111 protein-coding genes, 2 tRNA genes and 1 other RNA gene (2 of these 114 only partly in view) are annotated in these 109,344 nt (G+C 67.6%); 42 read left to right on the top strand and 72 right to left on the bottom strand.

Annotated features, from left to right (window positions below; translation table 11 throughout):
- The 6 genes from AC4BAR_RS03575 to AC4BAR_RS03550 all read left to right on the top strand — a co-directional run.
- Positions 1-1,452, top strand: the end of a protein-coding gene (locus AC4BAR_RS03575) for a PAS domain-containing protein (RefSeq protein ID WP_490626432.1). The gene continues 1,944 nt to the left of window position 1, outside the view; 1,452 of the gene's 3,396 nt are visible here — the last part of the coding sequence; its start codon lies off the left edge, out of view; its stop codon occupies positions 1,450-1,452.
- On the top strand, positions 1,445-2,746 hold the full coding sequence (locus AC4BAR_RS03570) for an EAL domain-containing response regulator (protein ID WP_490626431.1): 1,302 nt from the start codon (positions 1,445-1,447) through the stop codon (positions 2,744-2,746). Before AC4BAR_RS03575 ends, AC4BAR_RS03570 begins: the two co-directional genes overlap by 8 nt.
- A 147-nt stretch (positions 2,747-2,893) precedes the next feature.
- Entirely contained in the window at positions 2,894-3,163 is a 270-nt protein-coding gene (locus AC4BAR_RS03565) for a GlsB/YeaQ/YmgE family stress response membrane protein (RefSeq protein ID WP_490626430.1), read from the top strand.
- A 46-nt stretch (positions 3,164-3,209) separates the two neighbouring features.
- On the top strand, positions 3,210-3,689 hold the full coding sequence (locus tag AC4BAR_RS03560) for a hypothetical protein (protein WP_490626429.1): 480 nt from the start codon (positions 3,210-3,212) through the stop codon (positions 3,687-3,689).
- 1 nt (position 3,690) lies between these two features.
- On the top strand, positions 3,691-3,927 hold the full coding sequence (locus AC4BAR_RS03555) for a hypothetical protein (RefSeq protein ID WP_490626428.1): 237 nt from the start codon (positions 3,691-3,693) through the stop codon (positions 3,925-3,927).
- Entirely contained in the window at positions 3,924-4,205 is a 282-nt protein-coding gene (locus AC4BAR_RS03550; RefSeq protein WP_490626427.1) for a hypothetical protein, read from the top strand. The genes AC4BAR_RS03555 and AC4BAR_RS03550 overlap by 4 nt, the downstream gene beginning before the upstream one ends.
- On the opposite strand, the gene AC4BAR_RS03545 is transcribed toward AC4BAR_RS03550, so the two are convergent.
- Together AC4BAR_RS03545 and AC4BAR_RS03540 are read right to left on the bottom strand one after the other, a co-directional pair.
- The gene (locus AC4BAR_RS03545) at positions 4,194-4,964 is read right to left on the bottom strand and encodes an alpha/beta fold hydrolase (RefSeq protein ID WP_490626426.1); all 771 of its coding nucleotides are present in this window, start codon (positions 4,962-4,964) and stop codon (positions 4,194-4,196) included. The genes AC4BAR_RS03550 and AC4BAR_RS03545 overlap by 12 nt on opposite strands.
- Entirely contained in the window at positions 4,961-5,950 is a 990-nt protein-coding gene (locus tag AC4BAR_RS03540) for a M14 family zinc carboxypeptidase (protein ID WP_490626425.1), read from the bottom strand. Before AC4BAR_RS03540 ends, AC4BAR_RS03545 begins: the two co-directional genes overlap by 4 nt.
- A 252-nt stretch (positions 5,951-6,202) precedes the next feature.
- Here AC4BAR_RS03540 and AC4BAR_RS03535 point away from each other — a divergent pair, with 252 nt between their 5' ends.
- A complete protein-coding gene (locus AC4BAR_RS03535) occupies positions 6,203-6,352 on the top strand; it encodes a hypothetical protein (RefSeq protein WP_490626424.1) in 150 nt (49 codons plus the stop codon).
- A gap of 50 nt (positions 6,353-6,402) precedes the next feature.
- On the opposite strand, the gene AC4BAR_RS03530 is transcribed toward AC4BAR_RS03535, so the two are convergent.
- The 8 genes from AC4BAR_RS03530 to xseB form a co-directional block, all read right to left on the bottom strand.
- Positions 6,403-6,687, bottom strand: a complete 285-nt coding sequence (locus AC4BAR_RS03530) for a pentapeptide MXKDX repeat protein (RefSeq protein ID WP_490626423.1) — start codon at positions 6,685-6,687, stop codon at positions 6,403-6,405.
- Between the two features lie 68 nt (positions 6,688-6,755).
- Positions 6,756-7,565, bottom strand: a complete 810-nt coding sequence (locus tag AC4BAR_RS03525) for a molybdopterin-dependent oxidoreductase (RefSeq protein ID WP_490626422.1) — start codon at positions 7,563-7,565, stop codon at positions 6,756-6,758.
- A gap of 16 nt (positions 7,566-7,581) precedes the next feature.
- Complete coding sequence (locus AC4BAR_RS03520) at positions 7,582-8,217, bottom strand: cytochrome b/b6 domain-containing protein (protein ID WP_490626421.1); 636 nt, start codon at positions 8,215-8,217, stop codon at positions 7,582-7,584.
- An 82-nt stretch (positions 8,218-8,299) separates the two neighbouring features.
- Positions 8,300-11,326, bottom strand: coding sequence for a transglycosylase domain-containing protein (locus AC4BAR_RS03515; protein ID WP_490626420.1), 3,027 nt, complete (start codon positions 11,324-11,326; stop codon positions 8,300-8,302).
- 275 nt (positions 11,327-11,601) lie between these two features.
- Complete coding sequence (locus tag AC4BAR_RS03510) at positions 11,602-12,684, bottom strand: TRAP transporter substrate-binding protein (RefSeq protein WP_490626419.1); 1,083 nt, start codon at positions 12,682-12,684, stop codon at positions 11,602-11,604.
- Positions 12,685-12,838: 154 nt separating this feature from the next.
- Positions 12,839-14,749, bottom strand: coding sequence for a 1-deoxy-D-xylulose-5-phosphate synthase (dxs, locus tag AC4BAR_RS03505; protein WP_490626418.1), 1,911 nt, complete (start codon positions 14,747-14,749; stop codon positions 12,839-12,841).
- 49 nt (positions 14,750-14,798) lie between these two features.
- Positions 14,799-15,713, bottom strand: a complete 915-nt coding sequence (locus tag AC4BAR_RS03500; protein WP_490627185.1) for a polyprenyl synthetase family protein — start codon at positions 15,711-15,713, stop codon at positions 14,799-14,801.
- 5 nt (positions 15,714-15,718) lie between these two features.
- The gene (xseB, locus tag AC4BAR_RS03495; protein ID WP_490626417.1) at positions 15,719-15,952 is read right to left on the bottom strand and encodes an exodeoxyribonuclease VII small subunit; all 234 of its coding nucleotides are present in this window, start codon (positions 15,950-15,952) and stop codon (positions 15,719-15,721) included.
- Between the two features lie 163 nt (positions 15,953-16,115).
- Between xseB and AC4BAR_RS03490 the strand changes: the two genes are divergently transcribed.
- The 3 genes from AC4BAR_RS03490 (at position 16,116) to AC4BAR_RS03480 (ending at position 19,160) form a co-directional block, all read left to right on the top strand.
- The gene (locus tag AC4BAR_RS03490; RefSeq protein WP_490626416.1) at positions 16,116-17,294 is read left to right on the top strand and encodes an aromatic ring-hydroxylating oxygenase subunit alpha; all 1,179 of its coding nucleotides are present in this window, start codon (positions 16,116-16,118) and stop codon (positions 17,292-17,294) included.
- Between the two features lie 102 nt (positions 17,295-17,396).
- Entirely contained in the window at positions 17,397-18,254 is an 858-nt protein-coding gene (locus AC4BAR_RS03485) for a DMT family transporter (RefSeq protein ID WP_490627184.1), read from the top strand.
- Between the two features lie 15 nt (positions 18,255-18,269).
- Positions 18,270-19,160 carry a sulfurtransferase gene (locus AC4BAR_RS03480; RefSeq protein WP_490626415.1) on the top strand — a complete coding sequence of 297 codons (891 nt, stop codon included), beginning with the start codon at positions 18,270-18,272 and terminating at the stop codon, positions 19,158-19,160.
- 4 nt (positions 19,161-19,164) lie between these two features.
- On the opposite strand, the gene AC4BAR_RS03475 is transcribed toward AC4BAR_RS03480, so the two are convergent.
- The 4 genes from AC4BAR_RS03475 to AC4BAR_RS03460 all read right to left on the bottom strand — a co-directional run bounded on the left by AC4BAR_RS03475 (position 19,165) and on the right by AC4BAR_RS03460 (position 22,230).
- Positions 19,165-20,013 (bottom strand): alpha/beta hydrolase, encoded by an 849-nt coding sequence (locus AC4BAR_RS03475; RefSeq protein WP_490626414.1) that lies wholly within the window; start codon positions 20,011-20,013, stop codon positions 19,165-19,167.
- Entirely contained in the window at positions 20,010-20,297 is a 288-nt protein-coding gene (locus tag AC4BAR_RS03470) for a hypothetical protein (protein WP_490626413.1), read from the bottom strand. The genes AC4BAR_RS03475 and AC4BAR_RS03470 overlap by 4 nt, the downstream gene beginning before the upstream one ends.
- Positions 20,298-20,437: 140 nt before the next feature.
- The gene (locus tag AC4BAR_RS03465) at positions 20,438-21,235 is read right to left on the bottom strand and encodes a ZIP family metal transporter (RefSeq protein WP_490626412.1); all 798 of its coding nucleotides are present in this window, start codon (positions 21,233-21,235) and stop codon (positions 20,438-20,440) included.
- Between the two features lie 98 nt (positions 21,236-21,333).
- Complete coding sequence (locus AC4BAR_RS03460) at positions 21,334-22,230, bottom strand: dienelactone hydrolase family protein (protein WP_490626411.1); 897 nt, start codon at positions 22,228-22,230, stop codon at positions 21,334-21,336.
- Positions 22,231-22,299: 69 nt separating this feature from the next.
- Here AC4BAR_RS03460 and AC4BAR_RS03455 point away from each other — a divergent pair, with 69 nt between their 5' ends.
- The gene (locus tag AC4BAR_RS03455) at positions 22,300-22,530 is read left to right on the top strand and encodes a 4-oxalocrotonate tautomerase (RefSeq protein WP_490626410.1); all 231 of its coding nucleotides are present in this window, start codon (positions 22,300-22,302) and stop codon (positions 22,528-22,530) included.
- A complete protein-coding gene (locus tag AC4BAR_RS03450) occupies positions 22,527-22,847 on the top strand; it encodes an I78 family peptidase inhibitor (RefSeq protein ID WP_490626409.1) in 321 nt (106 codons plus the stop codon). The genes AC4BAR_RS03455 and AC4BAR_RS03450 overlap by 4 nt, the downstream gene beginning before the upstream one ends.
- 7 nt (positions 22,848-22,854) lie before the next feature.
- On the opposite strand, the gene polA is transcribed toward AC4BAR_RS03450, so the two are convergent.
- Positions 22,855-25,620, bottom strand: a complete 2,766-nt coding sequence (polA, locus tag AC4BAR_RS03445) for a DNA polymerase I (protein ID WP_490626408.1) — start codon at positions 25,618-25,620, stop codon at positions 22,855-22,857.
- A gap of 31 nt (positions 25,621-25,651) precedes the next feature.
- On the opposite strand from polA, the gene AC4BAR_RS03440 reads away from it, so the two are divergent.
- From AC4BAR_RS03440 to AC4BAR_RS03430, 3 genes are read left to right on the top strand one after another with little or no spacing between them, the layout of a single operon-like run.
- A complete protein-coding gene (locus AC4BAR_RS03440) occupies positions 25,652-25,996 on the top strand; it encodes a hypothetical protein (RefSeq protein WP_490626407.1) in 345 nt (114 codons plus the stop codon).
- Between the two features lie 21 nt (positions 25,997-26,017).
- Complete coding sequence (locus tag AC4BAR_RS03435) at positions 26,018-27,028, top strand: homoserine kinase (RefSeq protein WP_490626406.1); 1,011 nt, start codon at positions 26,018-26,020, stop codon at positions 27,026-27,028.
- The gene (locus AC4BAR_RS03430; protein ID WP_490626405.1) at positions 27,025-27,819 is read left to right on the top strand and encodes a BPSS1780 family membrane protein; all 795 of its coding nucleotides are present in this window, start codon (positions 27,025-27,027) and stop codon (positions 27,817-27,819) included. Before AC4BAR_RS03435 ends, AC4BAR_RS03430 begins: the two co-directional genes overlap by 4 nt.
- 25 nt (positions 27,820-27,844) lie before the next feature.
- On the opposite strand, the gene AC4BAR_RS03425 is transcribed toward AC4BAR_RS03430, so the two are convergent.
- Positions 27,845-30,253, bottom strand: coding sequence for a UvrD-helicase domain-containing protein (locus AC4BAR_RS03425; RefSeq protein ID WP_490626404.1), 2,409 nt, complete (start codon positions 30,251-30,253; stop codon positions 27,845-27,847).
- Positions 30,254-30,279: 26 nt separating this feature from the next.
- Between AC4BAR_RS03425 and AC4BAR_RS03420 the strand changes: the two genes are divergently transcribed.
- Positions 30,280-30,978 carry a hypothetical protein gene (locus tag AC4BAR_RS03420; RefSeq protein WP_490626403.1) on the top strand — a complete coding sequence of 233 codons (699 nt, stop codon included), beginning with the start codon at positions 30,280-30,282 and terminating at the stop codon, positions 30,976-30,978.
- 1 nt (position 30,979) lies between these two features.
- On the opposite strand, the gene AC4BAR_RS03415 is transcribed toward AC4BAR_RS03420, so the two are convergent.
- Positions 30,980-31,828 carry an alpha/beta hydrolase gene (locus tag AC4BAR_RS03415; protein ID WP_490626402.1) on the bottom strand — a complete coding sequence of 283 codons (849 nt, stop codon included), beginning with the start codon at positions 31,826-31,828 and terminating at the stop codon, positions 30,980-30,982.
- 102 nt (positions 31,829-31,930) lie between these two features.
- Here AC4BAR_RS03415 and AC4BAR_RS03410 point away from each other — a divergent pair, with 102 nt between their 5' ends.
- On the top strand, positions 31,931-32,815 hold the full coding sequence (locus tag AC4BAR_RS03410) for an NAD(P)-dependent oxidoreductase (RefSeq protein ID WP_490626401.1): 885 nt from the start codon (positions 31,931-31,933) through the stop codon (positions 32,813-32,815).
- A 64-nt stretch (positions 32,816-32,879) separates the two neighbouring features.
- Positions 32,880-32,955, top strand: a tRNA-Ala gene (locus tag AC4BAR_RS03405).
- A gap of 9 nt (positions 32,956-32,964) precedes the next feature.
- On the opposite strand, the gene AC4BAR_RS03400 is transcribed toward AC4BAR_RS03405, so the two are convergent.
- Positions 32,965-34,779: an alpha/beta hydrolase gene (locus tag AC4BAR_RS03400; protein WP_490626400.1), complete on the bottom strand. Its 1,815-nt coding sequence runs from the start codon at positions 34,777-34,779 to the stop codon at positions 32,965-32,967.
- 374 nt (positions 34,780-35,153) lie between these two features.
- On the opposite strand from AC4BAR_RS03400, the gene AC4BAR_RS03395 reads away from it, so the two are divergent.
- The gene (locus tag AC4BAR_RS03395) at positions 35,154-36,824 is read left to right on the top strand and encodes a sensor domain-containing diguanylate cyclase (protein WP_490626399.1); all 1,671 of its coding nucleotides are present in this window, start codon (positions 35,154-35,156) and stop codon (positions 36,822-36,824) included.
- 38 nt (positions 36,825-36,862) lie between these two features.
- Here AC4BAR_RS03395 and AC4BAR_RS03390 read toward each other — a convergent pair whose 3' ends face one another.
- The 13 genes from AC4BAR_RS03390 to AC4BAR_RS03330 all read right to left on the bottom strand — a co-directional run bounded on the left by AC4BAR_RS03390 (position 36,863) and on the right by AC4BAR_RS03330 (position 47,355).
- Positions 36,863-37,288 (bottom strand): DUF6691 family protein, encoded by a 426-nt coding sequence (locus tag AC4BAR_RS03390; RefSeq protein ID WP_490626398.1) that lies wholly within the window; start codon positions 37,286-37,288, stop codon positions 36,863-36,865.
- Positions 37,289-37,299: 11 nt separating this feature from the next.
- Complete coding sequence (locus AC4BAR_RS03385) at positions 37,300-37,737, bottom strand: YeeE/YedE family protein (RefSeq protein ID WP_490626397.1); 438 nt, start codon at positions 37,735-37,737, stop codon at positions 37,300-37,302.
- A gap of 81 nt (positions 37,738-37,818) precedes the next feature.
- Positions 37,819-38,853, bottom strand: a complete 1,035-nt coding sequence (locus AC4BAR_RS03380; RefSeq protein ID WP_490626396.1) for a cytochrome d ubiquinol oxidase subunit II — start codon at positions 38,851-38,853, stop codon at positions 37,819-37,821.
- Complete coding sequence (locus AC4BAR_RS03375) at positions 38,846-40,207, bottom strand: cytochrome ubiquinol oxidase subunit I (RefSeq protein WP_490627183.1); 1,362 nt, start codon at positions 40,205-40,207, stop codon at positions 38,846-38,848. The genes AC4BAR_RS03380 and AC4BAR_RS03375 overlap by 8 nt, the downstream gene beginning before the upstream one ends.
- Positions 40,207-40,830 carry a GbsR/MarR family transcriptional regulator gene (locus tag AC4BAR_RS03370; RefSeq protein WP_490626395.1) on the bottom strand — a complete coding sequence of 208 codons (624 nt, stop codon included), beginning with the start codon at positions 40,828-40,830 and terminating at the stop codon, positions 40,207-40,209. Before AC4BAR_RS03370 ends, AC4BAR_RS03375 begins: the two co-directional genes overlap by 1 nt.
- 130 nt (positions 40,831-40,960) lie before the next feature.
- On the bottom strand, positions 40,961-41,389 hold the full coding sequence (locus AC4BAR_RS03365) for a DsrE family protein (RefSeq protein ID WP_490626394.1): 429 nt from the start codon (positions 41,387-41,389) through the stop codon (positions 40,961-40,963).
- Between the two features lie 40 nt (positions 41,390-41,429).
- Positions 41,430-42,590, bottom strand: coding sequence for an MBL fold metallo-hydrolase (locus AC4BAR_RS03360; protein WP_490626393.1), 1,161 nt, complete (start codon positions 42,588-42,590; stop codon positions 41,430-41,432).
- 22 nt (positions 42,591-42,612) lie between these two features.
- On the bottom strand, positions 42,613-44,346 hold the full coding sequence (soxB, locus tag AC4BAR_RS03355; protein WP_490626392.1) for a thiosulfohydrolase SoxB: 1,734 nt from the start codon (positions 44,344-44,346) through the stop codon (positions 42,613-42,615).
- Positions 44,347-44,388: 42 nt separating this feature from the next.
- A complete protein-coding gene (gene soxX / locus AC4BAR_RS03350) occupies positions 44,389-45,039 on the bottom strand; it encodes a sulfur oxidation c-type cytochrome SoxX (RefSeq protein ID WP_490626391.1) in 651 nt (216 codons plus the stop codon).
- A gap of 9 nt (positions 45,040-45,048) precedes the next feature.
- Positions 45,049-45,852, bottom strand: coding sequence for a sulfur oxidation c-type cytochrome SoxA (soxA, locus tag AC4BAR_RS03345; protein ID WP_490626390.1), 804 nt, complete (start codon positions 45,850-45,852; stop codon positions 45,049-45,051).
- Between the two features lie 58 nt (positions 45,853-45,910).
- Complete coding sequence (gene soxZ / locus AC4BAR_RS03340; protein WP_490626389.1) at positions 45,911-46,222, bottom strand: thiosulfate oxidation carrier complex protein SoxZ; 312 nt, start codon at positions 46,220-46,222, stop codon at positions 45,911-45,913.
- A gap of 41 nt (positions 46,223-46,263) precedes the next feature.
- Complete coding sequence (gene soxY, locus AC4BAR_RS03335) at positions 46,264-46,722, bottom strand: thiosulfate oxidation carrier protein SoxY (protein WP_490626388.1); 459 nt, start codon at positions 46,720-46,722, stop codon at positions 46,264-46,266.
- Positions 46,723-46,782: 60 nt separating this feature from the next.
- Positions 46,783-47,355 (bottom strand): DUF302 domain-containing protein, encoded by a 573-nt coding sequence (locus AC4BAR_RS03330; protein ID WP_490626387.1) that lies wholly within the window; start codon positions 47,353-47,355, stop codon positions 46,783-46,785.
- A gap of 206 nt (positions 47,356-47,561) precedes the next feature.
- Between AC4BAR_RS03330 and AC4BAR_RS03325 the strand changes: the two genes are divergently transcribed.
- Together AC4BAR_RS03325 and AC4BAR_RS03320 are read left to right on the top strand one after the other, a co-directional pair.
- Positions 47,562-47,637: transfer RNA gene (locus AC4BAR_RS03325), tRNA-Lys, on the top strand.
- 279 nt (positions 47,638-47,916) lie between these two features.
- Positions 47,917-48,609 (top strand): hypothetical protein, encoded by a 693-nt coding sequence (locus AC4BAR_RS03320; RefSeq protein ID WP_490626386.1) that lies wholly within the window; start codon positions 47,917-47,919, stop codon positions 48,607-48,609.
- Between the two features lie 192 nt (positions 48,610-48,801).
- Here the strand turns inward: AC4BAR_RS03320 and AC4BAR_RS03315 are convergent, their stop codons facing one another.
- On the bottom strand, positions 48,802-49,131 hold the full coding sequence (locus AC4BAR_RS03315) for a hypothetical protein (protein WP_490626385.1): 330 nt from the start codon (positions 49,129-49,131) through the stop codon (positions 48,802-48,804).
- A 192-nt stretch (positions 49,132-49,323) separates the two neighbouring features.
- Here AC4BAR_RS03315 and bfr point away from each other — a divergent pair, with 192 nt between their 5' ends.
- Positions 49,324-49,800, top strand: coding sequence for a bacterioferritin (bfr, locus tag AC4BAR_RS03310; RefSeq protein ID WP_490626384.1), 477 nt, complete (start codon positions 49,324-49,326; stop codon positions 49,798-49,800).
- Between the two features lie 73 nt (positions 49,801-49,873).
- Here bfr and AC4BAR_RS03305 read toward each other — a convergent pair whose 3' ends face one another.
- Both AC4BAR_RS03305 and orn read right to left on the bottom strand, forming a co-directional pair.
- Positions 49,874-51,646, bottom strand: a complete 1,773-nt coding sequence (locus AC4BAR_RS03305; protein ID WP_490626383.1) for a DEAD/DEAH box helicase — start codon at positions 51,644-51,646, stop codon at positions 49,874-49,876.
- Between the two features lie 190 nt (positions 51,647-51,836).
- Positions 51,837-52,433, bottom strand: coding sequence for an oligoribonuclease (gene orn / locus AC4BAR_RS03300; protein ID WP_490626382.1), 597 nt, complete (start codon positions 52,431-52,433; stop codon positions 51,837-51,839).
- Positions 52,434-52,469: 36 nt separating this feature from the next.
- Here orn and AC4BAR_RS03295 point away from each other — a divergent pair, with 36 nt between their 5' ends.
- Genes AC4BAR_RS03295 through rsgA form a run of 3 tightly spaced genes read left to right on the top strand, consistent with a single transcriptional unit; the run spans position 52,470 to position 55,042 of the window.
- Positions 52,470-53,768, top strand: coding sequence for a M48 family metallopeptidase (locus AC4BAR_RS03295; protein ID WP_490626381.1), 1,299 nt, complete (start codon positions 52,470-52,472; stop codon positions 53,766-53,768).
- Positions 53,765-54,100, top strand: a complete 336-nt coding sequence (locus tag AC4BAR_RS03290; RefSeq protein ID WP_490626380.1) for a 4a-hydroxytetrahydrobiopterin dehydratase — start codon at positions 53,765-53,767, stop codon at positions 54,098-54,100. The genes AC4BAR_RS03295 and AC4BAR_RS03290 overlap by 4 nt, the downstream gene beginning before the upstream one ends.
- Before the next feature lie 9 nt (positions 54,101-54,109).
- Complete coding sequence (gene rsgA / locus AC4BAR_RS03285; RefSeq protein ID WP_490626379.1) at positions 54,110-55,042, top strand: ribosome small subunit-dependent GTPase A; 933 nt, start codon at positions 54,110-54,112, stop codon at positions 55,040-55,042.
- 14 nt (positions 55,043-55,056) lie between these two features.
- Here rsgA and AC4BAR_RS03280 read toward each other — a convergent pair whose 3' ends face one another.
- The 6 genes from AC4BAR_RS03280 to rpsP all read right to left on the bottom strand — a co-directional run bounded on the left by AC4BAR_RS03280 (position 55,057) and on the right by rpsP (position 58,948).
- On the bottom strand, positions 55,057-56,037 hold the full coding sequence (locus AC4BAR_RS03280; protein ID WP_490626378.1) for a CobD/CbiB family protein: 981 nt from the start codon (positions 56,035-56,037) through the stop codon (positions 55,057-55,059).
- 30 nt (positions 56,038-56,067) lie between these two features.
- Positions 56,068-56,760, bottom strand: a complete 693-nt coding sequence (locus AC4BAR_RS03275) for a CoA pyrophosphatase (RefSeq protein WP_490626377.1) — start codon at positions 56,758-56,760, stop codon at positions 56,068-56,070.
- An 80-nt stretch (positions 56,761-56,840) separates the two neighbouring features.
- Positions 56,841-57,218 (bottom strand): 50S ribosomal protein L19, encoded by a 378-nt coding sequence (gene rplS, locus AC4BAR_RS03270; protein WP_490626376.1) that lies wholly within the window; start codon positions 57,216-57,218, stop codon positions 56,841-56,843.
- 92 nt (positions 57,219-57,310) lie between these two features.
- Complete coding sequence (trmD, locus tag AC4BAR_RS03265) at positions 57,311-58,069, bottom strand: tRNA (guanosine(37)-N1)-methyltransferase TrmD (protein ID WP_490626375.1); 759 nt, start codon at positions 58,067-58,069, stop codon at positions 57,311-57,313.
- A 3-nt stretch (positions 58,070-58,072) separates the two neighbouring features.
- Positions 58,073-58,633: a ribosome maturation factor RimM gene (rimM, locus tag AC4BAR_RS03260; protein WP_490626374.1), complete on the bottom strand. Its 561-nt coding sequence runs from the start codon at positions 58,631-58,633 to the stop codon at positions 58,073-58,075.
- A 54-nt stretch (positions 58,634-58,687) separates the two neighbouring features.
- Positions 58,688-58,948 carry a 30S ribosomal protein S16 gene (gene rpsP / locus AC4BAR_RS03255; protein WP_490626373.1) on the bottom strand — a complete coding sequence of 87 codons (261 nt, stop codon included), beginning with the start codon at positions 58,946-58,948 and terminating at the stop codon, positions 58,688-58,690.
- A 131-nt stretch (positions 58,949-59,079) separates the two neighbouring features.
- On the opposite strand from rpsP, the gene AC4BAR_RS03250 reads away from it, so the two are divergent.
- A complete protein-coding gene (locus AC4BAR_RS03250; protein WP_490626372.1) occupies positions 59,080-59,601 on the top strand; it encodes a GNAT family N-acetyltransferase in 522 nt (173 codons plus the stop codon).
- A 44-nt stretch (positions 59,602-59,645) separates the two neighbouring features.
- Positions 59,646-60,089 (top strand): TM2 domain-containing protein, encoded by a 444-nt coding sequence (locus tag AC4BAR_RS03245; RefSeq protein ID WP_490626371.1) that lies wholly within the window; start codon positions 59,646-59,648, stop codon positions 60,087-60,089.
- Positions 60,090-60,107: 18 nt separating this feature from the next.
- On the opposite strand, the gene AC4BAR_RS03240 is transcribed toward AC4BAR_RS03245, so the two are convergent.
- From AC4BAR_RS03240 to dnaX, 4 genes are all read right to left on the bottom strand, one after another.
- Positions 60,108-61,142 (bottom strand): ABC transporter substrate-binding protein, encoded by a 1,035-nt coding sequence (locus AC4BAR_RS03240; RefSeq protein WP_490626370.1) that lies wholly within the window; start codon positions 61,140-61,142, stop codon positions 60,108-60,110.
- A 138-nt stretch (positions 61,143-61,280) separates the two neighbouring features.
- Entirely contained in the window at positions 61,281-61,871 is a 591-nt protein-coding gene (recR, locus tag AC4BAR_RS03235) for a recombination mediator RecR (protein ID WP_490626369.1), read from the bottom strand.
- A 30-nt stretch (positions 61,872-61,901) separates the two neighbouring features.
- Positions 61,902-62,234, bottom strand: coding sequence for a YbaB/EbfC family nucleoid-associated protein (locus tag AC4BAR_RS03230; RefSeq protein ID WP_490626368.1), 333 nt, complete (start codon positions 62,232-62,234; stop codon positions 61,902-61,904).
- Between the two features lie 29 nt (positions 62,235-62,263).
- Complete coding sequence (gene dnaX / locus AC4BAR_RS03225) at positions 62,264-64,087, bottom strand: DNA polymerase III subunit gamma/tau (protein ID WP_490626367.1); 1,824 nt, start codon at positions 64,085-64,087, stop codon at positions 62,264-62,266.
- 74 nt (positions 64,088-64,161) lie between these two features.
- On the opposite strand from dnaX, the gene ffs reads away from it, so the two are divergent.
- Positions 64,162-64,258: signal recognition particle sRNA small type (gene ffs, locus AC4BAR_RS03220), an RNA gene on the top strand.
- A gap of 43 nt (positions 64,259-64,301) precedes the next feature.
- Here the strand turns inward: ffs and AC4BAR_RS03215 are convergent.
- The gene (locus tag AC4BAR_RS03215; RefSeq protein ID WP_490626366.1) at positions 64,302-64,958 is read right to left on the bottom strand and encodes a glutathione S-transferase; all 657 of its coding nucleotides are present in this window, start codon (positions 64,956-64,958) and stop codon (positions 64,302-64,304) included.
- 80 nt (positions 64,959-65,038) lie between these two features.
- Here AC4BAR_RS03215 and AC4BAR_RS03210 point away from each other — a divergent pair, with 80 nt between their 5' ends.
- Genes AC4BAR_RS03210 through AC4BAR_RS03200 form a run of 3 tightly spaced genes read left to right on the top strand, consistent with a single transcriptional unit; the run spans position 65,039 to position 66,065 of the window.
- Entirely contained in the window at positions 65,039-65,254 is a 216-nt protein-coding gene (locus AC4BAR_RS03210) for a heavy-metal-associated domain-containing protein (RefSeq protein WP_490626365.1), read from the top strand.
- A gap of 23 nt (positions 65,255-65,277) precedes the next feature.
- Positions 65,278-65,751: a hypothetical protein gene (locus AC4BAR_RS03205; RefSeq protein ID WP_490626364.1), complete on the top strand. Its 474-nt coding sequence runs from the start codon at positions 65,278-65,280 to the stop codon at positions 65,749-65,751.
- Positions 65,748-66,065 carry a single-stranded DNA-binding protein gene (locus AC4BAR_RS03200; RefSeq protein WP_490626363.1) on the top strand — a complete coding sequence of 106 codons (318 nt, stop codon included), beginning with the start codon at positions 65,748-65,750 and terminating at the stop codon, positions 66,063-66,065. The genes AC4BAR_RS03205 and AC4BAR_RS03200 overlap by 4 nt, the downstream gene beginning before the upstream one ends.
- A gap of 6 nt (positions 66,066-66,071) precedes the next feature.
- Here the strand turns inward: AC4BAR_RS03200 and AC4BAR_RS03195 are convergent, their stop codons facing one another.
- From AC4BAR_RS03195 to AC4BAR_RS03185, 3 genes are all read right to left on the bottom strand, one after another.
- Positions 66,072-67,325: a TIGR03862 family flavoprotein gene (locus tag AC4BAR_RS03195; RefSeq protein WP_490626362.1), complete on the bottom strand. Its 1,254-nt coding sequence runs from the start codon at positions 67,323-67,325 to the stop codon at positions 66,072-66,074.
- On the bottom strand, positions 67,318-70,653 hold the full coding sequence (locus tag AC4BAR_RS03190; protein ID WP_490626361.1) for a UvrD-helicase domain-containing protein: 3,336 nt from the start codon (positions 70,651-70,653) through the stop codon (positions 67,318-67,320). Before AC4BAR_RS03190 ends, AC4BAR_RS03195 begins: the two co-directional genes overlap by 8 nt.
- A gap of 109 nt (positions 70,654-70,762) precedes the next feature.
- Complete coding sequence (locus tag AC4BAR_RS03185; protein ID WP_490626360.1) at positions 70,763-73,369, bottom strand: PD-(D/E)XK nuclease family protein; 2,607 nt, start codon at positions 73,367-73,369, stop codon at positions 70,763-70,765.
- Between the two features lie 84 nt (positions 73,370-73,453).
- On the opposite strand from AC4BAR_RS03185, the gene trxA reads away from it, so the two are divergent.
- The 5 genes from trxA to AC4BAR_RS03160 all read left to right on the top strand — a co-directional run bounded on the left by trxA (position 73,454) and on the right by AC4BAR_RS03160 (position 78,931).
- A complete protein-coding gene (gene trxA, locus AC4BAR_RS03180) occupies positions 73,454-73,786 on the top strand; it encodes a thioredoxin TrxA (RefSeq protein WP_490626359.1) in 333 nt (110 codons plus the stop codon).
- Positions 73,787-73,958: 172 nt separating this feature from the next.
- Positions 73,959-75,221 carry a transcription termination factor Rho gene (gene rho, locus AC4BAR_RS03175; protein ID WP_490626358.1) on the top strand — a complete coding sequence of 421 codons (1,263 nt, stop codon included), beginning with the start codon at positions 73,959-73,961 and terminating at the stop codon, positions 75,219-75,221.
- Positions 75,222-75,504: 283 nt separating this feature from the next.
- Positions 75,505-75,762, top strand: coding sequence for a type B 50S ribosomal protein L31 (locus AC4BAR_RS03170; protein WP_490626357.1), 258 nt, complete (start codon positions 75,505-75,507; stop codon positions 75,760-75,762).
- 143 nt (positions 75,763-75,905) lie between these two features.
- The gene (locus tag AC4BAR_RS03165) at positions 75,906-77,591 is read left to right on the top strand and encodes a hypothetical protein (RefSeq protein WP_490626356.1); all 1,686 of its coding nucleotides are present in this window, start codon (positions 75,906-75,908) and stop codon (positions 77,589-77,591) included.
- Positions 77,591-78,931: an MATE family efflux transporter gene (locus tag AC4BAR_RS03160; RefSeq protein WP_490626355.1), complete on the top strand. Its 1,341-nt coding sequence runs from the start codon at positions 77,591-77,593 to the stop codon at positions 78,929-78,931. The genes AC4BAR_RS03165 and AC4BAR_RS03160 overlap by 1 nt, the downstream gene beginning before the upstream one ends.
- 6 nt (positions 78,932-78,937) lie before the next feature.
- Here AC4BAR_RS03160 and phoR read toward each other — a convergent pair whose 3' ends face one another.
- The 7 genes from phoR to pstS all read right to left on the bottom strand — a co-directional run bounded on the left by phoR (position 78,938) and on the right by pstS (position 85,595).
- Positions 78,938-80,263: a phosphate regulon sensor histidine kinase PhoR gene (phoR, locus tag AC4BAR_RS03155; protein ID WP_490627182.1), complete on the bottom strand. Its 1,326-nt coding sequence runs from the start codon at positions 80,261-80,263 to the stop codon at positions 78,938-78,940.
- Positions 80,260-80,976 carry a phosphate regulon transcriptional regulator PhoB gene (phoB, locus tag AC4BAR_RS03150; protein WP_490626354.1) on the bottom strand — a complete coding sequence of 239 codons (717 nt, stop codon included), beginning with the start codon at positions 80,974-80,976 and terminating at the stop codon, positions 80,260-80,262. The genes phoR and phoB overlap by 4 nt, the downstream gene beginning before the upstream one ends.
- A gap of 106 nt (positions 80,977-81,082) precedes the next feature.
- Positions 81,083-81,784 carry a phosphate signaling complex protein PhoU gene (phoU, locus tag AC4BAR_RS03145; protein WP_490626353.1) on the bottom strand — a complete coding sequence of 234 codons (702 nt, stop codon included), beginning with the start codon at positions 81,782-81,784 and terminating at the stop codon, positions 81,083-81,085.
- Positions 81,785-81,803: 19 nt separating this feature from the next.
- Entirely contained in the window at positions 81,804-82,586 is a 783-nt protein-coding gene (gene pstB / locus AC4BAR_RS03140) for a phosphate ABC transporter ATP-binding protein PstB (protein WP_490626352.1), read from the bottom strand.
- Positions 82,587-82,620: 34 nt separating this feature from the next.
- A complete protein-coding gene (gene pstA / locus AC4BAR_RS03135) occupies positions 82,621-83,484 on the bottom strand; it encodes a phosphate ABC transporter permease PstA (RefSeq protein WP_490626351.1) in 864 nt (287 codons plus the stop codon).
- On the bottom strand, positions 83,481-84,446 hold the full coding sequence (pstC, locus tag AC4BAR_RS03130) for a phosphate ABC transporter permease subunit PstC (RefSeq protein WP_490626350.1): 966 nt from the start codon (positions 84,444-84,446) through the stop codon (positions 83,481-83,483). The genes pstA and pstC overlap by 4 nt, the downstream gene beginning before the upstream one ends.
- Positions 84,447-84,551: 105 nt before the next feature.
- Positions 84,552-85,595 carry a phosphate ABC transporter substrate-binding protein PstS gene (pstS, locus tag AC4BAR_RS03125; protein WP_490626349.1) on the bottom strand — a complete coding sequence of 348 codons (1,044 nt, stop codon included), beginning with the start codon at positions 85,593-85,595 and terminating at the stop codon, positions 84,552-84,554.
- A gap of 180 nt (positions 85,596-85,775) precedes the next feature.
- Between pstS and AC4BAR_RS03120 the strand changes: the two genes are divergently transcribed.
- From AC4BAR_RS03120 to AC4BAR_RS03110, 3 genes are all read left to right on the top strand, one after another.
- Positions 85,776-86,282, top strand: a complete 507-nt coding sequence (locus AC4BAR_RS03120; RefSeq protein ID WP_490626348.1) for a fasciclin domain-containing protein — start codon at positions 85,776-85,778, stop codon at positions 86,280-86,282.
- A gap of 76 nt (positions 86,283-86,358) precedes the next feature.
- On the top strand, positions 86,359-87,876 hold the full coding sequence (gene ppx / locus AC4BAR_RS03115) for an exopolyphosphatase (RefSeq protein ID WP_490626347.1): 1,518 nt from the start codon (positions 86,359-86,361) through the stop codon (positions 87,874-87,876).
- Positions 87,877-87,950: 74 nt separating this feature from the next.
- Positions 87,951-88,382 carry a hypothetical protein gene (locus AC4BAR_RS03110; protein ID WP_490626346.1) on the top strand — a complete coding sequence of 144 codons (432 nt, stop codon included), beginning with the start codon at positions 87,951-87,953 and terminating at the stop codon, positions 88,380-88,382.
- A 23-nt stretch (positions 88,383-88,405) separates the two neighbouring features.
- On the opposite strand, the gene AC4BAR_RS03105 is transcribed toward AC4BAR_RS03110, so the two are convergent.
- The 8 genes from AC4BAR_RS03105 to arsC all read right to left on the bottom strand — a co-directional run bounded on the left by AC4BAR_RS03105 (position 88,406) and on the right by arsC (position 96,527).
- Positions 88,406-88,867: a SixA phosphatase family protein gene (locus AC4BAR_RS03105; protein WP_490626345.1), complete on the bottom strand. Its 462-nt coding sequence runs from the start codon at positions 88,865-88,867 to the stop codon at positions 88,406-88,408.
- A 3-nt stretch (positions 88,868-88,870) separates the two neighbouring features.
- Positions 88,871-91,000, bottom strand: a complete 2,130-nt coding sequence (gene ppk1 / locus AC4BAR_RS03100; protein WP_490626344.1) for a polyphosphate kinase 1 — start codon at positions 90,998-91,000, stop codon at positions 88,871-88,873.
- A 43-nt stretch (positions 91,001-91,043) separates the two neighbouring features.
- Entirely contained in the window at positions 91,044-92,153 is a 1,110-nt protein-coding gene (locus AC4BAR_RS03095) for a glycosyltransferase family 4 protein (RefSeq protein WP_490626343.1), read from the bottom strand.
- Positions 92,150-93,052 carry a UDP-2,3-diacylglucosamine diphosphatase gene (locus tag AC4BAR_RS03090; protein ID WP_490626342.1) on the bottom strand — a complete coding sequence of 301 codons (903 nt, stop codon included), beginning with the start codon at positions 93,050-93,052 and terminating at the stop codon, positions 92,150-92,152. Before AC4BAR_RS03090 ends, AC4BAR_RS03095 begins: the two co-directional genes overlap by 4 nt.
- Entirely contained in the window at positions 93,052-93,903 is an 852-nt protein-coding gene (locus tag AC4BAR_RS03085; RefSeq protein WP_490626341.1) for a GNAT family N-acetyltransferase, read from the bottom strand. The genes AC4BAR_RS03090 and AC4BAR_RS03085 overlap by 1 nt, the downstream gene beginning before the upstream one ends.
- A gap of 296 nt (positions 93,904-94,199) precedes the next feature.
- Positions 94,200-95,354 carry an MFS transporter gene (locus tag AC4BAR_RS03080; protein ID WP_490627181.1) on the bottom strand — a complete coding sequence of 385 codons (1,155 nt, stop codon included), beginning with the start codon at positions 95,352-95,354 and terminating at the stop codon, positions 94,200-94,202.
- Between the two features lie 23 nt (positions 95,355-95,377).
- Complete coding sequence (gene arsH / locus AC4BAR_RS03075) at positions 95,378-96,112, bottom strand: arsenical resistance protein ArsH (protein WP_490626340.1); 735 nt, start codon at positions 96,110-96,112, stop codon at positions 95,378-95,380.
- The gene (gene arsC, locus AC4BAR_RS03070; RefSeq protein WP_490626339.1) at positions 96,096-96,527 is read right to left on the bottom strand and encodes an arsenate reductase (glutaredoxin); all 432 of its coding nucleotides are present in this window, start codon (positions 96,525-96,527) and stop codon (positions 96,096-96,098) included. Before arsC ends, arsH begins: the two co-directional genes overlap by 17 nt.
- Before the next feature lie 86 nt (positions 96,528-96,613).
- On the opposite strand from arsC, the gene AC4BAR_RS03065 reads away from it, so the two are divergent.
- On the top strand, positions 96,614-96,973 hold the full coding sequence (locus AC4BAR_RS03065) for an ArsR/SmtB family transcription factor (protein ID WP_490626338.1): 360 nt from the start codon (positions 96,614-96,616) through the stop codon (positions 96,971-96,973).
- The gene (locus tag AC4BAR_RS03060; protein ID WP_490626337.1) at positions 96,970-97,665 is read left to right on the top strand and encodes an aquaporin; all 696 of its coding nucleotides are present in this window, start codon (positions 96,970-96,972) and stop codon (positions 97,663-97,665) included. Before AC4BAR_RS03065 ends, AC4BAR_RS03060 begins: the two co-directional genes overlap by 4 nt.
- 4 nt (positions 97,666-97,669) lie before the next feature.
- Here the strand turns inward: AC4BAR_RS03060 and AC4BAR_RS03055 are convergent, their stop codons facing one another.
- The 5 genes from AC4BAR_RS03055 to AC4BAR_RS03035 all read right to left on the bottom strand — a co-directional run bounded on the left by AC4BAR_RS03055 (position 97,670) and on the right by AC4BAR_RS03035 (position 103,585).
- On the bottom strand, positions 97,670-98,407 hold the full coding sequence (locus AC4BAR_RS03055) for a hypothetical protein (protein WP_490626336.1): 738 nt from the start codon (positions 98,405-98,407) through the stop codon (positions 97,670-97,672).
- Between the two features lie 120 nt (positions 98,408-98,527).
- A complete protein-coding gene (gene glmM / locus AC4BAR_RS03050) occupies positions 98,528-99,859 on the bottom strand; it encodes a phosphoglucosamine mutase (RefSeq protein WP_490626335.1) in 1,332 nt (443 codons plus the stop codon).
- 56 nt (positions 99,860-99,915) lie between these two features.
- Complete coding sequence (gene folP / locus AC4BAR_RS03045) at positions 99,916-100,779, bottom strand: dihydropteroate synthase (protein WP_490626334.1); 864 nt, start codon at positions 100,777-100,779, stop codon at positions 99,916-99,918.
- Positions 100,780-100,836: 57 nt separating this feature from the next.
- A complete protein-coding gene (gene ftsH / locus AC4BAR_RS03040; protein WP_490626333.1) occupies positions 100,837-102,753 on the bottom strand; it encodes an ATP-dependent zinc metalloprotease FtsH in 1,917 nt (638 codons plus the stop codon).
- Between the two features lie 157 nt (positions 102,754-102,910).
- The gene (locus tag AC4BAR_RS03035; RefSeq protein WP_490626332.1) at positions 102,911-103,585 is read right to left on the bottom strand and encodes an RlmE family RNA methyltransferase; all 675 of its coding nucleotides are present in this window, start codon (positions 103,583-103,585) and stop codon (positions 102,911-102,913) included.
- Positions 103,586-103,616: 31 nt separating this feature from the next.
- Between AC4BAR_RS03035 and AC4BAR_RS03030 the strand changes: the two genes are divergently transcribed.
- Positions 103,617-104,093: a YhbY family RNA-binding protein gene (locus AC4BAR_RS03030; protein WP_490626331.1), complete on the top strand. Its 477-nt coding sequence runs from the start codon at positions 103,617-103,619 to the stop codon at positions 104,091-104,093.
- A 36-nt stretch (positions 104,094-104,129) separates the two neighbouring features.
- On the opposite strand, the gene AC4BAR_RS03025 is transcribed toward AC4BAR_RS03030, so the two are convergent.
- The 4 genes from AC4BAR_RS03025 to carA form a co-directional block, all read right to left on the bottom strand.
- Positions 104,130-104,543, bottom strand: a complete 414-nt coding sequence (locus tag AC4BAR_RS03025) for a DUF4149 domain-containing protein (protein WP_490626330.1) — start codon at positions 104,541-104,543, stop codon at positions 104,130-104,132.
- Between the two features lie 14 nt (positions 104,544-104,557).
- Positions 104,558-105,034 (bottom strand): transcription elongation factor GreA, encoded by a 477-nt coding sequence (greA, locus tag AC4BAR_RS03020; protein WP_490626329.1) that lies wholly within the window; start codon positions 105,032-105,034, stop codon positions 104,558-104,560.
- A gap of 121 nt (positions 105,035-105,155) precedes the next feature.
- Entirely contained in the window at positions 105,156-108,410 is a 3,255-nt protein-coding gene (carB, locus tag AC4BAR_RS03015) for a carbamoyl-phosphate synthase large subunit (protein WP_490626328.1), read from the bottom strand.
- A protein-coding gene (carA, locus tag AC4BAR_RS03010) for a glutamine-hydrolyzing carbamoyl-phosphate synthase small subunit (protein ID WP_490626327.1) crosses the window boundary here: on the bottom strand, positions 108,403-109,344 show its 3' portion. 231 nt of this gene lie beyond the right edge of the window; only the last 942 of its 1,173 coding nucleotides appear in the window; the start codon falls outside the window, past its right edge — the gene reads right to left on this strand; it ends in the stop codon at positions 108,403-108,405. Before carA ends, carB begins: the two co-directional genes overlap by 8 nt.

The following is a 109,344-nucleotide window of genomic DNA, read 5'->3' as shown; positions in this document are numbered from 1 at the left end:
ACCATGGCCCGGCTGTTTTCTCCTTTCACGCAGGCCGACGCCAGCACCACCCGGCGCTTCGGTGGCACCGGGCTGGGGCTCAGCATCTCGCACCGCCTGGTCGAGATGATGAACGGCAGCATCGCGGTGGACAGCCAGCCGGGCCGGGGCGCCAGCTTCACCGTGCGCCTGCCCATGGTCTTGCCGGCGACCGGCGCGCCCGTCCCGCTGCCGGCGGCCGCACGGCCGCTGGCCGGCCTGCCCTGTGTGGTGCTGGGCCAAGCCGGTCAGGCCGCCGACCTGACCGCCTACCTGGCCCATGCCGGCAGTCAGGTGCGGCCGGTGACCCGCCTGGCCGACGCCGTGGCCTGGGTCGGCGCTGTCGGCCCTGGCCGCTGTGTGATGGTGGTGGTGGAAGCGCTGGAAGCGGTCGACGCGGCGCTGGCCGCCTGCCGGTTGGCGGCACAGGCCTGCCGCGACACGCAGCTCGCCTTTGTGGTCATCGAAGCCGGCCGGCGCCACCGGCCACGCTGGAAGTCGCCCGACCAGCTGAGCGTGGACGGCGAGTGCCTGCACCGCGCGGTGTTCCTGCGCTGCGTGGCCCTGGCCGCCAGCCTGGAGACGGCCGACGACGACACCGACGCCGCGGCGGCACCCGACCGCCGCGCAGCGGCGCTTGACGCCGGCCTGCGGCCGGGCAACGACCTGCTGATCCTGGTCGCCGAAGACAACGAGATCAACCAACAGGTGCTGTCCAAGCAGCTCAGCTTGCTGGGTTACCGCGCCGAGATGGCTGGCGACGGCGTGCAAGCCCTGGCCTGCTGGCGGCGCGGTGGCCACGCCTTGCTACTGACCGACCTCCACATGCCCGCGATGGACGGCTACACACTGGCCGCCGCGGTGCGTGCCGAGGAGGCCGCCGGCACCCATTTGCCCATCATCGCCTTGACCGCCAACGCCTTGCGCGACGAGGCCTTGCGGTGCCACCAGGCCGGCATGGACGGGTATTTGACCAAGCCGGTTCGGCTGGCGCAGTTGAAGGCGGCGCTCGACGTCTGGATGCGCCCGGCGCTTACGCTGCCGGGCGAGGCCATGGCCACGCCCACCATGGTCGCCACAGTCGCCCCCCCGCCGGCCGACCTGGAGGTGTTGGCCCAGTTGGTGGGCGACGACCCGCAGGTGATGCAGGAGGTGCTGGCCGCGTTCCGGGCCAACACCGCGCGCTCGGCGGCAGAGTTGGCCCAGACCCAGGCGACCGGTACCGCGCAGGCCGTGGCCGACATCGCCCACAAGCTGAAGTCGGCCGCGCGGGCCATCGGCGCCGCGGCCCTGGGCCAGCTCTGCGCCGAGATCGAACAGTCCGCCACCAGAAGCCTGCACAGCCCGGCCCTGGCCACGCTGTTACCAGCCTTTGACCGCGAGCTGCGCGCCGTCCACCACTTCCTCGATACCCGCCTGGACGGCCATGGCTGAACACAACCCGGACCACTGGCCACTGTTCGTGACCACCCTGCCGCAGCGCCTGGAAGCCGCCGAGGACAGCGCGGACGGCGACGCCGTGCCACGCCGCCAGCCCAGCCTGCTGCTGGTCGACGACGACCCCTTCATGCTGGGTGTGCAGTCGCGCATGCTGCGCAGCATGGGTTACACCTTGATTGCCACCGCCGCCAGTGCCGATGCGGCGCTGCGGATGCTGGCGTCGGGGAGGCTGGCGGTGGACATCGTCATTTGCGACCTCAACATGCCCGATGTCGATGGCCTGGCGTTTCTGCGCCTGCTGGGCGACAGCCACTTCTGTGGCAACGTCATCCTGCTCAGTGGCGAGGACCCGCGCATCATCCACGCGGTGCGCAAGCTGCTGGCCGGCAGTGCCTTGCTGATCCTGGGGGCGCTGGAAAAGCCGGCTTGCCGCGCGGGCTTGCACTTCCTGCTGGACCGCTGGCAACCGCTGGTGCAGGCCCCACCTGCACCCTCCCACCCGCCGTGCACGGTGGCCGACCTGCAGGCCGCGCAGCAGGGCGGCCAATGGGTGCTGCATTACCAGCCCAAGGTCGACCTGCGCAGCGGCGCGCTCATCGGTACCGAGGCCCTGGTGCGCTGGAACCACCCCTGGCATGGCCTGGTCTACCCCGACCACTTCATCGGCCTGGCCGAGGACTGCGGGGCCATCGACGCCTTGACCGACTGGGTGCTGCAAGCCGCACTGACGCAGCTGGCCCGGTGGCACCGGGAGGGCCTGCCCATCCACATGGCCGTCAACCTGTCGATGGAAAACCTGCGTGCCCCCGGTTTCGCGCGCCGGATGGGGGATCTGGTGCGCCGCAACGGGCTGTCGCCGCAGGACCTGGTGCTGGAAGTGACGGAAAGCCGCGTCATGGCGATGTCGCTGGCCCCGTTGGAAAGCCTGGTGCGGCTGCGCATGCAGCGCTTCGGTCTTGCGATCGACGACTTCGGCACCGGCCATTCGTCGCTGGCCCAGCTGCGCGACGTGCCGTTCACCGAGCTGAAAATCGACCGCGGCTTCGTGCATGGCGCGCGGCACAACCAGCTGATCCGACCCATGCTGGACGGCAGCATAGGCATCGCCCAGCGCCTGGGTCTGCAAACCGTGGCCGAAGGCGTGGAGAACGAGGAGGATTGGGCCCTGCTGCGGGAGCTCGGTTGCGACATCGCCCAGGGCTACTTCATCGGTCGGCCCATGCCAGCCCAGGGGCTGCGCACGTGGTGGGCCGATTGGCTGACCAAGCTACCGCGACTGACCGCCTGACCTGACCCGCGGCAGACAGCGCCTGGGCCGGGCCGATCGCGTGGAAGTTCGGTGCCGAACAGACCCAGACCATGGCAACGCAGACCATGGGCATCACGGTTCTGGGTATGTCACCCAGCGCGTTGAAATCACCTCGGAGCGTATTCCATGAACCTCATCATTTGGCTGATCGTCGGCGGCGTCATCGGCTGGCTGGCCAGCATGCTCATGCGCACCAACGGCCAGCAAGGCATGGTGCTGAACATCGTTGTGGGCATTGTCGGCGCGCTGCTGGCGGGCTGGCTGATCTCGCCACTGGTGGGCGTCAGCACCATCAACCAAAACAACTTCAGCCTGCCGGGTCTGCTGGTCTCGTTCGTTGGTGCCGCGCTGCTGCTGGCCATCGTGAACTTGGTCCGGCGCGGCAGCGCGCGCTGACAACGCTTCCGCCCCATTCCGATTCACCCATCCCCAGGAGTTGACCATGAGCCAAGACGATCGCGACCTCGAAACCCACCGCGACCCACTGACCGGCGCACCCGGCAGCCACCCCATGGGCACCGGCATCGGTGCCGCCCTGGGCGGTGCAGCTGCGGCGGGGGCCACCGGCACGGTGGCGGGTCCGGTGGGTACCGTGGTCGGTGCCGTCATCGGGGCGGTCGCCGGCGGGCTGGTTGGCCAAGGCGTTGCAGAGACCATGGACCCCGCCCGCGAGCAGGCTTACTGGCAACACAACTTTGGCGGCCGTGACTACGTCGAAACCGGCGCGAGCTTCGACGATTACGGCCCCGCCTATGTCTTCGGGATGGACGCAAGGGGTCGCTATCCAGGGCGCGATTTCGACGCTGTCGAGTCCGAGATGTCCAGCGACTGGGCGGCCAACCGTGGCGCCTCCCGCCTGGGCTGGGAGCGGGCCAGGCACGCGGCGCGCGACGCCTGGAATCGCATCACCCCGTCGAGCTGACATGCAGCAGCACCGCGCACCCTGGACCCGGCCGTCCACCCCGGTCTGGCTCCAAAGCCCCCCGCCACCGACCAGAGAGCTGCCCGGCGAGTTGGAACCCGGCGCCCTGCCGGTCGAGCCCGACCAGGGCCCGGTTCCCGCCCATCTTCCGGACGACCCCGAGCACGAACGCATCACCGACCCCGGTACCCCGCCACCGCAATGGGTCCAGCCGCAGGGGCTGGCCGGGTGCCAATGAAGCCCGCCCCCCTGCGCCCCGACGCCCCCGCCGTGGCCATACCGCCGCGCGGCGTGAAGGCACCGCGGTCGGCCGCGGGTTTGGCGCTGCCACACGAGACAGACCAATCCACCGCCACCACCGCGCCGGCGCCTGACCCCTTGATGGTGCAGGCCCAACGCGACATCGACGCCGGCCTGGTCGACACCGACATGCGCGCCACCCCCGGCCTGGACGCGCAGCGGCGGGCCCGCCTGGTGCCCGGCCGCGGCGGCAAACCGCCCCCCTCAGGCCACTGAGCCCTGCCCCACGGCCCGGTTGTCGAGCCAGGCCGTCACCTGGGCCACCACCCAGGGCCCGTCATCCAGCGGCAGGTCGTGGCCGGCGCTGGGGTGCAGCCGCAGCGGGCATTGCCAGGCGGCGGCCAAGGCCTCCGAGCACTGGCTGCTGACCAAGCGGTCGCCCCGGCTGGCCAGCAGCAGTAACCCGCAGGGTGCCACCGGCGGCACGCGGTAGCGGGCGGCGGCCACCAGCTGGCGCCAGGCGTTGGCCGTGCTCACCGGCCGCGCCCGACGCACCGCCAGCCAATCAGCCAGCACCGCCGCGTGGCGATGGGGCTGGCTGCTGGTCATTTGCAGCACCCGGCGCTCGACCGCTGCGGGCCGGCTGGGCAGCAGCATGCGCAGCGCGCTGGGGTAGTTGGTCGGGCGCAGGCGCTGGTGCAAGGGGTTCAAGGGCCGGCCGCTGGTATTGACCAGCACCGCCGCGGCCACCTCCTGCGGCGCGGCGCGGGCCCACGCCACTGCCACCATCGCGCCCAGCGACATCGCCAGCAAATGAAACGGCGGCGCCAGGCCCTGGCGGGCCAGCTCGTCGCGGCAGGCCTGGGCCATGGCCTCCACCGACCAGGGGCTGGTTTGCCGGTGGGCCTGGCCGTTGCCCGGCAGGTCCAGCGTGACCACCCTGGCCTGCGGCAGCGCCTGCTGGAATCGGGGCACAAACGCGCCCCAGTGGGCGGCCTCGCGCGTCAGCCCGCGCAGCAACACCCAAGTGCTCATGGCGGGCCCCCGCTGGCCAGTGCGGCGCCCATCCAGCGCTCGTGGCTGCAGGCCGCCCGGCCCAGAAAATCCAGCAGCGACACATGGCGGCGCAGCACCCGCTGCTGGCGGTGGTCGATCAGCGGGTTGAAGATGCCGTGGCGCGAAAACAGCTGGCGCGGGTTTTTCTTGACCCACAGCCAGGAGCCCATTTCCAGCGTCAGCGGCAAAAACGTGCGGTCGGGCGTTTGGCAGGCCAACAGGTAGAGGTGGTCCCAGAGGTCGCCATGGGTCAGGTACTGGGCGCTTTGCGGCTCGATCACGTAGGCGTGGTGGCTGTGGGCCTGGGCAAAGATGGCTTGCAAGGCCTGCATCGCGCCCAGGTGGCGTATGGGCTTGCGGGTGTGGGCAAAAGGAAACCACAGCCGGTCGCTCAGGCCGAAACCCGAATGGCAGTCCAGCGCCAGGCTGAACGGCCGGCTCAGCAGCTCGCTGGTCACCACCTCGCACAGCGCCTGGCTTTCGGCCTCCATGGGCTCGCCCAGTCTGCCCCGGTACCAGGGCAGGCCGGCGCTCAAACGCTGGCCGCCCACCAGGAAAGGCACCGGGTCGCGCGCCTCCACCGGCGCGTTGCGCATCAGGTCCACGCCGCGCGGGTTGGCCCGCGTGCCAGCCCACATGCCGCCCGGGTTGACGATGGGCATGAACACCAAGCGCACATGCTCCAGCTGCCGCTGCAAGGTGCTGTCCCAGCGCAGCCGCATCACCACGTTTTGCAAATAGGCCATCACCACCGAAGCGCCGATGCGCTCCAGACCATGCACCCCCCCGAAGAAGCCCACGGCCGGCGCGTCGGCCTCGGTGCTGCCCAGCGTGATGGCATAGACCGGAAAGCGATGGCCGGCCGGCACCACCACCTCGCGCACCACCCGCACCTGCAAATGGGCTCCGCCTTGCGCCAGGATGCGTTCCAGCGTGACCAGTTCGGGCAGGGCAACACCGGTCATGGGCAAGGCGCGGCGGCAGGGGTGGGCAAGGGCATCTGGCCTGCAGCATAGGCCGCGACCCACCGGCACGCCAGCGTCCCGGCAAAGACCTGTGGCGTGGCTGCAGCGTCGTCAAACCGTCACACAAGGCCGCTACGGTGAAGGGACTGCAACGCACCCAGGAGCGCACCATGCTTTGGAAACTGCTCAGACTGCAACAACTGTTGGACTCGCTGTTTGACGACGGCTGGCGCTTTCTCTGCGTCCCCAACCATGACTGAGATCGGTCGCGGCCTGCGCACCACCGGCGCGGTGCTGCTCAGCCTGGCCTGGGGCCTGAGCGAACTGGTGGCCTTGCAGCGGCTGCGCTGGCAGACCTGGCGCCACCGTCACCCCACGGTGGCCGGACCGCGCTGGCACTGAAATGAAAAAAGGCCCTGCAAGCAGGGCCTTTGCCGGGAGCCGGTGAAGAATCACTTCTTCATTTCGTCCTTCTTCATCGCGTCCTTGGCCATGGCGTCTTTGCCCATGGCGTCCTTCTTCATTTCGTCTTTCTTCATGCCATCTTTGGCCATGGCGTCTTTCTTCATCTCGTCCTTCTTCATGCCGTCCTTGGCCATGGCGTCTTTGCCCATGGCGTCCTTCTTCATTTCGTCTTTCTTCATCGCATCGGGGGCGCCGGCGTGGCCAGCGGCCAGCACCTGGCCACCGGCAATCGACAGGCCCAGGGCCAGCAAAACAGCGGAAATCTTCTTCATGGTTCAAACTCCTGTTGGTGAGGTTTATGTTGGCGCGATGGCCTTTTGTCAGCGGCTGAGCAAAGTCCTCAGCTTCCGCCGAACCAGTTGTACCCCTGGTCTTCCCAATAACCACCGGGGTAAGTGTTGGTGACAAACAAAGCCTGGATGTGCTTGGGGTTCTTGTAGCCCAGCTTGGTGGGCATGCGCAGCTTCATCGGGTAACCGTATTTGGGTGGCAGCGGCTGGCCATCAAAGCTCAGCGCCAGCAGGGTTTGCGGGTGCAGCGCGGTGGCCATGTCGATGCTGGTGTAGTAATCGTCGGCGCACTTGAAGCCGACGTACTTGGCGCTCAGGTCGGCGCCCACGCGGCGCAGAAAATCGCCGAAGGGCACACCGCCCCATTTGCCAATGGCGCTCCAGCCCTCCACACAGATGTGGCGGGTGATTTGGTCGGTGGAGGGCATGGCCTGCAACTCGGCCAGCGACCAGCGCTTGCGGTCGGCCACCATGCCCGTCACCTCCAGCCGGAAGGCATCACCGTCGACCTCACGGACCTCGTCTTCGCCATAGTAGGCATTGAAGGGAAAGGGCCGCATGACGTCGGCGTCGGCATAGGTGGGGGCCAGCCGGTTCGGGTCGAACAGCCAGGCCTGGGCCTGGTCGTTGAACCGGGAAATGCGTTGCAGCGCCGCCTCGACCTGGTCGCCCGAGTCAATGACACAGCCGCTGAGCAGCGACAGGCCGCCCACGGTGAGCCCGCCCTGCACCACCCTGCGGGCGGCCGAGCCGAGGAACCAGCGGCGGCTGGGCGAGGACAGAAAACGCAGCTCGTCGGCCAGGGCCAGCGAGAGATCGGCCGGGGTGCCGGCACGGGCTTTGGGTTTGGACGGGTGCATCACAAGCTCCTGGGTTTCAGCGGCCACGCACCATGGTCAGCAGGGTGCGTGGCACCAGCATCACCATCACCAGGTGGACCGCGATGAACACCACCATGAAGGCCATGGCGGCAAAGTGCACCCAGCGGGCCGCGTCGTAGCCGCCCAGCAGCGTACGCAGCAGCGGGAACTGCACCGACTTCCAGATCACCAGGCCCGACAACACCAGCAGCACCGCGTCCAGCACCACCGCCAGGTAGGCCAGCTTCTGCACCTGGTTGTACTGGGCCGGGTCGGCATGGCTCAAATGGCCCTTCAGCGCCGCCAAGGCATCGGCCACCACGCCCCGTGGGCTGAGGGGCAAGAGCTTGCGTGACCAGCGGCCCGACAGCAGGTTGAGCGCGATGTACAACAAGCCGTTGGCGGCAAACAGCCACATCGCGGCGAAATGCCATTGCAAGGCGCCACCCAGCCAGCCGCCGATGGTCAGCGAGCCGGGAAAGCGGAAATCGAACAGGGGCGAGGCGTTGAAAATCCGCCAGCCGCTGACGATCAGCAGGACCACCGCCACCGCGTTGGCCCAGTGCACGCAGCGGAACCACAGCGGATGGATGACCCGACTGGCCGGCGGCGGCGCGGCGGGGTGGGGAGCGGGCATGGACAAAGAAGTCATGCCGGTGAGTCGGCACGGCCCAGCCCTTCTTACAAGCATCCCCAAAAAATTCAGGGGTACCCCGAAAAACAGGGTGGGCGGCTCAGTTTTTGGCGGCCGGGGCGCTGGCCGCGGCGGCGGCTCGCAGGTCGGGCGCCCACTTCAGCGCCACATCGCCGCCGGCACAGCCCTCGGGCGTGGTGGCGGCCAGTACCGGCTGCAGCAGCGGCACCATGTGCTTGAGGATTTGCACCGGCAAGGCGCTGGTGAAGCGGTAGCCGTCGGCTGCCTCGCCGGGCACATAGGCGGTCAGCGTGCCGAAATGCCGGTCGCCGATGAAAAACACAAAGGTGGCGGTGCGGTTGATGGCCTTGGAGCCGGTGCGTGCCCCGCCGGCGCCATAGGTGTTGAGCCGGTTGTCGCCGGTGCCGGTCTTGCCGCCAATGGCCAGGGCCTGGCCATCGCGCCCCGTGATGGCGCCGCGCAGCCGGCGCGCCGTGCCCTCGTCCACCACCCGGGCCAGGGCTTTCTGGGCGATCGCCGCCACCTCCGCCGGCAGCACCCGCTCCGGCAGGCCGGTGGGCCGGGTCCAGCGCGTCTCGTAGGGGGTGTTCTGGGCAAAGCGCAGGTCTTCCAGGTAGACCGTGGGCTGGCGCACCCCCTGGTTGACCAGGATGCCCATCAGCTCGGCCAGCGCCGCCGGTCGGTCGCCGGAGCTGCCGATGGCGCTGGCATAGGACGGCACCAGGCTGGCAAAGGGGTAGCCCAGCCGCTGCCAGCTGCGGTGGATCTCGACAAAGGCGTCCAGCTCCAGCAGCGACTGGATGCGGATGTCCTGGGCGCTGCGGGCCTTGGTCTTGAACAGCCAGCTGTAGACCGCCAGCCGGTCGGCCGCGCTGGCGGCAATGACTTCGCTGACGCTGGCGGCCGGGTGGGTCCGCAGGTGGGCCGCCACCAGCAGTTCCAGCGGGTGCACATGGGCCAAATAACCCTGGTCATTGAGGCTGTAGCGGCCCGGCGCCTGCTGGGCAAACACCCGGTCGAGCACCGCCCGGGCCGGCACCGGGCCGTCCAGCTGCTCGGCCACAAAGGCGGCAAAGGCGTTGCCATCGGCCTGCGGGTTCAGGGCCCGGAACACCACCGCCAGCCGCAATGGCGTGGGCCGCACGCTGCTCAGCAGGGTCTCGGTGATCTGGGCCGGGGTCTGACCGCGGTACTTGCGGTAGAAGCCACGGATGAACTGCGAGCCCTCACGGTCGGCGAAGCGGTTCAGCATGGCCTCGCGGCCCGGGTGATCGGGGTTGTCCAGCATGCTGGCGGCCGAGGCCGGGTCGCGGTGCATGTGGTGCCACACGATGTCGCGCATCAGCCGGATGAAGACCAGGTTGACCGAGTCGCGCAGGGCCTCGTACAGCGAAGGCGTCTTGCCGTTGTCTTCCGGCTTGAAGTTGGCAAAGCTGTGCACACCGCCACCGGTGAAAAAAGCCTCGGCCGGGCTGGCCGAATAGCGCCTTTGCATGGCCGCCTCCAGCATCGCGGCCAGGCTGCGGTCCTTGGCCTGGGCCAGGTGGTCCACCGCCCAGCGGGTCAGTCGGTCCTTGCGTGACACTGGCAACGCCAGCAGTGCGGCACGGTCCAGCGGGGCCAGCTTGGCGTGCAGCCCGGCGATCAACTCGAGGTAGGTCACCAGCGTGCGCAGCTTGGCGGTGGAGCCCAGCTCCAGCTTGGCACCGCTGTTGATGTCGAAGGGCTGGTCGAGGTTGTCGGTTTGCAGCCGGACCCGGTTGACGCCCTCGCCGCGCTCGTACAGCGTGAAGCTGTACAGCAACTTGGCCGGGTCGCCGCGCTGCAGCAGCTGGGCGTCGAGCAGGCCGGCGGCCTTGGCCTGGGCCGGCTCACGCAGGCGGTTGAGGGTGCGGGTCACCGCCGATTGGGACGGGCCGTCCAGCGTGCTGCGGGCCTGCAGGTCCAGCCGATCCAAGTCGTACAGCGAAGGCACATCCAGCAGCGAGGCCAGTTGCACCCGCAACAGGTTGGCGCCCTTGCGTTCGTCGCTGTCGGAGCTGGCCTCGTCGGGGTCGCGGTAACGGGTGGCCACCACCAGCGTGGCCTGCAGCGCGGCGTCGCGCAAGGCCGGCACCAGCACCCCGGTCTCGCCCAGCAGGCGCAGGTAGCTGTCGATCAGCTGGTTCAGCTGGGGCTGGCCAGCGCCGAAAAACCACGACGGCCGGCGCTGGGCGATCAACAGGCTCAGGGTCTGGCGGTAGGCCAGGCCGCGGGCGGCCAGGCCCTCCGCCTGCGACTGAGGCTGGCGCAGCAACTGGCTGGCCGCGTCGAGCCGGGCGCCATACCAGGCGCCCAGGCCGTCACCGATGCCGTTCACATCGCCGTAGCCGCGCAAGGCCCCCAGCGGCAGGCTGTTGAGGTAGTCGAGCAGGATGCGCTGGCGGGCCGCCACGGTGTTCTCGCCGTCCATGTAGGCACGCACCGAGGCCGACACCATTTGCCGGTACTTGTCCACCGGCCCGGCGGTGCGGCCGTCGGGCGAATGGCGGAATTTCTCGATCTGCGTGGCCAGCGTGCTGCCGCCGGCGGCTGGGTGGTCGCCGCTGGCCAGCACCTTGGCCTGGTCGATCACCGCGCGGCCCAGCCGGCCCCATTCCACCGCTGGGTTGTGGTTGGGCTCGTCGGTGGACAGGATCTCGCGGTTCTCAATGAAGGCCAGGGTCTGCGCCACCAGCGGCGGAATGGCCTCGGCATTGGCATAGACGCGCTGCGGCACCCGGGCCTGGAACAGCGTCTCGCGGCGGCAGTCCTGCAGCTGCAGGCCGGCCTGGGTTTTTTCCTGGAAGGGGGCGAAGAAGCCGCGGTCCAGGTAGCGGGTCAGCGCCTCCGATGGCTGGGCCTGGGCCACCACGCTGTAGCCCGAGGCCTGCAGGCGCTCGGTGAAGGTGGGCAAGCGGGTGTAGCCCAGGCGCTCGTCGAAGGGGCCGTCCACCGGGTAACGGATGGCGGTGTTGGTGCCGGGCTGGACCGCATAGCTCAGCTCGCGCGCCCAGCCGGCAAACCAGCGGGCCTGCAGCCAGGAGGTTTCAACCTCCCACAGCGCCAGGCCGGTCAGCAGGGCCAACAGGCCCAGGGCGGCCGCCAGCCAGCGACCACGGGGGAGGTGCCGGAGCCAGCGGCGAAAACGGGGCGTCGGTGTGTCGGTGTTCGGAATCGGGACCGCCTCAGTGCAAAACAATCAACACAGGCAAATTGAAACACAAGACACGGGCGTGCAGGTGACGCGGTGTGCAAAGCCCGCCACCCTGGTGATTTTTCACACCCGGCTGCGGCTCCAGCGCCACAAGACCATGAAAAAAGCCACCCACAGGTGGCTTTCGGTGTGTGCGCGGGGCGCGCTCAGAGTTTTTGCGCGGCCATGAAGGAGTCGAAGCGGCCTTCGGCAAAGCGGAACCACAGCACCTGGTCGCGCTGGAAGTTGCGGAAGTCGGTGTAAATCTTCTTCCAGTCCTCACTCTTGGCGGCCAGCTCACCATAGACCTCCATCGAGGCCTTGAACGAGGCGTCGAGCACCGCCTGCGGGAAGGGCAACACCTTGGTCTTGGCGGCCACCAGCTGCTTGAGCGCGGTGGGGTTGAGGGCGTCGTACTTGGCCAGCATGTCGCCGTGGGCCTGGGCCGCTGCGGCCTCGATGATGGCCTTGTTCTCGGCCGACAGGCCATCCCAGGCCTTCTGGTTGATGAAGAAGTCGACCTCGGGGCCACCCTCCCACCAGCCGGGGTAGTAGTAGAACGGGGCGACCTTGTTGAAGCCCAGCTTCTGGTCGTCGTAGGGACCGACCCATTCGGCGGCGTCGATGGTGCCCTTTTCCAGCGCCTGGTAGATCTCGCCACCGGGCAGGCTTTGCGGCACGGCGCCGAGCTTGGTCATGACCTCGCCCACCAGACCGCCGCCCAGGCGCATCTTCAGGCCCTTGAAGTCGGCCGGGCTCTTGATTTCCTTGCGGAACCAGCCCCCCATCTGGGTGCCGGTGTTGCCGCCGGCGAAGCTAACCATGTTGTACTTGGCGTACAACTCGTTCATCAGCTTGCGGCCGTTGCCGTGCAGCATCCAGGCGCTCATCTGGCGGGCGTTCATGCCGAAGGGCACGGCCGAGCCGATGGCAAAGGCCGGGTTCTTGCCGTAGAAATAGTAGGGCACGGTGTGGGCCATTTCCACCGTGCCGTTCTGCACGCCGTCGACCACGCCGAACGGCGGCATCAGCTCACCACCGGCATGGACCGAGATCTCGAACTTGCCGCCCGACATGGCCTTGACGGCCTTCGCAAACACCTCGCCGCCGCCGTAGATGGTGTCCAGCGATTTGGGGAAGCTCGAGGCCAGGCGCCAGCGGATGGCGGCCTGGGCGTGCACGGCCGGCGCCATGCCGGCGGCCAGCACACCGGCAATGCCGGCATTTTTGATCAGTGAGCGACGGTCCATGGGGTGATCTCCTGTGGTCTTGTGGGGCCCCGACGCGCTTCTGGCGCGCCCGGTACCGGGTGAATCAAGGCTGCATTGTAAAAACCGGGTTCGCCCCTCTGACGGGGGGTTTTCCCTCGCGAAACCACCACCGGCCGCGGGGTTGCTGTGCGGCTCAGGCCACCACCTTGAGGGCTGGCGGTGGCGCGTCCAGCAGGCTGGCAAATCGGCCGGCGATGGACTGCGCAATGCCGGCGGCGTCCAGCCCCTGCAAGGCCAGCAGTTTGGCCGGGTCGCCATGTTCGGTGAACTCGTCGCGCAGGCCCAGCTGCAGCAACGGCCGCAGCACGCCGGCGGCGCTCAGCGCCTCGCCCACCGCACTGCCGGCGCCGCCCATCACCGCGCCTTCTTCCAGCGTCACCAGGGCCTCGTGTTCGGCGGCCACCTTCAGCAGCAGGTCCACGTCCAGCGGCTTAGCCCAGCGCATGTTGACCACGGTGGCATTGAGCTTCTCGGCTGCTTCCAGCGCGGGGTACAGCAAGGTGCCAAAGGCCAGGATGGCGATCTTCTGGCCCTGGCGGCGCAACTCGCCCTTGCCAAAGGGCAGGCCCACCAGGCTGGGGGTGATGGCGGTGCCGGCCCCGGCGCCGCGCGGGTAGCGCACTGCCACTGGGTGGTTTTGTTCGAAGGCGGTGCTGAGCAGTTGCCGGCACTCGTTCTCGTCGGCCGGGCAGGCCAGGCTGACGTTGGGGATGCAGCGCAGGTAGGGGATGTCGTAGGCCCCGGCGTGGGTGGCGCCGTCGGCACCGACCAGACCGGCGCGGTCGAGCGCAAACACCACCGGCAGGTTTTGCAGCGCCACGTCGTGAATCAGCTGGTCGTAGGCGCGCTGCAAAAAGGTGGAGTAAATCGCCACCACCGGCTTCAGGCCTTCGCAGGCCAGGCCGGCGGCAAAGGTCACCGCGTGCTGCTCGGCAATGCCGACGTCGTGGTAGCGGCCGGGAAAGCGTTTGTGGAACTCCACCATGCCCGAGCCTTCGCGCATGGCCGGCGTGATGCCCACCAGCCGCAGGTCTTTTTCGGCCATGTCACACAGCCACTGGCCAAACACCTGGGTGAAGGTGGTCTTGGGCACGGTGGCCGGCGGGGTCAGGCCCACCGCCGGGTCGAACTTGCCCGGGCCGTGGTAGGCGATGGGGTCGGCCTCGGCCTGTTTGTAGCCCTGGCCCTTTTTGGTCACCACATGCAGAAACTGCGGGCCTTCGCCACCGACCATCAGCTGCTTGATGTTTTCCAGCGTGGGGATCAGCGAGTCGAGGTCGTGGCCGTCGATGGGGCCGATGTAGTTGAAGCCGAATTTCTCGAACAGCGTGGCCGGCACCACCATGCCCTTGGCATGTTCCTCGAAACGCTTGGCCAGTTCGAACAGTGGCGGCAAGGGCTTGAGCACCTGCTTGCCCACATGCTTGGCGGCGGCGTAGAACTGGCCGCTCATCAGCTGGGCCAGGTAGCGGTTGAGCGCGCCCACCGGCGGGCTGATGGACATGTCGTTGTCGTTCAGCACCACCAGCAGCCGGCCGGGCGACACGCCAGCGTTGTTCAGCGCCTCAAAGGCCATGCCGGCGCTCATCGCGCCGTCGCCGATGATGGCCACCGCATGGCGGTCCTCGCCCTTTTGGTGGGCGGCCACGGCCATGCCCAGCGCCGCCGAGATGCTGGTGCTGGAATGGGCCGTGCCAAAGGTGTCGTAGGGGCTTTCGTCGCGGCGCGGGAAACCGCTCAGGCCGCCGAGCTGGCGCAGCGTGGGCATGCGGTCGCGCCGGCCGGTCAGGATCTTGTGCGGGTAGGTCTGGTGGCCCACGTCCCACACCAGGCGGTCTTGGGGGGTGTTGAACACGTAGTGCAGCGCGATGGTCAGCTCCACCGTGCCGAGGTTGGAGCTGAGGTGGCCACCGGTCTTGGACACGCTGTCCAGCAGGTAGGCGCGCAGCTCATGGGCCAGCGTCTGCAGCTGCGGCCGCGACAGGCGCCGCAGGTCTTGCGTGTCATTGACGGTGGCCAGCAAAGGGTAAAGCGAAGTGGACATAAGCTGTTGCTTTATAGCGCAAAGGCCCGGCAAGCGGGGCCCGGCGAACTCAGAAGGAGCGGCTGACCACCGTCTGGGCCAGTCCGCGCAAGGCGTCGGTCTGCGGCAGGCCGGAGGCGTCCAGCGGGGCCAGGGCCTGCTCCAGCAGCGCACGGGCATGGGCCTGGGCGCCGGCCAGGCCCATCAGTGAGACATAGGTGGGTTTGTCGTGGGCGGCGTCCTTGCCGGCGGTTTTGCCCAGCGTGGCCGAGTCGGCGGTCACGTCCAGGATGTCGTCCACCACCTGGAAGGCCAGGCCCACCGCCGCGCCATAGGTGTGGAGGGCCGCCAGCGCCTGCGGGCTGGCCGGGCCACAGGCCGCGCCCATGGCCACACTGCCCTGCAGCAGCGCACCGGTTTTCAGCCGGTGCATGGTGCGCAGCTCGCCTTCGGTCAGCGACAGACCCACGCTGGCCAGGTCGATGGCCTGGCCACCGGCCATGCCGTCGTGGCCGGCACAGCGGGCCAGCAAAGCACACAGGCGGGCCTGGGTGGCCGGCGCCACCGCGCCGTGGTCGGGCGTCAGCAGCTCGAAGGCCAGGGCCTGCAAGGCGTCGCCCGACAACAAGGCCATGGCCTCGCCATAGGCCACATGCACCGTGGGCTTGCCACGGCGCAGCACGTCGTTGTCCATGCAGGGCATGTCGTCATGGACCAGTGAATAGGCATGGATCAGTTCGACGGCGCACGCGGCGCGCAGCGCCGCTTCGTCGGTCTGGGCGCGAAGGGCGGCGGCGTGGCTGTCAGCCCCCACCGCCTCGGCGGCGGCCAGAACCAGCAGTGCACGCAAGCGCTTGCCGCCGTCCAGCACCGCGTAGCGCATGGCCTCACCCAGGCCGGCCGGGGCGCTGGGCGGCACCCAGCGCGCCAGGGCGTCTTCAACGCGGGCCAGCCGCTCACCGCGCCAGGCGGCCAGGTCAAACACCCCGCTCACCCTTCGGTCCAGGGCTTGAGCGCGCCGCCGTCCAGCACCTTGATCTGCGACTCCACCGCCTCCAGCTGGCCACGGCAATAGGTCAGCAGCTCGGCGCCGCGCTGGTAGCCCGACAGCAGCTCGGCCAGCGGCAGCTGGCCGGACTCCAGCCGGGCGATGAGCTGTTCCAGCTCTTCCAGCGCCAGCTCGTAGCTGGCGGGGGGGGATGGCAGGGGGGCGGCCTTGGGCATGGGGGGATGGACCTGAGAAAACCCGATTCTAGAGGCTGGGCACTGGCCGTCCGGGTGCGGGGCCGGTGCCAGACACCCCCCGCCGGCTACAATGCGCCCTCCTCGCCGAAGTCCCGGCACCCACCCCTTTCGCGCTCTGGCGTCTACCCTCCCTGGGGGGAGCATGTCTGATTTGAGTCTTCACCTGCAGCAGGCCACCAGCCAACTGGCCGTGTCCAGCTATTTCGATGACGCGCTGTTCCAGCGCGAACGTGAACTGCTGTTCCAGCGCGGCCCCCGATACCTGGGCCACCGCCTGTCGGTGCCCGAGGTGGGTGATTACCACGCCCTGCCGCAGGAAGGCGAAGGCCGCGCCCTGGTTCACACCCCGGCCGGCATCGAGCTGGTGTCCAACGTCTGCCGGCACCGCCAGGCCATCATGCTCAAGGGCCGCGGCTCGCTCCACACCACCCAGCCCGGCAGCGCCGGCGGCAACATCGTCTGCCCGCTGCACCGCTGGACCTACAGCGGCGGCAACCCCTCGCCGGCCGGCAAGCTGATCGGCGCGCCGCATTTCGAGACCGACCCCTGCCTGAACCTGCACAACTACCCGCTGCAGGAATGGAACGGGCTGCTGTTCGAAGCCGGCCTGGAAGGCCCCTCCGGTAGCCGTCGCAATGTGGCCGCCGACATGGCCGGCCTGGGCCCTCAGGCCGACCTGGATTTTTCCGGCCATGTGCTGGACCGGGTGGTCATGCACGAGTGCGACTACAACTGGAAGACCTTCATCGAGGTCTATCTGGAGGACTACCACGTCGGCCCCTTCCACCCCGGCCTGGGCGGTTTTGTCACCTGCGACGACCTGCGCTGGGAGTTCAAGCCGAACTACTCGGTGCAGACCGTGGGCGTGGCCAACCGCCTGGGCAAGGCCGACGCGTCGGGCGGCTCGCCGGTCTACGAGCGCTGGCAGGCCGCGCTGCTGGCCTACCGCAACAACCAGCCGCCCAAGTACGGCGCGATCTGGCTGACCTACTACCCGCACATCATGGTCGAGTGGTACCCCCATGTGCTGACGGTGTCCACGCTGTTCCCCATGGGCCCGCAGAAAACCATGAACATGGTGGAGTTCTACTACCCCGAGGAAATTGCCGCCTTCGAGCGCGAGTTCGTCGAGGCCCAGCAGGCCGCCTACATGGAAACCTGCGAGGAAGACGACGAAATCGCGCTGCGCATGGACGCCGGCCGCAAAGCGCTGCTGGCCCGGGGCGACAACGAGTTCGGCCCCTACCAGAGCCCGATGGAAGACGGCATGCAGCATTTCCACGAGTGGTACCGGGCCGCCATGGCCCAGCCCACGGCCTGAGGCCGGCTGTCCCCTTGCGGATCCGGACGCCGCATGCCCGGTAGCGCACCCTCCGGCGCCGGGCAGCCCCTCCCTTCACTGCCCTCCCCCCGCCCGCAGGCCTTGCAGGCCCTGTGGATGGTGCTGGCCGCCTTTTTGTTCGCCAGCATGGCGGTCTGCGTCAAGCAGGCCTCCGCGCATTTCAACAGCGCCGAACTGGTGTTCTACCGTGGCCTGGTCAGCATGGTGGTGATGGCCGGCGTGGCGGGCGTCACCCGCGTCAAGCTGACCACCCCGGTGCCCGCCATGCATGTGGCGCGCAACCTGGCCGGCGTGCTGGCGCTGGGCGCCTGGTTCTACGCCATCGGCCGGCTGCCGCTGGCCACCGCGATGACACTGAATTACATGAGCAGCCTGTGGATCGCCGCCTTCCTGGTCGCGGCCAGCCTGTGGCGGCGCCGCGGCCGCCCGGCCGGCAGCCTGGTGAGCACGGTGGCGCTGGGCTTTGTCGGGGTGGTGATGGTGTTGCGCCCCACCTTGGCCCAAGACCAGCTGGCCGCCGGCCTGGTGGGCCTGCTGTCGGGCGTGGCCACCGCGCTGGCTTACCTGCAGGTGGCGGCCCTGGCCCGCGCCGGCGAGCCCGAAACCCGCACCGTGTTTTACTTCGGCGTCGGCTCCACGCTGGGCGGGCTGCTGGCCATCGGCGTCATGGGGTGGTCGCCCTGGGACGGGGGCCAGGCGCTGTGGCTGCTGCCGATTGGCGTGCTGGCCTCGCTGGGCCAGCTGTGCATGACCCGCGCCTACAGCCGCGGCCCCACGCTGCTGGTGGCCAACCTGCAGTACGCTGGCATCGTGTTCGCGTCGTTCTACAGCCTGTGGCTGTTCGGCGACCAGATCCCCGCGCTGGGGTGGGCCGGCATGGCGCTAATCGTTGCCAGCGGCATGGCCGCCACCGTGCTGCGCAGCCGCCAACCGTCTTGAGAGTCCTGGAGTCCATTGATGCACACCACCCTGATCACCGCCGAACAACTCTCCACGCTGCAACTGTGCGGCGCCCCGCTGATGGTGTTCGACTGCAGCTTTGATTTGACCCAGCCCGAGGCCGGCCTGGCGCAGTACCGGCAGGCCCACATCCCGGGCGCGGTTTATGCCCACCTGGACAGCGTGCTGAGCGCCAAACGCGGCGCCGCCGCCCCCGCCAGCGAGGCGCCCTGCTCTGGCGGCCGCCACCCGCTGCCCAGCCGCGAACGCTTCGCCGCCTGGCTGGGCTCGGTGGGCTTTGCCAACGGCATGCAGGCGGTGGTCTACGACCGCCAGGGCGCCAACTTCTGTGGCCGGCTGTGGTGGATGCTGAAATGGGCCGGCCACGACGCCGTGGCGGTGCTGGACGGTGGCCTGCAGGCCTGGCAGGGGCTGGGCGAGCCGGCTGGCGCGGTGGCCACGGGCGACGAGCCGGCACGGCCGCCGTCCACCACCTTCACACTGCAACCGGCGCTGCGCCAGCTGGTGGGCAGCGAGGCCGTGCTGCAGCAGCTGGGCCGCCCCACCCAGACGGTGCTGGACGCCCGCGCCGCGCCGCGTTTTCGTGGCGAGGTGGAGCCGCTGGACCCGGTGGCCGGCCACATTCCCGGCGCGCTGAACCGGCCCTTCAACCAGAACCTGGGAACGGACGGCAAGTTCAAGCCGGCCGAGGTCTTGCGCGCCGAATTCACCGCCCTGCTGGGCCAGCGCGACCCGGCCACGGTGGTGCACCAGTGTGGCAGCGGCGTCAGCGCCGTGCCCAACCTGCTGGCCATGGAACTGGCCGGCCTGGGGCCCACCGCGCTCTACGCCGGCAGCTGGAGCGAGTGGTGCAGCGACGCCGCCCGGCCGGTGGCCAGGGGCTGAGGTCTCACAAGCCGGCGAAGGCCCGCGCCAGCGCCTGCGGATACACCGGGTGCCGGTAGAGGTCGCTGTGGCCGGCGCCAGGAATGCGCAGCAGCTGGGCTTGCGGCACCAGGGCCAGCAAGGCCTCGCTGTGCGACGCGGGCACCACGGCGTCGTCGGTGCCGTGCACCATCAGCAAGGGCAATGTCAGACCGGCCAGCTCCGCGTCGTTGCGCAGCGGGTAGCGCAGCAGGGCCGAGGGCACCCAGGGGTAGCGATCGCGGGCCAGGGCCTCGATGCTGCGGAACGGTGACACCAGCACCAGCAGCGACGGTTGCACCGGGGCATTGCCATTGGGCGAGCGCTCGCGGGCCAGCTCGGCCGCCAGGCCACTGGCCAGCGCCGTGCCCAGCGACTGGCCCAGCAGCACCAGCGGCTGGCCGGCATAGGCTGGGGTGATGTGGTCCCACACCGCGCGCACGTCGGCACGCAGCTGGGCCTCGCTCTCGATGCGGCCGCTGCTTTTGCCGTAGCCGCGGTAGTCCACCATCACCAAATCAAAATTGGCCTCGCGGTAGGTTTTGGCATCGCCAAACCAGCGGGCCAGGTTGCCGGCGTTGCCATGCAGAAACAGCACCACGCCTTTGGGGTGGGGCAGGCGCAGGTGCAGCAGCGACAGCTGGGCGCCGGGCACGGCCAGCAGGGACTCGTGCACGTCAGGCGCCGGCGACAGCGGCGCATCGGCGGCCAGCGGCACCGGGAAGAACAGCAGCTGTTCCTGGCGCGCCCACATCCAGCCCAACGCGGCCAGGTAGGCGGCCAGCGCCAGCAGGCACAGGACCGCCAGCCCGCGGCGCAGGAATCGAGTACTCAACGGGTTTGCGGGTCGAAGGGGTCGGGCATCAGCAGGTCAAACTGCGAGTCGGTCACCGCGGCGGCTGCCGCCTTCTTGCCGCCCCGCTTGGCAGGGCCGCTGCCCGCGCCCTGGGCAGCGTAGTTGATGGCCAGCGCGTGCACCACCGCGGCGGTGATTTCCGGGCTGGTGATGCCGGCCGACGAGACGATGCCGCGGGCGTAAGACAGCTGCTGCTGGGTCAGCACCGCGGCCATCTCCAGCCGCGCTTCGACCTCATCGCTCAGTGCCGACTTGTTGCCCATGGTGCGCTCCGTTGGTGTGGGGTGGCGGGCGATGGCCCGTCGCCCCGTATTTTCAGACAGCGGCGGGGACAGCTTCAAGTGAAACCGCGTTCCCCGTGGCCCTGCCCTGTGGCGGGGATGCCACAGCGCGGCCGTGCCGCTCAGTGGCTGTGGGTGACGGCGCTGACCAGCGTAACCAGGCCCATGCCCACCAGCAGCCAGGCGATTTGCGCCGCCGTGGCTGGCAGGCTCAAACGCTTTTGCAACTGGGGAATCAGGTCGGCCAGCGCCACGTAGATGAAGCTGCTGGCCGCCACCACCAGAAAATAAGGCAGCAGGTCGTGCAGTTGCTCCACCAGCAGGTAGCCCACCACGCCACCCAGCGCGGTGACCGCGCCCGCCAGCGACACCTTGAGCAAAGCCACCCGCGGGTTGGCCGAACTCTGGCGCAGCACCACCAGGTCACCCACGTGGTGGGGCACCTCGTGGGCCATCACCGCCACCGCGGCCAGCACACCCAGCCGCAGGTCGGCCATGAAGGCCGAGGCGATCAGGATGCCGTCGCCAAAGGCATGCACGCTGTCACCGGTGAGCACCGCCCAGCCGCCACTGCGCCGATGGTGGTGGTGATGGTGGTCATGCCCGTGGCCGTGATGGTGGCCATGGGCCTCGCCGCCGTGGCCTTGTTCGTGGGCATGGTGGTAAAGCTCGGCCTTGTCGAGCAGGAAAAAGAACACCAGGCCCAGCAGCAGCGTGACAAACAGGCCACGCACTCCCATGGCCGACTCGAAGGCCTCGGGCAGCAGGTGCAGAAAGGCCGTGCCCAGCAGCGCCCCGGCGGCCAGGCTCAGCATGTGCTGGGTGTAGCGCGACAACACGCCAAAGCCCAGCAACGCGGCCAGCCAGACACTGCCAATGCCGGCCGCCAGCGTCGCGCACAAAATCGAAATCAACAGCATTCCATCCACTTTCAACATGCCGGGCGGTCCCCGGCCTCGCCCCACCCGCCAATGACAAGCCGCCCCGAGGGGCGGCCGGTCAGCGGGCCACGGCCAGCTCAGGCCACGCCGTGGCGCTTGAACCAGTCCAGCGCCTGGGCCCAGCCCTCGCTGGCCGCGTCCTTGCGGTAGCTGGGCCGGTAGTCGGCGTGGAAGGCATGGGGTGCATCAGGGTACACCACAAAACGCGAGGCCTTGGCGGCCGCGCTGCCGCTGGCCAGCTGGTCTTTCATCTGGTTGACGCTGGTCAGCGGAATGCCGGCGTCGGCACCGCCGTACAAACCCAGCACCGGCGCATGCAAGGTGTTGGCCACCATCACCGGTTGGGTGGGCGTGAGGGCGTTGGTGGGGCCCACCAGCCGGCCATACCAGGACACGGCGGCCTTGACCGCCGGGTTGTGGGCGGCGTACAGCCAGGTGATGCGTCCACCCCAGCAAAAGCCGGTGATGGCCAGCTTTTTGCTCCCACCGTGGGCCTGGGCCCAGGCCAGCGTGGCGTCCAGATCGGCCATCACCTGGCCGTCGGGCACCTTGGCCACCACCTCGGCCATCAGCTTGCCCACCTCACCGTATTGGGCCGGGTCACCCTGGCGCGCAAACAGCTCGGGGGCAATCGCCAGGTAGCCGGCGCGGGCCAGGCGGCGACAGGTGTCGGCAATGTACTCGTGCACACCAAACACCTCGTGCACCACCAGCACCACCGGCAGCCGGGTTTTGCCCGCCGGGGCCGCCATGTAGGCCGGCAGCTTGAAGCCACCGGCGTCGATGATGATCTCGCCGGCGGTCAGGCCCTCGGCCGAGGTGTTGATGGCGGTTTGCGCCATCACCGGCCCCACAGCCGCCGCATAGCCCACGCCCAGCGCGGCCTGCAATGCGGTGCGGCGGCTGGGGCCGGCCGCGGTGGAGCGGCCGGGCAGCAAAGCGTCAAATTCGGCCTGAAGGTCGTCACGAAGCATGGGGTCTCCCGGTGTCGGTGGTGGCAAAGCGGGGAAGTTTAGACTTGGGGTTATGTCCTTGCCGTCAGGGTGTTTCTGCCGGCCAGCCTCTCACTGAAGGAGACCTTGTCCATGCCCACCATCCGCGTTGAAATGATCGAAGGCCGCACCCCCGAGCAGAAAAAAGCCCTGGCCCAGGCGCTGACCCAGGCGGTGGTGGACACCCTGGGCAGCAAGCCCGAGGCGGTGGACGTGTTGATGTTCGACGTGCCGCGCGGCGACTGGGCCACCGGTGGCGTCTTGTGGTCGGAAAAGAAATGAACGGCCGACGGACGGCGGCCTGGGCCTGCGCCCTGCTGCTGGGCGGCTGCGTGGTGGTGCCGGTGACGCGGCAGACCGGCCCGGCGCCGGTGACCCGCTACCCCAGCCAGGGCGGTGAATGCCGCATGGCCGGCGGCCAGTTCGCCGTGGGCCAGCTGGCCGATGCCGGGCTGCAGGCCGAGGTGGCCCGCCGCTCGGGTGCGGCCCAGGTGCGGCTGCTGAGGCCCGGCCAGGTGATCACCATGGACTTCAATGCCCAGCGCATCAACCTGGAAGTGGACAACGCCAACCGGGTGCTGGCGGTGCGCTGCGGCTGAGGCTGGCTCAGTGGGCCTGGTCCCAGTTCTTGCCCACGCCCACCTCGGCCAGCAGCGGCACCTGCAGCGCGGCGACACCGGCCATCAGCCGGGGAATTTCCACTTTCAGCCAGTCGACCTCGGCCTCGGGCACCTCGAACACCAGTTCGTCGTGCACCTGCATGATCATCTTGGTGCCGCGCTGCTCGGTGTCCAGCACCTGCTGCACCGCGTTCATGCTGAGCTTGATCAGATCCGCCGCCGTGCCCTGCATGGGGGCGTTGATGGCCGCGCGTTCGGCGCCGGCCCGGCGCGGGCCGTTGGGTGAGTTGATCTCGGGCAAATACAGCCGACGGCCGAACACGGTTTCCACATAGCCCTTGCTCTTGGCACTGAGCTTGGTCTCGTCCATGTAGTTTTTCACGCCGGGGTAGCGCTGGAAATAGCGGTCGATGTAGTTCTTGGCCGCGGAGTTGTCGATGCCCAGATTGCGCGCCAGGCCAAAGGCGCTCATGCCGTAGATCAGGCCGAAGTTGATGACCTTGGCATAGCGGCGCTGCTCGCTGCTGACCTGGTCGGGCGCCACGCCAAACACCTCGGCGGCGGTGGCGCGGTGCACGTCCATGCCGTCACGGAAAGCGCGCAGCAAGGCCTCGTCGCCGCTGATGTGGGCCATGATGCGCAGCTCGATCTGCGAGTAGTCGGCGCTGGCAATCAACGCACCCGGCGGCGCCACAAAGGCCTCGCGCACCCGCCGGCCCTCGGGCGTGCGGATGGGGATGTTCTGCAGGTTGGGGTCGTTGCTGGACAGCCGCCCGGTCACCGCCACCGCCTGCGCGTAATGGGTGTGGACGCGGCCGGTGCGCGGGTGGGCCAGCTGGGCCAATTTGTCGGTGTAGGTGCCCTTGAGCTTGGACAGGCCTCGGTGCTCCAGAATCTTGGCCGGCAGCGGGTAGTCTTCGGCCAGTTTCTCCAGCACCTCTTCGTCGGTGCTGGGCGCGCCGGTGGCGGTTTTCTTCACCACCGGCAGGCCCAGCTTGGTGAAGAAAATCTCGCCAATCTGCTTCGGGCTGCCGAGGTTGAAAGGCTGGCCAGCCAGCTCGTGGGCTTCCTGCTCCAGCTGCATGATGCGCTGGCCCAGCTGGTGGCTTTGGCTGGCCAAGGTGGGCGCGTCGATCAGCACGCCGTTGCGCTCGATGCGGTACAGGGTTTCGCTGCTGGCGATTTCCAGCTCGTAAATGGCCTGTAATTTGGCATCGGCTTGCAATTGCGGCCACAGCACGCGGTGCACGTCCAGCGTCTGGTCGGAGTCTTCGCAGGAGTACTCGGCAGCCTTGTCGATGGCCACCTGGTTGAACGGGATCTGGTGCGCGCCCTTGCCACACAGGTCTTCGTAACTGATGCCGCTGCGGCCCAGGTGGCGCTCGGCCAGGCTGGCCAGGCCATGGGGCTTGTGCACTTCCAGCACATAGCTTTGCAGCATGGTGTCGTGGGCATAACCCTGCACCTCGATACCGTGGTTGGCGAACACATGGCGGTCGTACTTGACATGCTGGCCCAGCTTTTTCTTCGCACCGTTTTCCAGCCAGGGCTTGAGCCGGGCCAGCACCTGGTCCAGCGGCAGCTGGTCGGGCGCGTCGCCGTAGCGGTGGGCCAGCGGGATGTAGGCCGCCTCGCCCGGCGTGACGCTGAAGCTGATGCCCACGATCTCGGCCCGCATCTCGTCCAGCGAGGTGGTCTCGGTGTCCAGCGCCACCAGCTCGGCCGCCTCCAGCTTGGCCAGCCAGGGTTCAAAGGCCTCCCAGGTCAGCACCGTGTCGTAGGCCACGGCGCGGGGCGCGGCCGGAGCGGCGGCGGGCGTCGGGTCGCTGCCCTCGCCCGCCGCACCGGCCGGCTCCGCGGTGCCGCTGACGGATTTCGCCAGGCCCTTGAAGCCATAGGTTTCATAGAAGCCGCGCAAGGCCTCGTTCTCCTCGGCGCGAAAGACGATGCTGTCGAGTGCCGGCAGGCCTTGGACATGGCCCGTCAGATCACAGTCGGTGCGTATGGTCAGCAGCTGGCGGGCGGTGGGCAGCCAGTCCAGTGCCTTGCGCAGGTTGTCGCCGGCCACGCCCTTGACCTCGGCCGCGCGGGCCACCAGCGCGTCGAGCGAGCCGAATTCGGTCAGCCATTTGGCGGCGGTCTTGGGGCCCACCTTCTCGACGCCGGGCACGTTGTCCACCGCGTCGCCCACCAGGGTCTGAAAGTCCACCATCAGCGCCGGCGGCACACCGAACTCGGCGGTCACGCCGGCCACGTCACGGCGCTTGCCGTTCATGGTGTCGATGATGGTGATGTGCTCGTTGACGAGTTGGGCCAGGTCCTTGTCGCCGCTGCTGACAATGACCTCGATCTGCTGCCGGGCGGCGATGGCGGCCAGCGTGCCGATCACGTCGTCGGCCTCCACACCGGGCACGTCCAGCACCGTCCAGCCCAGCAGCCGCACCACCTGGTGGATGGGCTCGATCTGGCTGCGCAGGTCGTCGGGCATGGGCGAGCGCTGGGCCTTGTAGTCGGCGTACATGGCGTCGCGGAAGGTCGGGCCCTTGGCGTCGAACACGCAGGCGGCGTAGTCGGCCTTCACCTCGCGGCGCAGGCTTTGCATCATGTTGACCATGCCACGGATCGCGCCGGTGGCCGGGCTGGCCGGGTCGCCGGGCCGGGCCCGCAGGTCGGGCATGGCGTGGAAGGCGCGGTACAGGTAGCTGGAGCCGTCCACCAGCAGCAGCGTTTTGTCAGAAGGGGCATCGCTCATGGGTGGATTGTGCATTGCCTACAATTGCCCCATGCGCCACGCCCTCCTCCTCGCCGCCCTCTGCGCCGCCTTCGGGCTGGCCAGTGCCCAAACCACCGCGGACAAAGCGGGCCGCCCGGCCGACGTGCGGCCCGACCAGGGCCCCGCCGACGCGCAAAAAGGCCGTCGGGTGGAGCGCATCCGCACCCAGGAACCGCTGGCCACCATCGACGAAACCCGCATCGGCGGTGAAACCCAGTCCATCACGGTGAAACCGGCCGCCAACATGCCGGCCTACGAGGTGCTGCCCAAGGACGGCTCGCGCTCCGGCGCTGGCAACGCCGAGAGCAACGCCGCCGGCCAGGGCCCCCGGGTCTGGAAATTCCTGAACTTTTGACGCGCCGGCAGAAAGCGGGACATGGCGGTTTACACCGAGGTTTCTTTTGACGAAGCCAGCGACTTCCTGGGCCGGCTCGGTCTGGGCCAGCTGCTGACGCTGGAAGGCTGCTCCGGCGGCATTGAAAACACCAACTACTTCGCCACCACCGACCAGGGCCCCTGGGTGCTGACGCTGTTCGAGCGCCTGAGCCACACCCAGCTGCCGTTTTACCTGCACCTGATGAAGCACCTGGCCCAGCGCGGCGTGCCGGTGCCCGAGCCGCAGGCCGGCCCCGTGCTGCCCACGCCCGCCCCCAAGGCCGGCCGTGGCGCACCGGCGGCCCCGGTCACCGACATCCTGCACACGCTGAAGGGCAAGCCGGCGGCGGTGGTGAACCGGCTGCGCGGCAAAAGCCAGCTGGCGCCCCAGCCCGTGCATTGCGCCGCCATCGGCGGCCTGCTGGCCCAGATGCACCTGGCCGCGCGCGACTTCCCCATGGCCCAGCCCAACCTGCGTGGCCTGGCCTGGTGGAACGCCACCGTGCCGGTGGTGCTGCCCCACCTGAGCGCGCCGCAGGCGGCACTGATCCAGGCCGAGCTGGCCTTCCAGAACCACACGGCCGAGGGTTCGGCCTTTGCCGCCCTGCCCCGTGGCCCGGTCCATGCCGACCTGTTCCGCGACAACGCGATGTTCGACGGTGACGAAGTCACCGGCGTGTTCGACTTCTACTTTGCCGGCATCGACAGCTGGCTGTTTGACCTGGCCGTGTGCCTGAACGACTGGTGCATCGACCTGGCCAGCGGCGCCCACGACGCCGACCGTGCCGACGCCTTGCTGTCGGCCTACAGCGCGGTGCGCCCGCTCACCGGGCCGGAACGCCAGCTGCTGCCGGCCATGCTGCGCGCCGGCGCCTTGCGTTTCTGGCTGTCGCGGCTGTGGGACTGGCATCTGCCACGCGAGGCCAGCATGCTCCAACCGCATGACCCGGCCCATTTCGAGCGGGTGCTGCGCGGCCGCGTGGCCCAGCCGCTCGAGCTGGCCACCGCATGAAACTGAAGATTGTTCCGGCCAAGGCCGGCGCGGCCTGGGTCAAGCAAGGCGTGCGCACCTTCTTCAAGCAGCCCATGGCCATGACCGGGCTGTTCTTCCTGTTCATGACCATGATGTCGCTGTCGTCGCTGATCCCGTTTCTGGGCGTGATGCTGGCGCTGGGCCTGCTGCCGGCCGCCACGCTGGGACTGATGGCCGCCACCAAGGAGGCCAGCGCCGGCAAGTTCCCCATGCCCACCATTTTGCTCAGCGCCTTCCGGGCGGGCCGCCAGCGGCTGCGGGCCATGCTGGCACTGGGCGCGTTGTACGCCGCCGGTTTTCTGCTGGTGATGGCGATCTCGGCGCTGTTCGACGGCGGCCAGTTCGCCAGCCTCTACCTGGTGGGCGGCCCCATCACCGAAGAGATGGTCAAGCGCAGTGATTTTCAGTGGGCCACCTGGGTGGCGATGGCGCTCTACCTGCCCTTGTCGCTGACCTTCTGGCATGCGCCGGCCTTGGTGCACTGGCATGGCGTGCCGCCGCTGCAAAGCATGTTCTACAGCCTGGTGGCCTGCACACGCAACTTCTGGGCTTTCACCGTCTATGGCCTGGTGTGGCTGGGCCTGTTTCTGGGCTCGGGGGTGGTGCTGAGCCTGGTCAGCCTGCTGATTGGCAGCCCGCAAAGCCTGATTCTGTTCATCTGGCCGGTGGCGCTGGTGCTGGCGGCGATGTTCTTCAGCTCGCTGTACTTCACCTTTGAAGACAGCTTCGACGCCGTGGCCCCGGGCAGCCTGCTGTCCGAGCAGGCCTGAGCCGCCCACCCGGGGGCTGGCCGGCTCAGATCGGCGTCAGCTTGGCCACCGACAAGGCCAGCCATTTGACGCCATGGCGGGGAAAATTCACCTGGGCCCGGGCGTCGTCACCGCTGCCTTCCAGCGCCGTGACCGTGCCCTCACCGAACTTGGTGTGAAACACCTGCATGCCAGAGCGCAGGCCATGCGAAGGTGCGGCCTTTTGCGGCGGCACCGGCGGGCTGGCAAAGGTTTCGGCGGGGCGACCGAAACCACCGCGCGGCGGGAAACGCCCGGCCCCGCCATGGCTGCCGTAGCTGCCCTGGCCACCGAAAGAGGACGGCGCGGCAAAGCCTGAGCCAAAGCCCTGGTTCTTGGGCGTGATCCATTTCAGCGCGGCCTCGGGCAGCTCGTCGAAGAAACGGCTCTTCAGGTTGTAGCGGGTCTGGCCATGCAGCATGCGGGTTTGCGAATGGCTCAGGTAGAGGCGCTGGCGGGCCCGGGTGATGGCCACGTACATCAGCCGGCGTTCTTCCTCCAGGCCTTCGAAATCGCTCATGGCGTTTTCGTGCGGGAACAGGCCCTCTTCCATGCCGGTGATGAAGACCGCGTCAAATTCCAGGCCCTTGGCCGAATGCACCGTCATCAGCTGCACCGCGTCCTGCCCGGCCTGGGCCTGGTTGTCGCCGGACTCCAGCGCCGCATGGGTCAGGAAGGCGGCCAGTGGGCTCAGGGTTTCGCCGGTTTCGGCGTCGGGCAGCAAGGCATTTGGCAGCAGCTCGTTGAGCAGCGGGCGGCTGGGGTCCAGGCCCTGGCTGACCGGTGACTGGTCGGAGCGGGGCGCCAGCTCGTCCACCGGCAGGGCCACGGCGTCGCGGCCAAAGCCCTCCTGGGTGACAAAGCTCTCGGCGGCGTTGACCAGTTCGTCCAGATTCTCCAGCCGGTCCGCGCCTTCGCGGTCGGCCTTGTAGTGCTCCAGCAGGCCGCTGTGGTCCAGCACCAGCTCGATGGTTTCACGCAGCGTCAGGCCCTGGGTTTGTTCGCGCAGCACGTCGATCTTGGCCACAAAGGCGCCGATGGTGGCGCCGGCCTTGCCGGTGACCACACGCACGGCGTCGTTCAGCGAGCCATTGGCAGCGCGGGCGGCGTCCTGCAGCTGCTCGATGCTGCGTGCGCCGATGCCGCGCGGCGGGAAGTTCACCACCCGCAGAAAGCTGGTGTCGTCGGCCGGGTTCTCGATCAGCCGCAGATAGGCCAGCGCGTGCTTGATTTCGGCCCGCTCGAAAAAGCGCAGGCCGCCATACACCCGGTAGGGCACGCTGGCGTTGAACAGCGCGGTTTCAATCACCCGGCTCTGCGCGTTGCTGCGGTAGAGCACCGCAATTTCCTGGCGTTTCAGGCCGTCGCGCACCAGCTGGCGCATTTCTTCCACCATCCACTGCGCCTCGGCGAAATCGCTGGTGGACTCATAAACCCGAACCGGCTCGCCGGGGCCTTGGTCGGTGCGCAAATTCTTGCCCAGGCGTTTGCTGTTGTGGCTGATCAGCGCGTTGGCCGAGTCCAGGATGTTGCTGTGGCTGCGGTAGTTCTGCTCCAGCTTGATCTGGTGCCGTACCGCGAACTCACGTACAAAGTCGGCCATGTTGCCCACCCGCGCGCCGCGAAAGGCGTAGATGCTCTGGTCGTCGTCGCCCACCGCGAACACCGCACCGCTGTCGGCCTCGTCCGGATTGGCCAGCATCTTGATCCAGGCGTACTGCAGCTTGTTGGTGTCCTGGAACTCGTCGATCAGGATGTGGCGGAAGCGCCGCTGGTAGTGGGCCCGCACCGGGTCGTTGTCGCGCAGCAGCTCATAGCTGCGCAGCATCAGCTCGCCAAAATCCACCACGCCCTCGCGCTGGCATTGTTCTTCGTAGAGCTGGTAGATCTCGACCTTTTTGCGCGTCTCGTCGTCGCGCGCGTCCACCGCGTTCGGGCGCAGGCCGTCTTCCTTGCAGCCGCCGATGAAGCGCTGGGTCTGCTTGGCCGGGAAACGCTCTTCGTCGATGTTGAACTGCTTCATCAGCCGCTTGATGGCGCTGAGCTGGTCTTGGGTGTCCAGAATCTGGAAAGCCTGCGGCAAGTTGGCCAGCTTGTGGTGGGCGCGCAGAAAACGGTTGCACAGGCCGTGGAAAGTGCCTATCCACATGCCACGCACATTGACTGGCAGCATCGCACCCAGCCGGGTCATCATCTCCTTGGCGGCCTTGTTGGTGAAGGTCACCGCCAGCACGCCGCCGGGCCCGACCTGGCCGGTCTGCAGCAGCCAGGCGATGCGGGTGGTCAGCACCCGGGTCTTGCCCGAGCCGGCACCGGCCAGAATCAGCGCGTGCTCGGCCGGCAAGGCCACCGCCGCGCCTTGCTCCGGGTTGAGGTGGTGTAAGAGCGGGGAATCGTGCGCGACATCTGGGAACATCGGGCCATTGTAGAAACCCCCACCCCATGCCCTCTGCCCTGAAGCCCCTGTGCTGCCGTTGGTTCTGGCTGGTGGGCCTGTGGCCGCTGCTCACTGGTGCTGCCAACCTGGCGTCGCCGGTGTGCAGCAGCGACGGCCAGCCCGCGCCTCGGGTACTGGCGGAGCGTTTTCTGAGCGCCGACTGTGCCGACTGCTGGCGCACCCACCCCGCCGCCCTGCCGGCCGGCGCGCTGGCCATCGACTGGATTGTGCCCTCGGTCGCCGGTGACGAGGCCCCGCTGGCGGCCGCCGCCATTCGCGACAGTGTGGCGCGGCTGGACACCCTGGACCTGGCCCCACCCGAAGCGGCCAGCGAACACCGCAGCAAGGTGGCCGGCGGGCCACTGCACCTGCGGGTGGCGCTGGGGCCGGCCTTGGGCGGCTATGTGGGCACGTCCATCGCCGCCACGCCGCGTGCACCGCTGACCGGGGGCCCGTGGACCCTGTGGCTGCTGCTGGTGGAAGCACTGCCGGCCGGCACCGAGGGCACGCCGGTGGCCCGCACATTGGCGCGCAACCTGCTGGTGGTGCCTTGGCCCCGGCCGGTGACGGGCCAGGCCTTTAGCGAGTCACGGCCCATGGCGGTGCCCGAAAACAGCCACAGCGAGCGCCTGCAGGTGCTGGGCTGGGTGCAGGACGGCCAGGGCCGGGTGATCGCCGCGGCGCGCTCGGCCTGCCGGCGCTGACTCAGCCGCCCAGGCCCAGCAGCGCCAGGGTCAGCCCATGCAGCCGGGTGCCCGGCGTGGCCAGTGCGTCCACCACGCTGAAATGGTTCAGACCGGGCAAGGCCTCACACACCGGCACGGTGGCGGGGCCCCAGGCGTCACGGATCAGCTGGTTCTGCCGCACAAAGGCCTCGCTTTCGTCAGCCCCCACCACCACGTTCAGCACCCCGCGCGGCGCCGGCATCCAGGCCGGGCTGGCCAGGGCCACCTGGGCCGGCGTGAGGCGCAGCGAGGGCTGCAGAAACGGCGTGTGCCTCACCGATTCCAGCTCGTACAGGCCGGAGATGGCCAGCGCGTTCTTCACCAGGTCGGCCGGCAGGTCAGCGCCCAGCCGTTGCCACAGGCCACACAGCACCATGGCCGCCAGGTGCCCGCCCGCCGAATGGCCGACCACGCTGATGCGGCCCGGGTCGCCCCCGTGCTGGGCAATGTGCCGCCAGGTCCAGGCCAGCGCCTGGGCCATCTGGCGGGCGATGTCGGGCACGCTGACGGCCGGGCACAGCGCGTAGTTGGGCATGACCACACAGGCGCCTGGGAAGGCCGCTGCCACAAAGGAATGGTCGGCCTTGTCCAGCGAACGCCACCAGCCGCCGTGGATAAAGACCAGCACCGGGGCCTGGGGCTGGGCGGCAGGAAAAATGTCCAGGGTCTCCTGCGATCCGTCGCCATAGGGTTGGTCGATCACGCAGCGCACCCGCTGCCGCAGCGCGGCCGAGTCGCTGGCCCAGCGGGCAAAGTACGCGCCATGCTCGGGTACCCGGGCGCGGTTGTTGTACTGGCGGTCCAGCCAGTCGGGGTCGAAGCGGGCCATGGGGTGGACGGGTGGTTTGGGGTGAATCGATTCTGCCAGCCGGATAATTCGCCGTCCCCCGTCCACCCGGTCTGCCCCGCAGGCCGTCCTCAAGGAGTTTCAATGACCGCCCCCCTCCGTGTTGCTGTGCTGGGCATTGGCCTGATGGGTTTCCCCATGGCGCGCCGCTTGTGCGAAGCCGGCCACGCGGTCCATGCCTGGAACCGCTCGCCGGCCAAGGCCGAGCGGCTGACGCCCTTCGGCGCCCAGATGCATGCGCGGGCGGCCGACGCGGTGCGCGAGGCCGACCTGGTGGTCAGCCTGCTGGAGAACGGCGCGGCAGTGGGCGAGGTGCTGTTTGGTGAGCCGGCCGCCGCCCAGGCCATGCGGCCCGGCACGCTGGTGGTGGACATGGCCTCCATCCAGCCGGCCGAGGCGCGCGACCACGCGGCCCGGCTGCAGGCCCTGGGCCTGGCCCACCTGGACGCCCCGGTGTCGGGCGGCACGCTGGGCGCCGAGCAGGGCAGCCTGGTCATCATGGCCGGTGGCGAGGCGGCGGATTTCGAGCGCGCGCTACCGGTGCTGCAGGTCTTTGGCCGACCCACCCATGTCGGGCCGCACGGCACGGGCCAGCTGACCAAGCTGGCCAACCAGATGATTGTGGGCATCACCATCGGAGCGGTGGCCGAGGCCTTGCTGCTGGCCAGCAAGGGCGGCGCCGACATGGCCAAGGTCAAGGCGGCCATCACCGGCGGCTTTGCCGACAGCCGCATCCTGCAGGTGCACGGCCAGCGCATGGTGGACCGCAGCTTTGTGCCTGGCGGCCGCATGTCAGTGCAGCTGAAAGACATGCGCAACGCACTCAGCACCGCCGCCGAGCTGGGTTTTGACGCACCCATCACCACGCTGTTCGAGCGGCTCTATGCCGACGGCGTGGCCCATGGCCTGAGCGACCTCGACCATGCCGGCCTGTTCGTCGAACTGGCGCGCCGCAACCAGATGAGCTGAGCTGGGTTGTGAGGGCCAGTGCCCTCCCCAAAGCCACGGCGTTTGGCTATACTTTTTTTTGGTTGGGGGGGTAGCTCAGCTGGGAGAGCGCTGCGTTCGCAATGCAGAGGTCGGGAGTTCGATCCTCCTCCTCTCCACCAACCCTGGCCTCAGGGTGCCGCCTGGTACGACCCCTTGGGCAACACCGGCACCGCCACTTTGCCGGTCACCGTGACCGGCAGAATCGCCGACGCCCCCGGGTTGAGACCGGCGGTGGCCAGGTATTGTTCGCTTTGGCCGTAAATCAGCAGCGCCAGCTTGTCATTCGGGCCCAGGCGGGCCGTCACGCCGGCCATGTCCAAGTCGAAAGCACCCTGGCCCCTCAGCGGCATCACCTGGTTGTTGACCAGGTCGTACACCCCAGGAACGCCATGGCGCGACTGGCCCAGGCCCACGAAGAGGATGGGCTCGCCGGGAGGACCGGCCACGGCGGGCGTGACCCGCAGCTGCAAACGGGGGATGCCAGCCACCACGGTGCTGGCGCCGTTGCGGGGAATGTCGAGTTCAATGGCGGCCGGGATCAGCCCCAAGCCAGACACCACCGTGGTGGGTGGTACCGCGAACTCGGTCAGGCCACCGGTCTTGGCCGTCATGACCTGGTTGACCAGAACCGCATCGTCCTTGGCGATGGACAAACAAGGCTTGCGTGGCACGATGTCGGCCGCGCCGGCAATGCCTTTGAGGTGCTCCTCGAAGAAGGCCAGCCTGGCGTCGGTCACGTCGGTGCGGCCGCAGCGCGAGTCCAGGGAGTTGTCGAGCGGCAGGGACAAGGCACCCCCCACGTCAGGCACGATGGGCACGGTGTTGTGGCCCTTCTGGTAGGTCAACAGACGGACGTCACCGCCCAGGGCTTTCAGGCACTGGTAGTTGGCATGGCCCTCGTTGAAATTGAACAGCGTGTCGCGCACCCCCTGGAACAGCAAGGCATTCACCCGGGTGCCGGCGGTGGGCGGGTAGCGCGGCGAGGTGCCCCGGCCGCCGTTGGTGGCCACCGTCTGGTTGCTGCAGAAATACTGGTTGGAGTGGTAGTAGAAAAAGTCGGCAAAGTCGGTACCGACGCGGGTGCTCAACAGCGTGTCGACCAGGCCTTGGGTGATGTAGGGGTCGAGTTTGCTGACGTTGGCACCGGCCAGAAACAGATTCCAGTTGGTCTTGGCCACACCACCAGGGAACAGGCTGGTGTTCAGGTTGTTGGGTGCGAACTCGGGCACCATCGCGTCCAGCCGGTGCCGCGGGTCGATGTTGTGCAGCAGGTACTGGAACATGCCGCCATAGCTGCCGCCCACCGAACCCACCACCAGGTTGTGCCGGTCACGGCCGTCGGCGCTGCGGCCGAAAGCCAGCCAGCCCAGTTTGGCTTCCGCCCAGTCCAGCACCGCCAGCAGGTTCTGGCCTTCGGCATCGGGGTCCATCACCCGGATGTTGCCGCCCGACTCGCCATGGCCGCGCTCATCGATGCTGATGACGCCGTAGCCCTTGGCCACGAACTGGCCCACCGGCGCATCCAGGCCCACCTGGCACTGGCTGCACTGGCTGGGGTCGAGGCTGGTCTGACGCGAGCCACCGAAGCCATGGCTGTGCAACACCAGCGGATAGACCTGGCCGCCCGCCAGCGTGGCGGGCTCGAAGACGGTGAAGGCCACCTTGTCGCCAGTGCCTGGGGCCTGGATGTAGACGTTGTAGACCTGGCCTGCCCGGCTGCTGCCCGGGGCCGGAGCGGGTGGCAGGCGGTTGGTGACACCGGGCTGGTCGGCCGGGGCAACCGGGCTGCGGTAGCTGACGGGGGCGTCTGCCGCCCCCACCAGGACGGCCTTGGCCGCTGTGGCGCCGCCGGCCTCGGGGGCCGACGCGCCGCCACAGGCGGTGATCAGCGCCGCGCTCGCCAAGGGCAGCACCACCCTCAAGGCCGTTTTGAGCAAGTTCATCGATGTTTTCCTGGTTATCCGGTCGCCACCGGCGTTGGGTGTGGTGCAGGGGGGCCCGCTGGTTTCAGCGGCTTCGGAGCCACCTCGCACCCTGCTCCACCCCATTTGGCGGTCAGTTTATAGTAAGAAAGCATTACGGTACGAATTGGTACCGCGGTTGTGGCCCGGTTTGTGACAAAGGTCGCATGGAATGCGGTGGGGGCCCGGCCTCCGCCAAACCGCGCAGAGGTTCACATTCATTTGCGCCAGCGCAAACACGGTGCAACTGCGGCCCTCAAAGTGTGCTTTAGTGCCTCAATTGATTTCAGGTTTGACACCCTGAGGTCGAAACCAGCAGTGAGGCCCCGTCAAACAGAGGTCTCACACAGGGTCTCATGAACACACTGCACTCCGACCATGCTGCCGCGGCAAGCGCCGCACCCGCACCACGCGTCCGGGCGCACAAGCCGCGGCCCCCCGGTTTCAGGGCCTGGCTGCTGATCGCGGGCACAGCGCTGTTGGCCCCGCTGTTGCTGCTGTCCACCTACCAACTGGTGCAGATTCAGAACTCACGCCAGGGGTCGATCGAACAACAACTCGCCCAACGCACCGAGGCGGCCGCCCTGGCCGTGGCCGCCCGCCTGCAGGCCGGCGTTGGCTATCTGGACTCGCTGGCCTCTTCCGATGCCGCCATCAACGGAGACATCGAGTCGCTTTACCGCCAGGCCCGCCGGATTGCGCACAAGGTGCCAGGCATCACCGCCATGGGCTTGATGCAAAAAGACCTGAGCATGGCCTTTCTGACCTCCAAACCCTATGGCCCACCGCTGCCCAAACCCCCCAGCACCGCGATGGCGGAGGCGGTTTTCGCGCTGGGCAAGCCCGCCGTGTCCGGCATTTTTCAAGGGCCGTACTCCGGCAAGAAGGTGGTGTCGCTGGGTGTGCCGGTGCTCCAGAACGGGGAAGTCGCCTACTGCCTCTTCATGGTGCTGACCAGCGACTCCTGGTCGGATCTGCTGAAAGACCAGCACCTGCCCGAAGACTGGCGGGTGGGGCTGGTGGACCAGAACGGCATGATCATTGGCCGCAACATCGTGCCCGAGCTGTATGTGGGCACGCCCGTGATGCCGGAATTGATGAACTACCTGAAGCAAAAGCGCCTGGGCATGGTGCCGCTGACCACCAAGGAAGGCCTGCCCGCGCTGGCCTATGTGGCGGCCATCCCGGGACAGCCCTGGGCGATTGCCATGGCCGTGCCGGACGCGGTGATTGCCGCACCGCTGAGAAACCGGCTCGCGCTGCTGTTCAGCACCACCGTGCTGATCTTCCTGGGCATTGCCTTCCTGGCCTACGCCGCGGGCAAACACCTGGAGTCCTGGGTGCAGCGGGTGCTGCGAACCGTCAGCACCATCAAGCACGGCGGAACCGCCGCCATGCCGCCGGTGCACATCCGCGAGTTGGATGACATGGCGCACTCGCTGGTGCAGGCGCACTACACCAAGCAGAAAATCCGCGCCGATTTGTCGCAGTCCGAGAACCAAAGGGAAGACATCGCCAAACAGCTGGCCCGCTCCCACATCGATGGCCTGACCGGCCTGTGGCGGCGCAACGGCTTCATCGAGGAAGTGCACGCCCGCCGGGCCCGGCGCCATGCCATGCAAGGCCTGGCGGTGGGCATTCTGTTCATGGACCTCGACGGCTTCAAGGCCATCAATGACGAGTTGGGCCACCAGGCCGGCGACCAGGTGCTGATCGAGGTGGGCAAGGTGCTGCGAGAGGTGGCCGGGCTGTCCCACGTGGTGGGACGCTGGGGCGGCGATGAGTTTGTGCTGTGTGTCTTCGCACCGGCAGAGTGGTTGGAGTCGGCGCTGCAGGACCTGTCGCTGATGATCAAACGCCGCATCGAGGCCCTGGGCCACGACCTGGGCTGCAGCATCGGCCGGGTGGTGTGGGACAAAGACACCGACAGCCTGGAGCAGCTGATTCAGCGCGCCGACGGCCTGATGTACGCCGACAAGTTCACCTCCGGGCGCCGCTTCGCCAACTCCCGTCCCCCTGCCGACTGATGCACAGCGTGGGCTTGCCCCCGCAAGAGGTCAGCGCCTCAGAGCGATTTGGACCGGATGCTTTCCACCGATTCGTAGGCCACCATGCCGCCCAGCATGGCCAGCACAAACACCAAGGCCTTGATTTCCCCGGCGGCCATGGACACCAGGCCGGGGCCAGGACAAAAGCCGGCCAGGCCCCAGCCCACACCAAACACCAACCCACCGGCCACCAGGCGTTTGTCGATGTGCTGGGCGCTGGGCAGTTGCATCGCACCACCCAGGAAACTGCGGGTGCGCTTTTTGGCCAGCGCGAAAGCAAAAGAGCCCACACCGATCGCCCCGGCCATGACAAACAGCATTGACGGGTCCCATTGGCCAAACAGGTCCAGGAAGGCCAACACCTTGGCCGGATCGGTCATGCCCGACAGCAACAGGCCCAGACCGAACAACAGGCCCACCAAAAATTCACTGATGCGATGCATGACGGCCTCCTTCAAAGCAGGTGGCGAACCACGAAGACGATGGCAAACCCCGCCGCCATGAAGGCCAGCGTGGCCACCAAGGACCGCGGTGACAGCCGCGACAGGCCACACACGCCATGGCCACTGGTGCAGCCCGAACCGTAGCGGGTGCCCAGCCCGACCAACAGGCCGGCAACAACGATCAGGCCGTAACTGGCGTCGATGCGCGGCGCCTTGAGCAGACCGGCCGGTGCCAGCCAGCCGAACACGAGGGGCGCGACGAACATGCCCAGCAGAAACGCCAGGCGCCAGCTGGCATCGCCGGCCTTGGGCGGCAACAGCCCGCCCACGATGCCACTGATGCCCAGCACACGGCCATTGATCAGCACAAACAGCGCCGCGGCCACGCCCAGCACAATCCCGCCGGAGAGCGACATCCAGGGCGTGAAATGGGTCCAGTCGATGTTCATTTGGCTTGCCTCCCCTTCCGCTTGCAATCAAAGTGTCTCACTCCACCCCGCTGGGTGCAAGGCCGCGCGATGGGCTGGTTGTCAGTACTCCAGCGCGGTGGATTTGCCCCAGAACACGCGGTAGGCAAACACCGTGTAGCCGATGATCACCGGCAACACCACCACCACACCGTAGAAGATGACTTGCAAGGCCTCTGGCGCGCTGGCGGCCTGCCACACGGTGAGCTTGTCGATCACCAGCCAGGGGAACAGGCTGTAACCCAGGCCATAGAAGGCCAGCAGAAAAACCCCCACGGTGCAGGCAAAGGGCACCGCCGCGCCGTACTGGTTGTTTTGCGCCAGCCGCAGCGGCAAACGCTTCAGGCTGCGGTGGATGACGATGAACAAGGCCAGCGTGACCGCAGGAATCGGAAACAGCATGATCAGGTTGGGCAGGCTGAACCATTTCTCGAAGATGCGCTGGCTGACCCAGGGCGTGGCCACCGAGATGCCGGCCACGCCGATGGCGGTGAGCCACAGGCTGTTCTGGGCCCAGGCCACTGCCTTGTGCTGCAGCGCGCCCTCGGATTTCATGATCAGCCAGCCCGCGCCCAAGAGGCAGTAGGCCGCAATCAGGCACAGGCCGATGACGGCGCTGAACAGGTTGGCCCACAGGTCGCCCCGGAAGCCGGTGATCAGGCTGCCCAGCATGAAGCCCTGTGACCAGGCGGCCATCAGCGAGCCCAGGTAGAAGGCTCGGTCCCACAGCGCCTTGTGTTCGGCCTTGGCCTTGACCCGGAAATCAAAGGCCACGCCACGCAGCGTGAGCGCCACCAGCATCAAGGCCACCGGCAGGTAGAGTGCGCCCAGAATCACGCCGTGCGCCGCCGGGAAAGCCACCAGCAGCACGCCCACACCCAGCACCAGCCAGGTTTCGTTGGCGTCCCAGAACGGACCGATGCTGGCGATCATGCCGTCCTTCTGGGCGTCGCTGTCGGCGCGGCGCAGCAGCACACCCACACCGAGGTCGTAGCCGTCCAGCACCACATAGGCCAGCATGGCCAGGGCCATGACCAGGGCGAACACCAGCGGCATCCATCCGGCCACCAGGGTCAGGTCGGGCAGGGCATCAGGCATGTTGAACCTTCAAGGTGTCGGTGACGGGATGGCTCTCGGTGGCATCGGCTGGCTTCAGCGTCGCCTTGGCAGCCAGGTGGAACACCACGGTCACGTAGGCAAACAGCAGCGCCGCGTAAAGCGTCAAATACATGGCCAGCGTGAAGGCGATGTTGGCGGCCGGCACGCTGGAGGCGGCCTGGGCGGCCGTCAGCACGCCCTGCACCAGCCAGGGCTGGCGCCCGATCTCGGTCACATACCAGCCGGCCACCAGGGCCACCCAGCCGGCAAAGCTCATGGCCACCAGCACCCGCGCCAGCCAGGTCGGCAAGGTCTGCGTGCGGTACAGGCGAAAGGACGCCAACCAGCTCACCGCCAGCATCAGCAGGCCCACACCCACCATGATGCGGAAGGCAAAGAACACCGGCGCCACCGGTGGGTGCTGGTCGCCGAAGGCGTCGATGCCTTTGACTTCGCCCTGCCAGTCGTGGGTCAGGTAGAACGAGGCCAGCTTGGGGATGGCGATCTCGAAGCGGTTGCTCTGGCTGGCGGCGTCCGGAATGCCGAACAACACCGCCGGTGCGCCTGGCCCGGTTTTCCAGATGCCCTCCATCGCGGCGATCTTGGCCGGCTGGTGGTGCAAGGTGTTCAGGCCGTGCATGTCACCCACCACAATCTGCACCGGAATCAGCGCCGCCGCCACGTACACACCCACCCGCAGCGAGGCCATCACGCCGGCGCTGCGGTCGCCCTTGAGCCAGCGGTAGGCGCTGAGCCCGGCCAGCAGAAAAGACACCGTCAGGCCCGAGGCGATCAGCATGTGGGCCAGCCGGTAGGGGAAGGACGGGTTGAAGATGACTTCCATCCAGCTGGTGACATGGGCCTGGCCGTTGACCATCTCGAAGCCGGCCGGGGTGTGCATCCAGGAGTTGAGCGCCAGAATCCAGAAGGCCGACGCGGTGGTGCCAGCGGCCACCAGAAAAGTGGCCCAGGTGTGCACCCGCTCGCTGACCCGGCCGCGGCCGAACAGCATGATGCCCAGCATGGTGGCCTCAAGGAAAAAGGCCGTCAGCACCTCGTAGGCGAGCAGCGGCCCGGCCACGTTGCCCACGGTGTTCATGAAGCCGGGCCAATTGGTGCCGAACTGGAAGCTCATGGTGATGCCACTGACCACCCCCAGCGCAAAGGTCAGCGCAAAAACCTTGATCCAGAACTGGTAGGCCTCCATCCAGTGGGGCTGGCCGGTGGCGACAAACCGGGTCTTGAAGAACAACAAGGCCCAGCCCAGCGAAATGCTGATGGTGGGGAACAGAATGTGGAACGTCATGTTGGCCGCAAACTGAATGCGGGCCAGCACCACCGGGTCCCAGGTCATCATGGCGTTTCTCCTGTGTTCAGTTCGGATGGCTGGACTGTCACCGGGCTGTCTTTGGCCGCGGGGGCGGGGCCGAGGTGCAGCACCTGTTTGACCCGGTCTTTGATGTCCAGCAGCTTTTGCACCTTGGCCCCCATGGCCATCAGGCTGGCGATGGTGGCCGAATCCATCTGCTCCACCTCGTCCATCCAGGATGTCATCTTGTCGATGAAATCGTGCATCTGCCGCATCCTGGCCTGGGCGTGGATGTCTTCCGCCTGGCCGGGTTGCTCCATCAGCGCTTCGCGCAGCATGGACAGCGTGGGGTCGATCTCACGCTTGCGCCGCTCGGCCGCCAGGGTCCGGAAGATGCCCCAGACGTCCTCGGGCGCCTGGAAATACTCCCGCCTGTCGTTGGGCAGGTGGATCAGCTTCACCAGCCGCCAGGACTGCAACTCCTTCAAGCCCATGCTGACGTTGGAGCGTGAGAAACCCAGCGCCTCGCCCACCTCGTCGGCGTTCAAGGGCTTGGCCGACACGTACAGCAGCGCATAAATCTGCCCCACGGTGCGGTTGATGCCCCAGCGGCTGCCCATCTCGCCGAAATGCATCACAAAGCGCTGGGTCAGAGGGGGCAGGTTCATCGGTTTTTCTCAATTTTCAGTAAATACTGAAATTACGATAAATTCTAGAGCAAATCCGCATTCTGCGCATCAGCCCCCTCGCGGCCCAGCCGCCATGTCCCCCCAAGCCCGCGCAGAGCGCGGGCCCAACTCAGGGCTTGATGTAGGCAAACCGTTCACGGCTTTGAAGCTGGGCCACGCGCACCACGCCCGACGGGGTGAAGTCCGCGTCCAGCGTGAACTGGTCCTTTTTCATGCCGCGGTTGCGCAGCGTGATTTCGCACACCTCAAAGCGCACGCCCCTGGCTTTGAGCGCACTGACCAACGCGCCGTAGTCCAGGTTGGGGTTTTTCTTGTCCTTGGCGCCGTCCAGCAGGAAATCCACACCCTCGGCGTGGGTCACCACAATGATTTGCGTGTCGGGCGCCACGTCCAGGTGGTTGCGGATGTTTCTCAGGCCCTTGGTGGCCTGGGCCTCGGTGTTGTCGAAGTGGTAAACCACCTTGTCTTGCGCGAGCGCGGGGAACTGCAACAGCAGGCCCACCAGCACCACGGCCAGGTTTCGGAGCAAGGAGTTCATGAAGGCCTTTCGGAAGTGGGTTGAAAATCGCGTGGCGCCGTCAGCTCTGGCGCCACGGCAGACCCAGGAAACGCCAGCCGCCACAGGTGCCGCGGTGAGCCTGCGCATCGGGGTCGCCTTCAAAGCCTTCCAGCACGTTGTAGGCCGCATAGCCCAGTGCCGCCGCCCGCCTGGCAGCGGGGATGGAGCGCACGCCGCTGCGGCACAGGAACAGGGCTTTTTTGTCCGCCGGCACCAACGCCGTCAGGCGGGCGTCGAAATCGGCATTCAGCGCCATGCCTGGCCACTGCTTCCAGGCCACGGCCACCGCACCGGGCACAAAACCCACCCATTCGCGCTCGGCGTCGGTGCGCACATCGACCAGCACCGCCTCCCCGCTGGCCATCCACTGATAGGCCAGCCGGGGCGAGATGTCGCCGGCGTAGCCGATGGCCTCGCGGGGCACAGCGGACGGTTCGGAGGCCCCAGGGCCATCGGCCTGCGGCTGGGCGTCGTGCCGGATGCCCGAACTCTGGTTGGCCGGCACCGCTTCGTCGATGCGCCGGGGCTTGGGCAGGTTCAGCTCACCCATCAGCCGGGTGAACTCGGCCAGCGATTTGCCGGCCAGCCGGGGGTTGGTGGCTTTCTCGATGGCGATGCTGCTCTGGGTGCGGCCCTGGTAGTCATGGCCGGGCCAGACGGTGGTGGCATCGGGCAGGGTGAACAAGACCTCGGTGACGCTGCGGTACAGCGCCTCGGCACTGCCGGATTGAAAGTCGGTGCGCCCGCAACCGCCGATCAGCAAGGTGTCGCCGGTGAACACATGGTCGCCATGGCTGGACTTCCACAGAAAACACATCGAGCCTGCGGTGTGTCCCGGCGTGTGCAGCGCCTGCAACGCATCCCCACCAAACGCCAGCCTGTCCCCATGCCCGAGCTGAAGCGCGGCGGTGTGAATGCCGCAACCGGCGGGGGCCGCGGTTTTGGCACCAGCGTGCTCGGCCAGCAAGCCGGCGCTTGTGATGTGGTCGGCGTGGGCATGGGTTTCCACCGCCCAGACCAGGCGCAGGCGGTGCTGCTGCAAAGCCGCCAAGTCGCGTTCCAGCTGTTCATCGACCGGGTCGATGATGACGGCGGGGCGCAAGGCCTCGGTGGAGGTTTCGTCAAAAACCAGGTAGGTGAAGGTGCTGGACGCGGGGTCAAAAAGTTGGATCGGGTTCATGCTGTTGTCTTCCCATTCACCTTCAGCCCGTCAGGCCCGGGTTGCCCTGGACACCGACCAGGCGTGGGCTGTTGGGTCGCCGGCTCGACACCCGGCCATTCTGGGCCTTGAGCCAGGTTTCCACCAAGTCCCAGACCCAGGGACCCTGCTGCCCTTCGGCTTGTTCGGCCACTGGCGCCCAGCCGGCCACCTTGTAGCGTTTGTCGGCCTCCAGCGGCCGGCCGTTGAGCCGCAGATGGTCGATGCGGCGGCCCATGGTCTCGCTGGGGTTGCAGCTGTACTGCAGGCCCCCCACGCGCACCATGTCACCCCCTTGCTGGTAGTAGGGGTCGGGGTTGAACAGGTTGTCGCAAACGTCTTCCAGCACGGTCTTGATGATTTCGCCGGTCATTTCGGTGACGGTGGCGTAGGAATAGGTCGTGGCTGTCATGTCCATCAGCCATTCGCGGGTGATGGCCTGGCCTGCCAGCAGCGAGCTGCCCCAGCGGAAGCCGGGCGAGAACGCGATGTCCGCGCCCTGCATGTCCATCAGCGCGTCCACCAGCAGCTGGTCACCGGTACCGTTGAAGTTGCCCCGCCGGTACAGCGTGCCCTCGGTCACGGCCAGTTTCTCAGCGAGCTTGGCTTCGTAGGGGGCGCGCACCTTCTGGATCAAACTGGCCATTTCTTTGTCAGCCGGCAGGAAGTTCGAGAAGATGGGCAGCAGCTTGTAGCGGAAGTCGCTGACCCGCCGGCCCTTGACCTCCAGGTCCAGCACACCGAGGAACTTGCCACTGGAGCCGGCATTGGTGACGATGGTTTGGCCGCCCTTGTTGCGCACCAGCGAAGCCACCGGCATGCCGTCGTGGGTGTGCCCGCCGAGGATGGCGTCGATCCCGGTCACCCGGCTGGCCATCTTCAGGTCCACGTCCATGCCGTTGTGCGACAGCAGCACCACCACCCGGGCCCCTTGGGCCCGCGCCTGGTCCACCACGGTCTGCATGTGGTCGTCCTGGATGCCGAAGGTCCAGTCGGCCACCAGGTGGCGCGGGTTGGCAATCGGCGTGTAGGGAAAAGCCTGGCCCACGATGGCGCAGGGCACACCGTTGATCTCGCGCACCACATACGGTTTGAACACCGGATCGCCAAAGTCGTTGGTCTTGACGTTCTGGGCCACGAACTCGGTGTGGCCGGCCAGGTCTTTCTGAATGATTTCCTGGACCCGGTCCATGCCGTGGGTGAATTCCCAATGGCCGGTCATAACGTCCACACCCAGCAGCTTGCAGGCGTCCACCATGTCCTGGCCCCGGGTCCACAACGAGGTGGCCGAGCCCTGCCAGGTGTCGCCGCCGTCAAGCAGCAAAGCGCCGGGCCGGCTGGCTTTCAGGCGCTTGACCAGGGTTGCCAAGTGGGCAAAGCCGCCGACCTTGCCATAGCGCCGGGCCGCCAGCTCGAACTCCAGGCAGGTCAGCGCATGGGCGGGGGCCGTGCCGGCCTGGAGGCCAGCGATTTTCAGCAAATGCTCGCCCACCAGGTGGGGCAGTTGCCCCTGCATCGTGCCGACACCGAGGTTGACCGAGGGCTCGCGGAAATGGTGGGGCAGCAGCTGCGCGTGGCAGTCCGTCATGTGCAGAAAAGACACCTGGCCGAAGCGCGGCACCGCGTACATGGCCTCCCCTGCGGTGGCGGCGTCGGCGTTGCCATGGCGTGCCAAACCCAGGCCCGCCACCGCCCCAGCGCCCAGGGTTTGCAGGAAGTCTCGCTTCGACAAATGCATGGAGGCCTTATGTCCGACCCACTCAGCGCCAGCGCCGCGCCGTCACTGGTTCACGGGGGAGTTGGGGTCCAGCAGCAAGGCCATCACGTCCTTTATCTGCTGCTCGCTGAGAATGCCGCTGTGACCGAAGCGCGGCATGATGGAGCAGGCATTGAAGGCCCGCGCGTTCCACAACTTGCCCCAGGTGTAGGCTACGACGGCCTGGGCGGCGGGGCTGGCCGGGTCTTTGACGCCGCGCAGCTTGCCGTAGTTGTACAGGCTGGGCCCCAAGGTGCCGTAGGACAACTCCTGTTTGCTGATCTGGTGGCAGTTGTAGCAGTTGCCGCCGTTTTCGGAGCCGGCCTTGTCGGTCCAGGTCAGCCCCCGGCCGTTCTGCGCGATCTTCTCACCCGATTTCCAGTCGCCCAGGTAGACCGCCAGGCTGGGCGGGGGCACGGTTTGGAGGTTGCTGTTCTGGATGCTTTGAGCGGTTTGCGCGTCGATGGGCTGGCCCGCCACATCGGCGGCACTGCAGGCGCGGTTGGCTTCGTCCTGCGCCAGACGGCTGGTTTTGGCCTGGCCCCGGTCCTGGAACGACGCCTGGGCGATGTCCGCCGCCGCCCGGTCCAGATCCACCGAGAGCAAAGCACCAGCACAGGCGGACAACAGGCCTGTGGCCACCACCCCAACGATCACGCTGACAGGCTTGTGCATGGTGTTACCTCAGCGCTTGATGGCGGGCGCCACCGACAGGCCACCGCTGGCATTGACGCCCATGTAGACGCCCAGCGCCACGGTGGCGTCGCTGGCGTAGCCGGGGTAGGGAAAGCGCTGCTGGCGGTAGCAGTCGTTGAGCCGGCGCTGCATGCCCCACAGCTCGCCCGATGACACGCGGTAGGCAGGCCAGGAGCCGAAGCCATCGCTGGCGCCTGGCTGACGGGTCAGGTTGGGCAGGTCCTGCAAACGGATGCGTTTGCCGTCGCTGGCGTGGCATGAGGCACAGGCGAAGTCATGGGTTCCCCCGCGGGCGAAGAAAAGCCGCTTGCCGATCTCGAACGACTTCCGCTCTTCCGGGTGCGTTTGCGGGAGATGGAACGCCAGGCCCCGCGACTCGGCCGACACCCAGGCCACCAGGCTCTCCAGGTTGGCCTTTTCGCCCCGGCCAAAGTCCAGCGGAATCACCTCACTGGCCGGGATGCCCTGCAGGCTTTCCATGCAGCTCAGCAGGCGTGACTCCAGGTCTTGCACCTTTTGCGTATCGGCGAAGTACCGGGGCAGTTCGACGAAAGCGCCCCGGACCACACCCGGGCCTTTGCCCAGGTCGCATTGCGCCAGGCTGGCGGCCTTGGGCCCACGCCTGGTTTTCCACAGCGCCTCGCCTTTGGCTTCAAACAGTTCGGCGGGATTGCCGTCCTGCAACATGGCGCGGTACTCGGCAATGCCGTCGGCAGCCGACTTTTGCGCCCCCACCGGCGCGGCGGACAAGGCCAGCGAGGCGATCACCAGCAACGAGCGGGGGATGGACATGCCGAAACTCCTTCAGGCTGGCCAATGGAATGAATGAAGCGCGTGACGCCGCAGGGGCTCAGGCCACCGTGGCCTCGTCGGTCCGCGTGTCGCCACGGTTGTCTTTCCAGGTGATGGCGATCTTGTCACCCGCCTTGGCGTTCTTGACCACGAACTGCAAGAAGGGGTTCTTGGAAACCGCCGGCCCCCATTCGGCGCTGAGCACCGGTTGGCCGTTGTGGCTGGCTGTGACTTCCTGGATGTGCCAGGCTGGGATGGTTTGTCCGGCGGCATCCTTGCGTTGCCCGGACTCCATTTCGTGGCTCATCAGCACCCGCACAGTGGCGTTGGAACCGGTCACCTGGGCGCGGATGCGCATGGGGTCTGCCATGTGTGTCTCCTGGGGAACGGAAGGGTGCGATGGCGACGGCTTCAGCCGCCACAGCCGCCGAGGGTGACCTTGATTTCTTTTTTGGCGAACAAGACCTTGCCATCGTTCAGGATGGCCACCGCGTAGACATCCGACGACTGGCCCATCTTGGCCCGCGTGGTGAAGCTGGCCTCCACACTGTCGGACACCTTGTACAAAGCCACCAGCGCCGACGGGTTCTTTTCGACCAAAACCAGCATCTGCTTCACACCAACCGCCGATGCCGCCACCGACAACGGCACGACCGCGCCGTTTTCGGCGATATCCGGGCCCTGGATGGTGACCTCGGTGCTTTCCACCGGGGCCTGAACGCCCAGCGCCGCCACCACCTCGGCGAGGTTTTTGGCACTGAAGGCCTTGGCGTTGTAATCGGCCCATGCCCGCTGGGGGAAAAAGCCGGTGCCTGCCAGCAGGCTGACGACGATGAAGCCCTGCTTCAATGTTTCACGGCGTGTGCGCATCGGCGAGTCCTTGTCTACGAAGAGATTCAATTTTTTCGGTTTTTGCAGCGTGCGCAGGGCTCAGATCTCGCCCTTGGAGGCCCGCTCCAGCATCAGGTGGATGGTGTCCCGGACGGCCATGGCCTCTTCCTTGAGTCTGGGTGGCAGCTTGCGCCCCATTTTGACCATCATGTCCATGTTCAAGGTGTACAGCCACAAGCCATCGTCCTGTTCCACCACTGAAATTCTGCAAGGCAAAAAGGCCGCTATGTGGGGACTGAAATCAACCATGGCCCTGGCCGTGGTGGGCGTGCAGAAAGAATACACCTTCAGGTATTTCTGGGGCTGTCCCGTGCGTGCTTCCAACTCCCTGGACAGCGGCAGTTGCCCCACCTCTTTCATGTTGCGCTCCGCGGCCACGCCCAGCAGGATGTGCTCGATGTCGTTCACCGTCACCCCCGGTTGAACCTTGCGCTCCCAGGTGGTGGCCGCCGCGATGTCGCCACCCGCCTGCACCCAGCGGTCCCACAAGGCTGAAGCCTCTGCACCGGCGCCCTCTTCCAGCTTGCCCAAAGTGCCGATGGTTCCACAACCCGACAGCGCCACCCCAAATACCAAAGCACAGGCACGAAGCCAACGATGGATGACAGGCATTGGAATCCCCACAGAGGTTGACGACCACAGGGTCGGGTGGAACGGACAGGTCTGCCGACGAGGCCCGCCTATTCAACCACAGGCCCAGCCCGGCACGGCCGCCCTCATTGCGCCGCTGGAGCGAGCACATTCAACCGACGTCGAAGGCCTGCACCGACCCCTTCGCAGGCTGTGCTAGAATTTGAGGCTTCAGTGAGATTCACTGTGGGTTCTTAGCTCAGTTGGTAGAGCAGCGGACTCTTAATCCGTAGGTCGAGTGTTCGAGTCACTCAGGACCCACCAAAAAATAAGAATGGAATCAAGCACTTAGTGGCGAAATGCCCCTAGGTGCTTTTTTCTGCGCGCTTGACGCTGCTTCGCGCGAGTGCCCCACACCAACGGCCCTGCCAGGCTGCGCTTTCGTGCTGCCACGATTGCCGCGCCCCGCTCTTCCTCTTCCTGCGCCTTGCCGGAGGCGCGAACGCATCACCCGTTCAACCCTATCGGTGATTGACTTACCCATGGGTCTTTTCAAAGATCGGGCTTCCTCATGCGAGGAAAAAACTCACCACGGACCAAACCATGAATTTCAGAAATTTCGGATGGATGATTGCTGCGGCGGCGCTGGTTGCAGCCTGCGGCGGTGGCGGGGGAGGCGGCGGACCCGTCAGTTCGACTGCCAACTTCCCGACCAAAACGGCCTACATCAACTTTGTTCAGCAAGCCAAATCGACCGCATTCACCATCTCGGGCACGGTGTCGGGTGTGGCTATCAGCGGCAACGGGACACTGACCACTGGCGGCTTGGCCTCCACCATGTTTGAAGGACAAGTCGCCTTCCAGAAAGCCACCACGGTCACAGGCACGGTGTCGGGCAACGGCCAGACAGCCCCTGTGGCGTCCACATCAACGGCCTACTACGACACCAATTACCTGCCCCTGGGCGACGACGATGGCGAGTACGCGGTGGTGCAAGGTGCGGTCACCATTCCAACCACGGCCCGGGTGGGCGACACCGGCATTTTGTACACCTCCAACAGGTACACATCTGCGGCCAAAACCACCTTTCTGGGTACCGAGGTGGTGAGTTATGTGATGGAGGCTGACACTGCCAACACAGCCCTTCTGAAGCTCATTTCCACCTTGAAAAACACCTCGGGTGCGGTCACGTCCACGGACACGCTGACGATTCGCATGGCTGCGGACGGCGGCATCACCTTCGTCTCGGAGGGTGTGCTGGCCACCGGCGTGGCACTCACGTTCACTTTCCAATGAGCGCCACCACACCGGTTATCGCCCCTCCTGGCGTCCTGAACGTGTTCCGACGAGAGCGGGTGTCAGGATCTGTTGCCAACAAAGGCGCCCAGCAAAACACCTGACATTTCCGAAAAAGCAAAAAGGCCTGAACGCACCCTGTGCATTCAGGCCTTTGACCAACCGGCTCACACCTGTCGGTCAAACCACCGCTTATTTCTTGTCAGCAGCGGGAGCGGCCGGCTTGGCGGGTTCAGCGGGCTTGGCTGGCTCGGCTTTGGCAGGGGCCTTCATTTCATCGTGCTTCATGCCACCTTTGTGCATGCCGTCGTGCTTGGCGCCGTGGTGCTTGCCTTCATGGTGTTTGGCGGGAGCGGCAGCGGAGGCCGCGGGCACTGCCGGGGTGGCAGGGGTGGCAGGGGTGGCCGAGGTGGCAGCGGCTTTGGGCGCCGTCGCAGCCGCAGGAGCAGAGGCCGCGGGGGCTTGGGCCAAGGCCAGGCCGCAGGCGGCGATCAAAGCGGAGAGGAGTGCAATCTTCTTCATGGTGTGTCCTTCAGGGTCAACCCCAAGAAAAACTCTTGGTGACCTTACAACGGCCAGATGGTCGCTGGGTTTACGCTGGCCAAATGACACTGTTACCAGTTGTATGGCTGGCATCGGCATGATCGGCTTGCCCAACCGGCGCGGGCACAAGACAATCGGGTTAGCCCATTTCATAAAAACACAAGGACCCCCATGCAAGGCGACCCTCTCGTCATTCAACACCTTCAGGCCCAGCTCAAAAACGAGTTGACCGCCATCAACCAGTACTTCCTGCACTACCGGATGCTCAAGCACTGGGGCTTGGACAAGTTGGCCAAGAAGGAATACCAGGAATCGATCGGTGAGATGAAGCATGCCGACCAGTTGATGGACCGCATCTTCACGCTCGACGGCCTGCCCAACCTGCAGGACCTGGGCAAGCTGATGGTGGGCGAGACCGTGCCCGAAACCCTGGCCTGCGACCTCAAGAGCGAGCTCGGTGCCCAGGCCACCATCAAGGCCGGCATGGCCCAGTGTGAGCTGTCGCGCGACTACGTGTCACGCGACCTGCTGCAGCACATCCTGAACGACACCGAAGAGCACATCGATTTCCTGGAAACCCAGCTGGAACTGATCGACAAGGTGGGGCTGCAGAATTACCTGCAAAGCCAGATGGGCGAACTCGGCTGAGCCTGTTCACCACACCATGAAAAAAGCCCGCGCATGCGGGCTTTTTTCATACAGCCCCTCGCGGGGCGGGCACTCAGTCGACGTTGCGGTCGAACTTGCCGGGCTTGGCGGGGCGACGGGGGGCGTCACCGCGCGGCACAAAGGCCTTGCCACCGGCGGGCTTGTTGGCACCAAACGGCGGCTTGCCAAAAGCAGGCTTACCGAAGGCGGGCTTGCGGTCAATGAACTCGCCCACGGTGCGCGGCGCGAAACCATCGCGACGGTCACCGGCAAAGCGGTCGTTGAAACCGGTCTTGCGCTCGTAGGGGTTGCCTTCGCGGGGCGCACCGAAACCACCCCGGCTGGGGGCGGCACCATGCGACGGGCCAAAGCGGCGGTCACGCGACGGCGCTTCACGGCCGCCGCGGTCGCCACCGAAATTGCCGCGTGGACGCGAATCGGGCATGCGCTGCTGGGGCTCAAGACCCGGAATGGTCTCGGCCTTGAACGGCTGGCGCGAATAGGCTTCGATGTCGAAGATCTTGCGGCGGTCACGGAACTCGGCGAAGGTCACGGCAATGCCGTCACGACCGGCACGGCCGGTGCGGCCGATGCGGTGGGTGTAGTCCTCGGCCTTCATCGGCAGGCCGAAGTTGAAGACGTGGGTGATGGTGGGCACGTCGATGCCACGGGCAGCGACGTCGGTAGCCACCAGAAACTGCACCTGGCCGTTGCGCAGCGCCATCAGGCGGCGGTTGCGCAGGCCCTGGTTCAAGGCACCGTGCAAGGCCACAGCGTCAAAGCCGTCTTGCTGCAGGTCGTTGGCCAGGCCATCGCACTCGATCTGGGTGCTGGCGAAAATGATCGCCTGGTTGATGGTGGTGTCGCGCAGCCAGTGGTCGAGCAGCTTGCGCTTGTGCTGGGCGTTGTCGGCCCAAAACAGCACCTGCTTGATGTTGGCGTGTTTTTCTTGCGGCGAATCGATCTGCACACGCTGCGGCTCGCGCATCACGCGGGCGGCCAGCTGCTGAATGCGTGGTGCCAGGGTGGCACTGAACATCATGGTCTGGCGACGCTCGATGGTGAGCTGGTTGACTTCGGCCAGGTCATCGGCAAAGCCGAGGTCCAGCATGCGGTCGGCTTCGTCGACCACCAGGAACTGCACCTGGTCGAGCTTGAGCTGCATCGAACGCTGCAGGTCCAGCAGACGGCCGGGCGTGGCAACCACCAGGTCGGCGTTCTGCAGCTTGGCGATCTGCAACTGGTAGGGCATGCCGCCCACCACGTTGGCGATGCGCAGGCCGCGGCAATGGCGCACCAGGTCGATGGCGTCGTTGGCCACCTGCTGGGCCAGTTCACGCGTCGGGCACAGCACCAGCGCGCCGGGGGTGGCGGGCTTGAAGTTCCGCGACGAGGTCGGGTCCTTGCGCTTGGGGCGCTTCGGGGGCGCTTCGCCCTTGGCGATGGCTTCGGCGCAGGCGGCTTCAAAATCGGCTTTTTCCTTGGCTTCGGCGGCGGCCTGCTGGGTCAGCAGGGTGTGCAGCACTGGAAGCAGGAAGGCCGCGGTTTTGCCGCTGCCGGTCTGGCTGGACACCATCAGGTCGCTGAAGCCAGCGGCCTTGCCGTCGTTGCTTTCCAGCGCCATGGCGCGGGGAATGCACTGCAGCTGCACGGTGGTGGGCTCGGTGAAGCCGAGGTCGGCCACGGCTTGCAGCAGCTCGGGCGCCAGGCCCAGTTTCACGAAGCCATTGGGCTCAGCGGGCGCGGCTTCCACCTGCACTTCGGGGGTGGATGGGGTCTCGGTGGCGAAATCGGCCATGGATTCGACAGGCGACAAGTCGCCCGTCACGTCAAACGTGTCAGTCATAAAGTTTTCTCACACGAATCGGCACCCGGGACGGAGTCCGGCGGGCACGCGCTTCGTCAATGGTTAAAAAACATCAACCATCAAACGAAGCCGTTGCGCAGGGTTTGCGCAGCACGGTGGCTCTTCTGCGAGAGCCAAATGTGTGAAGGGAGATGCACATGTGCCCCGGTGAATCCGAGGCAGCCTCGCATTATGGCACGGATTCGGGTTTTCCCGGTGCTTGCAGCAACAAAAAGTTGTCACGGTAGTGCGCCAGCTCGTCGATCGACTCGTGCACGTCGGCCAGCGCGGTGTGGCTTTGTTGCTTCTTGAAGGCCGCCGCCACCTCGGGGCGCCAGCGTTTGGCCAGTTCCTTCAGTGTGCTGACATCCAGGTTGCGGTAGTGGAAAAAGGCCTCCAGCTTGGGCATGTACTTCACCAGGAAGCGCCTGTCCTGCCCGATGGAGTTGCCACACATGGGGGTGGTATTTTTGGGCACGTAGGCCGCCAGAAAGGCCAGAATCTGCGCCTCGGCGGTGGCTTCGTCCAACGTGGACGCCCTCACCTTGTCGGTCAAGCCGCTTTTGCCATGGGTGCCCTTGTTCCAGGCGTCCATTTTGTCGAGCTGCGCATCGGTCTGATGCACCACCAGCACCGGGCCCTCCACGCGAGGCGTCAAATGGGGGCCGGTGACGATGACGGCAATCTCGATGATCTTGTCCACCTCGGGGTCGAGGCCGGTCATTTCGCAGTCCAGCCACACCAGGTTTTGGTCGGATTTGGCGAGCGGGGGGTTGGGGCTTTCCATCCGTACGATTGTCGCTGATCCCCTAAACTGTCCCCCATGAGCATTTCACTGTTTTCGTCGCTGGGTCTCACCGTGTTGTTCGCCGCCGTGGTGGTGGCCGGCCTGCTGGTGCAGGTCTGGCTGGAGTCGCGCCAGGTGCGCCATGTGGCCAGCCATCGGGGCGCGGTGCCGGCCGCTTTCGCCGCCACCATGCCGCTGGCCGCGCACCAGAAGGCGGCCGACTACACCGTCGCCAAGTCCCGCCTGAAACTGATCGATTTGGCGCTGGGCACCACCGTGTTGCTGGGCTGGACCTTGCTGGGTGGCCTCGATTTGCTGAACCGGGTGTTGATGGCCTGGCTGGGCGACACCGGCCCGATCGTTCAGCAGCTGGCGTTGTTTGCGGCCTTTGCCGTCATTGGCACGGTGCTGGGCTGGCCGCTGCAGTGGTACCGCACCTTTGTGCTGGAAGCCCGCTTTGGTTTCAACAAAACCACCCCGGCGCTCTGGTTCAGCGACCTCGTCAAATCCACACTGCTGACCGCCGCCATCGGCCTGCCGCTGCTGGCGCTGGTGCTGTGGCTGATGGCCGTCACCGGCCCGCTGTGGTGGCTGTGGGTGTGGGTGGTGTTCATCTCGTTCAACCTGCTGGCGCTGGTGCTCTACCCCACGGTGTTTGCGCCGCTGTTCAACAAGTTCAAGCCGCTCGACGATGAGACCTTGAAAGCGCGTGTGACCGCACTGATGCAGCGTTGCGGCTTTTCAGCCAAGGGCCTGTTCGTGATGGACGGCAGCCGACGCAGCGCCCATGCCAACGCCTATTTCACCGGCTTTGGCGCCGCCAAGCGGGTGGTGTTTTACGACACCCTGCTGGCCAAACTGTCGCCGGCCGAGGTCGACGCGGTGCTGGCCCACGAGCTGGGCCATTTCAAGCACAAGCATGTGGTCAAACGCATCGTCAGCCTGTTCGCCATGAGCCTGGCCAGCCTGGCCTTGCTGGGCTGGCTGTCAGGCCAAGCCTGGTTCTACACCGGCCTGGGGGTCACGCCCAACGTCGGCCTGGGATCCAACCTGCCCAACGACGCGTTGGCGCTGCTGCTGTTCATGCTGGTGGTGCCCAGCTTCAGCCTGTTTGTCTCCCCGCTGTTCGCCCAGTTGTCGCGCCGCCACGAGTTCGAGGCCGACGCCTACGCGATGGCCCACACCAGCGGCAAAGACCTGTCGACCGCCCTGCTCAAGCTCTACGAAGACAACGCCGCCACGCTGACGCCCGACCCGCTGTTCGTGCGCTTCTACTACTCCCATCCGCCAGCCTCTGAGCGGCTGCAGCGCATGGCCCAGGGCGCAATGGCATGAGCAGCGCCCTCCACATCAAAAACTGGGCGGCCGAGCCGGCGCGGCGTGCGCTGTCGGCCACCCAGGTCGTGACCCAGCTGGCGTCGCTGGAAGGCTGGGCGCTGCAGGGCGACGGCCCGGCGGTGGCGATTGAGAAGACTTACTGCTTTGCGAATTATTTTGAGACCATGGCCTTCGTCAACGCCGTGGCATTTGTGGCCCATGCCGAAGACCATCACCCCGAGCTGGTGGTGGGCTACAAGCACTGCACCGTGCGCTTCAACACCCACGACGTGCAAGGGATTTCGACCACCGACTTCCACTGTGCGAAACGCATCGATGCCCTGCTCTGAAGGCAGCGCATGAGCGCCCCCGCCGTGCTGGCCGAAGGCCTGGTGGTGGCCGGCCATGGCCGCCATGTGCTGGTGGAAAAACCCAATGGCGAGCGCGTCATCTGCCACCCGCGCGGCAAGAAGGGCCAGGCGGTGGTGGGCGACAAGGTGCTGTGGCAGGCCAGCACCGACGAGGGCACCATAGAGAAGGTGCAGCCGCGCCGCAACCTGTTTTACCGACGCGACGAGATCCGCACCAAGTCGTTTGCGGCCAACCTCGACCAGGTGCTGATCATGCTGGCCGCCGAGCCCGAGTTTTCGGAAAGCCAGCTGTCCCGCGCCTTGATCGCCGCCGAAGCCGAGCACATCACGCCGGTGATTGCCCTGAACAAGAGCGACCTCGCCGCGCCCTTCGCCCGCGCCTGGGAACGCCTGCAGGCCTACCAGCGCATGGGCTACACCGTGTTGCCGCTGGCCCTGAAGCCGGCCACCGGTGACAGCAGCCCCGAACTCAACCCGGCCCTGCTGGCCTTGCTGGACCACAAAACCACGCTGGTGCTGGGGCCCTCGGGCGTGGGCAAAAGCACCTTGATCAACCGGCTGGCGCCCGGCGCCTCGGTGCTGACGCAGGAAATCTCCAAGGCCCTGAATTCCGGCAAACACACGACCACCCACACCTCGTGGTACTGGGTCGGCGAAGGCCGCCACACAGGTTTGATCGATTCACCGGGATTTCAGGAATTCGGGCTGCAGCACATCGAAGCCATGCAGCTGGCGGCCTACATGCCCGACTTCCGGCCGCATGTGGCGCAGTGCAAGTTCTACAATTGCAGCCACCGGCACGAGCCCGGCTGCGGGGTGATGGTGCAGCGGCAATCGGATGCCCTGCCCGACGGCATCAGCCCCAACCGCTACCGCATCTACACCGAGTTGTTCGACGAGCTGTCTCAAACCCGCTACTGAAGCGCGGGTTGGCTTCAGCCCAACAGGCGGGCCAGCGTCAGCAGCGACAACAGCACCACCCACAACACCACCGAGCGCCACACCAGGCCCACCACGCTGCGCAGGTGGGCGGCTTCGGGCTCCCGGCCCGGGGTGGACACCGAGTCTTGCGAAGCACCGTCGGCGCCGGGCAAGGCCAGCGTGCCTTCAGCGGCTTTCAGGGCCTCGCCGCCCAGGCGCACATTGACCGCACCGGCGGTGGCGGCCAGGATCACGCCGTCGTTGTCGTTGGGAAACAGCTGGGCGTGGTTGCGCCAGCCGTCGATCGCGTCTTCGAAACTGCCCACCACCGCGAAACCCATCGCGGTGATGCGGGCGGGCAACCAGTCCATCACGGTCCAGGCGGCGCTGCCTGCGGCTTGCAAGGCCGCGCTGACCGCCTGCCGCTGCTCCAACCCCGGGTAACGCCAGTAGCGCGCCACAAACTCGCCCATGCGGAACAGCACGGCACCGGCCGGGCCCAGGCCCAGCGCGGCCAGCACCACGTACCAGGCCAGCACACCGAACACATGGCGGTGGGCGGCCAGCACCGAGTACTCGATCACGTGGCGCACGATCTCGCGCCGCGGCAAACGGCTGGCATCGACCTGCTGCCACTGGGCCAACAGGGTGCGCGCCTGCTCCTCGTTGCCGTCTTCCAGCGCATCGCGGATGTCGGTGAAATGGTGGCTGAACTGCCGGAACCCCAGGCAGCAGTACAACACGAACACGCCCCAGGGCAACGCAAACAGCGGGCCCAGTGTCAGCCACAGCGCCCAGTGCACCAGCGCCGCCACGCCCGAGGGCACCCCCACCGCCAAGGCCCAAACCACCCAGCCGTGGGAAGCGGTGCCGGTGTCCAGGGTGCGGGAGACCCAGCGGGTCCAGGCCCGCATGCCGCCGTGAATGGGATTGCCCTGTGCCAGGGGCCGGACCTGCTCGACCAGCAGGGCGAACAAGATCGCAAAAATACTCATGCCGCAATGATAGCGGCGGACCGTGATGGGTCAGGCGGCCAAAAAGCGGTAGAAGTTGCGCAGCATGCCGGCGGTCGCACCCCAGATGAAGCGCTCGGTGGCGCCATCCTGGTAGGGCATGGAAAACCACTCGCGCTGCTCGCCCTGCCAAGCCACCACGTGGCGACGGTGGTTGGCTGGCGTCATCAGAAACTGCAGGGGCACCTCGAACACATCGGCCACCTCGGCCGGGTTGGGTGCCACCGCATAGCCCGGTCGCACCAGGGCCACCACCGGCGTGACGACAAAGGCGCTGCCAGTCAGGTAGGCCGGCAGCTCGCCGATCACCTGCACCTCGGCCGGGATCAGGCCCACCTCTTCGTAGGCTTCGCGCAGCGCGGTGTCGGCCATCGATGCATCGGTGGCATCCACCCGGCCGCCGGGAAACGCCACCTGACCGGAATGGGTGGACATGCCGGTAGCCCGCTCGGTCAGCAAAACCATGGGCTCGCGGTGTCGCCCACCGGCCATGACGATGGGCACCAGCACGGCGGCATGGGCCAGGTCGCGATTGCTGAAGCGCTTCTCGGCCAGCACCTCGGGTTGCCACACCGGTGGCTGTGCGAACCGGGCCTGCAAAGCCCCCGGCACCAAGCGCTCGGCGGGCACACCGGGCAGATGGGCATCAACGCCCACCACCGGCACCCGGCGCGGGTCAAAAGCGGGGGGCAGCGAGGGGGCCATGGGGGTGGGGAAGCAAGGCGACCAAAAGAAAAGCCGTCAACAGCATGCGCTGTGACGGCTTGGCAAGGCGCTGACGCGGCTTACGCTGCGGGCTGCTGGACGCGGGCGACCAGCTTTTCCTTGATGCGAGCCGACTTGCCGCTGCGGTCACGCAGGTAGTACAGCTTGGCGCGACGGACATCGCCGCGGCGCTTGACTTCGATGCTGGCGATCAGCGGGCTGTAGGTTTGGAAGGTGCGTTCCACGCCTTCGCCATTGGAGATCTTGCGCACGGTGAAGCCGCTGTTGAGGCCACGGTTGCGCTTGGCGATCACGACGCCTTCGTAGGCCTGCAGGCGCTTGCGCGTGCCTTCAACCACGTTGACGCTGACGATCACCGTGTCGCCGGGTGCGAATGCGGGAATGGTCTTGCCGAGCTTGGCAATCTCTTCCTGTTCCAGGGTTTCGATCAAGTTCATGTTTTTCCTCTATGGATCGTGACCGCGCTGCACTAAAGGCTGGCTTGCAAGGCAGTGGCCAGCGGCCGGTCAGAGGATCGAAAAGCCTTTGATTATAGCAAAGTCTTCAGTATGGCCTCGTCGGCCTTGTCCAGACGGCCGGCCACCCGGGCGGCGGCAATCAGGTCCGGGCGGTGGCGGGCGGTGAAACCCAGCCGCTGGTCACGCCGCCAGCGCTCGATGTGGCCATGGTGGCCCGACAGCAGCACCTCGGGCACGGCCAGCGGCCCGGCGGGCCCCTGCCAGACCTCGGGGCGGGTGTAATGCGGACAGTCCAGCAAGCCGTCCAGTTCGGGGTTGAAGCTGTCCAGTTGGTGGCTGCCGGCGTCGTTCAACACACCGGGCTGCAGCCGTGCCACCGCGTCCAGAAGGGCCAAGGCGGCAATTTCGCCGCCCGAAAGCACAAAGTCGCCCAGGCTGATCTGCCGGTCGATGTGGGTGTCGATGAAGCGCTGGTCGATGCCCTCGTAGCGGCCACACACCAGAATGGCGCCGGCGCTGTCGGCCCAGCCGGCCACGGCGGGGTGGTCCAGGCGTTGGCCGATCGGGGAGAACAACACCACCGGTGCGGCGTCCTGCCGCTCGGCGCGAATCTGCCGCAAGCAGGCGGCCAGGGGCTCGGCCATCATCACCATGCCGGGGCCGCCGCCAAAGGGCCGGTCGTCGACCCGGCGGTAGTTGCCCTCGGCAAAATCGCGCAAGGGCCACAGTCGCACGTCCACCAGGCCGCCTTCAAAGGCACGGCGGGTCACACCGCTGGTGAGAAAAGGTGCAAAAAGTTCGGGAAACAGCGTGACGACGTCGAACCGCATGGCTCAGTAGTCCGGCTGCCAATCAACGGTGATGCGTTTGCCGGCCAGGTCGACCGCGTCCACAAAGGCCGCCACAAAGGGCACCATGCGCTCGACCGGCTTGTCGTCCACCAGCTCTTCGATCACCAGCACGGTTTGCGGGCCGGTGGCCATCAGGTCCTTGACGCTGCCCAGCCGCACACCTTCACGGTTGACCACCTCCAGGCCCAGCAGGTCGACCCAGTAGTACTCGTCGGTGGCGGCGGTGGGAAAGCTGGAGCGCGGCACGAAAATGCGCGCGCCCCGCAGCGCCTCGGCGGCGGTGCGGTCGTCGACCTCCTGGGCGGAGGCCACGATGGAATCGGAATGTTCTTTGGCTTCGCGGATGCGCATCAGCCGGGTGCCGGTGAAGCGTTTTTCGCCGCGTTCCGAAGGCTGGAGGTACCAGCGCTTGGAAGAAAACAGGGCTTCAGGGTTGCTGCTGTGCGACAGCACCTTGAACCAGCCCTTGACGCCCCAGGCGTCTGCGATGCGTCCGACCTCGATGGCATCGGCCGGCAGTTCGGCGGACTCCAGGTCGGGCATGGTCACAGACGGGGCGGTTGCACCCGGCCCGGAAGCCGAGCGCAGGGCAGGCACTTAGGCGGCCTTGGGGGCAGCGGCAGCAGCCTGGCGAACCAGACGCTCCACCGTGGGCGACATCTGGGCGCCAACACCGGTCCAGTAGGTCAGACGGTCTTGGGCCAGGCGGATGCTTTCTTCGGCGCCGGTGGCGATCGGGTTGTAGAAACCGATGCGCTCAATGAAGCGGCCGTCACGGCGGACGCGCTTGTCGGCGACGACGATGTTGAAAAACGGACGGGCTTTGGCGCCGCCGCGGGAGAGTCGAATGACGACCATGATTTATCCTTGGGTGGAGGGGCCACAGACAAAAGCAGCCCCGAAATTTTCTTGCCAGCGTTGAGACACGCGACATGGCCACCCGGCCAGCGACACGCTGCAAAGCCTGCGATTATAGCCCGACCCTGCCCATGGCGACCATTCTTTCCAGCCGGGACGCCGATGTGGCCGCCATCACCCGCATTTATGCCGCCGAAGTGCGGGGCGGCACCAGCAGCTTCGAGACCGAGGCACCCACCGAGGCCGAGATGGCCGGCCGCCGCCGCGACGTGCTGGCCAAAGGCCTGCCCTGGCTGGTGGCCGAGGTCGATGGCGAGGTGCTGGGCTATGCCTATTGCAACGCCTTCAAGCCCCGCCCGGCCTACCGCTTTTGTGCCGAGATCTCCATTTACCTGGCCCCGTCGGCCCAGCGCCAGGGCCTGGGCCGGGCGCTGATGGCCGAGTTGTCGGCCCGGGCCGAGGCCGCCGGTCTGCGGCGGCTGATCGCCCTGATTGGTGGTTCGGACAACCACGCCTCGCTGGCCCTGCACCGGGCCACCGGCTTCACCGAGGCCGGGGTGATGCGGGCCTGCGGCTGGAAATTCGGCCGCTGGCTGGACGTGGTGGTGATGGAAAAGGCCCTGGGCGACGGCGACCGCAGCCCGCCCGAATGACCTGTTTTACAGCCACTGGCCCGGTTGGCTGAATAATGCGCCCCATGAAAAACAAAACCCTGGCCACCTGGCTGGCCTTTCTGGGTGGCCCGCTGGGCCTGCACCGCTTCTACCTGTTTGGCTTTTCCGACCTGCTCGGTTGGTTGCTGCCCATCCCCACCGCGCTGGGCCTGTACGGCGTGGCCCGGGTGCAACAGAACGGCCTGGACGACCACTGGAGCTGGGTGTTGATCCCGCTGGCCGGCTTCACCATGGCGGGCTGTGCGCTGCAGGCCATCGTCTTCGGACTGCGTTCGCTGGAGCAGTGGAACGCCCGCTACAACCCGACCAACCCGGAAGCGCCGGCCGGCCGCACCAACTGGCTCACCGTGGGGGGCATTGCGCTGTCTCTGCTGCTGGGCACCACGGTGTTGATGTCCAGCGTGGCCTTCAGTTTCCAGCGCTATTTCGAATACCAGATCGAAGAGGCGCGCAAGATCTCTCAGTGAGCCGGCCCCCGCCGGAACTCAGGCGCGGAATTTTTCTTTGGCGCGCTGAGCAAAGCTGTTGGTGTAGGTCTTGGCCAGATCCACTTTGTCGGGCCGCAGTTGCGGGTCCATGCTGGCCAGCGCCCGCAGCGCGGTGCGGGCCCCCACCTCGGGCAGCAGACCGTCCAGCGCGATGGCCTCCCTGACCTTGCCAAACGAGGCCAGGTACAGGGCCCGGTCGTCCAGCAGGTAAGCCTCGGGCACAACCTTGATCAGGTCGGCCGGGCCGGCGGTCTGCAGCCATTTCAGGCTGTGCACGATGGCATTGGCCAGGGCCTGGCAGGTGGCCGGGTACTGCCGCACAAAGGCCAGCGGCGCGTGAAGGCAGCCTGCCGGCATGGGGCCACCAAACACCTCTTGTGTGCCCTTGAGGGTGCGGGTGTCGGAGACGATGCGCAACTCGCCCTGCTGCTCCAGCAGCGTCATCACCGGGTCGGTGTTGCTCATGGCGTCGATCTGGCCCGATCGCACGGCAGACAAGGCACCGGCGGCCGTGCCCACGCCGATGAAGCGCACGTCGCCGGGTTTGAGCCCGGCCCGCGACAACACCAGGTTGAAGGCCATGTTGGTTGACGAGCCAGGCGCTGACACGCCGATTTTTTTGCCGCGCAGGTCGGCCAAATGCCGGTAGTCGGGCAGGTTGCGGGTGGACACACCGATCGCCACCTGGGGCGCCCGGCCTTGCAGCACAAAGGCCTGGAAGAACTGGCCTTTGCTTTGCAAACCGATGGTTTGCTCATAAGCCCCACTCACCACGTCGGCCGAACCGCCCACCACCGCCTGCAACGCGCGCGAGCCCGCGGCGAAATCGCTCACTTCCACCGCCAGGCCTTCGGCCTGAAAATAACCCAATTGCTCCGCCACTGTCAGTGGAAGGTGGTAAAAAGAAGCCTTGCCTCCGACCGCGATGGTGACTTTGGTTTTCTCGGGCTTGGGCTGGGCCAGCAACACCGGCACCCCGACGCACGCCGAACCCAGCGCCGCCGCGGCGGCAAACAGCCTGCGGTTGAGCATGATTCGCCTCCCTGTTGGTTTGTGCGTTGAGCTTAGGCACAAGACAGGTGCACGGCATCGAGAAAATCCCGGCAGGGTTTTCACCCAAAAACAGCACCCGGGGTGTCACATACCGCCCGACCGGTAGGACGGTTGACGCTAGCGACGCTCGGCCAACGCGTGGGCAATGGTGCCCAGGTCGATGTATTCCAGCTCGCTGCCCACCGGCAGGCCGCGGGCCAGCCGCGTCACCTTCAGGCCACGGGCACGCAGGGCCTCGCCAATCACATGGGCGGTGGCCTCGCCCTCGGCGGTGAAGCTGGTGGCCAGAATCACCTCGTGCACCACGCCGTCGCAGGCCCGCTCAAACAACTTGCCCAGGCCGATTTCCTTGGGGCCGATGCCGTCCAGCGGGCTGAGCTTGCCCATCAGCACGAAGTAGCGGCCCTTGTAGGCGGCGGTGCGCTCCATGGCCGACTGGTCGGCCGGGGTTTCAATGACACACAGCTTGGTCGGGTCGCGCTCGGCGTCCAGACAGGTGCTGCAGACCTCGGCCTCGGTGAAGGTGTGGCACAGCGCGCAGTGCCGCACATTGCTGGCCGCCAGGTGCAGCGCGCGCGACAGCAGCTCGGCTCCCTCGCGGTCGCGCTGCAGCAAATGAAAAGCCATGCGCGAGGCCGACTTGACGCCCACGCCGGGCAGGCGGCGCAGCGCCTGCACCAGCGCGTCCAGCGTGCCGGAATCAGCCATGGCAAAGCGAAGTCGGTCGCGGACGAGGCGTCAAAACGGGAATTTCATGCCACCGGGCAGGCCTGGCATGCCGGCGGTGAGCTTGCCCATTTTTTCCTGCTCGGTGTCGCTGGCCTTGCGCACCGCGGCGTTGAAGGCGGCGGCGACTAGGTCTTCCAGCATGTCCTTGTCGTCGGCCAGCAGGCTGGGGTCGATGGTGACGCGCTTGACGTCGTGTTTGCAGGTCATGGTGACCTTGACCAGGCCCGCACCCGACTCGCCCGTAACCTCGATGTGGGCCAGCTCCTCCTGGGCTTTTTTCAGGTTGTCCTGCATGGTCTGGGCCTGTTTCATCAGGCCGGCGAGTTGTCCTTTGTTGAACATGGTGTTTCCTTGGGGTTCTTGAAAAAGGGTCAGAGTGTCTTGATGCTGCCAGGCACGATTTTCCCGCCAAAGTCGCGCAGCATGGACTGCACAAAGGGGTCGCTGCGGATCAGTTCCTCGGCGCGCTGCTGCTTCTCGGCGGCGGCCTGAGCGTTGCGGCGCGCCGGCGTGTCCTGCACCGGGCCGGCCACCACCACCAGCGCCACCGGGTGGCCCAACTGCTGCAGCGCGGCCTGTAATTTGTCGCGGATGGCCTCCTGGTGCAGCGAAACCCGCTCCACCCGCAGCGTCCACTCGGTGGCGTCGCGGGCCATCAGCTCGGACTGCATGGCCAGCTCGCGCACCAGGCCCACCAGGGCCTCGGCCTCCACCAGCTGCTGTACCACCGTGTGCCAGAAGTCGCCATGGGCGCTGGACGGTGGCGCCATGCCGGCCGGCAGCTCGCTGCGCTGCTCGGTGCGGGCCGACGGCTCGGGCTGCACCCGCACCGGGATGGCGACCAGTTCAGAAGCCAGCGCCGTGGATGCCACAACGGCCTGAGCGGCTTCAGCTGCCGGGTCGTCCATGACGGCCACAGGCTGTTCGACCACCACCGGAACCACGGGCGCGGGTGCCGCCGTCGCACGGGGCGGCTCCGCCTCGGTCACCCGCAAAACGGGTGCTGCCAACACCGGGGCCGGCCTCGCTGTGGCCGTGGGTTCAGCCGGCGTCAGGCTTTTTTTTTCAGCCGAGGCCGAACGGCCGGGCTTGAAGGCCAGCAGGCGCAGCAGCACCATGGTCAGTGCGGCGTACTCGTCGGGTGCCAGGCCCAACTCGCCACGGCCGTGCAGGCACAGGCTGTACAGCAGCTGGGTTTCGTCGGGCGGCATCAGCGCGGCCAGGCGGGCGATGTCGGCGGCGTCGGGGTCGCTGGTGTCGGCAAAGCCGCCGTCGCCTGGCCCACCCAGGGTTTGCTGCACCGCCATGCGCTGCAGCACCGCGGTCATTTCTTCCAGCGTGGAGGCAGCACTCAGGCCTTGTTGGCGCAGGCCGTCGCTGGTGGTCACCACCGTCTGGCCGTCGCCGTTCGCCAGGGCCTCGATCAGGCCAAACACATGGCGGCTGTCCACCGCGCCCAGCATGCGGCGCACGCCCTCTTCCTCGATGTGGCCGTTGCCAAAGGCGATCGCCTGATCGGTCAGCGACAGCGCGTCGCGCATGGAGCCGCGCGCCGCGCGGGCCAGCACCCGCAGCGCGGGCAGCTCGGCCGGCACGTTCTCGGCCTGCAACACCTGGCCCAGGTGCTCCAGCACGGTTTCGGGCGCCATGGGCCGCAGGTTGAACTGCAAACAGCGCGACAGCACCGTGGGTGGCACCTTTTGCGGGTCGGTGGTGGCCAGCACGAATTTCAGGTACTCGGGCGGCTCCTCCAGCGTCTTCAGCATCGCGTTGAACGCGGTGTTGGAGAGCATGTGGACTTCGTCGATCATGAAGACCTTGAAGCGGCCCTGCACCGGCTTGTAGACCGCTTGCTCCAGCAGCGCGGCAATCTCGTCCACGCCCCGGTTGGAGGCCGCGTCCAGCTCGGTGTAATCAACAAAACGGCCGCTGTCGATGTCGGTGCAGGCCGGGCACACGCCGCAGGGGCTGGCAGTCACGCCGCCCTGCCCGTCGGTGCCCTGGCAGTTCAGCGACTTGGCCAGGATGCGCGACACGGTGGTCTTGCCCACGCCGCGGGTGCCGGTGAACAAATAGGCATGGTGCAGCCGCTGCTGTGTCAGCGCGTTCGACAAGGCCTGCACCACGTGCTGCTGCCCCACCAGCGCCGAGAAGGTCTTGGGGCGGTATTTGCGGGCCAGCACGAGGTAGGACATGGGCGGATTCTACGGGTCGCCCAGGCAGCCTTTGCTCGCAGCGGGCGACAGTGCGGTCGACTACAATCGATCCCGACGGGCCTTCCCGCATGGTGAAGCGGCCAACCGGGTCAGGTGGGGAACCAAGCAGCCCTAACTGTGAAGCCAGTGCCGGGGTCAAGGCTCGTCACCTTTTTTCTTTGGGCGCCTCGCGACATGCAGGCGCCCAAGTTGTTTACAACGCCATCTCCAGCGCGGGAAAACGCACCGTCACCCGGCTCGGCAGCCTGACCATCGCGGCCGCAAAAAACGGGTGCAGCAACCACCCGGCCAGCCAGGCCTGCAAGGCCGGCAGCGGCAGTTGGGCAAACCAGGCCGGTTCGACCGCGGAAAACTGACGCACAAACGGAAAAATGGCGATGTCGCTGGCACAGGGCACCACGCCCCCCAACTGGCCACAGCGCTCAAGAACGGCATTCAGCGGCTTCAGCAGCACCTCGACGGCCTGGTCGCGGTGGAACGCGCCCTCCCCTTGCACAAAACGCTCGGGGTATTTGTACCGGTCCAAATGGGTTTTGAAGGCCCCATCACAAAGCGCCAGCAGCTCCCCCTGGCCCTCCCCTTGCGACCGCGCCCACCAGCCGTCCAGATCCCGCTCTGCCAGGGCCCAACGCATGATGTCCAGGCTTTGGTCCAGCACCTGGCCCGAAGGCAGGCGCAGCACCGGCACCGTGCCCTTGGGCGACAGCGCCAGCATCTCGGCCGGCTTGTCGCGCAACACGATCTCGTGGGCGTCGAAAGCCACACCGGCCACCAGCAAGGCCATCCGCGCCCGCATGGCATAGGGGCAGCGCCGGTAGGTGTAGAGCAGGGGCAGGTCTGGGCGGGTCATGGCAGGTTTTTGCGCCCTACCCCGGCGGGGGCGGCGCGTTGGCACGATACTCCATCGCCTGACGCCTACCCCACACCCCCATGCCCGAAATCACCTTCCATCTGCCTGCCATGCGCACCCAGGACGACGCCGACGCGGTGATGTTCGAGCTGCAAGACCTGCCCTGCGTGAACCAGGCCGACGTGGACCTGGCCAAACAACAGGCCTGGGTCAGCCACAGCCCGATGATCGCGCCGGAAGACATCGCCGCCGCCCTGGCAGAGGCCGGTTACCCGGCCACCCCGCTCCACCCATGAGCCCACCTTCCCCCTCAGACCTCATGACCACCGACACCCCCGCGACCGAACAAAGCGACCGCCTGTGGTGCGACGGCCCCTGGACCGCCCGCATCATCAAAAACGAGGACGACGACGGCTGGGCCGTGGCCATGCACCTGGAGGGCCAGTCCGAGCCGGCCCTGGTCGGGCCCTGGACCATGGGCCGCGACAAGAAAAACCCCAAGCCGCTGGACAGTGCGGCCTTCCGCACGCTGGTGAAAACCGCCAAGGAAGTCATCCGCCGCTCGGAGCAGCAGCTGCACGCCCAGCTCAACAAAAGCGTGGTGGTGACGCTGGACGGCCAGCCCATCCGGGTGACGCTGACCATCGTGCCCGACGAGGACGGCGCCAGCGCCAGCCTGCGTGCGCTGGACGCCTTCGACGAGACCCTGGCCAGGGTGGCCGTGCCGCCCGGCTTCCGGCTGAACGGCCACAGCGCCCAGGCCTGGGTGAACTCAGGCTACGCCCGACCATGATCGACGGTTTGATCGCCGGTCGCCTGATGGGCGACGCCTCGCGGCGGGTGGACAAGGGCGGCAAGCCCTTCACCGTGGCCCGGGTGCTGGCCCGCAACAACGCCGACGAGGAGTTCATCGTCAACGTCATCGCCTTCAACGACGCGGTCTGCACAGCGCTGCTGGCGCTGTGCGACGGCGAGGGCCTGGCCTTGTCGGGCGCGCTGACGCCCAAAGTCTGGACCGACAAACAAGGCATCGCCCGACCCAGCCTGGACCTGGTGGCCAGCCGGGTGCTGAGCGCCGCCGACGCGGGCCACGACCGCCCCGACTGAGGGCGCCTACCCGGCCACGGGGGGCGCGGCCAACCAACGCAGCGCGCCTTGCGCGGCCTGCACGCCACTGGCAAAGCAGCCGGTGAGCAAATAGCCGCCGGTGGGCGCCTCCCAGTCCAGCATCTCGCCGGCGCAGAACACGCCGGGTAAGGCCTTCAGCATCAAGCCCTCGTCCAGCGCGTCGAAGCGCACGCCGCCGGCGGTGCTGATGGCCTCGTTGATCGGCCTCACCCCCACCAGCCGCAGCGGCACGGCCTTGATGGCCTGGGCCAGCCGCAACGGGTCGTGCATCTCGTCTTTGGACAGCACCTCGTGCAGCAGTGCAGCCTTGATGCCGTCCAGGTGCAGCCGGCTTTTCAAATGGCTGGACAAGGAACGCGAGCCACGCGGGTGGCTGACCTCGGCCAGCACCTGGGCCGGCGTGCGGTCGGGCAGCAGGTCCAGCGTGGGAATGGCCTCGCCGGTGGCGGCGATGCGGTCGCGCAGCAGGCTGGAGGCGGCGTAGACCAGGCTGCCCTCGATGCCGGTGGCGGTGGCCACGAACTCGCCCTTGCGGTGAAAGTGTTCGCCCGAGGGCGCATGGAAGTCCAGCGCCACCGACTTGAAAGGCTGGCCGGCGAAACGCTCGGCGAAATGCGCGGTCCAGCCGGTCTGGCGCGGCGTGGCCACCTCAAAACCGCAGTTGGACGGCTGCAAGGGCGCCACCGCCACACCGCGCGCCTGCAGCCAGGGCAGCCAGGCGCCGTCCGAGCCCAGCCGGGCCCAGCTGCCGCCGCCCAGCGCCAGCACCACCGCGCGGGCCGCCACCTTGTGCTCGCCCTGGGGCGTGGCAAAACACAGGGCGCCGTCGGCGTCCCAGCCGGTCCAGCGGTGGCGCTGGTGGAACACCACACCGGCCGCGCGCAGCCGGTGCAGCCAGGCGCGCAGCAAGGGCGCGGCCTTCATGTCGGTGGGAAACACCCGGCCCGAACTGCCCACAAAGGTGGTCACGCCCAGGGCCACCGCCCAGTCGCGCAAGGCCTGCGGGCCAAAGGCCGTGACCAGCGGCGCCAGCGCTTCGCGGGCCGCGCCGTAGCGGCCCACAAAGTCGGCCAGCGGCTCCGAATGGGTCAGGTTCAGCCCGCCCTTGCCGGCCAGCAGCAGCTTGCGCCCTACCGAGGGCATGGCGTCAAACAGGGCCACCGAGCGGCCGGCCTGGGCCAGCACCTCGGCGGCCATCAGGCCGGCCGGGCCGCCACCGATCACCACCACATCACGCATGGCCGGCTTTCTCGCTGGCCGCATCCAGCACCGACAACCCGCCCTGGCCATTGAGCAGCGCGGCACGCACCGTGGCCTGCGGGTAGAGCGCCTGCACCGCGTCGCGGTAGCGGCGCAGCTGGGCCCACAGCGCGGCATTCTGTTCGGGATGGGCCTCAGACTTGTGGTCCAGCACCCACCACTCGGCGGTGTCGCGCCGGCGCACCAGGCGGTCGATGCGCTGCAGCTGGCCCTGCACCCACAACTCCACCTCGTTGGCCTGCCAGTCCACCACCGAGGCGTCCCAGGCCCAGGCGCCGTCACCATGGCGGATGCGGCGGGCGATGGCCTCGGCCTGCGCGCCCTGCTCGGCGTTCAGACCGAAGGCGCGGGCGGCGGCAGCCACATTCGCCGGTGGCCAGCCAAAGGCCTCGCCTGGCGCAGTGAGCGGCGCCCATTCCAGCAGGCGGTGCACCGCCTGGCCCAGCCGGCTGGCCAGCGTGTCGGCCTCCGGCAGCAACACCGAGGCGCTCATTTGCGGCGCAAAGGTTTCAACAGCAACGGCGGCCAGGGGCAAAACAGACAACACGATCGGGCTTTCAGAAGAGTTTGGAGGTGCGGCCGCGGCGGGCGGAGGAGCGGCGTCCACCGCCTGGGCCTGCGGCCCCAGCCGCTGCCACCAGCTGCCGATGTCGGCGCGGTGGGGTGTGATGGCCGACAGCACCAGCCGGCGGCGGGCCCGGGTCATGGCCACATAAAGGGTGTTCAGCTCCTCGCGGGCCCGGGCCTGCTGCTCGGCCAGCAAGGTGCCCTGCGCGCAGGCCGGTGGCTGGCTCTCGCGGGCCAGAAACACAAAGCGCTGTGGCCACTCGGCCTCGCCCGGCCAGTCGACCAGCAGGCCCATGGTGTCGGCCACGGCCGGCGGGGCGTCGGTGTCGAGCAACAGCACCAGTTCGGCCTCCAGGCCTTTGGCGCCGTGCACGGTGAGCAGGCGCACGGCGTGAGGGTCGGCCCGGCTGGGGGCTTTCAGGCCGCCGGCCTTGAGCGCCCGCACCAGCGCGTAGGGCGTGGCGTAGCGGGCGCCGTCCAGCGCCAGCGTGGCGCCCAGCAAGGCGCGCAAACGGGCCAGCACGCCCTCGCGCAACGGGGCCGGCGCGGCGGCGGCAAAGCGGGCCAGCAGGTCGCCGTCGTGGAAGATCGCGTCGAGTGCGTCGTGCGGCGGCCAGGCGGCCAGCCAGCCCTGCCAGCGCAGCAAACTGGGGCCGACGCGGGCGAGCGCACCGGGCCAGTCGCCGTGGGTGAGCAGCGTGAACCAGGCGGTGGGCGCCTCGGCGGCCCGCTGGCGCAGGGCAATGGCCACCAGGTCGGCGTCGTCCACACCGAAGATGGGCGACTTCAGCGCGCGGGCCAGCGACAAATCGTGCGCCGGTGACACCAGCACGTCCAGCAACGCCACCAGGTCCTGCACCTCGGGGGCGTCGGCCAGGTCGGCTTTTTCCGGTTGCTGGGTGGCAATGCCCAGGGCCCGCAGCTCGGTCTGCATCACCGCCAGCCGGTCACGCTTGCGCGACAAGACCATCACCGCACCGGGCGTGAGCGCCTGCGCCGGGTCGGCCAACTGCTCCGCCAACCAGCCCGCGGCCTGCCGGCATTCCAGCGTGCGCAAGGTGTCTTCGGGTTCTTCGCGCGGCGTGCACAGGCTGTCGCGCCAGACCGGCACCGCGCCGGCGCTCTCCGCCGCTGGCGTGCTGTCGCGCGGCACCTGGGGCAGGCACAGCACCGCGCCCTCGGCCGCCGACTCGGTGGTGTGGGTGCGGAAACCCTCGTAGCCACCCTGCCCCTGCGCCTCGGTCATCACCGCGTTGACGGCCGCCGTCACCGCCGGCGTGTTGCGCCGGGTGTGGTCGCAGCTCAGCCGGTCGCCACCCAGGCCCTCGGCCACGAAAGCCTGAGCGGCGCGGAACACCTGGGGCTCGGCGCGGCGGAAACGGTAGATGCTTTGCTTGGGGTCGCCGACGATGAAGACGCTGGGCGCCCCGCCGCTGGCGCTGCCGGTGCTGCCACCGGCGCCGGCATAGCTGCCCAGCCAGCCCGACAGCGCCTGCCACTGCAGGGGGTTGGTGTCCTGAAACTCGTCAATGAGCAAATGCCGCACCCGCGCGTCCAGCCGCTCCTGCACCCAGCCACTGAGCACCGGGTCGGACAGCATCACCAGCGCGGCCTGCTCAACGTCGTTCATGTCCACCCAGCCGCGCTCGCGCTTGAGTGCCGAGAACTCGGCCACCAGCACCCGGGTCAGCCGGGCCATGCGCTGCTGGTAAAGCCAGGCCTCGTGCTGCTGCTGCGCACCCACGATGGCGAGCACCCCGTCTTGCGCGCTGCGCACCTGGGCGATGCCCACCACCTTGTCGCTGAACTTGCGCGGCGTGCCCTCCGCGGTGAGCAGGGCCGCACAGGCGGCAGCAAAATCACCGGTGCTCAGCGCCTGCTCCAGCTCACTGCCCTTGGCGGCAAAGGTGGGCGCGCTGGCCTGGCCCAGCGCCCGGGCGGCGGCCCACAAGGCCTGCTGCACATCGGGCTCGGCGAAGCGGTCGACCGGGTCTTCCAGCCCGGCGAACGCCGGGTAGACCACACCGAACAAGGCCACCGAATCGGCCACCACCCCTTGCCGGTCGGCCAGCGTGAACTCGACCCGCTTGGCCAGCGCGGCGGCCAGCGCCTTATGGGTTTGCGAGCGGCCATGCACCGCCACCACCGCATGAAAATCGGCCCGCTCCGCGGCCAGCGTGTCGCCACCGGCCAGCGCCCGGTGAAAGCGCCGCCACACCAGCGCCACCGCCGGGCTGTCGTCTTCCAGCAGCTGGTAGTTGGCGGGCAAGCCCAGGTCGTTCAGCACCGCCAGCGGGGCACAGCGCAGCAAGGCGGCAAACCAGCTGTGGAAGGTGCGCACCTGCACCGGCCGGCCCTGGTCCAGCACCGTCTGGTACAGGTTGCGCAACAAGGCCACCAACTCGGAGGCTGGCCGCGGGTCGGTCTGGCTGGAAATGCCGCGTGCCGCCAGTTCGCGCAGCAGCGTGGCGTCGTCGGCCAGCGCGAACTGGCCCAGCCACTCGTGCAGCCGCTGGCGCATCTCGCCGGCGGCCTTTTTGGTGAAGGTGATGGCCAAGATTTCGTGCGGCGGGCAGCCATCCAGCAGGGCGCGCAGGATGCGCGATACCAGCATCCAGGTTTTGCCCGCACCGGCACAGGCCTCCACCGCGACGCTGCGCCGCGGGTCGCAGGCCACCGCGTAAAAGGCCTCGCGCGAGACCGGGCGGCCGTTGTGTTCGTAGGCGGGTGAGTGGTTCATGCGGTTGGCATGCTGTCTGGGTTTGGCCGCCGGGCCGCCCCAAGGCCAAACGCGGCCCCCGCGGGGGGCAGCGGGCACAGGCACTGGCCGAGCGTGGGGGCGATGTTTCTCACCAGAAATCCTTGCGGCACAGGCCACGGGCCTTGCAATGGTCACAGTCGGTACCGTCGCCCAGCGCGGGCAATGGCACGCCGTCGGCAATGCGGGACAGGTCGTCGACGATGCCCTGCACCAGCGCGTCGCGCACGTCGACGATGGCGGGCTGCTCAAAGGTTTTGGTGCCTTCGCGTTCACCCACGCTCACATAAGCGGCGCTCAGGGCGTCGTCGGGCAGCAGCGCGGCGTAAAAGGCCAGCTGGGTGTCTTCCAGCGGCCGCTTCAGGCGCTGGCGGGTGACGCTCTGGCTTTCGGTCTTGTAGTCCAGCACCCAGGCTCGACCCTGGTCATCGCGGTCCAGCCGGTCCAGCCGGCCGGCCAGGCGCAGCGTGCCCAGCGGCTGCTCGCACCAGCGTTCGGCATCCGCAAAACGCAGGCCCTTGGCCTCGTGGCCGCTCAGCCAGTTGAGGTAGCCCTCGCGCAGGCCAGGCCAGGCGGCGCTGAAGGGCAAAAACTCGTCCTGTGGCAAGGCCAGCTGGGTGGTGGCGGCCTGGGCTGCGGCATCGGCCATCGCCCGGCGCACGGCGCGGTCGGTGCTGGGGCTGGCGACCAAGGCCTCATGGAACTGGCCCAGCGCGGCGTGCAGCCAGAGGCCGAAATCGCGTTTGTCGATGTCCTGGTCGATCTCGTCGGCCGGCTGCAGGCGCAGCTGGCGCAGCGCAAAAAAGCGGTAGGGGCAGCGCCGCAGGTCGTCGTAGGCGGTGGCCGACAGCGGGTTCACCGGCAGGGCCGCACCCACGGGCTGCGGCCGCGGGCTGGGTACGGGCGTGATGGCCCGCTGCGCGCGTGGGTCGGCGCGCCACACCAGGCCCTCGCCGGCCTGCTGGCGCTGCAGCAGCAGGCGTTGGACCCAGGGGCTGGGCAGCACCGGTTCGCCACCGTCGTCGCTTTCGCGCCAGAGCAGGTCGACCTGGGGGGTGCACAGCGCGTGCTGCCAGGCGGCCTGCTGGGCGGCGGCCAGCGCCTCGCGCGACGGCAGGCCCAGGGCCCGCCGCTGGGCGGTGCTCCATGGGCCGGGTGGCTCGGGCGAGGGGCTGAGGCGAACCTCGTCGCAGCCCGGCAGCACCGCGGCGGCGAAAGGCCGGCCCAGCATCTGGCTCAGCGGCAGGATGACCACCTGGGCTTGGTCGGGCGGCGCCGGCACGTAGCTGGCGGCCTCCAGCACCGTGTCGACCCAGGCGCTGAAATCGGCCAGGCTCAGGCGGCGTGCGGGCCGGTCGCCGGCCGACAAGCCCTGGGCCAGCGCCTGGCGGGCGGGCGGTGGCAGGTGCAAGGCGTTCAGCACCGCCTCGCCGGCGGCGTCCGTCACCAGCGCATCCCATTGGCCGGCACCCTGCAGCAGGGCCTGCAGGCTGTCCAGCCAGGCCGGCAGCGGCCGGCTGGCCTGCAAGGGTGCGCGTTGGGCGCTGGCCCATGCCAGCAGCTCGGCCGCCGCGGCCGGTGCCTGGGGCGGCAGCGTCACCGCGCTCCAGTCGCGCACACCGGAGCGGCGCAGCGCCTGCTCCAGGGCCTGCAAGGCCACCGGGTCCACGGCGGGGGCGTTCTTCAGCCAGTCCAGCACCGCGTCGGTGCTGGCATGCCAGGCGCAGGCCCGCAAGGCGCCCATCAGCTGGGCGGCGGCACGGGTGGTGGACAGTTTCCAGCCGGTCTCGTCGCGCAAAGCCACGGCCTGGGTGGCCAGCAGGGCCCGGATGCGCCGGGTGAGGACCCGGTCGGTGGCGACCAGGGCCACCGGTGCACGACCGGCCTGCAGGTGGCGCAGCACGCAGGCGGCGGCGCGCAAAGCCTCGTCTTCGCTGTCGCTGGCCGGCTGCAGTTGCACCGCATCGTTCGGCAATGGGGCCTCGGTGGCCAGCGCCAGCGTCACCGCTTTTGGCCAGAAGCGCTCGGCGAGCGCCTGGGCCAGCGGGTCGGCGGCAAAGCCCCGCACAAAGGCCACACAGTCCCAGGCCGCTGCAGTCTCGGTGCTGAACAAGCGGTCGGTCGGGTGGGTGCTGGCCAGGGCCCATTCCAGCGCCAGCCGGGCCACCACCAGTTCGAGCGCCATGGTTGACGGGTCCAGGCCCAAGGCCAGCTGAGGCCTCACCTGATTGGCCCAGGCTGGCCGCGCCCCCGGTGCCACCGCGGCCACCACCGCGGCCAGTTGCTGGGCGGCCTCGACGAGCCGGCCCCCAAGCAGGTCGCGCTGGCTGGCCAGGCCGGCGCGGTCCAGCAGCGACTGGGCGGTGAGCAGGTCGCGGCCGGCGTCAAAACACAGGTCGTCATGGGACGGCGGCTCGTCACCCAAGCTGCGGGCCCAGCTCTGGGTGGTCTCGAAGCGGGGCAGAAAGGCCAGCCCGTTCGCGCCGTCCTGGGCCTGGTGGCGCAGCCACTGCCGGCGCGCCTCGGGCACGGCCTGGGCATAGGGCAGCAGCACCAGGGTGCGCGACGGGTGGGCTTGGCGTTCGGCCATGGCGGCCGCCAGGCGCGCCATCAAGCCATGGTCGGGCGCCACCCAGGCCTGGGTGACCGGGTGCTCGTCGAGCCAAAGGGGGGAATGGGTTTTGGCTATCCCCGCCATAGCGTCCAGCGCAGGGCGGGGGGGGTTGGTTTCTGTCACAATCCCGCCACTTTAGCTGTATCTCACCCAGTGCAAAGGAGCATCATGGCCAGCGACCTCATCAAACACATTTCCGACGCCAGTTTCGAGGCCGACGTGCTCCAGTGCGCCCAACCGGTGCTGGTGGACTACTGGGCCGAATGGTGCGGCCCCTGCAAAATGATTGCCCCCATCCTCGATGAAGTGGCCACCGGCTACGAGGGCAAGCTGCAGATCGCCAAGATGAACGTGGACGAAAACCGCGACATCCCGGCCAAGTTCGGCATCCGTGGCATCCCCACGCTGATGATTTTCAAGAACGGTGAACTGGCTGCGACCAAGGTCGGCGCCATGAGCAAAACCCAACTCACCGCCTTCATCGACCAGCAACTCGCCTGAGTGCTTTGCCCTGTGTGCCGCCCGGTGCGGCGCACAGGCGGTTTCCTGTCATAATCATTCCATTCAACTGGCCCAAAAGACGGCCTGTTCGAATCTTCGGCCTGCCCTGCGGCCAACGCCTGCAGGCCACCCTCCCCCGAATTTTTCGTTGAACTCCGCAAGGAGTATTCCCATGCACTTAAACGAACTCAAGGCACTGCACGTGTCTGAAGTCCTCAAGCAGGCCGAGGCGCTTGAGATTGAAAACACCGGCCGGATGCGCAAGCAGGAGCTGATGTTCGCCATCATCAAGAAGCGTGCACGTGCCGGCGAGCAGGTGTTTGCCGACGGTGTGCTCGAAATCCTGCCCGACGGCTTTGGCTTTCTGCGCAGCCCCGACACCAGCTACACCGCCAGCACCGACGACATCTACATCAGCCCCAGCCAGGTGCGTCGCTTCAACCTGCACACCGGCGACATGATCGAAGGCGAGGTGCGCACGCCCAAGGACGGCGAGCGCTACTTTGCGCTGACCAAGCTCGACAAGGTCAATGACGGCCTGCCCGAGGACAACAAGCACAAGGTGATGTTCGAAAACCTCACGCCGCTGTTTCCGCGCGAACAGATGAAGCTGGAGCGCGACATCAAGGGTGAAGAAAACATCACCGGCCGCGTGATCGACATCATTGCCCCCATCGGCCGTGGCCAGCGTGCCTTGATCGTGGCCCAGCCCAAGAGCGGCAAGACGGTGATGATGCAGCACATCGCCCACGCCATCACCGCCAACTACCCCGACGTGCACCTGATGGTGCTGCTGGTGGACGAGCGGCCGGAAGAAGTGACCGAAATGCAGCGCACCGTGCGCGGCGAAGTCATTGCATCGACCTTTGACGAGCCCGCCGCCCGCCACGTGCACGTGGCCGAGATGGTGATTGAGCGCGCCAAGCGCCTGGTCGAGTTGAAAAAAGACGTGGTGATCCTGCTGGACTCCATCACCCGCCTGGCCCGCGCCTACAACAACGTGGTGCCCTCGTCGGGCAAGGTGCTGACCGGTGGCGTGGACGCCAACGCGCTGCAACGCCCCAAGCGCTTCTTCGGCGCCGCCCGCAAGGTCGAAGAAGGCGGTTCGCTGACCATCATCGCCACCGCGCTGGTCGACACCGGCAGCCGCATGGACGAGGTGATTTTTGAAGAATTCAAGGGCACCGGCAATTCCGAAGTGCACCTGGAACGCCGCCTCTACGAAAAACGCGTGTTCCCAGCCATCAACCTGAACCGCAGCGGCACCCGGCGCGAAGAGCTGTTGCTGTCGCCCGAGATCCTGCAGAAGACCCGCATCCTGCGCCAGTTCATGTACAACATGGACGAGATCGAGTCCATGGAGCTGATGCTGAAAAACATGAAGGCCACCAAGACCAATGTCGACTTCTTCGACATGATGCGTCGCGGGGGCTGAACTGGCCCCCACGCTTGTCGCTTCGCATACTGCGCTGCCCCCCGAGGGGGTGCGTTTCGCCTTGGGGCGGCCCGGCAGCGAAACAAGCCCCCACGGGCGCTCACTGCGTGCAGCGCCCCGCCCCCCGAGGGGGCCGTGCCTTGCTTCGGGCGGCCCGGCGCGGCGGATTCTCGTCCCGTCTTCATGCAGTTGCTCAGGGAATTTTGGCTATAATCGAAGGCTTTCCTGCGGAAAGTAGGCCAGACTGGCTGGCCCGGCTACCGCAACTGACTCAAGGAAGATCATGAAAGACGGCATTCACCCCAATTACCGCGACGTTTGTTTCTTGGACCTGTCCAACAACTTCAAGTTCGTCACCCGTTCCTGCGTGAACGCCAAGGAAATGATCAAGCTGGACGACGGCCGCGAGCTGCCGCTGTACAAGCTGGACACCTCGAGCGAATCGCACCCGTTCTACACCGGCACCCAAAAGTCGGTGGACAACATGGGCGGCCGCGTGGAGCGTTTCCGCAACCGCTTCGGCAAGACGGCTGCAAAATAAGCGCTGTTTTTCGGTATAAAGGGCAGCACGGTTCGCCGTGCTGCCCTTTTCATTTTGTGGTCTTCCATGCCCTTTAGTCCGACGCCGGGACCCCTCGCCCGCCGCCCTGCTGACGCCCACGGCACCGCCGTGCACCGCCTGCCGTGAACCAGCCCACCCCTGCCATCGTTGCGCAGAATGCGGTGCGCCGCCTGCCCCGCCTGGCCCTGTGGCTGGTCTGCCTGGCCTATGTGCTGCCCGGCTTCATCGGCCGGCAACCGTGGAAAAACGTCGACATGGCCTCGTTCGGCACCATGGCCAGCCTGGCCGCGGGCCAGACCGACTGGCTGCATCCGCTGCTGGTGGGCCAGCCCGGGCCCTTTGACGCCCTGCTGCCCTACTGGCTGGGGGCCTGGGCCATCCAGCTGCTGCCCTGGCTGGAGCCCTCGCTGGCCGCCCGGGTGCCTTTTGTGGCGCTGCTGGCCCTGACCCTGGCCGCCGCCTGGTACGGCACCTACTCGCTGGCCCGCGGCCCGCAAGCCCAGCCGGTGGCCTTTGCCTTCGGCGGCGAGGCCAGACCGGCCGACTATGCCCGGGCCATGGCCGACGGCAGTCTGCTGGCGCTGATCGCCTGCCTGGGCCTGGCCCAGCTGTCGCACGAAACCTCGCCGGCCGCCGCCCAGCTGGCCTTTGCCGCGCTGGCTTTTTACTCGGTGGCGGCCATGCCCTTCCGGCGCGCCCTGCCGCTGGTGGGGGTGGCGGTGGGCCTGCTGGGCCTGGCCCTGAGCGGCGCGCCCACGGTGGCGGTGCTGCTGGGGGTGGGCAGTGCCCTGATCGGCCTCAAAGCCGGCCTGGCCGACGACCCCGCCCACACCCGGCGCTGGGCGGCCTGGCTGCTGGCACTGGCGGTGCTGGCGGCGGTGCTGGCCAGCACGCTGGACCTGTGGCGCTGGCGCATGGTGCCGCCCGACAACCTGGGCCGCTGGACCGAATGGCGCAGCCTGGGCCGTTTGCTGCTGTGGTTCACCTGGCCGGCCTGGCCGCTGGTGTTGTGGACCCTGTGGCGCTGGCGCCACAGGCTGTTGGACCGGCATGTGGCGGTGCCGCTGTGGTTCACCGCGGTGCCGGTGGGCGCCACCCTCACCACCTACTCCGGTGACCGTTCGCTGCTGCTGGCCCTGCCCGCCATGGCCGCGCTGGCCGCCTTTGCCCTGCCCACGCTGCGCCGCACCGTGGCCGCACTGATCGACTGGTTCACGCTGCTGTTCTTCACCGGCTGCGCCATCGTGGTTTGGGTGGTGTGGATCTCCACCCAGACCGGCGTGCCCGCCCAGCCGGCCGCCAACCTGGCCCGCCTGGTGCCCGGTTTCACACCCAGCTTCTCTGGCCTGGCTTTTGCACTGGCACTGCTGGCCACCGCAGCCTGGGCCTGGCTGGTGGCCTGGCGGGTAGGCCGGCACCGCAAGGCCATCTGGACCAGCCTGGTGCTGCCCTCGGGCGGCGCAGTGCTGGGCTGGGTGCTGGTGATGACGCTGTGGCTCAAGCCCTTGGACTTTGCCCGCAGCTACATGGTGTTGTCGCGCAACGTCTCGGCCCGGGTGCCAGCTGGCCAATGTGTGGAGGCCTACGGGCTGGACGCCGGCCAGACCGCCGCCCTCTCCTACCACGCCAGGCTGCGCCTGACCCCGGCCCAGCGCGAGGCCCGCTGCGGCTGGCTGATCGTCGACAACGACGCCCAGGCGGGTTTGCCACGCGACGTCGACATGCAGCACTGGGTGCTGGCAGCCGTCCTGCGCCGCCCCTCGGACCGCAGCGACGACGTGCTTTTGTACCGACGCCTCGGCCCCTGATGCAGGCCCTGAACCGCATCGCACGGCACGGCGGCTCGGTGCTGCTGGGGCAACTGGCCGTGATCGCCTTTGGCATCACCGACACCGTGGTGGCCGGCCGCCACAGCGCCGGTGCGCTGGCCGCGCTGTCGGTCGGCTCGGCCATTTACATCAGTGTGTTTGTGGGCCTGATCGGCGTGCTGCAGGCCACGCTGCCGGTGTGGGCCGAGATGGCCGGGGCCAAACGCTGGCCGGCGCTGGGCCACTCGGTGCGCCAGTCGCTGTGGCTGGCGGCGCTGTGTGCGCTGCTGGGCACGACGGTGTTGCTGACACCCCAGTCCTTGCTGCACCTGGCCGATGTGCCAGTGGCCCTGCAAGGCGACGTCGCGGCCTACCTGGCGGTGCTGTCGGTGTCGCTGTGGCCGGCGCTGATGTTTCGCCTGTACAGCTCGCTCAACCAGGCCTTTGGCAAGCCCTTGCTGGTGACCTGGCTGCAGCTGGGTGCGCTGGCACTGAAGGTGCCGCTGTCGGCCTGGTTTGCGTTCGGTGGCGCCGGCCTGGCGGCACACGGCGTGGTGGGCTGCGCCTGGGCCACGCTGGTGGTCACGCTGGGCATGGTGGCGGTGGCCGCCGGGTTGCTGTACCGCCACGCGCTGTACCGGCCCTTGACGCTGTGGCGCCGGCCCACCTGGCCCGACTGGCCGCTGCTCGGTGGTCTGGCCCGGCTGGGCGTTCCCGGCGGTCTGGCCATTCTGGTGGAGGTGACCTCGTTCACCTTCATGGCCATCTTCATCGCCAAGCTTGGCGCGGTGGCCGCGGCCAGCCACCAGATTGCCGCCAGCCTGGCCTCCACGCTTTACATGGTGCCCTTGTCGCTGGGCATTGCCACCAGTGCCGAAGTCAGCCGCTGTCGCGGTGCCGGCCAGCCGGCCAAGGCCAGGGCCGCCATGCGGGCCGGTTTTCTGCTGATGGCCGGCCTGGCACTGAGCCTGGCCGCGGTGCTGACCCTGGCCAGCGGCCCACTGGCCAGCCTCTATGCACGCAGCCCGGAGGTGGTGGCCTCGGCCGCGCTGCTGCTGCCCTGGGTGGGCCTGTACCACCTGGCCGACGCGGTGCAGGCGCTGTGCGTGTTTGTGCTGCGCTGCTACCGGGTCACGGTGCGGCCGTTGCTGCTGTACGGCCTGTTGCTGTGGGGCCTGGGCCTCACCGGGGGGTATGTGCTGGTCTACCGGGGCTGGCCCGGGCAAGCACCCTGGGCCTCGCCGGTGGGCTTCTGGGTCACCAGCAGCGGCGCGCTGGCCTTGACCGCGCTGGCCTTTGTGGCCTTGCTGTGGCACACGGTGCGCCGCAGCGGCGACTGAGGTCCGTCAGGCCTGGGTTCTTATGCGGCTGGCCGGCAGCAGCAGCGCAAAGGTCGAACCCTGGCCCAGCGTGCTGGCGATGCGCAACTCGCCGCCATGGCGCTGCACCACATGCTTGACGATGGCCAGGCCCAGGCCGGTGCCACCGGTTTCGCGCGAGCGGCTGCGGTCCACCCGGTAGAAGCGCTCGGTCAGCCGGGGCAGGTGCTCGGGGGCAATACCCGGCCCGCTGTCCACCACGCTGAACTCGCCACGGCCGTCGGCCAGCAGCGCCCAGCGCACCGTGATGCGTCCACCGGCCGGGGTGTAGCGGATGGCGTTGCTCAACAAATTGGACATCGCGCTGAGCAGCTCGGTCGGCATGCCGGCCACGGCCACCTCGGGCCCGGGGTCAAACAGCAGCGCGTGGGGTGGCTTGGCCAGCAAGGCCGACAGCGCCCGGCCGTCGGCCTCGCACTGCACCAGCAGCGGCCGCAGCGGCGCCCAGTCGTTGGGACCGGGCAGCGGGCTGCCCTCCAGGCGAGACAAGGTCAGCAAGTCGTTCACCAGGCCCTGCATGCGGTGCGACTGGGCCGCCATCAGACCCAGGTAACGGGCCTGCTCGTCGGCCGCCAATGGCAGGGTTTGCAGGGTTTCGACAAAACCGGCCAGCACCGTCAGCGGGGTGCGGATTTCGTGCGACACATTGGCCACAAAGTCGCGCCGCATGGCCTCGGCCTGCTCCACCGCGGTGACGTCGCGCGACAGCAGCATGGAGCGGCCCTGGCCGTAGGCGTGCAGGTGCACCGCCAGCGTCACCGGCCGGCCGGGCGCGTGCTCGCGGCCCGGGATCAGCACCTCCTGCGCCCGGTTGGCGCGGGCCCAGTAGGCGGCAAAGGCCGGGTCGCGCACCAGGTTGCCGATGAGCTGCATCTGGTCGCGCTCGGCGTCAAAACCGAAGTGGCGGGCCGCCGTCTGGTTGCACCATTCGATGTGGCCCTGGTGGTCCAGCAGCACCACGCCATTGGGCGATGACTGGATGGCGGCCAGCACATCCTGCAGCCTGGCCTGGGCCTCCTGGCCAGCGGTGTCGCGCTGGCGCAGCAAACGCCGGGCGCGGTTGCCGGCCTCGCCCCACAGCCCGCTGGGCATGTGCATGTCGGACAGTCGGTCGTGCCGCAGGGCAGACAGCAGTTTCATGGCCCGCCAGCCGTCCAGCGCCAGCCACAGCAGGCCGCCGGCGGCCATGCCAGCCATGCCGGCCCACCACAGCGGCACCAGGAAATGACCCAGCGCCCCGCCCAGGCCCAAGGCGAGGGCGAAGCTGGCAACACGAACCCACACAGGGATCAGGCCTGGTGGCCGGCCGGTGCCACCTGGGGCTGGGCCGTGACGCGGTAACCGGCGCCACGCACGGTCTCCAGCATCACCGCCGCCGCGCCCAAGGCCTCGCGCAGCCGCTTGACATGCACGTCGACCGTGCGCTCCTCGATGAACACATGGTCGCCCCAGACCTTGTCGAGCAACTGGGCCCGGCTGTGCACCCGCTCGGAATGCTTCATCAAATAGTGCAGCAGCTTGAACTCGGTCGGGCCGACCTTGAGCAGCTGGCCCTGGAAGCTGACCCGGTAGGTGGCACCGTCCAGCACCAGCTCGCCAATGGTCACGCTGTCGTTGACCTGCTCGGGCGCGCGGCGGCGCAGCACGGCGCGGATGCGGGCCAGCAGCTCCTGGGTGGAAAAGGGCTTGGTGATGTAGTCGTCGGCGCCAGCGTCCAGGCCGGCCACCTTGTCGGGCTCGTCGCCGCGGGCGGTGAGCATCAGGATGGGCACGGCCTTGGTGCGGGCGTCGGCCCGCCATTTGCGGGCCAGCGACACGCCGCTCTGGCCGGGCAGCATCCAGTCAAGCAGGATGGCGTCGGGCAGCACCGCGTCCAGCTCGCGCTGGGCGGCGTCACCGTCTTCGGCCCAGATGGGCTGGAAACCGTTGTGGCGCAAATTCACCGCCACCAGTTCGGCGATGGCGGGTTCGTCTTCAACAATCAGGACGCGAGGCTGGTGCTTCATAGGTTGTGGGCATGGTGGTTTCGCCGCCGGGCCGCTCCCAAGGCGAAACGCGCCCCCTCGGGGGGCAGCGCAGCACACGGAGTGACAAGCGTGGGGGCCATGTCTGTCATTTCACCGCCGACTCGATGCGTTCCATCGAGACATGGCGCACATCCTCGCCCTTGACGATGTAGATGATGAACTCGGCGATGTTCTTCGCATGGTCACCGATGCGTTCGATGGCCTTGGCCAGGAACAGCAGGTCCAGGCTGGGCGAGATGGTGCGAGGGTCTTCCATCATGTAGGTGATGAGCTTGCGCACAAAGCCGTCGAACTCCTTGTCGATCAGGTCGTCGTCCTTCAGGATGGTCACCGCCGCCTGCACGTCGAGCCGGGCAAAAGCGTCGAGCGCCTTGCGCAGCAGGCCGGAGGCCAGGTCGGCCGCCACCCGCAGGTCGCTGGACGGCAGCGCGCGGGCCGAGCCGCTGTGGATGATGGAACGCACCATGCGGGCGATCTTCTCGGCCTCGTCACCGACCCGCTCCAGGTTGGCGGTGGTCTTGGAGATGGCGATCAGCAGCCGCAGGTCGCGGGCGGTGGGCTGGCGGCGGGCAATGATGCTGGACAGCTCGCGGTCGATCTCGACCTCCATCGCATTGACGCGGGGCTCGGCGTCGGAAACCTGTTGCGCGGCCTCCAGGCTGAACTGCGACAGCGCATAGATCGCCTGGCGGATCTGCGACTCGACGAGGCCGCCGAGCTCCATCACGCGGGCGGACACGCCATTGAGTTCGCTGTCGAACTGGGTGGAGAGGTGTTTGTCGGGCATGGTCGGTTCCTGTGGGGGCTCAGCCGAAGCGTCCGGTGATGTAGTCTTCGGTTTCCTTGCGGGTGGGCTTGAAGAACATCTGCTCGGTGGCACCGAACTCCACCAGATCGCCCAGGTACATGTAAGCGGTGTAGTCGCTGCAGCGGGCGGCCTGCTGCATGTTGTGGGTCACGATGACCACGGTGTAGTCGTTCTTCAGCTCGGCAATCAGCTCTTCGATCTTGGCGGTGGAAATCGGGTCCAGCGCCGAGCAGGGCTCGTCGAGCAACAACACCTCGGGCTTGATGGCGATGCCGCGCGCGATGCACAAGCGCTGCTGCTGGCCGCCCGACAGGCCGGAGCCACTCTGGCTGAGCTTGTCTTTGACCTCGGTCCACAGCGCGGCCTTGCGCAGCGCCCACTCCACCCGGTCGTCCATGTCGGCGCTGTTGAGATTTTCGAACAGCTTCACGCCAAAGGCCACGTTGTCGTAAATCGACATCGGGAACGGTGTGGGCTTCTGGAACACCATGCCGACCTTGGCGCGCAGCAGCGCCACGTCCTGCTTGGAGGTCAGCAGGTTCTCGCCGTCCAGCATCACCTCGCCCACCGCGCGCTGCTCGGGGTAGAGCTCGAACATGCGGTTGAAGATGCGCAGCAGCGTGGACTTGCCACAGCCCGACGGGCCGATGAAGGCGGTGACCTTCTTCTCCGGAATTTCCAGGTTGATGCCTTTGAGCGCGTGGAACTTGCCGTAGTAGAAGTCCAGGTTCTTGACCGAGAGCTTGGACGGCAGGGTGCGGGTGGTGATGGTGGTGTCCATGGGAATGAGGGGTTGGGTTCGGCGCAGGCCTGAATCAGGATTTGCTGCGGGTCAAAACCCGGGCCAGGATGTTCAGTCCCAGCACGGCGACGGTGATCAGAAACACCCCAGCCCAGGCCAGCGACTGCCAGTTCTCGTAGGGGCTGAGCGCAAACTTGAAGATGGTCACCGGCAGGCTGGCCATGGGCTCGGTGAGCTTGGAGGTCCAGAACTGGTTGCTCAATGCGGTGAACAGCAGCGGCGCGGTTTCGCCGGCGATGCGGGCCACCGCCAGCAGCACCCCGGTCACCACACCGGCACGGGCGGCCCGCAGCGTGATGCTGAGAATCACCTTCCACTTGGGCGTGCCCAGGGCGTAGGCGGCCTCGCGCAGGCCCGGTGGCACCAGCTGCAACATGTTCTCGGTGGTGCGTATCACCACCGGGATGACGATCAGCGACAGCGCCACCACCCCGGCCCAACCCGAGAACGAGTTGAAGCGCGACACCACCACCGCGTAGACAAACAGGCCGATCACGATGGACGGCGCCGACAGCAGGATGTCGTTGACAAAGCGGGTGGCATTGGCCAGCCAGCCGGTGGTGTCGTACTCGGCCAAATAGATGCCGGCCATGACGCCGATGGGGGTGCCAACAAAGGTGGCCAGCGACACCATCAGGAAAGAGCCGTAGATGGCGTTGGCCAGGCCGCCTTCATCGTTGGGGGCGGGGGTCATCTGGGTCAGCGTGGCCCAGCTCAGGCCACCCAGGCCCAGGCGCAGGGTTTCCCACAGAATCCAGAACAGCCAGAACAGGCCGAAGGACATGGCCATCAGCGACAGCACCAGCGCAATGCGGTTGGTGCGCTTGCGCCGTGCGTACATCGCCAGGCGCTGCGGGTCCACGATGACGGCGCTCATGCCTTGCTCCCTTCGGCCTTGCGCAGCTGGGCCAGCATCAGCTTGGACAGCACCAGCACCACAAAGGTGATGAAAAACAGCACCAGCCCCAAGTACATCAGCGCGGCCTGGTGCAGGCCGGCGGCGGCTTCGGCGAACTCGTTGGCCAGCGCCGAGGTGATGCTGTTGGCAGCCTGGAACAGGCTCAGCGAGTCGAGCTGGTTGAAGTTGCCGATGACAAAGGTCACCGCCATGGTTTCGCCCAAAGCGCGGCCCAGGCCCAGCATGATGCCGCCCATCACACCGGCCTTCGTGTAGGGCAGCACCACCTTGGAGACCACCTCCCAGGTGGTAGAACCCAGGCCGTAGGCCGATTCCTTCAGCAGCGTGGGCGTGACTTCAAACACGTCGCGCATCACCGCGGCGATGAAGGGAATGATCATGATGGCCAAGATGATGCCGGCCGACAGGATGCCGATGCCCACCGGCGGGCCAGACACCAGCGCACCCAGGTAGGGCAGGCTGCCGAACGCCGCCTGCAGCGGCTGTTGCACATAGGTGGCCAGGATGGGGCCGAACACCAGCAGGCCCCACATGCCGTAGACGATGGACGGCACGGCGGCCAGCAGTTCAATGGCGGTGCCCAGCGGCCGCTTGAGCCAGGCCGGCGACAGCTCGGTGAGGAAGAGCGCGATGCCAAAACTCACCGGCACCGCGATCAGCAGCGCAATCAGCGACGAGGCCAGCGTACCGTAAATCATCACCAGCCCGCCGTACTGGTTCTGCACCGGGTCCCAGACGCTGCTGGTCAGAAAGCCCAGGCCGTAGGCGCTGATGGCCGGCCAGGCGCCCGCCAACAGCGACAACAGGATGCCGATCAGCAAGGCCAGCGTCAGCAGGGCCGCGCCCTTGGCGGCGAAACCGAAAAGCCGGTCCACAAAAGCACCGGTTCTGGGGGTGCGCGCAGGAGGAGGGGTGGTCATGGCCCGGTTTTGGCCCCGTCGCGCGGGGTCCAACGCTGTTTCATTGATCGAAAGTGTAGAAGACATGGGGTGGACCCGGGGCGAGCCGCCTGCGCGGGGGTGGGCTTACTTGAAAGCGACGGGCTTGCCGGCGCCGTCCTTGATCTCGCCCCAGGCCTTTTCGATCGCCGCCTTGACGCTGGCTGGCATGGGCACGTAGTCGAGGTCGTCGGCCATCTTGTCACCGTTCTTGTAGGCCCAGTCAAAGAACTTCAGCGTGGCGGTGGCATCCACCGGCTTGTCCTGCACCTTGTGCATCAGGATGAAGGTGGCGCCGGTCAGCGGCCAGGCGGCCTTGCCGGGCTGGTCGGTCAGGATCTGGTAGAAGCTCTTGGCCCAGTCGGCGCCAGCGGCAGCGGCCTTGAAGGCCGTGTCGTCAGGGCTGACAAAGGCGCCGTCGCGGTTCTGCATCTGCGCGTAGGTCATCTTGTTTTGCTTGACGTAGGCGTACTCCACGTAGCCGATGGCGTTGGGCAGGCGGCCCACAAAAGCGGCCACGCCCTCGTTGCCCTTGCCACCGGCACCGGCTGGCCAGTTGACGGCCGTGCCCTCACCGACCTTGGTCTTCCACTCGGCGTTGACCTTGCTCAGGTAGTTGGTGAAGATGAAGGTGGTGCCGGAACCGTCGGCGCGGCGCACCGGCGAAATCACCGCGTCGGGCAGCGGCAGGCTGGGGTTCAGCGCCTTGATGGCGGCGTCGTTCCAGTGGGTGATCTTGCCCAGATAGATGTCGCCCAGCACCTGGCCGTTGAGCTTGAGCTGGCCCGGGGCAATGCCCTTGATGTTGACCACCGGCACCACGCCGCCGATGACGGTGGGGAACTGCATCTGGCCTTTTTGCGCCAGCACATCGTCTTTTTGCGGCATGTCCGAAGCGCCAAAGGCCACGGTCTTGGAGTCGATCTGCTTGATGCCAGCACCCGAGCCCACCGACTGGTAGTTGATCTTGACGCCAGTGGCCTTGTTGTACTCGGCCGCCCACTTGGCGTACAGCGGCGCCGGGAAGGTGGCGCCGGCACCGGTCACGTCCTGCGCAGCGGCCAGACCAGAAAAAGCCAGGGCAGCCAGACCGGCGGCGGCAAACAAGGGGGTTTTCAGCACAAAAGTCATCGGGCACCTTCAAGGTTGGAGGGAATGCAGCCACTGTAGGTCGGCTTTGTGACATTGACATGACATTCCCAAGACAGCCCGCCCCACCGGTTTCACAACACCGTCACACCGCTGTCACAGCCCCGCCCTAGCCTTCACCCACCTGTTCGCATCTGTTGAAAACCTGCCCGAGGAGACCCCATGACACCCACCACCCCGTTCGCCCTGGCCCGCCGCAGCGCCCTGCTGGTCTCGGTGCTGGCCCTGACCCTGGCCGGCTGTGCCACCCCCACCGCCCCGGTGACGGTGGCTGGCCGCATCGCCGCCGAGCCCAGCCTGAGCACCCTGAACGGCCTGGTCGCCAAAGCCGGCCTGACCGACACCCTGAACGCCGCCGGCCCCTACACCGTGTTCGCCCCCAGCAACGAGGCCTTCAACACCCTGCCCGCCCAGGCGCTGGCCGAGCTGTCGGCCGACCCGGCCAAGCTCAAGGCCGTGCTGGCCTACCACGTGCTGCCGGTGGCGGCACTGGCCAAGGACGTGCAGCCGGGCAACGCCAAAACCCTGAACGGCGCTCCCTTGGTGCTGGCCCGGGCCGGCGACTTTGTCACCGTGGATGAGGCGGTGGTCACCCAGGCCGACCTGGGCGCCAGCAACGGCGTGGTGCAGGTGGTCGACCGGGTGCTGATGCCGCCTGTCAAGCGCTGACCGGCCGCAGGAACCCGGCCTGCGGGCACCGACCCGCAGGCCGGTGCTATGCTGGTTGGCCACTTCCCTCTGACCCATGCACAACGGAACCCGACTGGCCGCCCTCGACCTGGGATCGAACAGTTTTCGCCTCGAAATCGGCCGCTTTGACCACGGCCAGATCCATCGCACCGAGTACCTGAAGGAAACCGTGCGCCAGGGCAACGGCCTGGACGCGCAGCGCAACCTCACCCCCGAAGCCATGCAGCGCGGCTGGGACTGCCTGGCCCGCTTCGGCGAACGCCTGGCCGGCTTCGAGCCCGCCCATGTGCGGGCGGTCGCCACACAGACCCTGCGCGAGGCCCGCAACCGCGACGAATTCCTGAGCCAGGCCCACCGGGTGCTGGGCTTCCCCATCGACGTGATCTCCGGCCACGAAGAGGCCAGGCTGATCTACCAGGGTGTGACCCATCTGCTGCCGCAGTCCGACGAACGCCGGCTGGTGGTGGACATTGGCGGCCGCTCCACCGAGTTCGTGCTGGGCCAGGGGCTGAATGCCCACACCATGGGCTCTTACCGGGTGGGCAGCGTGGCCTGGTCGATGAAGTATTTCCCCGACGGCCAGCTCAACCGCCAGGCCTTCCAGACGGCTGAGATCGCCGCCCAGGCGGTGCTGGACGAAACCCTCAGCACCTACGCCCCAGGCAGCTGGGACACCGCCTACGGCTCCTCCGGCACCGTGGGCGCGGTCGGTGACGCGCTGGCCGCGGCCGGCTGGCCCGAGGGCGAGATCACCCGCGACGGCCTGGCCTGGCTGATGGACAAGCTGCTGCGCGCCCAGCATGTTGACCGGCTGCGGCTGGAGGGCCTGCGCGACGACCGGCGGGCCGTCATCGGTGGTGGCATCAGTGTGCTGCGGGCGGTGTTCGACCTGCTGGGCCTGGAGCGCATGGTGCTGGCCAGCGGCGGCCTGCGGCACGGCGTGCTGTACGACCTGCTGGACCGCGAAGACGGCCAGGTCGACCTGCGCTCGGCCTCGGTGGAACGCCTGGCGCTGAAGTTTTCGGTCGATGCCGCACAAGCCCAGCGGGTGGCCCGGGTGGCCACCGACTTGCTGAGCGCCCTGAGCGAACACAGCAGCAATGCGGCCCTGCACGAAGCGGCGGTGGCACGCCAGCTCGGCTGGGCAGCCCGGCTGCACGAAGTGGGCTTCCAGATCTCGCACAGCGACTACCACAAGCACGGCGCCTACATCCTCGACCATGCCGACGTGGCCGGCTTCGCGCTGCACGAGCTGCATGCCTTGAGCCTGCTGGTGCTGGGCCACCGCGGCAAGCTGCGCAAGCTCGACGCCGACTTCTACGACGAGGCCTTTGCGATGCCCTTGCTGGCCTTGCGCCTGGCGGTGATCCTGTGCCACGCCCGGCGCGACCCCGAGCTCGGCGGCCTGCAGCTGCAACGCCCGCCGCGGGCCGCCCGCGAGGTGCTGCTGCAGCTCTCGCCCGAGTGGGCCCAGGCCTTCCCGCAGTCGGCCCATCTGCTGCGCGAAGAAATGGCGGCCTGGCAGAAAACCCCCTGGGCCCTGCAACTGGCCACCGACCCCGTCACGGCCTGAGCCAGCCGGGGCTTGCCGGCCCGAATTGAAACGGTATAAACTGTTTATACCGTTTCAATCTCACAGGATTTTTCATGGCACGAGCCCCCCAATCCGCCGCCGCGGCCACCCCGGCGAAAGCGCCCGCCAGCCCCAGCGCTGCGGCCAAGCCCGTCAAGCCCACACCGGCAAAGAAAGCCGTGGTCAAGAAGGCCAGCGCCAAACCGGCCAGCGTGAAGAAAGCCCCGGCCAAGAAAGCGGCAGCCACAGCGCCCACCGCTCCGGTGGACAAGGCCGCCAAGCCCAAGAAACCCAAGCTGGTGCGCGACAGCTTCACCATCCCCAAGGCCGAGTACGAGGTGCTGGAAGCACTGAAACACCAGGCGGCGGCGCTGGGCCAGCCAGCCAAAAAGAGCGAGGTGCTGCGGGCCGGCATCCTGGCGCTGGCCCGTTTGTCGGAGGCCGCGCTGCTGGCGGCCCTGGCCCAGGTGCCGGCCATCAAGACCGGGCGGCCGAAAAAGGACTGAGCCCCTGCCCCGCTGGCCCCGGCCTACAGCAGGTCGGGCGTCTGCACCGTCACCAGCACGGTCTGGCCCTGGCCGTCACGCAAGCGGTGGCGCAGCCACCAGACCGCGCCTTTTTTCACCGCGCATTCGGGGTCGGGAAGTTGCAGCAGCCGGGCGATGGTCTGGCCCAGCACCGGCTGGTGGCCCACCACCATCATGGGCACCCGGCCGGTGGGCCACTGCACCAGTTCCAGCAGCTGGTCCACCGTGCCGTCGGGCCGCAGTTCGTCGCGCAGCTTGTACTTGCGGCCCAGCGCCAGCGCAGTTTGTTCGGTGCGGCGGGCCGGGCTGGCCAGCACCCGCACCGCCTCGGGCAGTTGGCGGTCCAGCCAGTTGGCCATGCGGGCTGCCTGCTTCTCGCCACGGGTGGTCAGCGAGCGTTCCAGGTCGTTGCTGCCCTCCACCCACTCCTGGGCTTCGGCATGGCGCCACAAAATCAGGTCCATGGGTCAGCGCTTGGCCGGGGTCAGCACACCATGGCGGGCCATCAAGGCCCGCTGGGCGCTGTGGGCGCTGTGGTCCGGCAGGGCTTGCGCGCGCTGGTAGCGGCCATCAGCCTGCAGGTCCCAGGCGTCGAGCCGGTCATGCAAATAGGGCACCAAGCATTCGTCAATGATGCGCTGCCGCAGCGCCGGGTCGGTCACCGGCCAGGCCAGCTCGATGCGCCGCGTCATGTTGCGGCTCATCCAGTCGGCGCTCGACAAATACAGCTGCTCTTTGTTGCCGGCGCTGAAATAAAACACCCGCGAATGTTCCAGAAAGCGGCCGATCACCGAGCGCACCCGGATGTTGTCGGTCACGCCGGGCACCTGGGCTGGCAGCATGCAGGCGCCGCGCACCACCAGATCGATCTTCACGCCCTGGCGGCCGGCCGCCACCAGCGCCTGGATCAGCGGCTCGTCGGTCAGCGCGTTCATCTTGGCCACGATGCGGGTCGGCTGGCCTTTGGCCGCGGCCTGGCCCACCGCCGTGATGGCGGCGATGAACTGGCCATGCATTTGCGCCGGTGCCAGCCACAGCCGGTTCAGCCTGGGCAAGCGCGACTGGCTGGCCAGGTGGCCGAACACCGCCTCCACATCGCTGGTGAGCAAGGGGTCGGCAGTGAAATAGCTCAGGTCGGTGTAGAGCCGCGCGGTGCGCGGGTTGTAGTTGCCGGTGGACAAATGGGCGTAGCGCTTGAGCTGCTTGCCCTCGCGACGGGTCACCAACAGCATCTTGGCATGGGTTTTCAGGCCCACCACGCCGTACACCACCTGGGCGCCGATGGACTCCAGCATCTCGGCCCAGTTGATGTTGGCCTCTTCGTCGAAGCGGGCCTTCAGCTCAACCACCACCGTGACTTCCTTGCCGCGCCGCACGGCCTCACGCAGCAAATTCATCAGCTCGGAATCGGTGCCGGTGCGGTAAATGGTCTGCTTGATGGCCAGCACCTGCGGGTCGTTCACCGCCTCGCGCAGAAAACCCAGCACCGCGTCAAACGTCTCAAAGGGCTGGTGCACCAGCGCGTCGCGGCGCTGCAGCTGCTCGAAGAATGGCTGGTTGCGCTTGATGGACTTGGGCCAGCTGGCGCGGTAAGGGGGGAACAGCAAGGTGGGGGCGTCCACCAGGTCGATCAGCTGGGTCAGCCGCACCAAATTCACCGGGCCATGGACACGGAACAGCGCCCCCTCGGGCAGGTCGAACTCTTTCAGCAAATAGCCTGCCAGAAACTCCGAACAGCCGGCCGACACCTCCAGCCGCACGGCCTGGCCGTAGTGGCGCATCACCAGGCCTTCGCGCAGCGCGGTGCGCAGGTTTTGCACGTCGTCCTCGTCCACCGCCAGGTCGGAATGGCGGGTCACGCGGAACTGCGAAAACTGGCCCACCACCCGGCCCGGGAACAACTCGGCCAGGTGGGCCCGGATGACGCTGGACAGCGACACAAACACCTGTTTGCCGCCGGCCACCTTGGCCGGCAGCCGGATCACCCGCGGCAGCACCCGCGGCACCTTGACGATGGCGATCTCGTTCTCGCGGCCGAAGGCGTCGCGTCCACCCAGGCGGACGATGAAATTCAGCGACTTGTTGGCCACCTGCGGGAACGGGTGGGCCGGGTCCAGGCCGACCGGAATCAGCAGCGGCTGGACCTCGCGGGCAAAGTACTCCTTGACCCATTTGCGCTGGGCGCCGTTGCGCTCGCCGTGCGACACCAGGCGGATGCCGTTTTTGGCAAAGGTGGGCATCAGCTCGTCGTTGTACAGCGCGTACTGCTGGGCCACCAACGCGTGCGCGGCCTGCGACAAGGCCTCGAAAGAGGCCTGGCTGTACACCCCGCTGCGCATGCCGGACTGCACCGCCGTCAGGTGCGGGGCAGCGCGCACCTCGAAGAACTCGTCCAGGTTGCTCGACACGATGCACAAATAGCGCAGCCGCTCCAGCAGCGGCACCTCGGGCCGGTGGGCCCAGTCCAGCACCCGCTCGTTGAAGGCCAGTATGCTGTGGTCCCGGTCCAGCAAGGCCACCGGCTCCAAGGGTGTCGGCGCCGCGGCGCCGGCTGCGGCGGTCAGTTCGGGCAAAAGAGCGGTCGGAAGCAAGGACATGGCACTCACTGTCGGCGGAAAAGGCGCAGGGGCGCAAGGGGGTTCATGGCATCGTAGGAGGATTCGATGACATTGTTGTGACAGGACACAAAAGCGTCACGGTTTTGTCACGCCGGGGCTGGGCCGGCACCAGGTGGGCGATGAACTGCCGGGTGGCCTCCTGCCAGCTGAACTCCAGCGCCCGGGCCCGCGCCTCGTGCCGCGGCAAGGCCAGCGCGGCCTCGGTGGCGCGCTTCAAATCCTCGTCCATCACCCCACCCCGGCCGCGGCCATGGGGGCCGTTGTGGACCATGCCCAGCACCTCGGTGGGCCCATCCACCGGGTAGGCCGCCACCGGTGTGCCGCTGGCCATGGCCTCCAGCATCACCAGACCAAAGGTCTCGGAGCGGCTGGGAAACACAAACACATCGGCAGCCGCATACACCCGGGCCAGCTGGTCACGCGGCAACACACCCAGCCAGCGGGCCTGCGGATGACGCGCTTTCAGGCTGGCCTCCAGCGGTCCGACGCCGCACACCACTTTCGTGCCCGGCAGGTCCAGCGCCAGAAAGGCCGCGATGTTTTTCTCGTAGGACACCCGGCCCACAAACAGCATCACCGGCCGGGGCAGGTCCTCGGCGCCGGGAAAAGCCTGGGCCTGGCCCTGATAGCCGAACAGCGTGGTGTCCACCCCGTGGGTCCAGCGCCGCAGCTGGCGAAAGCCGCGGGCCTGCAGCATGCCCAGCACCGCCGCGGTGGGCACCATCACGCCCGACGAGGGTTTGTGGAACCAGCGGAACAGCGCATAACCCCAGGAGAGCGGAATCCGCAGCGCGGCGTGCAGGATCTCTGGGAACTTGGTGTGAAAGGCAGTGGTGAAGGCCCAGCCACGGCGCAGGCAATGGCGGCGCGCCGCCCAGCCCAGCGGCCCCTCGGTGGCGATGTGCACCGCATCGGGCTGCGCCTCGTCGAGCCGGCGGGCCATCTCCCGACCGGGCTGCACCGCCAGGTCGATGCCGGCATAACCCGGGCAAGGCCGGGTGCGGAACAGGCCGGGGTGGATGACCGTGACCTCATGGCTGGCCAGGCCCAGCTCCTGCACCAGTTCCACCAGTGTGGTGACCACGCCGTTGACCTGGGGCAACCAGGCGTCGGTGACGAGGGCGATCCTCATGCCACCACCCCCGCCGGTTCGGCCGCATGGCGCGGCGGTGCGCGGTGTTCGAAGGAGCCGGGGTCGGCCCGCCAGTGCACCAGCTCCAGCCGGCCGTCCATGTGCTCGACCAGCGCGGTGCGGCTTTCCACCCAGTCGCCGTCGTTGCAGTACAGGATGCCCTGGATGTCGCGCATCTCGGCGCGGTGGATGTGGCCACAGACCACGCCCTGGTGGCCGCGCGCCCGCGCCTCGTTGGCCACCGCCACCTCGAAGTCGGTGACGTAGTTCAGCGCGGTCTTCACCGACTGCTTCAGGTAGGCCGAAAGCGACCAGTAGGGCAGGCCCAGCCGGGCCCGCAGCGCGTTCAGGTGGCGGTTGAGCTTGAGGGTGAACTCGTACAGGTTGTCGCCCAGGTAGGCGAGCCATTTGGCGCACTGCACCACGCCGTCGAAATGGTCGCCGTGGATGACCCACAGCCGCCGGCCGTCGGCGGTGTGGTGCACCGCCTCGGCCACCACCTCGATGCCACCGAAGCTGTGACCCACAAAGCCGCGGGCGAACTCGTCATGGTTGCCAGGCACATAGGTGATGCGACAGCCCTTGCGGGCCCGGCGCAGCAGCTTTTGCACCACGTCGTTGTGCAGCTGCGGCCAGTGCCAGCGGCGGCGCAGCTGCCAGCCGTCGACGATGTCGCCCACCAGGTAGAGCTGGTCGCTGGGGTGGGCGCGCAGAAAGTCCAGCAGCGCGGCGGCCTGGAAGCCCGGTGTGCCCAGGTGCAGGTCGGAGATGAAGATGGCCCGCAGCCGCTGGGTGGGGGCCTCGTCGTCACCGGTGGGCTCGATGGGGGTGGCCCCGGGTTGCCAAGGTGGCACGGGCTGGCTGGGCGCGGGCCAACGGCGTTTCAGCGCGGCCCGCATCAGGCGCCCAGGAAATGCCGGCGGTAGCGCGGCGGCAGGTCGTGGATGCGCATCATCATCGGCAGGTCGGCCGAGTTGAAGTCCGGGTCCCAGGCGGGCGCGCCCAGCACCTTGGCGCCCAGCCGCAGATAGCCCTTGATCAGCGCCGGCGGCTCCACCGGCAGCGTGCCGTCCAGCTGGTCCACCGGCAGTGGCAGACGCGGCAGCACGTGGTACTCGATGGGCGCCAGATGGGTTTGTTTGACCTGCTGCCAGATGCTGGCTGCGGCATCGCCGCTGACCACACCGTTGTGCAGCATGGGGATGCTGGCGCAGCCAATCATGGTGTCGAGCTGGTTGCGCACCATGAAGCTGGCCAGCGCGCCCCACAGCGCCATGATCACGCCGCCGTGGCGGTGGTCCGGGTGGACGCAGCTGCGGCCCAGTTCCACCATGCGGCTGCGCAGGCTGCGCAAGCGGGTCAGGTCAAACTCGGTGTCGCTGTAGGTGCTGCCGATGCGGCGGGCCTGGGCCGGGGTGAGCACCCGGTAGGTGCCGATCACCTCGCGCGTGGCCTCGTCACGCACCAGCAAGTGCTCGCAGAAATCGTCGAACAGGTCGACGTCGTGGCCGGGTACCGCGGTGTTCAAACGGGCACCCATCTCACCGGCAAAAATCGTGTGGCGCAGGCGCTGCGCCTCGCGCACCTCGTCCAGGTGCTGGGCCCAGGCTACCTGGATGCCGCCGCGCGCCGACGGCGCCACGGCCACACCGGGGCCGCCATCCGGCGCGTCAGGTCGGTGAAGCAACCCCCTTGGCAGCGACGGCGCTGCCGGTGACAACGGGAAGGTGGGGTTGGGCAGTTCTTTCATGGTTTTTCTCCTGATGGCGGGACGCTCAGTGCAATGCGGTGGGGTGGTGCGCAGAAAAAAGCCCCGGACAGCGGGGCTTGGCGCACACACGGTGGGTTCATGGCCGGACCGGCCGGCGCCCCCACACACGGTCGGCCACCCGCCCGGCGCACGGCCGGGGACAACAGGGGGGTCGGTGTGAGGTGTGTCATGGACCAAGCCATGGTGCCCAGCCTCCATGACAGGCCTGTGGCACGCCCATGGCAAAACCGTGACATGGCCGCCGCCACGCGGCCAGAGGGGTGCGAGAGGAGGTGTCAGCGGCCGCGCAGCCGCAGCGCCAGCCACAGCAGGCAGGCACAGGCCAGCCCCAGCAGCGCCGACGACACCCACAGCGCCCCACCGCCCAGACGCTCGACCAGCAGCGCAAACAGCACCGGCGAGGCCGCCTGCGCCAGCCGCGACGGCGCGTTGAGCCAGCCCTGGCGCTGGCCATAGCCGGCGGCGCCGAACAGCGCCAGCGGCAAGGTGCCCACCGCCACCGTCAGCAGGCCGTTGCCGGCGCCATGCAGCACCGCGAACAGCCAGGCCGGTGCGCCCCAGCCCAGCAGCAACCAGGCCGCCAGCGGGTGCAGGGTGGTGGCCAGCGTGGCCGACACCAGCGGGTGAATGCGCCCCAGCAGGCCCAGCTCCAGCGCCCGGGCCAGCACCTGGGCCGGCCCCACCCAGACCCCGGCCGCCACCGCCGCGGCCAACGGCACACCGCTGGCCTGCAACAAACCGGGCAGGTGCGCCGCCATCGCGGTGGAGACACACCAGCCGGCGGCAAACACATAGGCCAGCAGGGCCAGTGTGAGCCGGGGCACGGGCGGCGCCAGCCCGGTGTCGGCCTCGGCAGGGGGCAAGGGCTTGGCCGCGGGCACACCCAGCCAGTGCACCGGCAAGGCCACCAGCAGGTGCACCGCTGCCCAAACGCCGCAGCTGATGCGCCAGCCCCAGCGGGCCTCCAGCCAGGCGGTGAGCGGCCAGCCCAGGGTGCTGGCCAGGCCGCCCATCAGGGTGATGGCGGTGATGGCCCGGCGGGCCTGGCCGCCCTGCAGCCGGGCCAGCGTGGCAAAGGCCGCGTCGTACAGGCCGCAGGCCATGGCCACCCCCACCAGGCCCCAGGCCAGCAGAAAAACCGTCAGATTGGGGGCCAGCGCCATGGCCGCCAGGCCCAGTGCAAACAAGCCATTGGAGGCCAGCAGCAGACCGCGCCCGCCGTGGCGGTCGATGGCCCGGCCCACCGCCGGGCCCAGCAGCGCCGACACCAGCAAGGCCAGCGACAGCGCGGCAAACACCCAGGCCACCGATGTGCCCAGCTCGGCGGCGATGGGGCTGGCCAGAATCGCCAACAGGTAGTAGCAAGAAGCCCAGCCCAGGGTCTGGCCCAGGCCCAGCGCCAGCACGGTGGTGGTGGCGCGCGACGTCAGGGCCATGAGGGAGCGGTGACGCGCTAGATGGCGCGCTGGTTGACCCGCCGCGCCAGCTGCTGGGCCGACTCGCAGCGCTCGCTGTAGCGGTTGACCAGTTCGGCCGTGCGGTCGCGGGTCAGCCAGGTGAACTTGAGCAGTTCTTCCAGCACGTCGATCACCCGGTCGAAGTAGGCCGAGGGCTTCATCCGGCCCGCCTCGTCAAATTCCAGAAAGGCCTTGGCCACCGACGACTGGTTGGGGATGGTCAGCATGCGCATCCAGCGGCCCAGCACCCGCATCTGGTTGACCGCGTTGAACGACTGCGAGCCACCCGAGACCTGCATCACCGCCAGCGTTTTGCCCTGGGTGGGCCGCACCGCGCCTTCGCTCAAGGGAATCCAGTCGATCTGCGACTTCATGATGCCGGTCATCGCGCCATGGCGTTCGGGCGAGCACCAGACCATGCCCTCGCTCCACTGGGCCAGCTGGCGCAGCTCCTGCACCTTGGGGTGGCTGTCGGGCGCGCCATCGGGCTGCGGCAGGTCGCGTGGGTCAAAGATGCGGGGCTCGGCGCCCATCGCGGTCAGCAAACGGGCTGCCTCTTCCACCAGCAGCCGGCTGTAGGAGCGCTCGCGCAGCGAGCCGTACAGCAGCAGGATGCGCGGCGGGTGGGTGGCGGCCGGACCGGCCAGCGCCGGCAGGCCGGGTACCTGGAACTGGGCCGCATCGAGTTGCGGCAGATCGGCCAGCGCCAACGCCTCAGGCGGGGCGGACACGGCGGCCCTCCGCGTCGATCACCGCCTCGCCGTCTTCCTTGCTGAACGCACCCTGCTGGGGCTGGGGCAGGATGTCCAGCACCGCCTCGGAGGGCCGGCACAGCCGGGTGCCCAGCGGCGTGACCACCAGTGGCCGGTTGATCAGGATGGGGTGGGCCAGCATGGCGTCAATCAGCTGGTCGTCGCTTAAGCGCGGGTCGGCCAGGCCCAGTTCGGCGTAGGGCGTGCCCTTCTCGCGCAGCAGGGCGCGCGCCGGCTGGCCGGTCTGGGCGATCAGCCGGGTCAGGGTCTCGCGGTCGGGTGGGGTTTGCAAATAGAGCACCACCTCGGGATCGATGCCGGCGTTGCGGATCAGGGCCAAGGTGTTGCGCGAGGTGCCACACTGCGGGTTGTGGAAGATGGTGACGTTGCTCATGGTGATCGGATGGTAATGGGCAGGAAAGCGATTTTTTCTGGTGGCATGGGGCGGCCACCCACAATCATTTCAATTATCATTGAAATATGGAAACGATAACCACCGTGCTCGCCGAGCCCCAGGCGGTGAAAGCCCTGGCCGCGCTGGCCCAGGTCCAGCGGCTGCGGGCTTTTCGGGCCCTGGTGGTGGCCGGCCCCGAGGGGTTGACCCCGGGCGCGATGGCCTTGCAGCTGGGCGTGGCGCCCAGCGCCCTGTCCTTCCATCTGAAAGAACTGGCCCACGCCGGCCTGGTGCACAGCGAGCCACGGGGCCGCCACCTGGTCTACCGCGCCGACTTCGGCCAGATGACCGCCCTGCTGAGCTACCTCACCGAGCATTGCTGCGAGGGCCAACCCTGCGGCCTGCCCAACCCAACGGGCTGCACCGACTGCGGACCTCTCCCATGAGCCACCCCACTCCCTCTTGGCGCCCGCTGCTGGCGGCCGAATTCCTCGGCACAGCCGCGCTGCTGTGTGCGGTGATCGGCTCGGGCATCATGGCCCAGCGGCTGAGCGCCGGCAACGACGGCGTGGCGCTGCTGGCCAACACCCTGGCCACGGTGTTGGCGCTCTACGTGCTGATCACCACGCTGGGGCCGGTCAGCGGCGCCCACTTCAACCCGCTGGTGACGCTGGTGCTGGCCAGCCAAGGCCAGTTGCCCGGCCCGCGTCCGGCCAGACTGGCGGCCCTGTTCATCGCCTGCCAGCTGGCGGGTGCGGTGGCCGGGGCGGTGCTGGCCCATGCGATGTTCGATCTGCCACTGTGGCAGCAAAGCCAGCACCTGCGCGGCGGTTGGGATGCGGTGGGCCAGTTCACAGGCTGGGGCCAGTGGCTGGCCGAGGTGGTGGCCACCGCCGGCCTGGTGGCGGTGGTGTTGCGGGCGCCAGCCGGCCAGGCGGCCGGGCTGGTGGCGGCCTTCATTGGCGCGGCCTACTGGTTCACCGCCAGCACCTCGTTTGCCAACCCGGCGGCGGTGCTGGGGCGCATGCTGACGGACAGTTTTGCCGGCATCGCACCGGCCAGCGCGGTGGGCTTTGTGCTGGCCCAGACGCTGGGCGCAGGGGTGGGTGTGGGACTGGACCGGCTGCTGCGGCGTTGAAAGCCTAGAACCGGGTGCCGGCCGTCAGACGCCAGCCGTCGGGCACCAGCGGACCGGCCTTGGCGTCGTAGCCCAATTGCACAAAGTACTGGGGCCAGCCGTAACGCACCATCAGCCCCAGCCGCTGGGTGGACACGCCGGCCCATTCGCCACGCGACTGGGCCAGCCCCACGCTGAGCTGCTGGCTGTTGGTCAGGGCCGCGCCGTAGACCAGTTGCAGCGAGGTCTGGCGCAGGCCGGGCAGGCCGCCCCGCACCACCTGCAAGGCCAGCGACTGCTGGTCAAACCGGTAGCCGCCGCCGAGCAGCAGGCGCTCGCCGGGCACGGCGTGGTCGGGCAGGCCGTTCAGGCTGGCCAGCGAGCGGCGCAAGCCCAGGCCAGCAAACCAGCGCCGGGCCCCGGGGGCCAACGCCGAATCGGGCGCCGCGGCCGAGCGCCAGCGCAATGACAAGGGCCCACGCGGCCAGTCGACTGCGCTCACCGCGCCCGGGCTCTGAACCGGGCTGGCTTCCCAGCCGGCGTCCAGGTCCTGCGTGAAAAACGAGGTGCCGCTGACCCCTTCGCGGGCCAGCGCCAGGCTGCGGGGTTGCCAGACCAGCCCCTGGCCGTTGCTGCCCGCCGTGGACAGGTCGGTGGTGACCGCCACCGCGTCGTTGGCCAAGGCCTGGCCGCCCAGCGCCGCCAGCCCAACACCGCACAAGGTGGCCCTGAGACCGGGGTGGAACAAGGACACAGAGGCCATGGCACATCTCCCTAAGCAATGCCTTGGTTGTACGCCTGGCGCGCGGGCCTGTCCATCGGAAATGGCGCGGCAAAGTGCCGGTTATTCCCCCATTGGCGAGGGCAGGGGCCGGCGGTAAGCTCAGCTTTTGAGAGCCTGCGCCAGCCGGTTGGCACAGGCGCTGGCCTGGGCGGCGTCGCGCGCCTCGACCATGATGCGCAGCAGCGGCTCGGTGCCACTGGCCCGGATCAGCACCCGGCCCTCGCGACCCAGCTCGGCCTCGACCTGCTGCACGGCCTGCTGCAAGGCCGGCTGGCCCTGCCAGTCCTGACCGGGCTGCAGCCGCACATTGAGCAGGGTTTGCGGAAACAGCGTCACGCCGTCCAGCAACTGGGCCAGCGTGCGGCCGCTGCGCACACAGGCCTGCAGCACCTGCAGCGCGGAAATCAGGCCGTCGCCGGTGGTGTGTTTGTCCAGCGCCAGCAGATGGCCCGAACCTTCGCCACCCAGCAGCCAGCCGCGGCGCTCCAACTCCTCCAGCACGTAGCGGTCGCCGACTTTGGTGCGCACAAAGGGCACACCGCGGGCCTGGAAGGCCAGCTCGACCGCCATATTGGTCATCAAGGTGCCCACCGCGCCGGCCACCGCCTCACCGCGGTCCAGCCGCTCGCTGGCCATCAGGTAGAGCAATTCGTCGCCGTTGAACAAGCGGCCACTGGCGTCCACCAGCTGCAGCCGGTCGGCGTCGCCGTCCAGCGCAATGCCCAGGTCGGCGTGGTTGGCGCGCACCGCCCGCACCAAGGCTTCGGGGTGGGTGGCGCCGACGTCGCGGTTGATGTTGAGGCCGTCGGGCGCGCAACCGATGGCAATCACCTCGGCGCCCAGCTCGTGGAAGACCATGGGGGCGATCTGGTAGGCCGCGCCATGGGCAGCGTCGACCACCAGCTTCAGGCCGCGCAGGCTCAAATCGGACGCGAAGCTGCTTTTGCAGAACTCGATGTAGCGGCCGGCGGCGTCGTCGAGCCGCCGGGTCTTGCCCAGCTGGGCCGAGTCCACCCAGGCTGGCACCTCGTCCAGCGCGGCCTCGACCGCCTGCTCCCAGGCCTCGCTGAGCTTGGTGCCCTGGGCGCTGAAAAACTTGATGCCGTTGTCGGCAAAGGGGTTGTGGCTGGCGCTGATGACCACGCCCAGGCTGGCCCGCAGCGTACGGGTCAGGTAGGCCACGCCGGGCGTGGGCAGCGGCCCCAGCAGCACCACGTCCACCCCGGCCGAGTTGAAGCCCGACTCCAGCGCACTTTCCAGCATGTAGCCTGAGATGCGGGTGTCCTTGCCAATCAACACGATGGGGCGGGCCTGGTCCCGCTTCAGCACCCGACCGACCGCATGGGCCAGCCGCAACACAAAGTCGGGGGTGATGGGCGCCTGGCCCACGGTGCCACGGATGCCGTCGGTGCCGAAATATCGTCTGCTCATAGAAACTCTGGTGGGGTGCAAAAAAGCGCCCCCAGCGGGGGCGCGTTGGTTTGATGTTACCCCGGCGCCGGCGGGGCAGCTGGGTCTTGCACGGCCTGCCAGACCTGCAGCGCCTGCACGGTGGCGGCCACGTCGTGCACCCGCACGATGCGGGCGCCATGGGCCACCGCCAACAGGGCCGCGGCCACGCTGGGCACCAGGCGCCGGTCCACCGCCAGCCCGGTCACCGCCCCCAGCGAGGACTTGCGCGACCAGCCGGCCAGCACCGGCGCACCCAGGGTCAGCAGCTCGGTCTGGCGCGCCAGCAGCTGGAAGTTCTGGGCCACGGTTTTTCCGAAGCCGATGCCGGGGTCGACCACGATGCGCTCGGCCGCAATGCCCAGGCTGTGCAGCCGGGTCAATCGCTCACGCAGAAACACCAGCACCGGCGGCAGCACGTCGCCGTCCATCGGCAGGGTCTGCATGGTTTGCGGGTCGCGGTGCATGTGCATCACACACAGGCCGCAGCCCGGGTGGCCGGCCACCACCGCCTCGGCGCCGGGCAAACGAAAACCCCAGATGTCGTTGACGATGTCGGCCCCGAGGTCGAGTGCGGCCCGCATCACCGCCGGTTTGAAGGTGTCGACCGACACCGGCACCCCCAGCGCCACCGCGCCGCGCAGCACCGGCAGCAGCCGGGCCAGCTCGTCGGCCTCGGGCAGCGGTGTGGCGCCGGGCCGGGTGGATTCGGCGCCCAGGTCCAGCACATCGGCCCCCTGGACCAGCAAGGCCTCGCAGTGGCGCAGCGCGGCCGTGGTGCCAACATGCTGGCCGCCGTCGGAAAACGAGTCTGGGGTGAGGTTGACGATGCCCATGACCCGGGGCCGGGCCAGGTCGAGATGGAAACGGCCGGCCTGCCAATGGGGTGTGACGAGTGTCATGGCCTGTCCATGAAAAACGGGGCCAAGGGCCCCGTGGTCTGAGAGTGCATGGCCCGGTCAGGCGGCGCTGGGGGCCGGGTCGGGCTGGGTCACGGCCGTGCCACCACCGTCGCCACCGGAGGCCGGCGGAATGCGCGGCGTCCAGTCCTTGGGCGGGCGCGGCGGCTTGCCGGCCATGATGTCGTCCAGTTGGTCGGCGTCAATCGTCTCCCACTCCAGCAAGGCCTTGGCCATGGCGTGCATCTTGTCCTGGTTGTCCTCGATCAGCTTGCGGGCCAGCGCGTACTGCTCGTCGATGATGCGGCGCACCTCGCCGTCGATCTTCTGCATGGTCTGCTCGCTCATGTTGGTGGTCTTGGTGACCGAGCGGCCCAGGAAAACCTCGCCTTCGTTGTCGGCATAGACCATGGGGCCAAGGGCCTCGCTCATGCCGTAACGCATGACCATGTCGCGGGCAATCTGCGAGGCCCGCTCGAAGTCGTTGCTGGCGCCGGTGGTCATCTGCTTCATGAACACCTCTTCGGCAATGCGGCCACCGAACAGCATGCTGATCTGGTTCAGCATGAACTCGCTGTCGTAGCTGTAGCGGTCTTGCGCCGGCAGGCTCATGGTCACGCCCAGGGCGCGGCCACGGGGAATGATGGTGACCTTGTGGACCGGGTCGCACTTGGGCAGCAGCTTGCCGATCAGTGCGTGGCCGGACTCGTGGTAGGCCGTGTTGCGGCGCTCTTCCTCGGGCATGACCATGCTCTTGCGCTCGGGGCCCATCAGGATCTTGTCCTTGGCCTTCTCGAAGTCCTGCATCTCGACCACGCGGGCGCTGCGGCGGGCGGCCATCAGGGCCGCTTCGTTGCACAGGTTGGCGAGGTCGGCGCCGCTCATGCCGGGCGTGCCGCGGGCGATGATGCCGGCGTTGACGTCCTGGCCGATCGGCACCTTGCGCATGTGCACGTTGAGGATTTGCTCACGGCCGCGGATGTCGGGCAGCGTCACATAGACCTGGCGGTCGAAACGGCCGGGGCGCAGCAGCGCGGCGTCCAGGATGTCGGGCCGGTTGGTGGCCGCGACCACGATCACGCCCAGGTTGGTCTCGAAGCCGTCCATCTCGACCAGCATCTGGTTCAAGGTCTGTTCGCGTTCGTCGTTGCCGCCGCCCAGGCCGGCGCCACGCTGGCGGCCGACCGCGTCGATTTCATCGATGAAGATGATGCAGGGGGCGTTTTTCTTGGCGTTCTCGAACATGTCGCGGACCCGGGCCGCGCCCACGCCAACGAACATTTCCACGAAGTCGGAGCCGGAGATGCTGAAAAACGGCACCTTGGCCTCGCCGGCAATGCCCTTGGCCAGCAAGGTCTTGCCGGTGCCCGGAGGGCCAACCAGCAACAGGCCGCGCGGGATGCGCCCGCCCAGCTTCTGGAATTTCTGCGGGTCTTTCAGGAAGTCGACGACTTCCTTCACTTCTTCCTTGGCCTCGTCACAGCCGGCCACGTCGGCAAAAGTCACCTGGTTGCTGTTTTCGTCCAGCATGCGGGCCTTGCTTTTGCCGAAGCTGAAGGCCCCGCCTTTGCCACCGCCCTGCATCTGGCGCATGAAATAAATCCAGACACCGATCAGCAGCAGCATCGGGCCCCAGCTGACCAGCAGCGTCATCAGCAGCGAACCCTCTTCGCGCTGCTTGACGTCGAACTTCACGTCGTTGGCGATCAGGTCGCCGACCAGGCCACGGTCGAGGTAGGTGGCGGTGGTGCGGACTCGGCGGTCGTCGTTGGTGACGGCCACGATCTCGGTGCCGCCCTGCCCCTCCTGGATGGTGGCGCTCTTGATGCGGTTGTTGCGCACCTCTTCCAGAAAGTCCGAATAACCCAGGTAGCCAGCGCCGCTGGCACCCCGGGAATCAAACTGCTTGAAAACAGTGAACAGCACCAGGGCGATCACCAGCCAGACAGCAACTTTGGAGAACCACTGATTGTTCAAACGAGGCTCCGATAGGGGGGCAACAAAGACATGTTGCGGTCATTTTAGGCGCTTCAGGCCTGAAACCCTTTGCATTTGACACCTCCGGCCATGGTGTCAGAAAGGGTTTTGCGGCAGTTTTACCCGCCATTTCAGGCTTGTTGGCCCACCAGAAGGCTCAGTTGGGTGCGGATGCGGGCGCTTTCAAGCCCATGCCAATCAGAAAGGTTTCCGACGACTTGTCGCGCGAGGCCTTGGGTTTGAGCGGCTTGACCACCTTGAACACCGCCTTGAACAGCTTCACCAGCTCGTTGTAGCCGCTGCCGTGGAAAACCTTGACCACCAGCGCGCCCTCGGGCTTCATGTGGTGCTGGGTGAAATCCACCGCCAGCTCCACCAGGTGGGCGATGCGGGCGGCGTCGGCCGACTCGATGCCCGACAGATTGGGCGCCATGTCCGACACCACCACATCGGCCAGCCGACCCTGCAGCGCCGCGGTCAGCTGGGCCAGCACCTCGGGCTCGCGGAAATCGCCCTGCAGGAACTGCACCCCCTCCACCGGCGCCATGGGCAGCAGGTCGATCGCCACCAGCGTGCCGTTGAGCTCGCCGGCCGCCGCGCCGTCGGGCGACAGCCGACGCCGCAGGTACTGGCTCCAGGCGCCGGGGGCCGAGCCCAGGTCGACCACCAGGTGGCCGGGCTTGACCAGCCCCAGGGTCTCGTCGATTTCCTTGAGTTTGTAGGCGGCGCGCGCGCGGTAGCCCTCCTTCAGAGCGAGCTTCACATAGGTGTCGTTGACGTGGTCGTTCAACCACGCCTTGTTGACTTTCTTGCTTTTGGTTTTGACTTTCATGCGATCCTGACTGAGGGCGGATAATACCGGCATGCCTCAAATTCAACTGACCCCTGCGCAACGCAAGGAACACCGCGCCGAAGCGCACCACCTTGACCCAGTGGTCATGGTCGGCAACGACGGCCTGACGCCGGCGGTCACCAAAGAAGCCGACATGGCGCTCAACGCCCACGGCCTGATCAAAATCCGCGTGTTTGGCGACGACCGTGCCGTTCGCGAGCAGATGTTCCAAACCCTGGCCGACGAACTCAACGCCGCTCCCATCCAGCACATCGGCAAACTGCTGGTGCTGTGGCGGCCCAAGCCACCCAAGGCCGAGGCCGCGCCCGACGAGGACCGCATGCCCGGCCCGCGCGACTTCAAGGTGCTGAAGTACAGCAAGCGCGGCGGTCAGCGGCCCGAGGTCAAGACGCTGCGGGTGCTGGGCAACCAACGCCTCACCGCCGGTGGCCAGATCAAGCGCGCCAAGCCCAAACAGCTGTCGGTGAAAAAACGCAGCCAGACCTGACACCGCCGCCCACCACACGGTGGGCTTTGCAGTTGCTCAGTCCCGGCGGGCCGACACCCGCCACAGCGCGCCCGCCGCGCACACCCATTGCAGCAGATACATGGCACTGCCCACGCTGTGCCACAGCTTCAGGTTGTCCCGCGCCACGATGCGGGGTGCCACCGCAAACTCGGCCAGCAAGGCCAGCAGCATGCCGGCCACGGCAAAAACAAGGGCCGCCTGCCCCGCACTGGCCAGGACCGGTAGCCGGGTTGATCTGGAGAACACCAACAGCAGCAGGCCGCAGCTCGCGCTGACCCAGGTCTGCGCGCTGAACAACTGGGCCGCCATCTGGCCGGCCATGGCCGGGGTGGGCAAGTGGCTGAACAGCAAAGGCACAACCAGCCCGCCCAGCACCGTCAGGCTGCCCCACCAAAGGGCGGCCACGAACATCGGCAGGCGAAACGACATGTGCGGGCCCGTCTTCAGATGTAGCGCACCGAGACGATCTCGTAGCGCTTGATGCCGCCGGGAGCCTGGACCTCGGCCACATCGCCCTCGCTTTTGCCGATCAGCGCGCGGGCGATCGGGCTGCTGACGTTGATCAGGCCCAGCTTCAGGTCGGCCTCGTCCTCGCCGACGATCTGGTAGGTCACGGCCTCGCCGCTGTCCTCTTCTTCCAGTTCCACGGTGGAGCCAAACACCACCTTGCCTTCGGCGTCCACGGTGGACGGGTCGATCACCAGCGCGGCCGACAGCTTGCCTTCGACCTCCTGGATGCGGCCTTCAATGAAGCCCTGGCGGTCCTTGGCGGCCTCGTACTCGGCGTTCTCGCTCAGGTCACCCTGGGCGCGGGCCTCGGAGATCGCGTTGATGACCCAGGGGCGGTCCACCGTTTTCAGCCGGTGCAGTTCGGTTTTCAGCTTTTCGGCACCGCGTTTGGTGATGGGAAGGGTGGCCACGGTTCTTGCTCCAGAAAACGAAACCGCCGAACGGGTCCGTTCGGCGGTTGGGGGGTCACAAGGCTGGCGCGCAGGCGCCCAGCCGTTCAGGGCAGATTGTAGGGTCTGCGTTGTTGCCGGCTCAGGCCAGCTGCGCGTGCATTTCCTGCACCGAAATCACGTCCAGCCGGTCGATGTACTTCATGCCCTCCACCGCGGCCTCGGCGCCAGCGATGGTGGTGTAGGTGGTGACCCGGGCCAGCAGCGCCGAGGTGCGGATGGCGCGCGAATCGGTGATGGCGTTGCGGCGCTCTTCCACCGTGTTGATGACCAAGGCAATCTCGTTGTTCTTGATCATGTCCACAATGTGCGGCCGGCCTTCGGCCACCTTGTTGACCACCGTGCTGGGGATGCCGGCGGCCTGGATGGCGGCGTTGGTGCCCTTGGTGGCGATGATCTCGAAGTTCAGCGCGTGCAGCGCACGCGCCACTTCCACCGCACGCGGCTTGTCACTGTTCTTCACCGTCAGAAACACCTTGCCGGAGCGCGGCAGCTGGGTGCCGGCCCCCATTTGCGACTTGATGAAGGCTTCGCCAAAGGTCTTGCCCACGCCCATCACCTCGCCGGTGGACTTCATCTCGGGGCCCAGGATGGTGTCCACGCCGGGGAACTTGACAAACGGGAACACCGCTTCCTTGACGCTGAAGTAAGGCGGCGTGACTTCCTTGGTGATGCCTTGCGAGGCCAGGCTCTGGCCGGCCATGCAGCGCGCCGCCACCTTGGCCAGCTGGATGCCGGTGGCCTTGCTCACATAGGGCACGGTGCGGCTGGCGCGGGGGTTGACCTCCAGCACGTAGATCACGTCCTGGCCGTCTTTTTTCTGGATGGCGAACTGCACGTTCATCAGGCCCACCACGTTCAGCGCACCGGCCATCGCCGCGCTCTGGCGCTTGAGCTCGTCCACCGTGGCGCTGGACAGCGAGTACGGCGGCAGCGAACAGGCGGAGTCACCGCTGTGCACGCCGGCCTGCTCGATGTGTTCCATCACACCGCCGATGAAGGTCTTGCCCTCGGGGTCGCGCAGGCAGTCCACGTCGCACTCGATGGCGTCGTTGAGGAAGCGGTCCAGCAGCACCGGCGAGTCGTTGCTGACCTTGACCGCTTCGCGCATGTAGCGTTCCAGGTCGCGCTGCTCATGCACGATTTCCATGGCCCGGCCACCCAGCACATAGCTGGGGCGCACCACCAGCGGGTAGCCCAGGGCGGCGGCTTTTTCCAGTGCCTCGGGCTCGGTGCGGGCCGTGGCATTGGGCGGCTGGCGCAGACCGAGGTCTTGCAGCAGCTTTTGGAAACGCTCGCGGTCTTCGGCGGCGTCGATCATGTCGGGGCTGGTGCCGATGATGGGCACGCCGTTGGCTTCCAGGCCCAGCGCCAGCTTCAATGGGGTCTGGCCGCCGTACTGCACGATCACGCCGACCGGCTTTTCCTTGTCGACGATCTCCAGCACGTCTTCCAGCGTCAGCGGCTCGAAGTACAGGCGGTCGGAGGTGTCGTAGTCGGTGGACACGGTTTCCGGGTTGCAGTTGACCATGATGGTCTCGTAGCCGTCTTCGCGCATGGCGAGGGCCGCGTGCACACAGCAGTAGTCGAACTCGATGCCCTGGCCGATGCGGTTGGGCCCGCCGCCCAGCACCATGATCTTTTTGTTGGTGGTGGGCTCGGCCTCGCACTCGCCGTCACCGTTGCCTTCGTAGGTCGAGTACATGTAGGCGGTGTCGGTGGCGAACTCGGCCGCGCAGGTGTCCACCCGCTTGTAGACCGGGCGCACGTTCAGCGCGCGGCGGGCCTCACGCACCGCCTGCTCGCTGGTCTTCAGCAGCTTGGCCAGGCGGCGGTCGGAAAAACCCTTTTTCTTCAGCGTGCGCAGCGTGCCCGCGTCGAGTGCGGCCAGCGCGGCCTCGCCCTTGTCGGCGGCCAGCTGGTCCAGTTCCAGCTCGATCTTGACGATCTGCTCGATCTGCACCAGAAACCAGCGGTCGATCTTGGTCAGGTCGAACACCTCGTCCACCGTCAGGCCCATGGCGAAAGCGTCGCCCACGTACCAGATGCGCTCGGGGCCGGGCTCGCCCAGCTCCTTCTCCAGCACCTCGCGGTCCTGGGTTTTTTCGTTCATGCCGTCGACGCCGACTTCGAGGCCACGCAGCGCCTTCTGGAAGCTTTCCTGGAAGGTGCGGCCCATGGCCATGACCTCGCCGACCGACTTCATCTGGGTGGTCAAACGCGAATCGGCGGCCGGGAATTTCTCGAAGGCGAAACGCGGGATCTTGGTCACCACGTAGTCGATGCTGGGCTCGAAGCTGGCCGGCGTGGCGCCGCCGGTGATCTCGTTGCGCAGCTCGTCCAGCGTGTAACCCACCGCCAGCTTGGCCGCGACCTTGGCGATCGGGAAACCGGTGGCCTTGGAGGCCAGCGCCGACGAACGGCTGACGCGCGGGTTCATCTCGATGACGATCATACGGCCGTCTTTCGGGTTCACCGAAAACTGCACATTGGAGCCGCCGGTGTCCACACCGATTTCACGCAGCACCGCCAGGGAGGCGTTGCGCATGATCTGGTATTCCTTGTCGGTCAGCGTCTGCGCCGGGGCCACGGTGATGGAGTCACCGGTGTGCACACCCATGGGGTCGAGGTTTTCGATGGAGCAAACGATGATGCAGTTGTCGGCCTTGTCGCGCACGACCTCCATCTCGTACTCTTTCCAACCCAGCAGCGACTCTTCGATCAGCAGCTCGTTGGTGGGCGAGGCTTCCAGGCCGCGCTTGCAGATGGTCTCGAACTCTTCTGGGTTGTAGGCGATGCCGCCGCCGGTGCCACCCAGCGTGAAGCTGGGCCGGATCACGGTGGGGAAACCCACCGTTTTCTGCACGCCCCAGGCCTCTTCCATGCTGTGGGCAATGCCGGAGCGCGCCGAGCCCAGACCGATCTTGGTCATCGCGTCCTTGAACTTCAGCCGGTCTTCGGCCTTGTCAATCGCCTCGGGCGTGGCGCCGATCAACTCGACCTTGTACTTGTCCAGCACGCCGTGGTGCCACAGGTCCAACGCGCAGTTCAACGCGGTCTGGCCGCCCATGGTGGGCAGGATGGCGTCGGGCTTTTCCTTGGCGATGATCTTCTCTACCGTCTGCCAGGTGATGGGCTCGATGTAGGTGACGTCGGCGGTGGCCGGGTCGGTCATGATCGTCGCCGGGTTGCTGTTGATCAGAATGACCTTGTAGCCCTCTTCGCGCAGCGCCTTGCAGGCTTGCACGCCGGAGTAGTCGAACTCGCAGGCCTGGCCAATGATGATGGGGCCGGCGCCGATGATGAGGATGCTTTTGAGATCAGAACGCTTAGGCATTTTTGTGTTGCTCCATCAATGCGGTGAAGCGGTCGAAAAGGTAGGAAATATCGTGCGGCCCGGGCGATGCCTCGGGGTGGCCCTGGAAGCAAAAGGCCGGCTTGTCGGTGCGGGCCAGGCCTTGCAGCGTGTTGTCGAACAAGCTGATGTGGGTGGCGCGCAGGTTGGCGGGCAGGCTTTTTTCGTCCACCGCAAAACCATGGTTCTGGCTGGTGATGCTGACGCGGCCGTTGTCCAGGTCTTTCACCGGGTGGTTGGCACCGTGGTGGCCGAACTTCATCTTGAAGGTCTTGGCGCCGCTGGCCAGGGCCATGATCTGGTGGCCCAGGCAAATGCCGAAGGTCGGAATGCCGGTCTCGATCAGCGCGCGGGCGGCGGCGATCGCGTAGTCGCAGGGCTCCGGGTCGCCGGGGCCGTTGGACAAAAAAATGCCGTCCGGCTGGTGCTTCAGCACCTCGGCCGCCGGCGTCTGCGCCGGCACCACAGTGACCTTGCAGCCGCGTTCGGCCAGCATGCGCAGGATGTTTTTCTTCACGCCGAAGTCGTAGGCCACCACATGGAAACGCGGCGCGGTCTGCGCGCCGTAGCCCCGACCCAGCTGCCATTCGGTCTCGGTCCAGCCATAGGGCTGGGCCACGCTGACCACCTTGGCCAGGTCCAGGCCGGCCATGCTGGGTGCACCGCGGGCCGCGGCCACCGCGGCGGCGATGCGCTCGGGCGTGGCGGTTTCACCGGCGGCCAGCGCCACGATGGCGCCGTTCTGCGCGCCCTTGGTGCGCAGGATGCGGGTCAGCTGGCGGGTGTCGATGCCGGCAATCGCCACCGTGCCCTCGCGGACCAGGTAGTCGGTCAGGCTCATGGCCTGGCGGAAGTTGCTGGCCAGCAGCGGCAGGTCTTTGATGATCAGGCCAGCGGCATGGACCTTCTCGGCCTC

Source organism: Rhodoferax sp. SPJ4, from assembly GCF_058216275.1.
This window is presented reverse-complemented; position numbering and strand designations above follow the sequence as displayed.

Excerpts from the sequence above, each read along its gene's own strand:
- AC4BAR_RS03410 (WP_490626401.1), top strand. The coding sequence starts at position 31,931 with ATGACCGCCCCCCTCCGTGTTGCTGTGCTGGGCATTGGCCTGATGGGT.
- rplS (WP_490626376.1), bottom strand. The coding sequence starts at position 57,218 with ATGAACTTGATCGAAACCCTGGAACAGGAAGAGATTGCCAAGCTCGGC.
- AC4BAR_RS03460 (WP_490626411.1), bottom strand. The coding sequence starts at position 22,230 with ATGCTTCGTGACGACCTTCAGGCCGAATTTGACGCTTTGCTGCCCGGC.
- AC4BAR_RS03370 (WP_490626395.1), bottom strand. The coding sequence starts at position 40,830 with ATGAACCTGCCCCCTCTGACCCAGCGCTTTGTGATGCATTTCGGCGAG.
- soxA (WP_490626390.1), bottom strand. The coding sequence starts at position 45,852 with ATGTCCATCCCCCGCTCGTTGCTGGTGATCGCCTCGCTGGCCTTGTCC.
- ppk1 (WP_490626344.1), bottom strand. The coding sequence starts at position 91,000 with ATGTCCTTGCTTCCGACCGCTCTTTTGCCCGAACTGACCGCCGCAGCC.
- AC4BAR_RS03170 (WP_490626357.1), top strand. The coding sequence starts at position 75,505 with ATGAAAGACGGCATTCACCCCAATTACCGCGACGTTTGTTTCTTGGAC.
- AC4BAR_RS03035 (WP_490626332.1), bottom strand. The coding sequence starts at position 103,585 with ATGAAAGTCAAAACCAAAAGCAAGAAAGTCAACAAGGCGTGGTTGAAC.
- AC4BAR_RS03510 (WP_490626419.1), bottom strand. The coding sequence starts at position 12,684 with ATGGACCGTCGCTCACTGATCAAAAATGCCGGCATTGCCGGTGTGCTG.
- AC4BAR_RS03535 (WP_490626424.1), top strand. The coding sequence starts at position 6,203 with ATGACTGAGATCGGTCGCGGCCTGCGCACCACCGGCGCGGTGCTGCTC.
- AC4BAR_RS03090 (WP_490626342.1), bottom strand. The coding sequence starts at position 93,052 with ATGCGGGCCGCGCTGAAACGCCGTTGGCCCGCGCCCAGCCAGCCCGTG.
- AC4BAR_RS03465 (WP_490626412.1), bottom strand. The coding sequence starts at position 21,235 with ATGCTGTTGATTTCGATTTTGTGCGCGACGCTGGCGGCCGGCATTGGC.
- AC4BAR_RS03565 (WP_490626430.1), top strand. The coding sequence starts at position 2,894 with ATGAACCTCATCATTTGGCTGATCGTCGGCGGCGTCATCGGCTGGCTG.
- pstA (WP_490626351.1), bottom strand. The coding sequence starts at position 83,484 with ATGAGCGCCGTCATCGTGGACCCGCAGCGCCTGGCGATGTACGCACGG.
- pstB (WP_490626352.1), bottom strand. The coding sequence starts at position 82,586 with ATGGACACCACCATCACCACCCGCACCCTGCCGTCCAAGCTCTCGGTC.
- AC4BAR_RS03290 (WP_490626380.1), top strand. The coding sequence starts at position 53,765 with ATGAGCAGCGCCCTCCACATCAAAAACTGGGCGGCCGAGCCGGCGCGG.
- folP (WP_490626334.1), bottom strand. The coding sequence starts at position 100,779 with ATGACACTCGTCACACCCCATTGGCAGGCCGGCCGTTTCCATCTCGAC.
- AC4BAR_RS03230 (WP_490626368.1), bottom strand. The coding sequence starts at position 62,234 with ATGTTCAACAAAGGACAACTCGCCGGCCTGATGAAACAGGCCCAGACC.
- AC4BAR_RS03240 (WP_490626370.1), bottom strand. The coding sequence starts at position 61,142 with ATGCTCAACCGCAGGCTGTTTGCCGCCGCGGCGGCGCTGGGTTCGGCG.
- AC4BAR_RS03435 (WP_490626406.1), top strand. The coding sequence starts at position 26,018 with ATGGCGGTTTACACCGAGGTTTCTTTTGACGAAGCCAGCGACTTCCTG.
- AC4BAR_RS03425 (WP_490626404.1), bottom strand. The coding sequence starts at position 30,253 with ATGTTCCCAGATGTCGCGCACGATTCCCCGCTCTTACACCACCTCAAC.
- xseB (WP_490626417.1), bottom strand. The coding sequence starts at position 15,952 with ATGCCCAAGGCCGCCCCCCTGCCATCCCCCCCCGCCAGCTACGAGCTG.
- AC4BAR_RS03275 (WP_490626377.1), bottom strand. The coding sequence starts at position 56,760 with ATGGCCCCCTCGCTGCCCCCCGCTTTTGACCCGCGCCGGGTGCCGGTG.
- AC4BAR_RS03380 (WP_490626396.1), bottom strand. The coding sequence starts at position 38,853 with ATGCCTGATGCCCTGCCCGACCTGACCCTGGTGGCCGGATGGATGCCG.
- AC4BAR_RS03305 (WP_490626383.1), bottom strand. The coding sequence starts at position 51,646 with ATGACTGACACGTTTGACGTGACGGGCGACTTGTCGCCTGTCGAATCC.
- AC4BAR_RS03360 (WP_490626393.1), bottom strand. The coding sequence starts at position 42,590 with ATGAACCCGATCCAACTTTTTGACCCCGCGTCCAGCACCTTCACCTAC.
- trxA (WP_490626359.1), top strand. The coding sequence starts at position 73,454 with ATGGCCAGCGACCTCATCAAACACATTTCCGACGCCAGTTTCGAGGCC.
- AC4BAR_RS03400 (WP_490626400.1), bottom strand. The coding sequence starts at position 34,779 with ATGAACTTGCTCAAAACGGCCTTGAGGGTGGTGCTGCCCTTGGCGAGC.
- AC4BAR_RS03420 (WP_490626403.1), top strand. The coding sequence starts at position 30,280 with ATGCCCTCTGCCCTGAAGCCCCTGTGCTGCCGTTGGTTCTGGCTGGTG.
- soxX (WP_490626391.1), bottom strand. The coding sequence starts at position 45,039 with ATGCACAAGCCTGTCAGCGTGATCGTTGGGGTGGTGGCCACAGGCCTG.
- phoU (WP_490626353.1), bottom strand. The coding sequence starts at position 81,784 with ATGCCCGACAAACACCTCTCCACCCAGTTCGACAGCGAACTCAATGGC.
- AC4BAR_RS03215 (WP_490626366.1), bottom strand. The coding sequence starts at position 64,958 with ATGACCCGCCCAGACCTGCCCCTGCTCTACACCTACCGGCGCTGCCCC.
- rho (WP_490626358.1), top strand. The coding sequence starts at position 73,959 with ATGCACTTAAACGAACTCAAGGCACTGCACGTGTCTGAAGTCCTCAAG.
- AC4BAR_RS03395 (WP_490626399.1), top strand. The coding sequence starts at position 35,154 with ATGAACACACTGCACTCCGACCATGCTGCCGCGGCAAGCGCCGCACCC.
- rimM (WP_490626374.1), bottom strand. The coding sequence starts at position 58,633 with ATGCCCGACCTGGAGTCCGCCGAACTGCCGGCCGATGCCATCGAGGTC.
- bfr (WP_490626384.1), top strand. The coding sequence starts at position 49,324 with ATGCAAGGCGACCCTCTCGTCATTCAACACCTTCAGGCCCAGCTCAAA.
- AC4BAR_RS03365 (WP_490626394.1), bottom strand. The coding sequence starts at position 41,389 with ATGAACTCCTTGCTCCGAAACCTGGCCGTGGTGCTGGTGGGCCTGCTG.
- AC4BAR_RS03200 (WP_490626363.1), top strand. The coding sequence starts at position 65,748 with ATGATCGACGGTTTGATCGCCGGTCGCCTGATGGGCGACGCCTCGCGG.
- AC4BAR_RS03110 (WP_490626346.1), top strand. The coding sequence starts at position 87,951 with ATGGCACGAGCCCCCCAATCCGCCGCCGCGGCCACCCCGGCGAAAGCG.
- AC4BAR_RS03095 (WP_490626343.1), bottom strand. The coding sequence starts at position 92,153 with ATGAGGATCGCCCTCGTCACCGACGCCTGGTTGCCCCAGGTCAACGGC.
- AC4BAR_RS03550 (WP_490626427.1), top strand. The coding sequence starts at position 3,924 with ATGAAGCCCGCCCCCCTGCGCCCCGACGCCCCCGCCGTGGCCATACCG.
- AC4BAR_RS03570 (WP_490626431.1), top strand. The coding sequence starts at position 1,445 with ATGGCTGAACACAACCCGGACCACTGGCCACTGTTCGTGACCACCCTG.
- AC4BAR_RS03385 (WP_490626397.1), bottom strand. The coding sequence starts at position 37,737 with ATGAACATCGACTGGACCCATTTCACGCCCTGGATGTCGCTCTCCGGC.
- trmD (WP_490626375.1), bottom strand. The coding sequence starts at position 58,069 with ATGCGGTTCGACGTCGTCACGCTGTTTCCCGAACTTTTTGCACCTTTT.
- AC4BAR_RS03450 (WP_490626409.1), top strand. The coding sequence starts at position 22,527 with ATGAACGGCCGACGGACGGCGGCCTGGGCCTGCGCCCTGCTGCTGGGC.
- AC4BAR_RS03280 (WP_490626378.1), bottom strand. The coding sequence starts at position 56,037 with ATGAGTATTTTTGCGATCTTGTTCGCCCTGCTGGTCGAGCAGGTCCGG.
- AC4BAR_RS03030 (WP_490626331.1), top strand. The coding sequence starts at position 103,617 with ATGCCTCAAATTCAACTGACCCCTGCGCAACGCAAGGAACACCGCGCC.
- AC4BAR_RS03375 (WP_490627183.1), bottom strand. The coding sequence starts at position 40,207 with ATGACCTGGGACCCGGTGGTGCTGGCCCGCATTCAGTTTGCGGCCAAC.
- AC4BAR_RS03440 (WP_490626407.1), top strand. The coding sequence starts at position 25,652 with ATGCGCCACGCCCTCCTCCTCGCCGCCCTCTGCGCCGCCTTCGGGCTG.
- phoB (WP_490626354.1), bottom strand. The coding sequence starts at position 80,976 with ATGAAGCACCAGCCTCGCGTCCTGATTGTTGAAGACGAACCCGCCATC.
- AC4BAR_RS03025 (WP_490626330.1), bottom strand. The coding sequence starts at position 104,543 with ATGTCGTTTCGCCTGCCGATGTTCGTGGCCGCCCTTTGGTGGGGCAGC.
- AC4BAR_RS03415 (WP_490626402.1), bottom strand. The coding sequence starts at position 31,828 with ATGGCCCGCTTCGACCCCGACTGGCTGGACCGCCAGTACAACAACCGC.
- AC4BAR_RS03295 (WP_490626381.1), top strand. The coding sequence starts at position 52,470 with ATGAGCATTTCACTGTTTTCGTCGCTGGGTCTCACCGTGTTGTTCGCC.
- AC4BAR_RS03545 (WP_490626426.1), bottom strand. The coding sequence starts at position 4,964 with ATGAGCACTTGGGTGTTGCTGCGCGGGCTGACGCGCGAGGCCGCCCAC.
- arsC (WP_490626339.1), bottom strand. The coding sequence starts at position 96,527 with ATGAGCAACGTCACCATCTTCCACAACCCGCAGTGTGGCACCTCGCGC.
- AC4BAR_RS03065 (WP_490626338.1), top strand. The coding sequence starts at position 96,614 with ATGGAAACGATAACCACCGTGCTCGCCGAGCCCCAGGCGGTGAAAGCC.
- AC4BAR_RS03525 (WP_490626422.1), bottom strand. The coding sequence starts at position 7,565 with ATGCACCCGTCCAAACCCAAAGCCCGTGCCGGCACCCCGGCCGATCTC.
- AC4BAR_RS03085 (WP_490626341.1), bottom strand. The coding sequence starts at position 93,903 with ATGAAAGAACTGCCCAACCCCACCTTCCCGTTGTCACCGGCAGCGCCG.
- AC4BAR_RS03195 (WP_490626362.1), bottom strand. The coding sequence starts at position 67,325 with ATGCGTGATGTGGTGGTGATCGGTGGCGGCCCGGCCGGCCTGATGGCC.
- AC4BAR_RS03430 (WP_490626405.1), top strand. The coding sequence starts at position 27,025 with ATGAAACTGAAGATTGTTCCGGCCAAGGCCGGCGCGGCCTGGGTCAAG.
- carB (WP_490626328.1), bottom strand. The coding sequence starts at position 108,410 with ATGCCTAAGCGTTCTGATCTCAAAAGCATCCTCATCATCGGCGCCGGC.
- AC4BAR_RS03210 (WP_490626365.1), top strand. The coding sequence starts at position 65,039 with ATGCCCGAAATCACCTTCCATCTGCCTGCCATGCGCACCCAGGACGAC.
- AC4BAR_RS03060 (WP_490626337.1), top strand. The coding sequence starts at position 96,970 with ATGAGCCACCCCACTCCCTCTTGGCGCCCGCTGCTGGCGGCCGAATTC.
- AC4BAR_RS03205 (WP_490626364.1), top strand. The coding sequence starts at position 65,278 with ATGACCACCGACACCCCCGCGACCGAACAAAGCGACCGCCTGTGGTGC.
- orn (WP_490626382.1), bottom strand. The coding sequence starts at position 52,433 with ATGGAAAGCCCCAACCCCCCGCTCGCCAAATCCGACCAAAACCTGGTG.
- AC4BAR_RS03185 (WP_490626360.1), bottom strand. The coding sequence starts at position 73,369 with ATGGCGGGGATAGCCAAAACCCATTCCCCCCTTTGGCTCGACGAGCAC.
- soxB (WP_490626392.1), bottom strand. The coding sequence starts at position 44,346 with ATGCATTTGTCGAAGCGAGACTTCCTGCAAACCCTGGGCGCTGGGGCG.
- AC4BAR_RS03330 (WP_490626387.1), bottom strand. The coding sequence starts at position 47,355 with ATGCCTGTCATCCATCGTTGGCTTCGTGCCTGTGCTTTGGTATTTGGG.
- AC4BAR_RS03555 (WP_490626428.1), top strand. The coding sequence starts at position 3,691 with ATGCAGCAGCACCGCGCACCCTGGACCCGGCCGTCCACCCCGGTCTGG.
- ppx (WP_490626347.1), top strand. The coding sequence starts at position 86,359 with ATGCACAACGGAACCCGACTGGCCGCCCTCGACCTGGGATCGAACAGT.
- soxY (WP_490626388.1), bottom strand. The coding sequence starts at position 46,722 with ATGCGCACACGCCGTGAAACATTGAAGCAGGGCTTCATCGTCGTCAGC.
- AC4BAR_RS03160 (WP_490626355.1), top strand. The coding sequence starts at position 77,591 with ATGCAGGCCCTGAACCGCATCGCACGGCACGGCGGCTCGGTGCTGCTG.
- AC4BAR_RS03055 (WP_490626336.1), bottom strand. The coding sequence starts at position 98,407 with ATGGCCTCTGTGTCCTTGTTCCACCCCGGTCTCAGGGCCACCTTGTGC.
- AC4BAR_RS03560 (WP_490626429.1), top strand. The coding sequence starts at position 3,210 with ATGAGCCAAGACGATCGCGACCTCGAAACCCACCGCGACCCACTGACC.
- AC4BAR_RS03530 (WP_490626423.1), bottom strand. The coding sequence starts at position 6,687 with ATGAAGAAGATTTCCGCTGTTTTGCTGGCCCTGGGCCTGTCGATTGCC.
- AC4BAR_RS03250 (WP_490626372.1), top strand. The coding sequence starts at position 59,080 with ATGGCGACCATTCTTTCCAGCCGGGACGCCGATGTGGCCGCCATCACC.
- soxZ (WP_490626389.1), bottom strand. The coding sequence starts at position 46,222 with ATGGCAGACCCCATGCGCATCCGCGCCCAGGTGACCGGTTCCAACGCC.
- rpsP (WP_490626373.1), bottom strand. The coding sequence starts at position 58,948 with ATGGTCGTCATTCGACTCTCCCGCGGCGGCGCCAAAGCCCGTCCGTTT.
- glmM (WP_490626335.1), bottom strand. The coding sequence starts at position 99,859 with ATGAGCAGACGATATTTCGGCACCGACGGCATCCGTGGCACCGTGGGC.
- recR (WP_490626369.1), bottom strand. The coding sequence starts at position 61,871 with ATGGCTGATTCCGGCACGCTGGACGCGCTGGTGCAGGCGCTGCGCCGC.
- AC4BAR_RS03105 (WP_490626345.1), bottom strand. The coding sequence starts at position 88,867 with ATGGACCTGATTTTGTGGCGCCATGCCGAAGCCCAGGAGTGGGTGGAG.
- pstC (WP_490626350.1), bottom strand. The coding sequence starts at position 84,446 with ATGACCACCCCTCCTCCTGCGCGCACCCCCAGAACCGGTGCTTTTGTG.
- AC4BAR_RS03470 (WP_490626413.1), bottom strand. The coding sequence starts at position 20,297 with ATGGGCAACAAGTCGGCACTGAGCGATGAGGTCGAAGCGCGGCTGGAG.
- AC4BAR_RS03245 (WP_490626371.1), top strand. The coding sequence starts at position 59,646 with ATGAAAAACAAAACCCTGGCCACCTGGCTGGCCTTTCTGGGTGGCCCG.
- pstS (WP_490626349.1), bottom strand. The coding sequence starts at position 85,595 with ATGACTTTTGTGCTGAAAACCCCCTTGTTTGCCGCCGCCGGTCTGGCT.
- AC4BAR_RS03540 (WP_490626425.1), bottom strand. The coding sequence starts at position 5,950 with ATGACCGGTGTTGCCCTGCCCGAACTGGTCACGCTGGAACGCATCCTG.
- dnaX (WP_490626367.1), bottom strand. The coding sequence starts at position 64,087 with ATGTCCTACCTCGTGCTGGCCCGCAAATACCGCCCCAAGACCTTCTCG.
- rsgA (WP_490626379.1), top strand. The coding sequence starts at position 54,110 with ATGAGCGCCCCCGCCGTGCTGGCCGAAGGCCTGGTGGTGGCCGGCCAT.
- AC4BAR_RS03390 (WP_490626398.1), bottom strand. The coding sequence starts at position 37,288 with ATGCATCGCATCAGTGAATTTTTGGTGGGCCTGTTGTTCGGTCTGGGC.
- polA (WP_490626408.1), bottom strand. The coding sequence starts at position 25,620 with ATGAGCGATGCCCCTTCTGACAAAACGCTGCTGCTGGTGGACGGCTCC.
- AC4BAR_RS03120 (WP_490626348.1), top strand. The coding sequence starts at position 85,776 with ATGACACCCACCACCCCGTTCGCCCTGGCCCGCCGCAGCGCCCTGCTG.
- AC4BAR_RS03490 (WP_490626416.1), top strand. The coding sequence starts at position 16,116 with ATGTCTGATTTGAGTCTTCACCTGCAGCAGGCCACCAGCCAACTGGCC.
- AC4BAR_RS03190 (WP_490626361.1), bottom strand. The coding sequence starts at position 70,653 with ATGAACCACTCACCCGCCTACGAACACAACGGCCGCCCGGTCTCGCGC.
- dxs (WP_490626418.1), bottom strand. The coding sequence starts at position 14,749 with ATGTCCACTTCGCTTTACCCTTTGCTGGCCACCGTCAATGACACGCAA.
- AC4BAR_RS03320 (WP_490626386.1), top strand. The coding sequence starts at position 47,917 with ATGAATTTCAGAAATTTCGGATGGATGATTGCTGCGGCGGCGCTGGTT.
- AC4BAR_RS03315 (WP_490626385.1), bottom strand. The coding sequence starts at position 49,131 with ATGAAGAAGATTGCACTCCTCTCCGCTTTGATCGCCGCCTGCGGCCTG.
- AC4BAR_RS03520 (WP_490626421.1), bottom strand. The coding sequence starts at position 8,217 with ATGACTTCTTTGTCCATGCCCGCTCCCCACCCCGCCGCGCCGCCGCCG.